Source organism: Serratia sp. TSA_7 (assembly GCF_052692135.1).
On the sequence record NZ_JBQZFU010000001.1, the window covers coordinates 910,533 to 1,022,732 of the forward strand.

A 112,200-nucleotide genomic window follows, 5' to 3' on the forward strand; every position below is an offset into this window, starting at 1 on the left:
CGGAAGAAATGGTCGGCAGCATGAAGAAGTAACCTCCCACCTTTGATCGTCACCAAGGGGCGCAGTTCATTCATGACTGCGCCCCTTTCGGTATCAGCGTAAAGCGTCGAGCACCGGCAGCAGCTCCAGCGGATCTGGCCGACGGGTGTAATCGGCATTCACTTCGGCATAAAGGATTCGGCCATCCTGGGCGATGACATAGCGTGCCGGCATCGGGAGCGTGCCGCTGTCGTCCTGATTTAACCGGGTTAAATCGAGATTGAGTCGGTTGAAATACAGGTCGCGCAGATTGTCCGGCAGCCTGTAACTTAGCCCGAAAAGTGCGGCCAGTCGATTGCCATGATCGCTAAGCAAAGGAAAGGTAAGCGCATTGTCGCGGATTGATTGGCGGTTGCCGCGCGTCGTCTGGGGGGAAATGGCCACTAGCTGCGCCTGGCGGGATCTCAATTCCGGCTGAGCGGCTTCCAGCGCCTGTAGTTCGATGTTGCAGTAAGGGCACCACGCGCCGCGAAAGAAGCTGATAATCAACGGCCCATTCGCCAGAAGATCGTGGGAAGACAAGCGCGTATTGTCCGCATCCGGTAACTCAAACGCGGGGGCTGTATCCCCGCATTTCAACGCTCGTGCAGCGGCGCCCGTGGCGTTAAGTTCATTTATTGCGCGGCGCATCAGCTCATGATCCTGTGCCTCCAGCGTGAAGGGCAATTTACCGGCTTCAAATTCAGCCTTGAAAGCGTCGAGTTTGTCCTGAAGTTTCATCATGGCTCCTGTTGGGGGGGACTTATTATCGCCATCTTGCCCATTCCTTAACGGCCAGTGTAGACTGCCAAAAACGCTAATGGTTATTCCCTTAAGGAATGATGTGGGCAAATTTTCTGATTTGGAAACCTTTATCTGCGTGTGCGAAACGGAGTCCTTCACCGCCGCCGCCCGCAGATTGAACGTAGGGCAACCGGCGGTTTCAAAAACCGTGGCCCGGCTCGAGCAACAGTTGAATACGCGATTGATGCTGCGTTCTACGCACGGGCTGCGGCCCACGGATGCCGGCCAACAACTTTATCAACGGGCGAAACGTATCCTGAATGAACTGGCGGAAACGGAATCCTTGGTTCGGGAAGGTGGGGCGGGCCTAAGCGGCAGGCTGCGGGTCTCCTCCGCGGCGGTATTTGCCCGAATAGTCGCTTTGCCCGATTTGACCGCTTTCCTGCAAGCCAATCCCCGTTTGGGGATCGATCTGTTGCTGGATGACGGCAACCTGTCACTGATAGAAGAAGGTGTGGATATCGCGCTTTGCACCGGTAGCCTGGACGACTCGTCCTTTACCGCTCGCAAGTTGGGTGAAATAGAGCAGTGCGTCATGGGGACCCCAGCTTACTTTTCCTCCGCAGGCGTTCCTCTGCGGCCCGAAGATTTGGCGCAGCATGAAATGGTGGTCTATCAACGCCGCAGCGGCGCTGAAAATTGGTCATTCAGCCGGCAGGGTGAAACCCGCGCGCTGCGTTTACAGGGGCGAATGCGGGTCAATGCCGCCGAATGCTTGCGCGAGTTGGTGCTGTCTGGATTTGGCGCCACCGTGGCCGGCGAAGGGCTGTTTCGCAGTGAATTGCAAAGTGGGGCCGTTATGAAGGTCATGACCGACTGGCAATTGCCGCCGTTAGAACTCTGGGCCGTTTTTCCTGGCGGCCATTTCGCCCCCGCCAAAGCCAGGGCATTCGCCGATGTAGTCCAGCAAGCCTTGTGCAGGGAGTCATGACATGTCACGTACCGAACGTTTACTGGATCTGATGCAGATCCTGCGACGTCATCGTTATCCGGTCGCCGGCCATGCGCTGGCGCAGGAAATGAACATCAGCATGCGCACGCTGTACCGCGATATCGCCACGTTGCAACAGCAGGGGGCGGAGATCGTCGGGGAGGCGGGGGTGGGTTATGTGTTGCGGCCCGGTTTTATGCTGCCGCCGCTGATGTTCTCGCCGCAGGAAATCGAAGCGCTGGTGCTGGGAATGCGCTGGGTAGGGCGGCGTGGCGACACCCAATTGGCCGGCGCGGCGAATAATGCGCTGGCGAAAATTGCCGACGTTCTGCCCGCCGCGCTGCGCGATGAACTGGAGGCGAACACCCTGTTGATTGGCCCGATAGACGTGGCTCAGGTGGCGGACGAAACGGTGATGCTGATCCGTGATGTTATCCGCCAGGAGCGCAAGCTCGCCGTAAATTATTGCGATCTTGCCGGCAAAATCAGCGAGCGTATTTTGTGGCCGTTCGCGCTTGGTTATTTTGAACAGGCACGCATGCTGGTCGCCTGGTGCGAGCTGCGCCAGGAGTTCCGCCATTTCCGCCTCGATCGTATCCGTCTGGCTACGCCGCTGGCACAGCGCTACCCACGCGGCCGCCGCGTGCTGTTGAAAGAGTGGTATGAAATTCAAGGCATTACTCCCCAGTAAACAATAATCACTACTGCCAAAAACTGTCAGCAGGGCGGGCTAATTTATCGCTATCGGGAACCGCCGGTTCCCTTCAGCCATGAGGACAGTCTGATGACAACCCCAAACATGACTCTGCTTTACGTCGATAGCCCGGAAAAAAGCGTCGTTTTCTATCGCCGGTTACTGGGGCGGGAGCCGGTGGAGCTTTCACCCACCTTCGCGCTGTTTGTACTGAGTAACGGCTTCAAACTGGCGATGTGGTCGAAGCATACCGTAGAACCTGCCGCAACGGCTGCCGGTGGTGGCGGTGAGATTGGTTTTCTGTGCGAGCACCCGCAGCAAGTAGACGCGCTTTGTCAGCAGTGGCGTGAGCTGGGGGTGGAGATTATCCAGCAACCGGTGTCGCTCGATTTCGGTTATACCTTCGTCGCCACCGATCCGGACGGCCACCGCCTGCGGGGCTACGCGCTCAGCCTGTAGCTGCGTCGGTATACAGATGTAGCCGTTTGACCAGTAGCCGCAGCGGTTTGGCATCCGGTTTGTACTTGTGCTTGACCGTTGCGGCGTCGTAATTAAGCAGTTCGCCAATCTTCGGCACTTGCGCGCCGCTTTCCTCCTGGCACAGGGCGATCAGCGGCAGCGGACAGGGGTGTTGCACCTGTTTTTGCTGCTCCTGATACCACACCCGGGCGATCGGCTGTACCTTCACCGGGCGTTTGATTTTCAGCACCGCCTGTTGCGGCAGGCGGCTGACGTCATCGATCTCTCGGCTAACCAATTCGGCCCACTGCTCGCGATTATGTGGCGGCACGGCGCGCCCGGCCTTCAGGCTCTTTTCCAACTGAGCCAAGATATCGTCGCGTTTCACGTTTTTGATAATGTGTTTATTGGCCCAGCCGAAGCGGACCGAATCAGGATTGCTCAGGGCGGTGATGGCGCGATAGGCGCTGAGGGTGATCAGGCCATGCAGGTGAGTGTGGACGAAATCAAACCGCTGCTCCGGCGCCAGGCCCGACTCGACGGTGATAATCTGCTCCAGTTCGGCCTTCAGCCGATTAATCAGGGCGATCTGCGCCTGCAATGCCTGGTATTGCGGCAATTCCACGGCCAGACAGATCACGCCGGGCAAGCGTACCGCCGCCTTGCTGCTGACATTGTGTTTATTGTGATGGATAAACAGCCGCTGGTAGTGTTCCAGTGCGAGGTCGCGCGCCGCCTGGCCGACATGCTGCTCGACGGCGATTTGCTCCACCGCCGCGTGCTCTTTGCCTTTCTCGATTTCCGGCAGGCTGAACACCCGTGCCGCCAGCAGTCGCAGCGGGAGGATCTGCTGGTGGAGCGCGGCCAGAGCCTGCTCCAGCTCGGTGAAACACGCATTCATTCTGCCGATTAGACCGTATTTATCCATCATTCACCTCGTATTTTAGTTACAACATACAATAAGAGAACGGCAAACGAAAGGGCAACCTCGGCCACAGCGATAACAGCAGGCCCCCAGTGGTCCAGCCTGGCAGGGGAATTAAGGTTGCCGCCTGCTTCTGCGTACAGGCAGGCGGCAAGGAGAGGGGTCAGACGCGCGCCGCTTCCGGCAGTTTCTTCAGATAGTGCACTACCAGCAGAGCCAGCAGCAGCATCACGCTGATAAACGCCACCACACCGCTCCAGCCGAAACTGTGCCAGAACACGCCGCCGAGCGTACCGGCGACGCTGGAACCGACGTAATAGCAGAACAGATAAAGAGAAGACGCCTGGCCTTTGGCGCGCCGCGCCCGACGGCCGATCCAACTGCTGGCAACCGAATGAGCGGCAAAGAAACCGGCGGTAAACAGCATCATGCCGATAAAAATAACCGCTACCGGTGCCAGTGCGGTAATCAGGATACCGATCAGCATAATCAGGATCGAAGCCAGCAGAACCGGGCCACGGCCGAAACGAGACGTCATTGCGCCAGCTTTCGGTGAGCTGTAAGAGCCGGTCAGATACACCACCGACAACAGGCCGACAATCGCCTGGCTGAGGTGATAAGGATCGGACAGCAGGCGGTAGCCAATGTAGTTGAACAGGGTGACAAAGCTGCCCATCAGCAGAAAACCTTCGGCAAACAGCAGCGGCAGGCCCTTGTCGTGCCAATGCAGCCTGAAGTTAATCAGCAGGGTACGCGGGCGCAGCGAACTGGCGCGAAAATGCGTAGAGGCGGGCAGAATACGCCAGAACATGCAGGCTGCGGCCAGCGCGAACAACCCGATCACCGCCAGCGACACGCGCCAGGAGAAGAAATCGGTCAGCACCCCGGTTACCAGGCGGCCGCTCATGCCGCCGATGGAGTTACCGCTGATGTAAAGCCCCATCGAAAAGGCGACAAAGCTGGGGTGGATTTCTTCGCTGAGGTAAGTCATGCCAACGGCGGCCACGCCGCTCAGCGACAGCCCAATCAGCGCGCGCATCAGCAAAATACCGTGCCAACTGGTCATAAAGGCGCAAATCAGGGTGCATATTGCCGCCAGCAACAGCGCCACCACCATCACCGATTTACGGCCGATGGCATCGGACAGCGGGCCGGTAAACATCAGGCCGAGTGCCAGCAGGCCGGTGGACGCCGACAGCGACAGGCTGCTTCCCGCCGGCGAGATGCCAAAGTCTTGCGACAGAACCGGCAGGATCGGCTGCACGCAGTACAGCAGGGCGAAAGTAGCCAACCCGGCGGAAAACAGCGCCAGGGTAACGCGCATAAACTGCGGCGTTCCGCGTTCGATATAAGGGAGTTTATTCAGGGTGGAGCGTTTGGCTTTTGGCGCAGCAGCCGCCTCGTCGTTGGCGGCCAGCGTCGACGGCATACTAGCCGCAGAACGCACAGGGGTTGTCACAGTCTTTCCTTACCGAACGTCGGGAGATTTAAATCAGCACATCATGGGTTAACAAAATGATAGGGAGAGCTCAGTTTTTTGTCTAATATATTAATAATTCAAATTAAGACGTTTAAAGTATGAATATCGAACTGAGACACCTGCGCTATTTTGTCGCCGTGGCGGAAGAGCTGCATTTCGGTCGTGCGGCGGAACGTCTGCGCATTTCGCAACCGCCGCTCAGCCAGCAAATCCAGGCGTTGGAGGAAATGGTCGGCGCGCGTTTGTTGGCGCGCAACAACCGCAATGTCAGCCTGACGCAGGCGGGAGAAATGTTCCTGAAAGAGGCTTATCAGGTGCTCGATCAGGTCAGCCGTGCGGCGGAGAAGGCCGCGCGACTGGAGCGTGGGGAACTGGGCGAGTTGACCATTGGTTTCACCTCTTCGGCGCCGTTTATCAGCGTGGTATCGCGCAGTTTGCGAGCTTACCGCCAACAGCACCCGCACGTGCATATAAAAATGCGTGAAGTGAACACCAAGCAACAGATCGAACCGCTGCTCAACGGCGAGTTGGATCTGGGCGTGATGCGCAATACGCGCTTGCCGGAAGTGCTGAAGCATCAACTGTTGCTGTGCGAGCCACTGGTCGCGGTGGTGCCGGAAGGGCATCCGCTGACCCATGTTGCGCCCGGCACCTTGCGTTTCCAGCATCTGGCGGAAGAACCCTTTGTGTTTTTCTCGCGAGAGGTAGGTACGGCGCTGCATGACGAAATCCTGTCGCTGTTGGCCAAAGCGGGGATCACGCCTTATATTACCCAGGAAGTCGGTGAAGCGATGACCATCATCGGCCTGGTGTCTTCCGGGCTGGGTATTTCTATTTTGCCGGCGTCTTTTGGCCGGGTGAAAGTCGATGGGGTGAAATACCTGCCGCTGGCGGAACCGGAGGCGATGACCGAAGTCTGGTTGGTGCATCACCGCCAAAGGGCGCTGACCGCCGCGGCCAAATCGCTGATGGCACTGCTGCTGCCGTGACGGAGTGCTGCGCAAATAAAACGCAATCCGCAGCGAAAGCGGGGCGAATTTGTGCGGCAAATCACATAACGAATCAAATAGTTGACGCTGTATTACAAAAGCCCCACCATAGCCTCTAGTCTTTATTTAGAAGCGCGAAAAATAGTAGGAGCAGGTTTGTGATTGCTGTTGGGCAGCCTGGGCATATCGATCAAATCAAACAAACAAATGCAGGGGCAGTTTATCGGTTAATCGATCAACTGGGCCCAATTTCGCGCATCGAACTGTCAAAACGCGCGCAGCTCGCCCCCGCCAGCATCACCAAAATCGTGCGTGAGCTGCTGGAAGCGCATCTGGTTAAAGAAAACGAATATCAGGAAGTCGGCAGCCGTGGGCGGCCGGCGGTCGGGCTGGTACTGGACACCGAAGCCTGGCATTACCTTTCCGCTCGTATCAGCCGCGGCACCATTACGCTCGCGCTGCGCGATCTCAGCAGCAAACTGGTGGTGGAAGAGCTGTTGCCGCTGGATGCCGAACACCCTGAACCGCTGCTAAAACGCATTCTCAGTGAAGTTGACCAATTTTTTATCCGCCATCAAAGCAAACTTGAGCGGCTGACGGCGATCGCCATTACGCTGCCGGGCATGATTGATGTGGCCTCCGGCGTGGTGCACCGTATGCCGTTTTACGATGTCGTGGACATGCCGCTGGGGCCCGCGCTGGAAACCCGCACCGGGCTGCCGGTCTACCTGCAGCACGATATCAGCGCCTGGACCATGGCCGAAGCGCTGTATGGCGCCTCGCGCGGCAGCCAGAACGTGATTCAGGTGGTGATCGACCACAACGTCGGGGCGGGTGTGATCACCGGCGGGCGGGTGCTGCACGGCGGCAGCCACAGCGTGGTAGAGATTGGTCATACGCAGGTCGATCCTTACGGAAAACGCTGTTACTGCGGCAACCACGGTTGTCTGGAAACCGTCGCCAGTATTGAAAACATCCTGGAGATCGCCCAGCAGCGTCTCGCGACCTCCATGAGCTCCAGCCTGCACGGCGCGCCGCTGACGGCTGAATCCCTGTGCGATGCTGCGCTGGCGGGCGATCAACTGGCCAAAGACATCATCCTCGGCGTGGGCCACAGCGTGGGGCGTATCCTGGCGATCATGGTCAACTTGTTCAACCCTGAAAAAATCCTGGTCGGCTCACCGCTGAATCGTGCGGCAGAAATCCTGCATCCGGCCATCGCCTCTTGCATTCGTCAGCAGTCGTTGCCGGCTTACAGCGACCATGTACAGGTAGAATCTACCCAGTTCTTCAACAAAGGCACCATGCCCGGGGCCGCACTGGTGAAGGAAGCCTTGTACAACGGTTCGCTGTTGGTGCAACTGTTGCAAGGGTAGTATCAGTAATACTTATCGTTTAACGACAAAAGATTGCGCTACCTCAAGCCCCGTACGCTCAGCATCCCCTAAAATTTTCCCGTTCGTCTCCTTCGCCTTATTGCGGCGATATTTGGATTTATGGAGCATTTCGGGGCAATTAAAACATGTTAAAGCGTTTATTTGTAACAGGCACGGATACCGACGTCGGTAAAACCGTGGTTTCCCGCGCCTTGCTGCAGGCGCTCGCCGCGCAGGGCCGTTCGGTAGCCGGCTATAAGCCGATCGCGGCGCGTTGTCAGGAAACCAGCGAAGGCATTCGCAATAAAGACGCTTTGGTTTTACAGGCGTCTTCGACCCTGCCGCTGTCGTACGAGGAAATTAATCCCATCACCTGTCTGGATGAGGTGTTTCACGCCCATGCCACCGAGGATATCAACTACGGCGTGATGAGCAGCGGGTTGCAGAGTTTGTCCGCCAGAGCCGACACCGTGGTCGTGGAGGGCAGTGGCGGTTGGCGTGTGCTGATGAACGATCTGCGTCCCTACGCCGAGTGGGTGATCCAGGAGCAATTGCCGGTGGTATTGGTGGTGGGGATCAAGCTGGGCTGCGTCAGCCACGCCTTGTTAACGGCGCAGTCGATCATTAATGACGGCTTACCTTTGCTGGGATGGGTTGCGAACCGGATTAACCCGGGGCTGGCGCATTACGCAGAAACCATTGAAGCCTTGCGTCAACGCATCCCTGCGCCGCTGTTGGGTGAAATCCCTTATCTGCCCCGCGCCGAGCAGCGCGAGCTGGCGCACTATCTCGATATCTCCGCGCTGTTGAACCGTTAGGCGTTGTGATAGACCGACACTGAGCGCAAGCCACGCGACACGGTGGTGGCGATCACGCAGGCCAGCAGGATACCGGGCAACAACGTGTATTCGCCGGTCATCTCAAACACCATCAGTGCGGCCATGATCGGCGCGTGAGTAGTGGCGGCCAACAGAGTCGCCATGCCGGTCAACGCCATCAGCAAGGGTACGGCCGCGCCCAGTTCGGGCCAGGTGGCGCACAGTTGCCCAACCAGCGAGCCCAGCGCCGCCCCGACAAACAGCGTTGGGGTGAACACGCCGCCAGGCGCGCCGGAACCGCTGCTGGCAAGCACCGCCAGCAGTTTGCAGATCAAAATGGCGCCAACCAGCAATACGCCGGGCGGCGTGCTGAGCAGAGACTGCACCACGCTGTAGCCATTGCCCCACACTTCAGGAAACAGCAGCGACAGTAAACCAACAATGAATCCGCCCAGCGCCAGCTGCAGCGGCGGCGTCAGGCGCAGCGAGCGGAACGCATGGCCGGAAGCCGACATCGTCCACAGAAACAGCGGGCCGCAGATACCGGCCAGTATCCCGAGCAGCGCCATCAACAGATATTGCACCGGCCAGGGCGCAGGCAGCGGTTCCACCAGATACAGCGGCGCCTGGCCACCGTTGAGCAAATTGGTCACCAGCAGCGCGCTGACGGCGGCAATCACCACCGGGCCGAGCGAAGCCAGCATCAGAGTGCCAAACAGAATTTCGGCGATAAACAGGCTGCCCGCCAGCGGCGCGTGATAGGCGCTGGCCATACCGGCGGCCGCACCGCAGGCCACCCACAGTTTCCACTCTTTCTCATGGGTGAAGCGTTGGGCAAATACCGATCCCACCAGCGCCGCCAGCAGGATCATCGCGCCTTCGCGGCCGATGGCGCTGCCGCTGGATACCACCAGCAATGAAGCCAGGCATTTCACCAGGCTGGCGCTGACATCGAGCCGTCCGTCGCCGGTTTCTATCGCTTCCATATAATCGGTGGGCGCTATTTGCCGCTGATGCTGATAACGCTGATAAACCCACAGCAACAAACCTGCCGCCAGGCCGCCCAGGGCCGGAGTCAAGGCTCTGCGCCAGCCCGGTAATGCGGCGGCGGCGGCCACCAGGCTGCCATCTTCGTGATCGAGCAACGCCCACTCCAACCCGAGCATGGCACGGTGAAACAGCCAAACGACCAACGCGGCGGCAATGCCCAGAAATATGGCGATAAACAGGCGGCGCAGCAGGGCGCGGTAGTGATGCAAGTGGACCCATCGTTTCATGAGGCGGTAAAATCGTGAGAAAAATGAAAGGTTCAGTTGGGCATTGTGCTTGCCGGTCCGGCCGAAGGCCAGAGAATCTTTTTAGATTCGCCGCTGGGATCGTGGTTTCAACGGCGAAACGATAAATCCCGTTGATTTACGGTTACGTTGTCACCAAATGTTCAAATGATGCGTTTTTCGCCATTGAAAACAGGGAAGTAGACACAGCTTACGGCAGCGTTTAACCCGGCGGGTATAATTTGATGACAATAAAAATCCAGAGCCAAACAACGCCATGACAAATAACGACTCATCTGCACCCCTCGCTCATCGCCCGCTGATTCTGATCGCCTGCATGCTGGCCATGTTTATGTCAGCCATCGAGGCGACCATTGTCGCCACGGCGATGCCGACCATCATCGGCGATCTCGGCGGTTTCTCGCTGCTGGGCTGGGTCTTTGCGGTCTATTTGCTGGCGCAGGCCATCACCATTCCGATCTATGGCCGGCTGGCGGATCTGCTGGGCCGCAAGCGGGTATTTTTCTTTGGCGCATCGCTGTTTTTACTGGGTTCGGTGTTGTGCGGTTTTTCGCCCAACATGTACTGGCTGATTGGTTTTCGGCTGTTGCAGGGGCTGGGGGCCGGGGCGATTATGCCGATTGCAACCACCATTATCGGCGATATCTACAGTGCGACCGAGCGGCCGAAGGTCATGGGCTATCTGTCCAGCGTGTGGGGCGTGTCGGCAATCATCGGTCCGCTGCTGGGGGCGTTTATCGTCCAGCATTTGCCTTGGGCGCTGGTGTTCTGGGTCAACTTGCCAATCGGCCTGCTGGCGATGTTTTTCCTTGGCCGCTATTTGCCTTCCAGTAAACAGGTGCGTAAACACGCGCTGGATCTGGCGGGCACGGCGTGGCTGACGCTGTTTGTCGCGGCGCTGCTGATGTCGCTGCTGCAGGCGGAAAGTCTGGGGTGGTGGGTATTGCCGCTGTTGTCGCTGGCGGCGGTTTCGCTGATGCTGCTGATCCGCCAGGAACGCCGTGCGCCAGAGCCGCTGTTCCCGCTGGCATTATGGCAAAGCCGGGTGATTGTGGCCGGCAATATTGGCGGGGTGGTGATCGGTGCGGCGATGATGGGGATCAGCGCTTTTCTGCCGACCTTTATTCAGGGCGTGATGGGCGGAACGCCGCTGGAAGCCGGAACCACGCTGGCGCTGATGTCGATCGGATGGCCGCTGGCCAGCACCCTGAGCGGGCGGCTGATGTTGATGACGTCTTACCGTACCACCGCGTTGCTGGGGGCGCTGTTGCTGGTCGCAGGCGGGTTGATCTTACTGCTGCTGCAGCCGAACGGCGGTCTGTTGTGGGGGCGGTTGGCGGCCTTTATGGTGGGTGCCGGCATGGGGCTGTGCAACACCACGTTTCTGGTTTCAGTGCAAAACGCCGCGCATCACAGCATTCGCGGCATAGCTACCGCCTGTACGGTATTCACCCGGATGATGGGATCGGCCATCGGCACCGCTATTCTGGGGGCTACGTTGAATCTGAATTTGCAGCATCGTCTGCCGCAGACGGCCGATCCGGTGCAGCAACTGATGGAGCCGGCGGTGCGGGGCGCAATGACGCCGGAAAAGCTGGCCGATATCATTCAGCAGGTGGCCGCTTCGTTGCATTGGGTGTTTTTGGTTTCCGCACTGATTTCGTTGCTGGCGCTGGCGGCGGCGATGTTGATTCCCGCACGGCATAGGCCGCAAGGCGAGGGTGAAGAGGCGGAACAGGCGTAAAAAAAGGAAAGGGCGCGGTTGCGCCCTGAGCTGCAGTTATTGTGCGGTTTTGGTGTCCTGGCTGGTGCCGGTCTGCGCCGCGTCACCGTTGTCGTCGCCGTTGCTCAGGCGGGTATAGACAATTTTCTGGGTGTCGTTTTCGCAGTGACCCACGACCAGTCCGCCAGCCTGTTGAGCCTGGTCATTGGGCACGATGTCCAGTTTGAAACCGGATTCCGGTACGCCGTTTTTGACAATTTTCTGTGAAATGTCCGCCTTCACGCTTTCGCATGAAGCCAAGGCTGCCAAGGGGGCTGCGGTTAGCAGCAGTGCACCCAGGATAAGCGCTTTTTTCATCAATTCGTCCTTATTTGAGCATGAGCTTCCTTTGTCACAATAGCAGCAATGGCGGCGGAGGTTAACGTTCGCCGCTTGCTGCGGCGTGATTAAGGATTAATCTGACGACCGGTCTGGCGATCCAGACACTTGCGGGTGTTCGGTTCCCAATAGGCGTTAACGTTCAGGCTGTCGTCGCAGCGGTCTTCGTTATCAATCGCCTTGTCTACCTTGTCGAACTCTTTCTCCACACGGGTGTTGACCTTATGGCGCAGGGATTTTGTGTCGTTAAACTGTTCTTTGCTCTGGCGTGCCGCTTCGGTGCTCATGGCACCGCTGTTGCTGCCATCGACAGTGACGCAGGTGCTGCCCTGAGTGCAGGTGGCAGCCAACGCCGGAGCCTGCCAGGCACCCATCAACATCAGCATGGCGACCGGCAGCATCCCGCGCAGCAGTCGTGGAGTAGAAAGTGTTTTCATCGTTTCATCCTTATGAGTTAGTGTTGCCGGGAGAAGGTAACACTGGCTTAATCTCGCCCGCAGGCGTGGCAATAAATATACCACCGAGCTTTGATGCTGCACCAGCCAAGCACCGCTTCGTTTACTTTATAGAGAGAAAATCGTTACCCATGTTAAAGACTACCCTGCTATTTTTCGCCACCGCGTTAGCCGAAATTATAGGCTGCTTCTTGCCTTACCTGTGGCTGAAAAAAAACGCCGGCGTTTGGTTATTGTTGCCGGCGGCGGCCAGTTTGATGTTGTTTGTCTGGCTGTTGACGCTGCACCCGGCCGCCAGCGGGCGAGTCTATGCGGCTTATGGCGGTGTTTATGTGGCAACGGCGCTGCTGTGGTTGCGGGTGGTGGACGGGGTTAAGCTGTCGGCGTTGGATTGGCTGGGCGCCGGGGTGGCGCTGGCGGGGATGTTGATTATCGTTTCAGGCTGGCGTGCCGCCGGATAACCCGGCGGCACGGGAAAAATCAGGACTCGCGGTGGATGTTCAACCCGGCGAAGGACTGGCTGACCGGCATGATTTCCAGCGTATTGATATTGACGTGGGCCGGCAGGGTCGCAACCCAGAACACCGACTCGGCGATATCTTCCGGCGTTAGCGCATTGGCGCCGTCGTAGATCTTGTCAACTTTGCCATCGTCGCCTTTGAAGCGCACGTTGGAGAACTCGGTACCGCCCACCAGGCCAGGCTCAATGTCGGTGACGCGGATGCGCGTGCCGTGCAGATCGGCCCGCAGACCCAGGCTGAACTGTTTGACGAAAGCCTTGGTCGCGCCGTAAACGTTGCCGCCGGCATAGGGCCAGTTGGCGGCGACGGAGCCGATGTTGATCACATGGCCGATATTGCGTTCAACCATCGCCGGCAGCAGGGCGCGGGTCATATTGACCAGGCCTTTGGTGTTGGTATCGATCATGGTATCCCAGTCGTCGGCGTCTGCTCTGTGCGCCGGCTCCAGCCCCAACGCCAGGCCGGCGTTATTCACCAGCACGTCGATTTGGCGCAGCGTTGCAGGCAATTCGTCGATCACCTGCTGAATAGCGGCGCGGTTGCGTACGTCCAGGCGGACGATATGCAGCGCGTCACCCAGTTCGTCTTTCAACTCTTCCAGACGTTCAACGCGACGCCCGGTGGCAATCACCTGGTGGCCTTCGCGGATAAAACGTCGTGTGATAGCCTCGCCAAAACCTGATGTGGCGCCCGTGACAAAAATGATCATGTGACTGTTCCTCAAGTGTTTATACCCTACATGCTATTAGGATTAGCATAATCCCACATCAAGTGGCAGCGGTTATCTGCGTGAGCAGTAAAAAACAGTCATCGATGCCGGAAAACGGGCGGTTTTCGGTCGGTTAATGACGAAAGGATAAGGGCCGGGCCGCTAAACGATGATCAAGGGGCCGGCCCGGCAAAACGCTTAAAGCTGTGGCGGGACGTGGTAGACCACGCAGTCGTATTTGGTGTTTTCGCGCCGGCCGGCTGCCACGCCGCCGAGGGATTCAGCGATACGTCGGCTGGGGACGTTTTGCTCGGCCACCGGGTAGACAAAGTGCTGCGGCCGGTAACGCTCACTGGCCCAGACCGCCATGGCGTGGACAATTTCGCGGCCATAGCCGTGGCCCTGCTGAGTCTCTTTCACCCAAATACCCAGTTCCGGCGTTTGGCTGTGCAGATCGTGTGCGCCACCCATGCCGACAAACTTTTTACCGTCGCGCAGACGGGCAACAAAAATCACTTCCTCGCCTTCACGGATCAGCGGTAACCAGGCTTCCCAGACGTTGGCGAAGGCCTCCGGCGACTCCTCCGGTTCAAAATTCATAAAGCGCGTCAGCGTAGGGGTAATCGCCTGGTAAACCTCGTCGGCGTCTGCTGCGGTAAATGGAGCAATCAACAACCGGTCGGTGTTAAGGCGGCACTGAGAAAGGTCACTGTGAATCATTCTTATTACCTCGCTTTTCAGGCCAAAACGGCAAAAAATCCGCGCCCGTCAAAACGGGGCGGATCATCGATATTACGTTGATTAGCGGCAGATGCGACTTATTTTTTCGGCAGGTGCGGTGCCAACAGCAGCAGGTCGGCCGCCGACAGACGGTCCGGCGCGGTGGCGGCCTGGTGCCAATAAGGATAAATCAGTGGCGGGCGGCTCACTTCCTCCAGCCGCTGAAGGTCCTCCTCATTCAGGTTCAGATTGGCCGCTTGCAGGTTGTCCTGCAGTTGGGTGTCGTTGCGCGCACCGATCACCACCGAGGTGATGGTAGGCCGCGCCAGCAGCCAGGCCAGGGAGACTTGAGCCGCGGACACGCCGTGCGACCGGGCGATATCCACCAGCACGTCGACGATATCGTACAGCCGTTCCTCGTCGCGAACCGGTGGCTCGCCCCAGTTGGCCAGGTGACGAGTGCCTTCCGGCGCGGGCTGATTGCGGCGGTATTTACCGGAAAGCAGACCGCCGGCCAGCGGGCTCCACACCAGGACGCCGACGCCCTGATCCGCTGCGATCGGCAGCAGTTCATACTCTGCCTCGCGGGCCTGCAGCGTGTAATGAATCTGCTGGCTGACCGGGCGCACCAGACCCAGGCGTTCGGCGGCACCCAGGTGTTTCATCAGGTGCCAGCCGGAAAAATTGGACACGCCGACGTAACGCACCTTGCCGCTGCTGACCAAATGCTCCAGCGCGTGCAGGGTCTCGTCAACCGGCGTCAGGCCGTCCCATTCATGCAGTTGATACAAGTCGAGATAGTCGGTGTTCAACCGCCGCAGACTGGCTTCGCAGGCGCGGATCAAATGATGGCGAGACAGCCCCGCGTCGTTCGGGCCGGCGCCCATGGGGAAGCGGGCCTTGCTGGCGACCAGGACCTGCTGGCGTTTTTTGCCCAGAGCCTGGCCCAGGATCTCTTCCGCCTTGCCGGCGGAATAGACATCGGCGGTATCGAACAGGTTGATGCCGGCGTCGATACAGCGGTCTATCTGGCTGCGGGCTTCGTCAACGCCGGTATCGCCGGTTTTGGCGAATTTGCCTGCGCCGCCAAAGGTCATGGTGCCGAGACTCAGCGCCGAAACTTTCAGGCCGGAATGGCCAAGCTGACGGTATTGCATCGTTTAACTCCTTGCCTTGGTTGCCACGGATTCATCAGCGCCAGCCGGTGCCGACGAAGGGGATTTTTTCCGGCGGACTTCGCTGCCGGCATCGGGATTCAACGTCAGACTGTCTGCCACCGCCAACAGGGCGATAACGCCGATAGCCCCAAACGCCAACTGGAAATCGACCAGCGGCAGTCGACCGGCCGACGGCGGTATCAGCATTTCCGCCACCCGCAGCGCCAGCGCACCGATGGCGATGCCCAGGCCGCTGCCCAGTTGCTGCGATACGGTGAACAGGGTATTGGCGCCGCCCATCTGCGGCTGCGGCACTTCGGAAAATGCCAGCGTATTCAGCGCGGTGAACTGCATGGAACGCGTCAACCCGCTGACGAACAGCAATGCCACAATCAGCCAGGTTGGGGTTTGCGGCGTCAGCAACGCGCAGGCAAAAATGGTGGCGGCGTTCAGCAGCCCATTGACTACCAGCGTGGTGCGAAAACGGAAACGATAGAGCACGGCAGAGGTAAAAGGCTTCATCGCCAGATTCCCGGCAAACACCGCCAACACCAATAACCCGGCGTCGAAGGCGTTGAGACCAAAGCCGATCTGGAACAGCAGCGGCAGCAAGAAGGGCACGGCGCCAATGGCGATGCGGAACAAGGCGCCACCCCAAATAGTGACGGCGTAACTTTTTATTCGCATTGCCCACAGATCGATCAACGGGTGCGCGGTGCGTTTGGCGTGGCGCACCGCCAGCGCGCCCAGCGCCAGGCTGCCGAGGATGCACAGTACCGGCACCAGCCAGGAGAGCTGCGGGTGGTTGATCAGGTCCAGGCCGAACATCAGGCCGAAGCAGGCGATGCCGGTCAGCATGAAGCCGATGGCGTCAAAGGGCACGCCTTTGTGCGGCGCTTCTTGCGGGATCAACCGCCAGGCCAACCACAGCGCGGCGACGCCCAGCGGCACGTTGAGCAGAAAAATCCAGTGCCATGACGCGTAGGTAGTAATAAAACCCCCGACCGGCGGGCCAAGAATGGGCGCCACCAGCCCCGGCCAGGTAATGGTGGCGATGGCTTTTATCAGATCCGGTTTGGCGGTATTGCGCAGCACCACCAACCGGCCGACCGGCACCATCAGCGCGCCGCCAAAGCCTTGCAGAATGCGGGCAGCGGTAAAGGTGGGCAGGTTAACGCTGGCGGCACACAGCACCGAGGCCAGGGTAAAAATCACTACCGCGGCGGCAAAGATATTGCGCGCGCCAAAGCGGTTGGCGATCCAGCCGCTGGCGGGAATAAACACCGTCAGCGTCAGAATATAGGCGGAAATGCCGATGTTCATATCCACCGCCCGCACGCCGAAAGCGGCCGCCATCTGCGGCATGGCGGTGACAATCACCGTACCGTCGAGGTTTTCCATAAAAAAGGCGCCGGCCACCAGCAACGGCAGCGCGCTGGCGCGTGAAAACCAGCTCATGGCACAGTGCGCCAGGTGACGCACAGATGGAATGCAGGCATAACAAGAAACCCCGTTTCAAAAAATGTAATCCGGACGAGTTTTCGAGCATAGCGCATCGTACACAGGTTAAACAGCGGTTAAGCAGGCGATGATTAGCGAGCGCAGCATTCTGCGCTCTCAGAGGGGGACAGCCGGTTTCAGCCCGGTTTTTTCGGGCCGAAGTCATGGGTAATCAACACTTAATTTTCGCTTAACCGCTGGCCGCTGGCGGCGTCGAACAGGTGGATCGCGTCGATGTTGGGCGCCAGCCACAGCGGCTGGCCGCTTTCTGCATTGATGCGGCCGCTGAACTGCACATGCAACCGGTAACCGCCCCAGGTCAGGTGCAACAGACTGACGTCACCGGTGATCTCCATCAGCCGAAGCTGGGCGGGCGGTTGTTCGCTGACCTCCACCTGCAGAAAATCGTGCGGACGCAGCCCGAGGATCACGTTACTGCCCGGAATTGCTTGCCGCCACTTATCGGGCAGCGGCAGCCAAAGTTCACCGCAGGTTACGCCGGGGCGATCGCCGCGCGGCGTGACGATGCCGTCCAACAGGTTCATGGGCGGCGAACCGATAAAGCGCGCCACAAAGGTGTTGGCGGGCGCGTCGTAGATCTCCAGCGGCCGGCCCTGTTGCACGATATTGCCGTCTTTCATCACCACGATTTGATCGGCCAGCGTCATGGCCTCGATCTGGTCGTGGGTGACGTACACCGTGGTGGTTTTGAATTGCTGATGCAGCGATTTTATCTCGGCGCGCAGCTCCATGCGCAACTGGGCGTCGAGGTTGGACAAGGGTTCATCGAACAAAAAGACCTTCGGATTGCGCACCATGGCTCGCCCCATCGCCACCCGCTGGCGCTGGCCGCCGGACAGCTCTTTCGGATAGCGCTGCAACAGGTGATCGATCGCCAGAATGCGCGCTGCCTGCTGCACTTTGGTCTGCTGCTCGCTTTTGCTGACCTTCATGACCTGCATGTGAAACGCCATGTTTTCCGCCACTGTCAGGTGCGGATAGAGCGCATAGCTCTGAAACACCATGGCGATATCGCGATCGGCGGGGTCCAGATCGTTAATTTTCTGTTTATCCAGCAGGATAGCGCCATCGGATAGCGTATCCAGCCCGGCCAGCAAGCGCAGCAATGTAGATTTACCGCAGCCGGAGGGACCGACCAGCACGGTAAAGCTGCCGTCGGGAATGATCAGATCCAGCGGATTCAATACCCGCTGTTTGCCATAATATTTGGCGACTTTCACCAGTTCTACGCTTGCCATCAGATCATCTCTCCGGCGCAGGTTTTCAGGGTGTTCCAGTCCAGGTATTGACGCGGCGAACTGCTGATGGCGTGGCTGGCGGCGCGAATGCCCCAGCGCAGCGCCACCGTGGCCGAATGGCCGTGCAGGCAGGCGGTCAGGAACCCGGCGTTGAAACTGTCGCCGGCGCCGATGGTATCGACCACCTTGATCGGGTGCGCCGCAGCTTGCAACAGCCGTTCGCCGCACCACATGCGCGCGCCGTCCGGCCCGCACTTGACCACACAGGCGGCGTCGGTCGGTTGCTGGCGGTTCAGGGTGCGAGCGGCGGTGTACAGATCTTCATGGCCTGCCATGCCGCAGGTTTCCACTTCATTCAGCAGCAGAATGTCGCAGAACGGCAACCAGTCGGCGATCTGCCCGCGCAGCGCGTCGCTCCAGCCCTGCGGCGGCCAGCCGGTGTCCACCGCAATGCGGTAGCCGCGTTGGCGCAGCGTTTGCAGCAGCGCCGGGTAATCCGCCAGCAAAGTGGTGCACAGGAAGGTGCCGCATAACAGCACGGTGTCGCCGTTGCCGGCGAACAGCGGGATCTGGTGCAGCACGTCATCCTGGCTCAGGCGGGTGATGTGCCCTTGATTGCTGAAAAAGGTGCGTTCGTTGTCGGGGTGCGTCACGCCGAAGGTCAGCGAGGTTTCACAGCTGTAGGTCGGCCAGTACAGCGAGCTTTCCGGGAACAGCTGCGCCAGCCAGGGGCTGAAATAGTCGTTGCCCTGATTGGCCACCAGCCGGTAAGGCGTCTCCAGCGCCGCCAACGCCAGCGCGCAGTTGCCGGCCGAGCCGCCGGGGCGCAGTTCGCTGTGATCCAGCATCGCCTCGGTGCCTTTCTGCGGCCACTGGTGCAGGGTGCTCATGATCACGTCGACGTTGATATTGCCGACCACGTACAGGGTGGGTTTGGTGTTGGTATTCATCATGTGAATTCTTTCCCTTTTAAGTCAGCCCTTGCTGCCGCCGCTGGTTAACCCGCTGACCAGCGTTTTTTGCAGCCAAATGGCAATAAAGAGTGGCGGTATGGCGGCCAACATGCCGACGGCGGCGATCAATCCGTCATCGGTGGCGCGTCCCGCGGTGAAACCGGCGATAGTCACCGGCAGCGTCTGGGCCTGAATGTTGCTGGTAAACAGCAGCGCGTAGAAAAATTCGTCCCAGGCCAGCAACCAGCCGAACAACGCCGAGGCCCCGAGCGCCGGTTTCGCCAGCGGCAACGTGATGCGCAGCAGCACCTGCCACTGACGCAGCCCATCCAGCCGCGCCGCCTGTTCGATATCGATCGGCAAGGCGTCGAACTGATTCTTCAGCATCCAGGTGAGGAACGGCAGGATCAGCGAGCAGTAGACCAGCACCAGGCCGATATGGGTGTTCAGCAGCGCCAGCTGTTGCAGAATAAAGTACAGCGGCAGCACGAAGGCGACCGGCGGCACCATATAAATCGCCAGACTGGCGAACAGCCAGCCGTCGCGGCCCGGATAGCGTGAGAAGCTGAACGCCGCCGGGATCGCCAGCAGCAGCGAAATCAGCGTGGCGCCGCAGGCCACCAGCAGGCTATTGAACAGCGCGTGCAGGAACAGTGCCCCAGGCTGGCCGGCCTGTAACGACAGCAAGCTGCCGTAGCGTGAAAAGTCCCAGCGGCGCGGCAGCCATTCCAGCGGCACGCGGGTCAGATCGGCGGAGGAACTGACGCTCATCAAAAACAGCCACAGCATCGGCGCGAGGATCGACAGCGCCAATAGCAGCGCGGCGCCATAGCGTAGTATCAGGCGGATTTTACGCTTCATCGGCGAGGCTCCTTCGGCGTTGGCGGAACAGCATCAGCATGTAGAGTGCGATCAGCAAACCGCACAGCAGGGTCATCAGCACTGCGTAGGCGGCGCCGCTGCCGGCACGCAGATAGCTGAACGATTCCTGATAAACGAAAAAGCTGAGGGTCTTGGTGCTGTCCATCGGCCCGCCGCGGGTCATCACGTAAATGATGTCGAACACCTTGAAGGCGTCGATGGTGCGTAACACCAGCGCCACCGCCAGCGGGGCCAGAATGGCGGGCAGGGTGATGGCACGGAATCGCCGCCAGGCGGAAGCGCCGTCCAGTCGGGCCGCCTCGTACAAATCCTCCGGGATGGATTGCAGTGCCGCCAGCGTCAATAGGGTGATCAGCGGGTAGTTTTTCCAGATATCCGCCAGCATCACCGCGTTCAACGCCGAGGCGGGATCGCCCAGCCAACTGCGGTAATGGTCGATGACCCCAAGCTGAGTCAGCAGCGCATTGATGCTGCCGTAATCCGGATTGAAGTTCAGCCGCCACATTGTCGCGTTGACGATGGTGGGCAGCGCCCAGGGCAAAATCACCAGTACCCGCAGCAGGTTGCGGCCGTGGAATTGCTGGTTGAGCAGCAGCGCCACCAACACGCCAATCACCCCTTCGAACGCCACCGAAACCACGGTGAAATAGAGCGTGCGCCACAGCGTGGCCTGGAAATCCGGGTCGGTCAGGGCATACAGAAAGTTATCGACGCCGACCCAGGCAGGCGTTACGCCGTCACCGACCAGCGCCGCGTCGGTAAAGCTCAGCCACAGGGTGCGGCCCAGCGGCCAGGCGGTTAACAGCAGCATCATCAGCAGCATGGGTGCCAGCAGCACCCATGCCTGACGCCGCTCACGTTGGGGCAAAGTGAGCATCGTCATCCCTTAACGCAGCCGTGCCGCGCTTTTGGTAGCCGCATCCAGGCCCGCTTGCGGCGTCACCTTGCCTTGCAGGATCTGCTGCAAATCTTGCTGCAATCCGTTGGAAAGCCGTGAGTAATCGGCAGTTTCAGGGCGCGACAGCATCACGTTCAACGATTGTTTGGCGGCGGCGATCAAGGGTTGCTGGTCTTTCTGCACCGCCGGATCGTCGTAGGAAGATTTCCAGATCGGCAGGCTCAGTTTGGCGTACTTATCCTGTACCGGCTGGGAGGTCATGTAGCTGATGTACTGCCAGGCCTGGTCCGGGTGGGCGCTGGCCTTGGCGATGCCGAGGCCCATCGAGCCGTTGACGGCGGAAACCTGGCCCTCAACCGATCCCGGAGCCGGCACGATGCCGACATCGCCGGCCACTTTGCTCTGCTTCGGATCGTTGGCCATGTTGTACATATAGGTCCAGTTGAGCGCGAAGGCGGCGTCGCCATTAGAGAAGGCTTTGCGCACGTCCTCTTCCAGATATTCGCGCGAGTTCGGGTTGGTCAGCCCCTTGTCCAGCGTGTCTTTCATGTAGCCGGCGGCCTGTAATGATGCTGGGGTGGAGAAGTTGATTTTCCCCTGTTGGAAGAATTGCCCCTTGAAGGCGGACACCAGCGTGGTGTAATCGCAAACCAGCGCCTCGGCCTGTGACCAGCTCCACACCAGAGGGTATTTGACCACGTTTTTCTGTTTCAGGATTTCCGCCTGCTGCGCCAGTTCCTGCCAGGTTTTCGGCGGGGCGCCGATGCCGGCCTTGGCCAGCATGGCTTTGTTGTAATACAGGTATTTGGTATCGAGGATCCACGGCATTCCCCAGCGCTTGTCTTTGTAAGTGACGGTGGTCATGGCGCCGTCGAAAATCTTGCCGCTGTCGTCGGCGCTGATGCGCGAGGTGACATCCTGCAGCAGGCCGAACTTGACGAATTCGGCCGGCCAGATGGCGTCGAACAGCACCACGTCGTAGCCGTTGCTGCCTGCGCCGCGCGCCGCGACGATTTTATCGTGCAGCGCTTCGTAAGGGACGAACTCGAGGTTAACGGTGATATCCGGGTGCTGTTGGGTGAAATCGGCGGTCATGGCGCGAATGTCGTTTTCGCTATAAGCCGCCTGGGTCATAAACAGCGCGTTGATTTGCGTAGGGGCGGCAAAGGCGCTTGAGATGCAAAACGCCAGGGCAGACAGGGTACAGGCGGCCTTAGCGGCGCGGATAGGGCTTTTCATGGTGCGTTCTCCGGTGTTAAAAAGATTCTTAAATCAATTTGATTGCTTTAATGGAGGGCACCATACTGCAAACACCGATTTCCCTTTCTGCATAGGCAGTTATGACGACATCCGGCACTAACCTTGAACATGCTCGTGCACACAACCGGCGCGTAGTGATAGAGGCAATCCGTCTGCACGGCGAACTGACTCGTGCCGAAATCGCCCGGCTGACCTCACTGACGCCGCAAACCGTTTCAAACATCGCGACAGAGCTGGAGCAGGCCGGCATTCTCTCCTCGCACCTGCCGCGCCGTGCCGGAGGGAGGGGCCAACCGGCGACGCCGTTGACCCTCAATCCAGACAGTGCATATTCCATCGGCATCCATCTGGACCACCAGTCGCTTCTGATCATCGTCGTTGATCTGTCAGGAAGCGTTCGTTTCCATCGGCTGATTATGGTGCAAAAGCCGCAACCTGCTGCGACCTTGAAACTGATTTGTGATGTACTGCAAGAAATGCGCCAACAGCCGGATATGGCCTGGGGAAAAATGCTGGGCATCGGCGTGGTGATGCCGGGGCCGTTTGGCGTGGAAGGGATCTCCTCCGTTGGGCCGACTACCCTCAACGGCTGGGAAAATATCGATGTAGTGGCTGAACTTAACGCGCAGAGCGGCCTGCCGGTGACGCTGGAGAACGACGCCACCGTCGCCGCCATCGGCGAACGTCTGCACGGTGTGGCCAGGCAGCTCAATTCGTTTATTTATCTGTATCTCGGCACCGGCCTCGGGGCGGGGATCTTCACTGACGGGCGTATTTATACCGGCCATGCGCACAATGCCGGTGAAATAGGCCACATGATTGTGCAACCGGGCGGGCGGGCTTGTTATTGCGGCAACCAGGGTTGCCTTGAACGCTACGTCTCGCTGCAGGCAGCCTATGAGAGCTGCGGGCTGGATCCGATGCGTGCCATGCCGCAGGATCTGCTGGCATTGCCGCAGGCGCAGATCGACCTCTGGTTGGAGTCTGCGGTGCCTGCGCTGCGCCAGGCGATCAACATCGTCGAGTGCATGTTCGATGCCGAGGCGGTGATTATTGGCGGGCTGATGCCGGAAAGCATCGTTGAACAGTTGATCAAACGCTTGGCGCCCTTGCACCGCTCGGTGCGCAGCAAATACCTCGATGGTCTGCGCGTGCGGTTGGGCACCACCGGCGCGGATACCGCAGCATTGGGGGCGGCGGCGCTGCCGTTGTTCGACGAGTTTAACCCACGTTATGAAGTGTTATTGAAATAGCCACTTAATTTTCTCGATTTATATTTTTGCTCGATGTTGGTGCATCGGTTTAATTAGCTCAGGCAAGCAAACGGTTGCTATTTTCCAGGCAACCGTTTGCTTGCTTTTTAATTATTTTTACTTTCTCGTGCAATTCCAATTGTTCATTTTATGGTATTGTTTTTAAAGGGTATTTTTTAATAAAAAACCAACTGGCACGCTGCTTGCTATCCTTAAATCAACATCTGCAAACGATAAAAAGACCGACATATTCCACCGGATTGAGTTCACTCAACGGGGGGCGGTACGTGGGTCGGTAGAAAAGGAACGGCAACATGAACATGCAATTCACCACGGCTATTCGTGGCAATTTTTTCGATATCGCGGCCTGCGTGGAGAGCCCGCAACAGTTGAATGAGCAACTGCGGCATATTCCCGACGGATTACTGCTGCTAAACGAAGGCACCATTGTCTGGCTCGGCAGTTGGCAGCAGGGCGAACCGTTGTTGCCGCCGGGTTTTGAGGTGACGCATTACCGCGACAAGCTGATCGTGCCGGGGTTTATCGATACCCATATTCACTATCCGCAAACCGAAATGATCGGCGCTTATGGCGATCAGCTGTTGGCGTGGTTGAAGCACTATACTTTCCCGACCGAAAGCCAGTTCTGCTGCGAACGGCATTCCGGCAAGATGTCGGCGTTCTTCCTGCAACAACTGTTAAGCAACGGCACCACCACGGCGTTGGTGTTCGGAACGGTACATCCGCAGTCGGTTGACGCGTTGTTCAGCCAGGCGGCGGCGCTGAACATGCGTCTTATCGCCGGCAAAGTGATGATGGACCGCCACGCACCGGATGAACTGCTGGAAACCCCGGAGCAAAGTTACCGGCAAACCCGTGAACTGATCGAGCGCTGGCACGGCAAACAACGGCTGGGCTATGCGATAACGCCGCGTTTCGCCCCCACCAGCACCCCAGCGCTATTGGCGCAGGTGCAGCGGTTGCGCGAAGAGTTTCCGGATGCCTGGCTGCACACCCACCTGAGCGAGAACCTGGATGAAGTGGCCTGGGTGAAAGCGCTGTTCCCGGAGAACAGCAGCTATCTGGATGTGTATCACCAGTACGGCCTGACCGGCGAGAAAAGCGTATTCGCTCACTGCCTGCACCTGGAAGAGCAAGAGTGGGATTGCCTGTGCCAGACCGGCTCGGCGATCGCGTTCTGCCCGACCTCCAACCTGTTCCTCGGCAGCGGGTTGTTCAACCTGCAAAAAGCCTGGCAGAAGCAGGTGAAGCTGGGCATCGGCACCGATGTCGGCGCAGGCACCACCTTCAATATGCTGCAAACGCTGGGCGAGGCTTACAAGATCGGCCAGTTGCAGCGCTATAAGCTCTCCGCCTGCGAAGCCTTCTATCACGCCACCTTGGGCGGTGCGCGCGCGTTGGCGCTGGACGATAAAATCGGCAACTTCGGCGTCGGTAAAGAGGCGGATTTTGTGGTGTTGGATCCGGCGGTGTCGCCGCTGCAGAAGCTGCGCCATGAAAACAGCCGCGAACTGGCGGACCAGCTGTTCTTGCTGATGACGCTGGGGGACGATCGCAACGTTTATCGTACCTACGTTGACGGCAAAGTGGTTTATCGCGCGGCCGCGCACCAGGAGGCAGCATGATCCAGTTTCTGCTTAATCAAACGCTAAAAAGTGAAAGCGCGCTCGATCCCAACACCACGGTGCTGAACTATCTGCGCCGCAACCTGGGCCGTTGCGGCACCAAAGAAGGCTGTGCTTCCGGTGACTGCGGCGCTTGCACCGTCGTATTGGCCGAGCCGGAAGGCGGACAGTTGCGCTACCGCAGCGTCAATGCCTGCCTGACGTTCGTCAGCGCGCTGCACGGCAAACAGCTGATTACGGTGGAGGATTTGAAACACCATGGCCAATTGCACAGCGTGCAGCAGGCGATGGTCGATTGCCACGGCTCGCAGTGCGGTTTTTGCACGCCGGGATTTGTGATGTCGATGTTCTGTCTGCAAAAGAACGGCGGGGAATACCAGCGTGAGCAGGCGCAACAGGCGCTGGCGGGCAACCTGTGCCGCTGCACCGGCTACCGGCCGATTCTGGCGGCGGCGCAGCAGGCCTGCGGCGTCAAGGGCGAGGACAGTTTCGATCGCGGGCAACGGCAAACCGTGGAACGCCTGCAAGCCATCCGTGCCGCGACACCGCTGGAAGCGGCGGGTAAACGCTGTCTGATGCCGCAAACGATCGACGAGCTGGCGGGGTTGTATCAGCAACACCCGCAGGCAAAATTGTTGGCCGGCGGCACCGATCTGGCACTGGAGGTCACCCAGCGCCACCAGGATTTACCGCTGATGATCGCCATTGGGCAGATTGAGGCGTTGAAGCAAGTCAGTTGGCAGGGCGAACGCTTGACGATCGGTGCCGGTGCGGCGCTGAGCGACCTGTATCCGCTGCTGGAAAAATATCACCCGGCCTTCGGCGAGTTGCTGGCGCGTTTCGCTTCGCAGCAGATCCGCAACCAGGGCACCTTGGGGGGTAATATCGCCAATGCTTCGCCGATTGGCGACGGCGCACCCATGCTGCTGGCGCTGGATGCCATGCTGAACCTGCGCTGCGGCGATGTGCGGCGTGAGTTGCCGCTGCACGATTTCTTCCTGGGCTATCGCCAGACCGCGCTGCAACCGGGGGAATTTATCGAAAGCATCGTGTTGCCGGCCACCGCTCCGGCGGATTTCCGCGCCTGGAAAGTCTCCAAACGGCTGGAGGACGATATTTCGGCGGTATGTGGCGCCTTTAACCTGGGGATAGAACGCGGCATTATTCGCAGCGCCCGGTTGGCATTTGGCGGCATGGCGGCGACGCCAAAACGCGCCTTGCTATGCGAACAGCAACTGGTGGGGCAGCCCTGGCGGCGCGCCACCGTTGAACGTGCGGTGCAGGCATTGGCGCAGGACTTTACGCCGCTGAGCGATTTTCGCGCCAGCAGCGGTTATCGCCTGCTGGTGGCGCAAAACCTGCTGCGCCGCTATTTCATTGCGCTGACCGCGCCGCATTTGGCGATTGAGGTGACGGCTCATGAGTAATAACAAACGCATTGAAGCGACGCAGGAACAACTGGCCGAACGTTTCCGCCAGCCATTGACCACCGGGGTGGGCCGTAGCCGCAAACATGAAAGCGCCGACAAACACGTCAGCGGCGAGGCGCAATACATTGACGATCGGCTGGAGTTCCCAAACCAGTTGCATCTGGCGGCCAGGCTGAGCGAGCGGGCGCATGCGCGCATCATCAAGCTGGATTTGTCGGCCTGTTACGCTTTCCCCGGCGTGGTGCGGGTGATCACCTGGCAGGATGTGCCGGGGGAACTGGATATTGCACCGCTGACCCACGGCGATCCGCTGCTGGCGAAGGAGACGGTGGAGTACGTCGGGCAGGTGATCGCGGTGGTGGCGGCAGAAGATCCCGAGATCGCCTGGCGGGCGGCGCAGGCGGTGAAGGTGGAGTATCAGGATCTGCCGGTGCGGCTGGACGTGACGCAATCGCTGCGCGAAGGCTTTGTGGTGCAGGAGGCGCACCATCATCGGCGCGGCGATGCCGACGGCGCGCTGGCGCGGGCTTTGCACCGCATTCAGGGCGAGTTGCACGTCGGCGGCCAGGAGCATTTTTATCTGGAGACCCAGATTGCGTCAGTGATGCCCGCCGAGGACGGAGGCATGCTGGTGTATTCCTCCACCCAGAACCCGACCGAAATCCAGAAGCTGGTGGCCTCGGTGCTCAATCTGCCGATGCACAAGATCACCCTCGACATGCGTCGCATGGGCGGCGGCTTCGGCGGCAAGGAAACCCAGGCTGCCGGCCCGGCGTGCCTGTGTGCGGTGGTGGCGCACCTGACCGGCCGGCCGGCCAAAATGCGCCTCAACCGCCGCGACGACATGCTGATCACCGGCAAGCGCCACCCGTTTTATATTCACTATGACGTTGGCTTTGACGATGCCGGGTTACTGAACGGCATCAAGATCGACCTGGCCGGCAACTGCGGCTATTCGCTCGATCTCTCCGGTTCTATTGTCGATCGCGCCATGTTCCACGCCGATAACGCCTATTTCCTGCAAGATGTATTGATTACCGGCCACCGATGCAAAACCCATATCGCGTCCAATACCGCCTATCGCGGCTTTGGCGGGCCGCAGGGCATGATGGCGATTGAGCAGATCATGGACCATATTGCGCGCTATCTGGCGCTCGATCCGTTGGCGGTGCGCAAGACCAATTATTACGGCAAGGACCACCGCAACATCACCCATTACCACCAGCCGGTGGAGCAGAACCTGCTGCAGGAAATGACCGCCGAACTGGAACGCAGCGCGGATTATCAGGCACGGCGCGAGGCTGTCCGCCGTTTCAACGCCGAGAACCCGATCCTGAAAAAAGGGCTGGCGCTGACGCCGGTAAAGTTCGGCATCTCTTTTACCGCCAGCTTCCTCAACCAGGCCGGTGCGCTGGTGCTGGTTTACACCGACGGCAGCATTCAGCTCAACCACGGCGGCACCGAGATGGGCCAGGGGCTGAACACCAAGGTGGCGCAGATCGTCGCCGAAGTGTTCCAGGTGGATATTGAACGCATACAGATCACCGCCACCGACACCGGCAAGGTGCCGAACACGTCGCCGACGGCAGCGTCATCCGGCACCGATTTGAACGGCAAGGCGGCGGAGAATGCGGCGCTAATCATTAAACAGCGGCTGATCGACATGCTTGCCAAACAGCACCAGGTCAGCGCCGAACAAATTGCCTTCAGCAACGGCCAGGTCAGGGTGGGCGAGCGCTATTTCAGCTTCGAGCAGGTGGTCGAGCAGGCGTATTTCAATCAGGTTTCGCTCGCCAGTACCGGTTATTACCGCACGCCGAAGATTTTCTACGATCGCGACAAGGCCAGCGGTCACCCGTTCTATTACTTTGCCTACGGCGCGGCCTGCGCGGAGGTGTTGATCGACACCCTGACCGGCGAATACAAACTGCTGCGCGCCGATATTCTGCATGACGTGGGCGACTCGCTGAACCCGGCTATCGACATCGGCCAGGTTGAGGGCGGCTTTGTGCAGGGCATGGGCTGGCTGACCAGTGAAGAACTGGTGTGGGATGAACAAGGCAGGCTGCTGACCAACGGCCCGGCGAGCTATAAAATTCCGGCGATTGGCGATGTGCCCGCCGATCTGCGCGTTACGCTGCTGGAGAACCGCAAAAACCCGGAAGATACGGTGTTCCATTCCAAAGCGGTGGGCGAGCCGCCGTTTATGCTGGGGATCTCGGTTTGGTGCGCGATCAAGGACGCGGTCGCCAGCCTGGCGGACTACCGCCTGCAGCCCAATATTGACGCGCCGGCCACGCCGGAACGGGTGCTGTGGGGCGTGCAACAGATGCTGTCAAGTGACATTGTCACTGAACTGACGCGGGGGAACGGCGATGGACGAATGGATTGAGGCGCTGGCGGAAGCGCGCAGGCGTGGCGAGCCCTGCGTGCTGGTGACGTTGGTGGACGAACGAGGTTCCACGCCGCGTAACCGCGGGACCAAAATGCTGGTGACCGCCGAACGGGCGGTCAATACCATCGGCGGCGGTCACCTGGAGTTCCAGGCGCTGGCGATTGCGCGTGAGATGTTGCAACAGGGTGACGCCACGCTGCGGCTGGAGCGTTTCCCGCTGGCGGCGAGGCTCGGCCAGTGCTGCGGCGGAACCACCAGAGTGCTGTTCGAACCCTTGATCCCACCGCGCCCGCAAATCGCGCTGTTTGGTGCCGGGCATGTGGGCCGTGCGCTGGTGAACATTCTCGCCACCTTGCCGTGCCGGGTGCGTTGGGTTGATGGGCGTGCGGAGGAGTTCCCTGCGGCGATGCCGCCGGGAGTGCGGCAAGAAATTTGCGATGAGCCGCTGGAGATCGTCGATGCCATGCCGCCGGGCAGTTATTTCATCGTGATGACCCACGATCACGCGCTGGATCTGGCGCTGGCGGAGCGCATTTTGCGCCGTGGCGATGCCGGTTACTTTGGCCTGATTGGTTCGCTGACCAAGCGTAAACGTTTCGAATACAAGCTTGGCCAGCGTGGCATCAGCGAACAGGCTATAGCCGCCATGCGTTGCCCGCTGGGCTTGCCCGACGTCAAAGGCAAACTGCCTGCAGAGATCGCGGTAGCGGTGGCCGGGGAGATTATTGCTTGTTACGGGAGGGGGGAACGGGGTTAAAACCGCGGCGGGTTGTTTTCGAACATTGTGTGGGCGCCCCCCGAAGGTTGCGCCGCCACAGATAATAATCGTCAAATCACTTCAGTTCTGGCCAGTAGTCTTTATTGGCTTCGAGCAGATCGTCCAGAATGGCTTTAGCGACAGAAGCGCTCGGCACGGTTTTCGAGAGCGTTATCGCCTGCCACAGTTTCAGATAGGATTTCTCAATCCAGGCTTCGACCACCAGTTTTTCAACCGCCACCTGCTGGCTCATCAACCCCTGCTGGAACAACGGGATCTTACCGACAGTCAGCGGTTCCGGCCCGTTGCTACCGACGAGACACGGAATTTCAACCATCGCTTCCGGATCAAAATTGTTGATGGCGCCCTGATTCGGCACAATCAGCAACATTCTTTCCTGAGTGTTGAAGGCGATGGCGGTTGCCAGGTCAACGATGTAAGACGCGTGTTCATCAATCTCCAGTTCGCCGGCGGAAGATTTCCCCGCCTTGGTAATCGCAGCGCAGGAACTGAAAACGTGTTTTTCTCGGTGCTCCATCACCTCATTGGCGCGGGTATGTTCCGGATTGGAATGCGCAACCACGTAGTCCGGGAACAGGTAATATTTCAGGTAGGTGTTAGGGAACGTAGACGGATCTAACGCCCAGACATCTTTCGCTTTGGCGAATGTATCATTCCAACTGGCTTCGACACCCGGCTCATTGGTTGACGGTACATAGCCGTGTTTAGCCACATGTTCGCGGATCTTGGGCATCAGATCGTTACCCTTCAAATCTTCAATCGACGTCCACCAGCCAAAGTGATTCAGTCCGTAATAACGCACCTGCATTTCTTTACGCGATTTCAGCCCGACAATCTGCGCCATGCGTCCTTCAATGCCGATCGGCATATCGCAAATGTTGAGGATCCTGGAGTGCGGGCGCAAACGGCGCGTCGCTTCCGCCACAATTGCGGCCGGATTCGAGTAATTCAGCATCCAGGCGTTCGGGGAATATTTCTCCATGTAATCGACGATTTCCAGTACGCCGCCGATGGAGCGCATACCGTAAGCGATACCGCCAGGCCCACAGGTCTCCTGTCCTACGACGCCATGACGCAGGGGGATTTTTTCGTCTTTTTCGCGCATCGGGTATTTACCGACACGGATATGCGCCATGACAAAATCGACATCGCTAAAGGCCGTTTTCGGATCCGTGGTATAGCCGAATTCAATGTCCGGCGCCTGCTCTTTGAGGATCACCTTGCATGCTTCGGCCACAATTTCCTGACGTGCGCCATCGTTGTCATAAAACTTGATGGAACGCAGCGGGAACCTTTCCAGATTCGCCAGTAACATCAATACGATACCCGGTGTAAATGTGCTGCCGCCGCCGGCCACGACTACTGAGAATTTCTTCTTCATACTGCCTCCGTAATGGATGTTTTTGTCGGGGAACTCGCCCCGGATATGGATGATGGTGTGAAAGCATCTTGCTTCATCAGCGTTTCTATCTGGTCCCTGACCTGAGGAACGTGCAGGCCCACGATGATCTGAATGCCGTTGCCGCGCCGTACCACGCCATGTGCGCCCAAGGCTTTGAAGATGTCGTCACTTTGCGTCAGCGCCATGTCGCCGAGCGTGATACGCAGCCGCGTCGCGCAGTTGTTGAGATTGACAATATTGCCGTTGCCGCCGAGTGCATGCAGATAGCCAACAGCCTGAGCTTGTGCTGAAGAAGGTGCCGGGATGTCGCTGGTGCGGCCCGACGGATTTTTCTGCGCCTGATAGTCAGCCTTACTGTAGAGTTTGATTTCGCTGTCCTCACGCCCCGGTGTTTTCAGGTTAAGACGCAGGATTAGCGTGCGAAATACCAGGAACCAGATGCCGGTGAATACCAGCCCGATGCCAATCTGGGTGAACATCATCGAGGCGTGATTGTGATACATCGGGATCCAGTTTTGCGGCAGGAACTGGTCCAGTAGCCCACCACCCATGTTGCCGACCACGCCTGCCATGTACATCAGCGTTGCCACCGTGGCGGCAAGCAACGCATGTATGGCAAACAGCAGTGGCGAGATGAAGAGAAAGGTGAACTCAAGGGGTTCGGTAATACCGACAAGTAAGGCGGTCAGCGTCGCCGGGATCAACAGTCCTGCCACCTTGACGCGATTTTCCGGTGCGGCAGTGGCGTAGAGCGCCATCGCAATACCGACCGATCCGAAAACTTTCGAGTTGCCTTGCAACGCGAATCCGCCTTGCGGGAATAAGACTTTCAGCGGCTCTGTGCTCTCGCTGAACGCCTGCAAGTGCTCTGCCCAGTAAACCTGAATTCCGCCTTCGACAGCTGCCGGGCCGAAGATAAACGGGCCATAGATGAAGTGGTGCAATCCGGTAGGGATCAGAATGCGTTCCAGGAAGGTATATACCCATACGCCGAGAGAACCAGAGATCAACATAAAGTGTTGCATCGAGAGGATGCCGGCCTGCACTTTCGGCCACACCAGCAGCGTCAGCCATGCGCAAGGGATCATCAACAGGAATCCGACGATGACCACGAAGGAGCTGCCCTGAAAAATACCGAGGAATACAGGAAGTTGTTTATCAAATAAATGATTGTGTATTGAGGTGACTATGCCGGAAATTATAATTGCACCAATAATACTGGTATCGATAGTTTTAATTCCGGCGATCATTGTCAGTCCGCTGTGTCCTCCGGGATCCGCGTTAAAGTTAACGCCAAAATAATCGCCCCATGTTAATCCCATTGCGTTAATGAAATAATTCCAGGTCATAAAGCTGACCAGTGCCGCCAGGCAGGCGCGACCTTGTGCATGTTTCGCCAGCCCGATGGGCAGGCCGACCGCGAAAATCAGCGGCATGTTGCGGAAAACGGTCCAACCGCCTTCTTCTATAATATGAACAATTTGTGCGAAAAGACTACCGGGTGCGGTGAGTGAATCCCCGAGAAACATAGGGTTCTGAAGCATGATTGCAATGCCCACCACCATTCCCGCAAACGGAAACAGCAAAACGGGTGTAAACATCGCACCACCAAAACGTTGAATTTGACTGAGCATAAATACTCCTCATATTTTTCCGGGTCAGATTTTTATTATTTCGTTTTAACCGATTTTGTTTCCATTCAAAGAGTAGGGACTTTGAAAAAAAAGGTCGCAAAACGATTAATCATTTTGTGATCGCATTCATGTTTTCTCCCTGGGTGAAGTGGTCTACTTTTATGGCGATTTGTATACATTTAAGTGTTTGAGGAAAAAATAGCCAGGGGAATATAAAAATAAATTTCAGGTTTTACAGTGCGATAACCTCTTTTTGTTGCGCGGTTATCAGGATTCATTTAGGGATAAAGAGGTCTTCAAGTGATCTACAAAACGCTTGCCGAACGTCTGAGAATACGTATCAATTCTGCTGATTTTGCTATCGGCGATGCCTTACCCAGCGAGAAACGTCTGGCTGCCGAATTTTCCGTATCGAGGATGACGCTACGCAAAGCGGTAAATTTACTGATTGAATGGGGGCTGGTGCGTCGCTGTCACGGCAGCGGAACCTTCGTCGCGCAGAAAGATCTCCAACATGAAACTCGCGGGCTAATGGGTTTCTCGGAACTGATGAAAGAACTGGGTCGCCCCACGGTGAGCCAGGTGCTGGAGTTTCGAATGATGGGAGCCCCCCCAGCCATCGCCAGCCAGTTGCGAATCAAGGCCGATGAGCGTATTTACTATTCGCGTCGCGTCAGGTTTGTAGAAGGGAAGCCTGTGGTGCTGGAAGACAGTTATATGCCTGGCAGGTTATTTGGCAACCTTTCGGTCGCACACCTGGAGGGTTCAAAGTTTGCGTATATAGAAGACGAATGCCATATCAATATCGCAGGGAATTACGAAAGCTTCAGCCCGATCTTGGCAGACAGCACGATCGGCGCTTTACTGCACGTTGCCGAAGGCACGCCGTTGCTGCGCCTGACATCGCTTTCCTACAGTGATACCGGCGACTATATCAACTATTCGGTGATATTCAGAAATGCCAATGAATACCACGTGGACTACCATTTGAAGAGGAATAAATAGCGGTCGAAGGGGGCTACATATTCACTATATGACAATTGCAATAATTTCCAATCTAATCATAACGTTGATTAACGTAATTTCACGCAAAATAATATAAAAATGTTTTTTGCCATCGCAAATTAATAGTGTTTTAGAGCGTTCGTAGCGCCTGAGCTAACACGGTTTAGCAAAGTGTGCTAAAAAACGACCGATTTAAAACGAATGCCACTTAAAAAGTGCCAATGCCTTATATTTACTTTACCCGTTCATTGTTCAGGAACATAATTGAAAAGCTTCTATTAGATACTGAAAATTAGTCGGTATTAAACTGATAAATTAACGATTAAATATTTAAATGTCAGGGGAAACATTGATTTTTTTTATTTTTTGAATGAGAAACAGGAGAGTATTGTAATGCCCCGTCAAGGATTGAAAACTGCACTAGCGATTTTTCTAACCACATCATTAAGCGTCTCATGCCAGCAAGCCTTAGGTACGCAACAACCCTTGCTTAACGAAAAGAGTATCGAACAGTCGAAAACCATACCTAAATGGTGGAAGGAGGCTGTTTTTTATCAGGTGTATCCGCGTTCCTTTAAAGACACTAACGGGGATGGTATCGGGGATATTAAAGGCATCATAGAAAAATTAGACTATTTAAAAGCTTTGGGGATTGATGCCATTTGGATCAACCCACATTATGATTCCCCGAACACGGATAATGGTTACGATATACGTGATTATCGAAAAATCATGAAAGAATATGGCACGATGGAGGATTTTGACCGCCTGATTTCTGAAATGAAAAAACGTAACATGCGGTTGATGATTGATGTGGTCATCAACCACACAAGCGATCAAAACGAATGGTTTGTTAAAAGTAAAAGCAGTAAGGATAATCCTTATCGCGGCTATTACTTCTGGAAAGATGCTAAAGAAGGGCAGGCGCCTAATAATTACCCTTCATTCTTTGGTGGCTCGGCGTGGCAAAAAGATGAAAAGACCAATCAATACTACCTGCACTATTTTGCTAAACAACAGCCTGACCTAAACTGGGATAACCCCAAAGTCCGTCAAGATCTTTATGCAATGTTACGTTTCTGGTTAGATAAAGGCGTGTCTGGTTTACGCTTTGATACGGTAGCGACCTACTCAAAAATTCCGGACTTCCCAAATCTCACCCAACAACAGCTGAAGAATTTTGCAGCGGAGTATACCAAGGGTCCTAATATTCATCGTTACGTCAATGAAATGAATAGAGAGGTTTTGTCTCATTACGACATTGCCACTGCCGGTGAAATCTTTGGCGTACCCTTGGATCAATCGATAAAGTTCTTCGATCGCCGTCGCGATGAGCTGAACATCGCATTTACCTTTGACTTGATCAGACTCGATCGAGACTCTGATCAAAGATGGCGTCGAAAAGAGTGGAAATTGTCGCAATTCCGGCAGGTCATCGATAACGTCGACCGTACGGCAGGCGAATATGGTTGGAATGCCTTCTTCTTGGATAACCACGACAATCCGCGCGCTGTCTCCCACTTTGGCGATGATCGCCCACAATGGCGCGAGCCATCGGCTAAAGCGCTTGCAACCTTGACGCTGACTCAACGAGCAACGCCTTTTATTTATCAAGGTTCAGAATTGGGCATGACCAATTATCCCTTCAAAGCTATTGATGAATTCGATGATATTGAGGTGAAAGGTTTTTGGCATGACTACGTTGAGACAGGAAAGGTGAAAGCCGACGAGTTCTTGCAAAATGTATGCCTGACGAGCAGAGATAACAGCCGGACACCGTTCCAATGGGATACGAGCAAAAATGCAGGATTCACGAGCGGAAAACCTTGGTTCAAGGTCAATCCAAACTACCAGGAAATCAATGCGGTAAGTCAAGTCGCACAGCCCGACTCGGTATTTAATTATTATCGTCAGTTGATCAAGATAAGGCATGACATCCCGGCACTGACCTATGGCACATACACCGATTTGGATCCTGCAAATGATTCGGTCTACGCCTATACACGCAGCCTTGGGGCGGAAAAATATCTTGTTGTCGTTAACTTCCAGGAACAAGTGATGAGATATAAATTACCGGATAATCTATCCATCGAGAAAGTGATTATAGAAAGCAACAGCAAAAACGTTGTGAAAAAGAATGATTCCTTACTCGAACTAAAACCATGGCAGTCAGGGGTTTATAAACTAAATCAATAAATCCCATAATCACGCCAAATAATGCAGATATATTGAAACCATTAAAACCGGCACCTTATGCCGGTTTTTTTGCGCGAAATAGGGCTGGCAAAGAGAAAGCAGGGGGCTACCACCCTGAGCTATAGGCTTTTTTAAAGGCAAGATTACCCGTTGAGGCTCTGCCGTCACCCGGCTGCGATAAACCGCGTTGATCCTCAGACGCCTGGCCGTTGCACGAAAACGAAGACCGGGGTTTGAGGGCTTGTGGGGCAACGCCGGCGAGCCAGTTAGCTTCTCGTGGGCGCGAGCACGTCGCTACTGAACAATCTCGCTTCAAATGTTATCGTGATAATTGAGTGTTGCAGTGGCGCCGCCGGGTTTTACGCTCGGTTCAGGTCTGATTCACATAACAAGGTCACATGGAAATGAAAGTGTTGTTCATCGCTTCGCTAGGCGCTTTATCGTTAATGCATGCCTCATTTTCCTTCGCGGATAATGCCAATGGGAAAAACATCTACTTACAGCGATGTAGCATGTGCCACGGAAGCGATCTCAAAGGCACGGGGCCATTGGCTGACAAAACCAACCCGCCTCCACCTGACCTGACAACCCCCGCGTTCAAAGAACGGCTCAATGATTATCCGGGCGTTATTGTCTCATCGATAATACTTCGTCCAAATGGGGACTTGATTCCCAAAACTTTGCGAGAAAATGGGGTAAAACTACCGCCGTTCACTTGGCGGATTCAGGATCTGCGCGATTTGAATCAATACATGAACGGCGTGATTTCAAAAAATCGATAATGTTGAGAAGAGAGGCAGGCACAGAAATCGAATAACCCTTTCAGAGTGGCTACCTGTTTGACGGCATCCTTCATGTAAAGCCAATACACGCCAGAAGGCAGTCGGCAAGGCGGTGTCCTGCAACGGGACACGCCATTCTAATCACTTGTTTTTGCTCAAACTGCCAACTGCGCCTAAGCTAGGATGTGTCCTGGGGACTGGGGTCCCTTTGCACTTTATTCTGTGAACATGGAGGAGTTTCGATTTGATGCGTTTATCTACATTGGTGCTGGCGATCGGCATGGCGCTGAGCTCGCAGGCACAGGCAGCAGAAACCAATCCGCACGCGAGTCATAGCGCGTTGCCAAGCGGCCAGGCTAAGGAGGCTAACGTGACCGGTGAAGCTAACCAGCACGAGAACAAAAAGAACGAGAACCCGTTCTTCTATCAGAGCCGTCTGCCGTTCCAGGCACCGCCGTTCAATCTGATCAAAGAAAGCGACTACGCCCCGGCTATCGACGCCGGCATCAAGCAAAAGCGGGAAGAGGTGGAGAAGATCGCCAATAACCCGGCCAAGCCCGATTTTAAAAATACCTTTGTGGCGCTGGAGCAGGCCGGTGCGCTGTTGACGCGGGTGATGAACGTGTTTGGCGCCATGACCTCGGCCAACACCAGCGACGCGTTGCAAAAGTTGGATGAGGAAAGCTCGCCGAAACTGGCGGCGCTGGAAGACGCCATCATGCTGAACAGCAAGCTGTTTGAGCGCATCAGGGCGATTTATCAGCAGCGCGACGCGCTGAAGCTGGACGCGGAATCGCGTCGCCTGGTGGAGGTGACTTACAAAAACTTCGAGCTGGCGGGGGCCAACCTGTCCGACGCCGATAAAACCAGGCTGAAAGCGCTGAATCAGGAAGCGGCGACGCTGAGCACCCAGTTCTCCAACAAGCTGCTGGCGGCGACCAAAGACGGCGCGCTGGCGATCGCCGACAAAGGCAAGCTGGACGGCCTGTCGGAAAGCGAACTGGCTGCGGCGGCTCAGGCTGCCGGCGAGCGCAAGCTGGACAAGCAGTGGTTGCTGGTGTTGCAAAACACTACTCAGCAGCCGGAGTTGCAGAGCCTGAAAGACAGAGACACCCGCAAGGCACTGTTTGACGCTTCGTGGAACCGAGCGGAAAAGGGCGACGGCAACGACACCCGCCAGACCATCGCGCGCCTGGCCAAGGTGCGCGCCGAGCAGGCAAAACTGCTGGGCTTCCCGAACTATGCCGCCTGGAAACTGCAAAATCAGATGGCCAAAACCCCGGATGCGGCGCTGAGCTTTATGCGCAATATCGTTCCGGCGGCCACCGCGCGCGCCGAACGCGAAGCCAAAGACATTCAGGCGGTAATCGATCAGCAGAAAGGCGATTTCAAGGTTGCAGCCTGGGACTGGCAGTTCTACGCCGAGCAGGTCCGCAAGGCGAAATACGATCTGGATGAATCGCAGATCAAACCTTACTTCGAATTGGATAACGTGCTGAACAACGGCGTGTTCTATGCCGCCAACCTGTTGTATGGCATCAGCTTTAAAGAGCGCAAGGACATCCCGGTCTACCAGCCGGACGTGCGCGTGTATGAAGTCTTCGATAAAGACGGCAAATCGCTGGCGCTGTTCTACACCGACTTCTTTAAGCGCGACAACAAGGGCGGCGGCGCCTGGATGAGCAACTTTGTCGAACAGTCGAAGCTGAAAGGCACCAAACCGGTGATCTACAACGTCGCCAACTTCACCAAACCGGCACCGGGCCAGCCTGCGCTGCTGTCGTACGATGACGTGATCACCCTGTTCCACGAGTTTGGCCATGCGCTGCACGGCATGTTTGCCGATCAGGAGTATCCGAGCCTGTCCGGCACCAATACGGCGCGCGATTTTGTCGAGTTCCCCTCTCAGTTCAACGAACACTGGGCCAGCGATCCCAAAGTCTTTGCGCACTTCGCCAAACACTACAAAACCGGCGAAGCCATGCCGCAGGAACTGGTCGACAAAATCAAAAAAGCCGACAAATTCAACAAAGGGTATGACATGACCGAGCTGCTGTCCGCTGCGCTGCTGGACATGCACTGGCACATGCTGAGCGCGGATCAGCCGCAGCAGGACGTGGACAAGTTCGAAGCCGAATCGTTGCTGAAGGATAAAATCGATCTCAGCTACGTGCCGCCGCGTTATCGCTCCAGCTATTTCAAGCATATCTGGGGCAACGGGTATGCCGCCGGTTACTACGCTTATCTGTGGACCGAAATGCTGGCGGATGACGCCTTCCAGTGGTTCACCGAGCACGGCGGCCTGACGGCGGAGAACGGTCAACGTTTCCGCGACATGGTGCTGTCGCGCGGCAATAGCCAGGATCTGGAAAAACTGTATGTCGACTGGCGCGGTAAAGAGCCCAGCATCGAGCCGATGCTGATTAACCGCGGGCTGAAAGACGAATAAAATATTCTGATGTCTGTACGGAGAACAGAGGGCGCGGAAACCCGCGCCCAGCTTCTTCAGCGGTTAACCACCTTGGCCGGCAGCGCGATCACCAGCAGCGAACTGAGCAGCAGACAACCGGCGAAGGCCCACAGCGCGCCGCCGCTTTTGCCGGTCAGATCCAACGCCAACCCCATCAGCGAGTTACTCACCAACCCGGCGATATTCGCCAGCGAACAGGCCAGCGCAAAGCCGGTTGCCGCTGCCGTGCCGCGCAAAAAAGTGGCCGGCAGGCTGAAGAACACCGGCACCGCGCCGATGATCGCCGCCTGGGCGATGGAGAACAACAGCACAGTAGCGATCACGTTATGGGTGAAGAAGGTGCTGCCGGCCATTGCCATCGCACCGACGATAAACGGCACTATGATGTGCCAGCGGCGCTCGCGCATGCGGTCGGAACTGGTGCCAATCAGCAACATGCCCAGCAGGGCGGCGATACTCGGCAGTGCGGTCAACATGCCGATGGTGGTAATGTCGGTGACCCCGGCAGTTTTGATAAAGGTCGGCATCCAGAACCCCATCGCATAGGCGCTCAGCAGGATCGAGAAATCAATGCCGCCCAACATCCACACCTTGAGGTTAAAGAAACCGTCGCGGAAACTGTGCTTGCTGTGGCTGGCTTCGGCTTCGTCATGCGCCAGATCCTGCTCAATGCGTTTTTTCTCGTCCTCGGTTAACCATTTCGCCTGGCGATAATTATTGGGCAGCACCCAGAAGGTGAGCACGCCCAGCAGCACGCTGGGAATGCCCTCCAGCAGGAACAGCCATTGCCAGCCATGCAGCCCGTGGCGCATATCGAAATGCCCCATGATCCAGCCGGAGAGCGGGCCGCCGACCACGCTCGACAGCGGCAGACCGATCATGAACAGCGCAATGATGCGGCCGCGGCGATAGGTGGGGAACCATAACGTCAGGTAATAGAGCACGCCGGGCAAGAAGCCGGCTTCCGCCACGCCAAGCAAAAAACGGATGGCGTAAAACTGATTCGGGGTAGTGACGAACAGGGTACCGGCGGAAAGCAGGCCCCAGGTGATCATGATGCGGGCAATCCATACCTTGGCGCCGACGCGTTGCAGGATCAGGTTGCTCGGCACCTCAAACAGAATATAACCGACAAAAAACAGCCCTGCGCCCAGCCCAAAGGCGGCTTCGCTCAGTTGCAGTTGATCGGCCATCTGCAGCTTGGCCAGCCCGACGTTAATGCGGTCAAGGTAAGCGGCCAGATAACACAGGCAGAGAAACGGGATCAGCTTCCAGGTGATTTTGCGGTACAGCAGCGATTCTGTTCCCGCTTTCCCCGCTAACGGGGTTTCAACAATGGCCATGATGATGTCTCCAGGTGGTGCATGGTGGCCTCCGGAGGAGGTGTGTTGTGTGCTTGCTTTTGAGGCGCTTTCCGCGCCTTCTTTATTGTTCTGCTCTCCGTGCAGGTGAAGCCTTTTGGATCTACAACAGGGTTAAATAGCCGATCGCCTCCTGTTTGCTCACCACGTCGCCGTATTTGCTGTCGATGTCGAACAGGTTGGCTTCGTGCGGGCCGGCGTGGCGGTCGCCCACGCATTCACGCACCACGATAGTGCGAAATCCGTGTTGCACGGCGTCCACCGCGCTGGCGCGGATACAGCCGCTGGTGGAACAACCGGCCAGCAGCAGGGTATCGACGCCGAGCGCCACCAACATAGGTGCAAGCGAAGTGCCGAAAAAGGCGCTGGCGTATTGTTTGGTCAACACCACCTCAGCGGCTTGCGGCGCAACCTGGGGGCAGAACGCCGCCAGCGGATTGCCCTCGACCATGTCTTTCATCACCGGCGCTTTTTTCACCCAGATGCCGCCATCGGCGAAATGCCCCGCATGATAGCGGATATTGGTGTGGATCACCGGTATTCCTACCTGTCGCGCCGTTGCCAGCAGCGCCACACTTGAGTCGACTGCGCTGACCACGCCGGGGGCGAACAGCGGTGCGCCCTCGGTGGTATAAGCCTGCATAAAGTCGATCACCAGCAGCGCCGGGCGCCGGCCGAAGCCGATACGGTTGCCCCAGACGCCGCTGTAGTTATCGATGAGAGAGTTATCGGCTGCGGATGCCATTTTTCCTCCTTAATAGGCGCCGGACAGCAGGGCGCCGGCGCCGGGCACGATCGGCTCCAGCTCCAGCGCGGTCAGCATGGCGTAGGTGGTGGCGATGGCGGCGGTCAGCACCGGCTTGCCGGTTTGCGCTTCAACGGTGGATACCGCAGGTAAAGACGGCATTTGCACGCAGGCGGACAGCACTATGGCATCCACGCCGCTCAGGTCCATCTCGGCGACAATTCCCGGCAGTTTGGCCGGATCGTGGCGGCCCACCGCCAGGTTGTCCGGGATCTCCAGCGCGCGCCACACCTTGACCTCAATGCCCTCGTGTTCGATGTAATCCACCACCATTTGGGTCAGGGGTTTCATGTAAGGTGCCACCAGCGCGATGCGTTTGGCGCCGAGCACTTTCAGGCCACTGACCAGCGCGCCGGCGCTGCTGATCACCGGTGCGGCGGCGTCGTTGTCCTGCGTAACCTTTGCCAGCCGGGCCTGGGACTCGCGATGATAGCCCAACCCCATCGACATGATCGCCACCAGACAGGCATAGCCGAGCACGTCGACCTGCGCGTCGGAAAGCTCGAGCGCGCAGCGGTCTGACTCGGCGTCCATCGCCGCCAGCTCTGCCTTGCTCACATGCTTCATGCGCATGCGGCTGGAGTGAAAGGTAAAACGCTCCGGGCGGATCAACTGGCGCGCGGTCAACATCGCCGGAATTTCGGTTTCCATCGTGGTGTTGGAACTGGGTACGATCTGGCCGATACGGTAATTTTTGGTCATGGAAAATGCTCCTCAGTTAATCCAGAAAATCGCCCAGGGCGCGGAAGAAACCTTCAAAGTCGTCCCACGGGATCATATGCCCGGCGTTTGCTACGTGCGCGAGGGTGATTTCCGGCTGTAACTCGCGGATCTCCGCCTCGTCTTCCGGCAATATCACGCCGCCCAGGCCCGCGACCATCAACAGCGTCGGCATGCTCAGGTCGGGATAGTCGCGATGGCTGTCTACCTGATGGAAATCTTCATAGGCACGTTGAATGGCCGGTTCATAGCAGGTGTGCAGCCATTCGGCGCGCAACTGTCGCTGCTCCTCGCTCCAGGTCGGGCAGTAGGCGCGCATCTGCTCGGCATCCATCCCCGATAGCGCCTGGCGGATGGAATCGACGTACCACGGCCATTTACCGGGATAGTCGCGGCGGCCGGGGCCGGAAACCGGCGGATCGACCAGCACTAACCGGCGCACGCCGGCCGGTTGCAGCACCGCAGCGCGCAGGGCAAAACGCGCGCCCATGGAGTGGCCGATCAGCGAATAGCTGCCCAGCTTCAGTGCGGCGGCGAAAGCGTTGACGTCCTGCGCGCAGGTTTCGGCGTCATAGGCCAACTCCGGGCCGCTGGAAGACAGACCGCGCCCGCGCACGTCCAGCACGTAGGTGTCGTATCTTTCTCCCAGCCGTTCGGCGACGAACCCCCAGGTGATCGCCGGGCTGGTGATGCCGGGGATCAGGATCAGCGCAGGGCCCTGGCCGCCGTAGCGCAGGTAGTGCTGGCGAATGCCGTTGGCCTGCACGTTGGCGCCATACAGGAAGCGACTCATGCGGCGTTCTCCGATTTCAGCGCCTGCGCGTACAGGTCATAGCCGTACACCCAGGCCGGATCTTCCTGGGTGCGCAGGAAAGTATTGGCGTTGGATACCGCCTGCACGCGGGAGGCGCGCTCTTTGCGGTTGGCTTCATACAGCTGGAAGGCGGTGCGGTAGTCGGTCAGGCCGGTTTCCTGCAGGCAGCGCGCCAACATGGCGGCATCTTCGATCGCCATCGCCGCACCCTGGGCCATATGGGGTTTCATGGGGTGGCAGGCGTCGCCGAGCAACACCATGCGGCCTTCGCTCCACAGCGGCAGCGGTTTGCGGTTCAGCAGCGGCCATTTGGTGACCTGCTCGCTGGACTCGATCAGCGCTTGCACGATCGGGTGATAACCGGCGAAGGTTTCGTACATTTCTTCGCGGCTGCTGTCGATGAAGCTGCCCTGGAAATCCCACGCCGGGTGGGGCACGCCGCTGACGTAATAGTATTCGTCGCGTTTTTGCGTGGTGTAATAGACCATCAGGTGGCGATCCGCCGACCACCACTTCACGCAGTCTTCGAAGCTCAAATTGTATTTGGCCAGTTTCTCGCCGCGGATCAGCGCGCGGTGGGCCACCCAGCCGCTGTAGGTTGGCGCTTCGACGCCCAACAGGTGTTCGCGAATGCGTGAGTTGATGCCGTCGGCGCCAATCACGATATCGGCGGTGGCGCTGGTGCCGTCGGCGAAGTTCAGCACGACCTCGTCGCCGCGATCTTCAATCTTGCTCAGGCATTTGCCAAAGTGCACGCTGCCCGGTTGCAGAGCGGCCATCTGCAACGCCTGTAAATCGCCACGATGCACGGTAACGTATGCCGCGCCGTATTCTTTGCGGGCAAATGCCCCCAATTCAATGCGCGACAGATAGTCGCCGCTTTCGGCATCGCGGCTGAACCAGAAATCCGGGTGCGAAGCCATTTGCTCCAGCGGCTGTTCGATGCCGAGGCGACGGAAAATCTTCAGTACGTTCGGCCCCATATGGATACCGGCACCGAGGCGTGAAAACACCGGGCTTTGCTCATACAAATCGACGGTAAAGCCGGCTTTTTGCAGCAGACCGGCGGCGGCGGCGCCACCCAGGCCTGCGCCGACCACGGCAATGCGCTGTTGTTTGCTCATCATTTTTCCCCTGACTGTTGGTCTTTTTAGGCGTTGTCCGCAGCAATGCCGGACGATTGATTTATAGTGTATACGCTAAATATAGCAAGGTTGCACAAGTGTTAATTTAGATCCCGCTCACGCTAATTGGCCGCAACTTGCTGGTAAACTCATGTTAATCACAGCCTGTTACGGGCATAAAATAGGATTTACTTATGGATGACGTTAGCGACTTGCTTCCCATTGAATTTTCGGCTTAGATGATTAAAAGAGTGTGTTCGCTTTAATTTGTGCAAAATAACCTCACCGGCGCCGAGTGCATCGGTCATTCATTAGCGAAACAGGAGATACGCCATGGCGGTCAATGAGAGTCAGCTGGTTCAACTGTTCGAGCAGGTGCTTAGGTTGTCGAAGGTGGATGCTTCGCAGAGCGTAGCCATCCTGAAAAGCCACTATTCCGATGCGCGTACGGTGCGCGCCGCCACCGATGCCGCGCTGCGGTTGGGGGCCAAGGTGTATGCGGTGGAGCTCCCCTCGTTCAACCATCCGCGGGCGATGGGCAATGACATGACCGCTTACTGCGGCGACACGGCGCTGACCGGCAATCCTGCCGCGCAGCGTGCGCTGGAAGCCGCCGATTTGATCGTCGACACCATGATGCTGCTGCACTCGCCGGAGCAGGAGCAAATATTGAAAACCGGCACGCGCATACTTTTGGCAGTCGAGCCGCCGGAGGTGTTGGCACGAATGTTGCCTAACCCAGAAGACAAGGCGCGGGTGTTGGCGGCGGCGGCGGTGCTGGAGCAGGCGAAGCTGATGCGGGTGACATCCGCCGCCGGCAGCGATTTTCGCGCCCCCTTGGGGCAATACCCGACGGTGACCGAATACGGTTATGCCGACGAGCCGGGGCGTTGGGATCACTGGCCGAGCGGTTTCCTGTTTACCTGGCCGAATGAAGAGCAGGCGGAAGGGGTGTTGGTGCTGGACGTCGGCGACATCCTGCTGCCGTTTAAAAGCTATGCCCGTGAACGCATTACGCTGGAGATTGAAAAAGGCTTCGTGACGCGCATTCACGGCGGTTTCGAGGCGGAATACCTGCGCGAATACATGAAGTATTTCAAGGATCCGGAAGTGTACGGCATCTCGCATATCGGTTGGGGCCTGCAACCGCGTGCCCAGTGGACGGCAATGGGCCTGCACGATAAAAACGACGGCATGTGTATGGATGCACGCGCATTTTACGGCAACTTCCTGTTCTCCACCGGCCCGAATACCGAAGTCGGCGGCACGCGAAAAACGCCGTGCCACATGGATATTGCGCTGCGTCGCTGCGACATCAGCCTGGATGGTCAGACGGTGGTGGCTGAAGGGGAAGTGGTAGCGCCCGAGGCATCGCGGGTGCGCCAGGGTTAACCGTTGCTGTTAACCGCGGGGGTTTGTACTATTCTCGATAGTTTCCATAGATGGTGAGAGTAACGCAATGACGCCCCCCGAAGACTTGACCGCCGATGACGGCAAAGCCGAAAACTATCATTTTACCGAACAAGTCGGGCACCTGCTGCGCAAGGTTTATCAACGTCACGTGGCGATATTCCAGCAGAACGTCGGCGATTCGCAACTGACCGCCGTGCAGTTTATTACCCTGTGCGCGGTGCGCGATATGGGGCCTAGCTCATTGACCGAGCTGGTGCAGGTGACGGCGGTCGATCAGGCCACCATTCGCGGCATCGTCGAGCGCCTCAAGGCGCGTGAGTTGATCACCGTCATGCCGGATCCGATAGACAGACGCAAAGTGGTGGTCGGGTTGACCGACACCGGCGCTGCGCTGTTGGCGGCAACGGTGCCGCATGCGGCGAAGATCACGGAATTAACCTTCGGCACGCTCAATCCGGCCGAACGTGTAGCCTTGATGTTCCTGCTCAATAAAATGCTGGAAGACCAGCCGCCAGGCTAATTCGCTCCCCGTAACTGCGGTTGTCCGGTGAGTGGCCTGCGGCGAGGTCACGGCCCACAATACATACCCTATAGCTTTCAAGTTGCCGTTGGGCACCCAGCTGCGGCTTGAAAGATGACGGGTATAACCGGAACGCAGGCGGAGACGCGAGAATGGCGATATCTGAAGTGCCGACGTCCAGGGAGGGGGCGGTAAAAAAGCTGATGGAGCACCCGCTGCTGCTGTCGGTGAACGGAAAAAGTATTCACACCCAGGTCATGACGGATACGCCGCTGCTGTTGGTGCTGCGTAACGATCTGGCGCTAAACGGCCCGAAGTACGGCTGCGGCCTCGGCGAATGCGGCGCTTGCACCGTGCTGATTGACGGCATTGCCGCCCGCTCCTGCGTGATCCCGGCGCTGGGTGTGGCCGATAGGGCGATCACCACGCTGGAAGGGCTGGGGGCGCGCGATCACCTGCACCCGGTGCAGCGCGCCTTTATTGAAGAGCAGGCCGCGCAGTGCGGTTATTGCCTCAACGGCATGATCATGACCACCAAAGCCCTGCTGGATCGCAACCCTTCGCCGAGCGACGGCGAAATCCGCCAGGCGCTGTCCGGCAATCTGTGCCGTTGCGGCACCCACATCGAAATCCTGCGTGCGGTTCAGCGCGCCATTATTCTCTGCCGCAATGAGGAAACCCCGCATGACTGACGCCCGTTTCTCATTGCCGAGCCAAGCCGAATTACTGCAACGTCACGGCACGCTACTGGTTATCGATCAGATCCAGCCGCCGTCGGGCCTGGTGCCGAAAGGCCAAACGCCTACCCTGAAACCCAAGGAGCAGGGGCTGTTTATCGCCATTTGCGACAGCGGCGAGGTCTACGCCTTTAACGGCCATGTCGATCTCGGCACCGGTGTGCGCACCGCGCTGGGGCAGATCGTCGCCGAAGAACTGTATCTGCGGATGGAACAGGTCTGCATGGTGCTGGGCGATACCGAAAGTACGCCAAACCAGGGGGCGACCATCGCCAGCGCCACGCTGCAAATTTCCGCCGTGCCGCTGCGCAATGCGGCCGCCGAGGCACGGCGCTGGCTGCTGCAACAGGCGGCGCAGCGTTTTAACTGTGCGGTAGATCAACTGACGTTGCGCGACGGCGCTATTGTCGATCCGCAAGGGCAGGCGTTGACCTACGGCGAGCTGGTGGCGGGCGTGCATGTCGAGTTACCGATTTCCGGCGACGCGCCGCTCAAACCGCAGGCCGAATACCGGTTGGTGGGCACCAGCACTGCGCGGGTCGATATTCCGGCCAAGGCGACCGGCGAAACCACCTATGTGCACGACATGCGCTTGCCGAACATGCTGCATGGCCGGGTGGTCCGACCGCCGTACGCCGGCTATGACAGCGGTGAGTTCGTCGGCACCAGCCTGCTGGCGGTGGATGAGCGGTCGATCGCCGCTATTCCCGGTATCGTCAAACTGGTGGTGATCGGGGACTTTATCGGCATCGTCGCCGAGCGCGAGGAGCAGGCGATCAAGGCGGCGCAGACGCTGCAGGTGAGCTGGAAGGATTGGCGACGCAACCTGCCGCAGATGACCGACGTGGCGCAGGCGCTGCGCGACAATCCGCATTCGACGCGGGTGGTGCATGACACCGGCGACGTCGATGCGGCGCTGGCGTCCGCCGATCGGCGTTTCACCCGCAGCTACCTGTGGCCTTACCAACTGCATGCTTCTATCGGCCCCTCTTGCGCACTGGCGGACTACCAGCCGCAGCAACTGCGGGTCTGGTCCGGCACTCAAAACCCGCACCTGCTGCGCGCCGACCTCGCCTGGCTGCTGGAATACCCGGAAGCGCAGATTGACATTATCCGCATGGAGGCCGCCGGTTGCTATGGCCGCAACTGCGCCGACGACGTGTGCGCCGATGCGGCGTTGCTGTCGCGGGCGGTGGGCCGCCCGGTGCGGGTACAACTGACGCGCGAGCAGGAACACCTGTGGGAACCGAAGGGCACCGCACAGCTGATGGAGGTCGATGGCGGGCTGGACGCCGCAGGCCATCCCGTCGCCTACGATTTTCGCACCTATTACCCCTCAAATGGCGCGCCGACGCTGGCGCTGCTGCTGACCGGCAGGGTTGAACCCGTGCCTGTGGCTTATGAAATGGGCGACCGCACCTCGGTGCCGCCTTATGACTACCCGGCGCTGCGCGTCAGCATTGAGGATATGGCGCCAATCGTGCGCGCCTCCTGGATGCGCGGCGTGTCGGCGTTGCCGAATACCTTCGCGCACGAGTCTTATATCGACGAGCTGGCTAACGCCGCCGGCGTCGATCCGCTGGAGTACCGGCTGCGTTACATCAACGATGAGCGTGCCACCGAACTGATGCGCAGCACCGCCGAACGCGCCGGCTGGACGCCGCATACCGAACCGATGCAGACACCGGCGGAAGACGGCGTGCTGCGCGGGCGCGGTTTCGCTTATGCGCGCTATATACACAGCAAGTTTCCCGGTTTTGGCGCCGCCTGGGCGGCCTGGGTCGCCGACGTGGCGATCGACAAGGCCAGCGGCGAAGTGGCGGTCACGCGCATTGTGGTGGGGCACGACGCCGGCATGATGGTCAATCCGGACGGGGTGCGTCACCAGATCCACGGCAACGTCATCCAGTCGACCAGCCGGGTATTGAAAGAGCGCGTCACCTTCGAAGAATCGACGATTTCCAGCAAGGAATGGGGCGCTTACCCGATATTGACCTTCCCGGAGGTGCCGGAGGTCGACGTGGTGATGATGCCGAGGCCGTACGATCCGCCGCTGGGCGCCGGTGAGTCCGCTTCGGTGCCCAGCGCGGCGGCTATCGCCAATGCGGTGTTCGACGCCACCGGCATTCGCTTTCGCGAATTGCCGATCACCTCCGATCGGCTGCGCGAGGCGTTGAACGGCCCGGACACTGCCCGGCAGGAACCTGCGCCGGCGACCAAACCCCGGCGCAGCAAATGGTGGTTCGGCGGCGCGGCCGGTATTGTCGGCGCCCTGTTGGGCGTCGCGGCTACGGCACTGCCGTGGCGTACGGCGATTGCACCGGTCGCCACGCCGGGCGCAGGCACCTGGTCGGCCGCGACCCTGGAACGTGGGCGTCAGTTGGCCGCCGTCGGGGATTGCGCGGTCTGTCATACCGCCTCTGAAGGAGCGACCAACGCCGGTGGCCTGGCGATGGAAACCCCGTTCGGCACCCTGTACAGCACCAATATCACCCCGGACGTGGCAACCGGCATCGGCAACTGGTCGTTTACCGCATTCGATCGTGCGATGCGTCAGGGCATCAGCCGCGACGGCCGCCATCTGTATCCGGCGTTTCCTTATACGTCGTTCAGCAAAATGACCGACGGCGACATGCAAGCGCTGTACGCCTACATGATGTCGCAACCGGCGGTTGCGCAAAGTAATCCGGCTAACCAGATGCGTTTCCCGTTTAATCTGCGTCCGCTGATGGCCGGCTGGAATGCGCTGTTTCTGCGCCAGGGCGAGTACCAGCCAGACCCCACGCAAACTGCGCAGTGGAATCGCGGATCTTATCTGGTCAACGGGTTGGGCCACTGCGCAGCCTGCCATTCGCCGCGTAACCTGATGGGGGCGGAAAAGGGCGGCGCCGGTTTCCTGGCTGGGGCGATGGTGGACGGCTGGGAAGCGCCGGCGTTGAACCAACTGGCCAACGCGGACAAACCCTGGAGCGAAGAACAGCTGTTCCAGTATTTGCGCAGCGGTCATTCCGCCGAACACGGCGTGGCGGCCGGGCCGATGGGGCCGGTGGTCAGCGAACTGGCTACGCTGCCGGAATCGGACGTGCGGGCGATGGCCGGCTATCTGATTTCCCTGAGCACCCCGACAACGTTAAACCTGGAGCCGCAGGTACAGCTAGCCGGAAGTTTGCAATCCGCGCAGGCGCAACAGGCCGGCGAGCGTCTGTTCCAGGGCGCTTGTCAGGCCTGCCACAGCGCCGCCAGCGGTGGGCCGCAGCTGTTTGGCGTCAGCCCGGATCTGGCCAATAACACCAATATTTTCAGCGATCGGCCGGACAACCTGATCAAAGTGATCCTGCAAGGCATTGCCAAACCGGCCACCGCCGATCTGGGCTTTATGCCGGGCTTCAAGGACAGCTTCTCCGATCGGCAGGTAGCGGATCTGGTCAATTACCTGCGCCAACGCTATGCCGGCCAAAAACCGGCATGGCGAGAAGTGGAAGCTCAGGTAGCCAGGCTGCGCGCCAATCCGGGTAGCCATTAGCGGCGTTATGGCCGCTGCAGGAACGCCACCCGCCGTTGCAACGGCAACGGCGCCAGCTTGCGCGCCGCTATTGCCGCCCGCCGCTGTTTCGCCGTCTTTTCTTTATCGGGCTATTAATCCTGAATATTGAGATTGTTTGGCATTCAGTTACATAAGTCGAATCGCTTTCCGTGATGACTTCAGTTTTTATCTTGGTTGTTCATTTAATTAATTGGGGTGGTTTTTTAGTTGTTGATGTTAAGTGAAAGTATAAATAATATTTTGATGATTTAATTAAGTTGCACCTTTAATTGATGTGGCGTTATTTTATTTATGCCTTTGTTTATTGTTGACTTGGTTGTTTTTTGTGTTTATATAATTAGCCGGCGGATTAGATATGTGGCTCGTAAAAAATATCATAAATGGCGTTGGAGGGAGTTATGGGAATATTAACAAAATCAGAAATAGATATGATTGGCGGCGGTAGCGAAAGCAGCGTGGATACCCGCAGTAAAAAGGGCTGCTACGGCAACGGAACATCGACTAACTATGGTGGACAGGCTAACGGTTTCGTGCTCAATTTATCCCCCGGAATAAGCTCTGAATGCGCATGGCTCTAGACCTTGCCGCATTTGGCGGCGGTGTTGGCGGGGCTATTGCCGGCAGTGCCCGTGCGATTGCGGGCGGGCTAGTCTCAGGCTCAATCGGCGGCTTGTCTTCCTGTATCGGCAATGGCGGCGGAAAAGGGACGCAGAACGCATCGGAAAAAAGGTCTGATAGTTATAATGGTGGAACCTGCCGTTGGTAATTTTATCCTAACCGGTAATTTTAATGCAATATAGCCTGCGTGATTGAGTTATATTGTTTTTGGTGGGGTTAATCGTTGAAAAGCAAAGGCGTGGTGATTTTTGTTGGCATATTTCTCGTCTTTTCATTGTCTCATGATTTATTCAGGGCTGTGGGACTGAGCCAGTCTGGCGGTTGGTTTAATATCGATATCTCTGATGGGTTGGCGAAATATATTATTGTTTTCTGCGTGCCGGTGGGCATGATTGCTACAATAAAATGCCTTTATATTGCACTACATTGGTGTATCCGCATGGGGAAAAGTGCGGGGAAAGGAAAATAACCACCGGTTTATAAACGGGCCTTAAGGTGTAATCCCCATGACAGGACGTCCGCCCCAGCTGTATCGAGAGGGCTATTTCGCCGCGCAGGCGACAAAGGCCGAGGGCGAGGTCATTATTCCGCCCAGCCTCAGTTTAACCGCCTATGCCTGGGCCAGCGGGGCGCTGGTGCTGGCTATCCTGCTATTTCTGATGCTGGGCGAATATACCCGCAAAGCGCGGCTGGAAGGCGTGGTAATGCCCTCCAGCGGGCTGATCAAAGTGGTCGCCCGCAACGCCGGGCAGATCACTGAACGACTGGTGGCCGAAGGGGCGGCGGTTAAAGCCGGCCAACCGCTTTATCGGCTCAGCGGCGAGCATTTCAACGGAAAGGGCGTTGGCGCGCTGGCGTCGGTGGCCGCGTCACTGGATCAGCAATACCGCATGCTGGAGCACCAGCGCGAACAAGAACAGGTGACCAGCGCCCTGCGGCAAACCGGCGTGCGGCAACGCATCGCGCAGTTGGATGACGAACTGACCAGTGCAGGCTCCGCCTTGGTGTTGGCTCAACAGCAGGAAACGTTGTCACATTCGGTGATGGCGCGTTACCGCAAGCTGATAGCCAAAGGCTATGTGTCCGAAATCGAATTCCAGCAAAAGCAAATGGAACTGTCGACGGCGCGGGAAAAGGTCGAAAGCCAACGGCAAGCGCAGTTGAGGTTAAAGCGTGAATGGGCGGCTGCGGGCTCGGAGCTGCAAACCTTGCAGCAACAGCAGCAAGGGCGGGATGCCGAGCTTGAACGCCAGTTGCAGAGCATCGATCAGCAAAAAATAGAGCTCAACGCTCAGCGCGAGACCACGCTGACGGCACCGGTCGATGGCCACATCGCCGTGGTGCTGGCCCGCGCCGGGCAGACGGTGAAACCCAACGATCCGTTGTTGATGATGGTGGCGGACGGGGCGCAGTTGCAGGTAGAGCTTTTTGCCCCGAGCAAGGCGGTGGGCTTTATCAAACCCAACCAACGCGTCGGCCTGCGTTTTGCCTCGTTCCCCTATGAAAAGTTTGGCGTGCAATACGGTTCTACCCGCGCCATCACGCATGCCAGCCTCAGCGCCGGCGACGCGATGTTGCAAAATCCGCTGGTCTGGAAGGAAAACGAAGGGCATTACCGTGTGGTCGTGGCGCTGGATAAAACCACCATTACGGCTTATGGCCGGCAGGAACCGCTGCGCGTCGGCATGGCGGTGTCCGCGGACATCGAGCTGGACAGCCGCCGCCTGTACGAATGGCTGCTGGAGCCGTTATGGAGCCTGCAAGGGAGGATGTAAGCATGGACGTGACAGAGATGATTAACTGGGGGTGGCGAAAGCGCCTGCCGCTGATCCGCCAAACCGAATCGGCGGAGTGCGGGGTGGCCTGTCTGGCGATGATCGCCGGTTGGCATGGGCACCGGGTCGATATGCGAACGCTGCGCGCGGAATGTCATGTCTCGCAGCTTGGCATGACGTTTTCGCAGTTGATGGCGTGCGCCGAAGGCTTGAATTTAAGCGGCCGCGTCATTCGGCTGGAGCTGGATGAACTGCACCTGTTGGCCGTGCCCTGCATTTTGTATTGGGACATGAACCATTTTACCGTTCTGCGGCGGGTGCGGGGGCAAACGCTGGAACTGCACGATCCGGCGCGCGGCCTGCTGAAGATGACGCTGCAAGAGGCGAACCGCCATTTTACCGGCATCGCGATGGAGCTGACGCCCACCCACAGGTTTGAAACCCGGGATCGCCGGGAAAAGATCCGTCTCACGACGTTGATTGGCAAAACGCACGGCCTGAAGCCCGCGCTGGCCAGGATCTTTTGCTTCGCCGTGGCGCTGGAGGTGTTGGCGCTGCTCGGCCCGCTGATAAACCAACTGGTGATTGATGAGGTGCTGGTGGCGCTGGACGCCAGCCTGCTGACGCTGATCGTCATCGCCATGCTGCTGATGACCGGCACTCAGATGCTGCTGGAGCTGGCGCGGCAATGGGCGACGCTGACCATGGCGGTCAACTTCAACATGCAGTGGACGGCCAACGTGTTTCACCATCTGCTGCGCCTGCCGATAGGCTGGTTCGAGGCACGCAACATGGGGGATATCAGCGCCAAGTTCGATGCCGTCGACACCATACAGGACACCCTGACCACTACGCTGCTCGAAGCCTTTTTGGATGTGCTGTTGGTGGTGGGGACGTTGAGCATGATGTTTTTCTACAGCGCAAAGTTAACCCTGGTGGCCTTGGCCGCCGCCGCCGTTTACGGCCTGTTGCGCCTGTGTTGGTTCAGCACGCTGCGGAAAGCGGCGCAGGACAGTTGGAATGCCGGCACCGAGGAGTCCAGCCATTTTCTGGAAAGCCTGCGTGGCGTCTTGAGCCTGCGGGTGAACGGCGCGTTGATGCCGCGGGAATCTGCCTGGCGCAACCTGAACGTCGCCCGGCGCAATGCCCAACTGCGCGAAAGCAAACTGATGATGGTGTACGGCATCATGCAGACCCTGATCGGCAGCCTGGTAGCTGCGGCGGTATTGTGGCTGGGCGCCGGTTCGGTGCTGGCCGGTGAGTTCTCGGTGGGCATGCTGGTGGCCTATATGTCTTTTCAGGGGCGGTTTTCGGCCAGCATTAACGGGTTGATAGACAAAGCGGTCGCCTACCGAATGCTGGACGTTTACAACGAACGGCTGGCCGATATCGTGCTGACCCCGCGTGAAGGCGCGACGGCGTTCCAGGCCGGCAACAAGGGCCCGGCGTACCCGGCAGGCGATTGGCCTCCCGATTTGCCGGTTCTGAGCCTGGAGCAGGTCAGCTTTAAATACGCCGGGACCGAACGGGAGATCCTGTCGCAAGTCTCGCTGGATATTATGCCCGGCGAGGTGGTGGCGTTGGTGGGGGCGTCCGGCAGCGGCAAAACCACTTTGGCCAAGCTGGTGCTGGGATTATATCCGCCGTCTGGCGGGGTGATACGCACGTTGGGGCTTGAACACCGGCGTACCGATTATCAACAGATTCGTCAGCATATCGGTGCGGTGCTGCAGGAGGACCAGCTGTTTCGCGGTTCCATTGCCGACAACATCACGTTTTTCTCGCCGAAAATGGACAGCGAAAAGCTTGGCGAGTGCGCCAGGCTGGCGCAGTTGGATAGGGACATTGAACAACTGCCGATGGGCTACCAGACGTTAATCAGTGAAATGGGCGGGACCTTGTCTTCCGGGCAGAAACAGCGATTGCTGCTGGCGCGGGCGCTGTATAAAGAGCCGAAGCTGCTGATCCTGGATGAGGCGACCAGCCATTTGGACGTCGCCAACGAAATGTTGGTCAGCCGCACCTTGCGCCAACTGGGTCTGCCGATTTTACTGATCGCGCATCGGCCGGAAACTATCGCCTCGGCGGACAGGGTCATAGAACTGACGGCGGGGCGCCTCCGCACGCTGGGGCTTTGAGGATTGCCCCTTCTCCTAGCCGGAGAAGGGGGAGCGGATCAGGCCAGCGGCCCGCCCAGTATGGTTTCCTTCATGCCGGAGAGAATGCGCTCGCCGGTTTCAGTTTTCAGCTCTTCGTACCAGCTGCGGGTGATCTCCATCTCTTTGCCGTGCGTCACGTCACAACGCTTGCGCGCCTTCAACACCAAATCCTTCACCCGGTAGCTGCGCTTTTCCTGATAGCGCAGCAGCGCGTCTTCAATCCCCAGCGAGTTGGTTTGCAGCGCAATCGCCAGCACCACCGCGTCTTCCATCGCCGCGCAGCCGCCCTGGCCGATATCCGGCGTGGTGCTGTGACCGGCGTCGCCCAGCAAGGCTACGCGGCCGCGCACCAACTGTTCGAAAGGTTCGATATCGTGAATTTCAATGCGGTTGACGGTGTCAGGATCGAGCGCGGCGATCAATTTCTGCACCGGCTCGGCCCAGCCTGCGAAGTAGCGCTGCAGATCGGCGCGCGCCGTGCTGCGGTCTTCCGCCAGCCCGGTCGGCAGCGGAACGTCGAAGAAAAAGTAGAAACGGTTGCCGGAAACCGGCATCAGCGACACCCGCTTGCCTTCGCCGACGAAGGTGGTCCACTGATTGGCCGGCGCGATGGATTCATCGATCGCCACCAGCCCGTTCCAGTTGACGTAACCGGCATAGCGGCGATCCACCCCATGCCCGAGCACGTAAGGGCGGATAGCCGAATGGGTACCGTCGGCGGCGATCAGGAAATCGCCGCTGGCCTGGCTGCCGTCCTCGAACCAGGCGGTGACGCCGTCTTGGGTCTCTTCAAGGCCGTTGACGCGCTTGCCAAAGCTAACATTGTCACGGCCGTAGGTCTCCAGCAGCATGGCCTGAAGTTCGGCGCGGGCCACCGGATAAGGGCGTTCGCCGACGCTGGCGATCAACGGATCCAGGCTGAAGCGCGTCAGGGTCTGGCCGTGCAGATATTCCTGATAGGCCATGTAGTGCATCGGGCCGCCGAGCCGGCGCAGGGGTTCTTTCATCCCCAAATAGTTGAGGCACTTAACGCCGTTCGGCCAGATGGAAATCGCCGCGCCAACCGGTTTGATCTCTTTAACCGCTTCAAAAACCTCGGCCTCGATCCCGCAGCGCTTCAATGCGATGGCGGCGCACAGCCCACCGATACCGCCGCCTATGATAATTGCTTTCATGTTCTTCTCCTTTGTCGCCATAACAAAGGAGAAGCAATTTCCGTACCAGCCTGCGAGCGTCCGAGAGCGGCATTGAGGGGGAACATTGGCGCGATTTGGTGCAAAACCTGAGCCGGGGTGGGGCAAAATGTGCTCAGTTGCACAACAGCAAAATAATTCGACTAGTATAAGTTTGTTGCGCCCAGGTTAAAAAAGAGGCCGTGATAACAATATGAAAGCGCCGCGATGGTGATGTCATGCGGCATTTTGGAGCGATGATCAATGAAAATACCCGAAGTCCCGCTTACGCGGCGGCGGTTTATCGTCGGCGCCGGCGCGCTGGTGATTGGCGCCTATCTACCTTCTACCGGCGCACTGGCTCGCACTACTCCCGCCGCGGCGCCAGAAAGCAACGCTTTTGAAGCCAACGCCTTCGTACAGATCGGCGAAGACGGCATCGTCACCGTCATCAGCAAACACACCGAAGTGGGCCAGGGCGTCTATACCGGCATGGCGACGCTGGTCGCAGAGGAACTGGACGCAGACTGGGCGCAGGTGCGCGTAGTCGCCGCCCCGGTGGACACCAGCGTCTACAAAAACCTGTCATTCGGTTTCCAGGGCACCGGCGGTTCCAGTTCGGTGGCCAACGCCTATGACCAAATGCGGCGCATGGGCGCCATGGCGCGGGCGCTGCTGGTTCAGGCCGCCGCTCAGAGCTGGAAAACCTCAGCGCAGGAGATCACCGTACAGGCAGGCAAAATCAGTCACGCCGCCAGCGGCCGCGAAGCGGGCTTCGGCGAGTTCGCCGCATTGGCCGCTAAACTGCCGCCGCCGGATCCCGCAGGGTTGACGCTGAAGGACCCGGCCAATTTTACCTTGATCGGCAAAGTGAGCGGCCTGCACCGCGTGGATTCGCTGGCGAAGATCAACGGCAGCGCGCAGTTCACGCAGGACATTCATGAGCCGGACATGTTGACCGTCACCGTGAAAAAATCGCCGCGCTTTGGCGGCAAAGTGGCGTCGTTTGACGCCAGCCGGGCGCTGCAGGTGCCCGGGGTGGTGGATGTGAAGCAAACCGACACCGGCGTAGCGGTCTACGCCAAAAATACCTGGGCGGCAATCCAGGGCCGCGAAAAATTGCAGGTAGAGTGGGACGATTCCCAGGCCGAAAGGCGCAATAGCGAGCAAATTTTTGCCGAATTCCGCCAGGTGGCGCAAAAAACCGGCGTGGTGGCGACCAGCCGCGGCAAGTCGGACGAGGTTTTCGACAAGGCCGACAAGGTGATCGAAGCGGAATATACCTTCCCCTACGTGGCCCATGCGCCGATGGAGCCGCTCGACGGTTATCTGTTCTGGGACGGCGAAAGCGTCAAGGCGCGTTACGGCTGCCAGATCCAAACTCTCGACCATAAGCAGCTGTGCGATCTGTTCCAACTGCCGCCGGAAAAAGTGCAAATCGAAACCATTCTGGCGGGGGGCAGTTTCGGCCGACGCATCGATCTGGGCAACCCGACGCTGGGGCCGGATCTGGCGGCGGATATGGCCGCTGCCGCCAAGGCTATCGGGCCCGGCCACGGGGTGAAGGTGGTGTGGACGCGCGAGGACGACATCCGCAACGGTTGGTATCGTCCGATGATCTTGCACCGGCTGCGCGGGGCGATCCGGGGCGGCAAGGTGGTGGGCTGGACCGACACCGTCGTCGGCCACTCCTGGACGCTCAACAGCGCCATGACGGCGCTGGTGGTCAACGGCGTCGATCAGATGATGATCGAAGGCGCCAGCGAGCTGCCTTATACCTTCGAAAGTTTCCGTTGCGATGCCCATATCGTGCCGGGCAAGGTGCCGACTTCCTCGCTGAGATCGGTCGCCAGCACCCATACCGGCCATGCGGTGGAAAGCTTTATCGATCAGTTGCTGCAGGCAACCGGGCAGGATCCGGTGGAAGGGCGGCTGGCGCTGATGGGAGACGCACCGCGCGAAGCCGGGGTGTTGCGAGCGGTGGCGAAAGCCGCCAACTGGCAGGGCGCGAAGGTGGTGGATGGCCGGGCGCGCGGCGTCGGTGTCGCCAAGGCGTTTGACACCCGGGTGGCGCAGATTGCCGAGGTGTCTATCGGCGAAGGCGGAATTCCGCGCGTGCACAAGGTGTGGTGCGCGGTGGATTGCGGCGTGGCGGTGAATCCTGACGTGATCCGCGCGCAGATTGAGGGCGGTATCGGTTACGGCCTGAGCATCGCGCTGTACGGCAACATCACTTTAAAAGACGGCCTGGTCGAACAATCCAACTTCAACAATTTCCGCCCGTTGCGCATTGACGAAATGCCGGAAATTGAGGTGATTATCGTGCCTTCAACCGAGAAGCCTACCGGCGTGGGCGAACTGGGCGTGCCGACCATCGGCCCGGCGGTCGGCAATGCGTTGGCGCTGCTCGGGCGGCCCCGCACCTCGCTTAGCCTGCCCTTACACCGTCCCAACAGCGACGCCAGCGTCTAATCAAGGAGAACATCATGATTACTTTAACCGTTAACGACCAACCGCTGACGTTTGAGGGCGATACCCATATGCCGCTGCTGTGGTTTCTGCGCGATGAAGCTGGGCTGACCGGCACCAAGTTTGGCTGCGGCATCGCCATGTGCGGCGCCTGTACCGTTCATCTGGACGGCGTGCCGGTACGCTCCTGCATGACGCCGGTTTCGGCGGCGGTCGGCAAGAAAATCACCACCATCGAGGCCATCGGCGAAACGCCGGCCGGGAAAGCGGTGCAGGAGGCTTGGGTCAATCTGGACGTGGTGCAGTGCGGCTACTGCCAGTCCGGCCAGATCATGAGTGCCAGCGCGCTGCTGGCCCAGAGCAAAAACCCGAGCGATGCGGATATTGACGCGGCGATGGGCGGCAACGTTTGCCGCTGCGCTACTTACGTGCGCATTCGCGCCGCCATCCACCAGGCCGCCAAGGCGCTGGATTAAGGGAGAAACTCATGAGCAACGCCCTGAGATGGCTGTTATGGCTGATTGTCGCGGTAGTGGTGATAGTCGGCGGCTATGCGCTGTATACCCTGCTGCGGCCGGTTGGGCCGGAGCCTGCCGCGCCTATCGCCGGTGCGCCGGCCGGCATTACCGACAAACTGGCGCGCGGTGAATATCTGGCGCGCGCCGCCGACTGCGTGGCTTGCCACACCGCGCCGGGTGGCAAACCTTTCGCCGGTGGTTTCGCGTTTAAACTGCCGTTCGGTACGATTTACGGCACCAATATTACCGCGGATAAAGAAACCGGTATCGGCGACTGGAGCGACGACCAGTTTGTGCGTGCGGTGCGTGAGGGCGTCGGTCCGCAGGGTAACCTGTATCCGGCGATGCCTTACACCTCTTACACCGCGTTGAGCCGTGACGACGTGCTGGCGATCAAGGCTTATCTGTTCAGTCTGCCGCCGGTGAAACAGGCCAACCCGCAAAACGATCTGCCATTCCCGTTCAACCAGCGCTGGGGCATGAAGTTCTGGAATCTGGCGTTCTTCCATGAAAAACGCTTCGAACCGAATCTCAACCAGGATGAACAGTGGAACCGCGGTGCCTACCTGGCGACCGCGCTGGGGCACTGCAGTGAATGCCACACGCCGCGCAATCTGGCCTTTGGCATTAATCAGAGCAAGAACCTCAGCGGAGAGGTGGTCCAGGGCTGGTTTGCCGCCAACATCACCCCGGATGCGCAGACCGGCATCGGCGGCTGGAGCGAGCAGCAACTGTCGCAATATCTGGCGACCGGCCACGCGGAGGGACGCAGCAGTGCCGCCGGCCCGATGGCGGAGGCGGTGGAAAACAGCCTGCAGTATCTGACGCCGGAGGATAATCAGGCGTTGGTGAAATACCTGCGCAACATAGAACCTATCGCCGGCGACAGTGCCAGTGCGGTGAACCTGCAGCCGAAGGGCGCGTTGTCCTCCAGCGCGGTGCTGCCGGGCGGGCAAGAGGATTCGTTGGGCCGCAGGCTGTTTGCCGGTGATTGCAGCGGTTGCCACCAGTGGAACGGCGTGGGCCGCCAGAGTAAATACGCTTCGTTGGTCGGCAGCACGGCGGTGAACGATCCGCAGGGCCGCAGCGTGGTGCAGGCGATCCTCAAAGGCACCCGCATCAGCATCGGGGAACAGCATGAGGTGATGCCGGACTTCGGTGCCCAATATTCGGATGAAGAAGTGGCGGCGGTGGCCAACTATGTGGTCGGCCAGTTTGGCGAAAAACAAGGCAAGGTCACAGCGAAACAGGTCGCGGAACAACGCAAACAGTAACGATCGGCGAGGGGGAGTTATTCCCCTTCGCCGTTCATCCGTGACGGCCTGCGCTAAAAAAGCGCATGGCAGGGGGCAACGGGCGACATTGCAGTGCATTTTCGGCGAAGAGTGATGTCGCTCGCAAAGTTTGACGAAGGCAGTTGCCGAAAAATCGCAACTATGGCGATACTTCCGTCGCGATCTTCGTGGTCGCCAGACATTTTTATTAAGGCGTGTTACTGCTCAGGCAGGCAAGACCAAAATAGGAATGCACCTCTCATCATGATGAGGCGCATTTTCATTTTGGTCTTTTTTTTTGCTTTTTTACCGGGGAAAATCGATGGATTACAAACAGTTGGGCCTGGAAATATTGGCGCGGGTAGGCGGTAAAGCTAACGTCAGCAAACTGACGCACTGCGCCACGCGTCTGCGCATGGAGTTTAACGATGACAGCAAGGTGCAGGCGAAAGCCATTGAGGCCTTGCCGGGGGTGATAAGCGTGGTGGAGCGCGGCGGCCAGTTTCAGATCGTGGTCGGCAATAACGTGCAGCAAACCTTCCGCACGTTGCAAAAAGAGATTGGCGATCTCAGTGGCCGACAGGGCGAAAAGAAACCGCAGGCCAGGGGCGGGGTGTTTTCGCAGATCATCAGCGTCATCTCCACCACGTTCACGCCGGTGATCCCGGCGATCACCGGGGCGGGGATGATCAAGGCGCTGCTGGCGATCCTCAAACTGACCGGTGTGATAGACGCCGCCAGCCCGACGTATCGTCTGCTGGACACCATCGCCGATGCGGCGTTTTTCTTCCTGCCGGTATTACTGGCCTACGGCGCTTCGATCAAGTTTGAATGCAACCCGATACTGGCGATGACCATCGCCGGCGCCTTGCTGCACCCCAATTTGGCGCAGATGCTGGCGGCGGGCACCGCGATTGATTTTATCGGCATTCCGGTACGGCTGGCGGATTACGCCGGTTCGGTGCTGCCGATTATATTCACCGTGTGGCTGATGTCCTATATCGAGCGATTTGCGGAGAAAGTGTCGCCGACGATGATCAAGTTTTTCACCAAACCTATGATTATCCTGTTGGTTACGGCGCCGCTGGCGTTGGTGGTGGTCGGGCCGTTCGGTATTTTCCTTAACGACCTGGTCGCCGCAGGCGCGGCCATCGTCGACGGCAAGGCCAGTTGGCTGATCCCGATGCTGATGGGCGGGCTGCAACCCTTCCTGGTGATCACCGGCACCGCCTGGGCGATGACACCTATCGCTACCGGCCAGTTGAGCAAAAACGGTTTCGAAATGATTAACGGGCCGGGCATGCTGGCGTCCAATATCGCGCAGGGCGCGGCGACGCTGTGCGTGGCTTTCCGCACCAAAAACAAAAATCTGCGCCAGCTGGCGTCTTCCGCCGGGTTCACTGCGCTGCTGGGGATCACCGAACCTTCGCTGTATGGCGTGACCCTGAAGCTGCGCAAACCGCTGATTGCGGCGATGATCGGCGGCGGCTGCGCCGGTATCTATGCCGGGCTGAGCGGGCTGGTGCGCTATGCCTTTGTCTCGCCGGGATTGGCGGCATTGCCGGCATTTATCGGCGAAAACCCGATGAATATCGTCCATGCGCTGATCACCTGCGCCATTGCCATCGTGGTGACCTTCGCGCTGACCTGGATCCTCGGCTTTGACGATCCTGTTGAGGAGCAAGAGCAGGAGACCGCACCGGCGGTGGCTCCCATCAGCGGCGATGAGCAGCAGATTTTCAGCCCGCTGGCCGGCCAACTGGTGGCGCTGGAGCAGGTTAACGACGACGTGTTCTCGCAGGGGTTATTGGGACAGGGCGTAGCGATAAAGCCGCAGGAAGGGGTACTGCGTGCGCCGCTGGACGGTGAGGTGATGACCTTTTTGCCGTCGATGCACGCGGTGGGCATCAAGGGCGACAACGGCGTCGAACTGCTGGTGCACATCGGCATAGATACCGTCAATCTGGCCGGCCGGCATTTTGCTTCCGAATTGCAGATTGGCGATCGGGTCAAGGTGGGAGATGAACTGGTGCGTTTTGATATTGCGGCGATAACCGCATTGGGTTACGACCTTACTACGCCGGTATTGGTGATCAACAGCGAAGCCTTCCCGCAGTTGAGCTGCCGTCAGCCGGGCAGCGTGGGCTTTGGCGAGACGATCATCACCCTCAATACCCCCAAGGAGCCGGCATGATTTATCAACGTCTGGACGATTTCCCCGCAGATTTTCTGTGGGGGGCTTCTACCTCCGCCTATCAGGTGGAGGGAGCCTGGGATGAAGACGGTAAAAGCCCGTCGATTGTAGATATGCTCGATCATCCTGAAGAAACCGCCGATTTTAAGGTGGCCAGCGATCACTATCACCGTTTCCGCGAAGACGTGAAACTGTTCGCCGAGCTGGGGCTGAAGGCCTACCGCTTCTCCGTCGCCTGGACGCGGGTGCTGCCCAACGGCACCGGTGAGGTTAACGCCGCCGGGCTGGCGTTCTATCGGCAACTGATCGATGAACTGCAGCGTCACGGCATTGAACCTGTGGTGACGCTTTATCACTTCGATTTGCCTTACGTGCTCGAACAGCAGGGCGGCTGGTCGAATCGCGCCACTATCGATGCGTTTGTCGAATATGCGGCGGTGCTGTTTGACGCCTTTGGCGATCGGGTAAAATATTGGCTGACCATCAATGAACAGAACACGATGATCCTGCATCCGGGCGCGATTGGCATGCCGAAGGGCGGAGAGTTGCCGTCCAAACAGGTACTGTATCAGCAAAGCCACCACATGCTGGTGGCGCAGGCCAGGGTGATGGCGTTGTGCCACCAACGCTGCCCCTCCGGCAAAATCGGCCCGGCGATTAACACCACCTCGATGTATCAGGAAACCTGCCATCCGCTGGACGCCATCGCCGCGCACAACTGGGAAACGCTGCGCTGCTGGAGTTTCTTGGACGTGGCGGTGCATGGGCGCTATAACGCGCTGGCCTGGCGATATTTGCAGGATCGCGGGCTGGCGCCGCAAATGGAACCGGGCGATGCGGCGCTGTTGCTGCAGGGCAAACCGGATTACGTGGCGATAAACTACTATTCCACCGCCACCATCGCCGCCAGCCGGGGCGATGCTTCGGACATCAGTGCCCGCGCCGGCGATCAGCAAATCATGCTGGGGGAACCGGGCGTGTACCGCGCGGCGGAAAACCCGTTCGTTGGCAAAACCCGTTACGGTTGGGTGATCGACCCGGTCGGGCTGCGCCTGACGCTGCGCAAAACCTACGAACGCTACCACTTGCCGATATTAATTACCGAAAACGGCATAGGCGCCCCGGATGAGTTACAGGCCGATGGTACAATTAACGATGACTACCGCATTGAGTTTATGCGCCAGCACGTCGAACAGATGCAATTGGCGATCAACGACGGCGTTGAACTAATGGGGTATTGCCCGTGGGCGGCGATAGACGTGGTCAGCACCCATCAGGGCTACGCCAAGCGTTACGGGTTTATCTATGTAAACCGGGGTGAGCAGGATCTGAAAGATCTGCGCCGCATCAAAAAGCGCAGTTTTGACTGGTATCAACGGCTGATTGCCACTCATGGCCGGCAACGCTAATAAAAATAAAGGGTGATGGCCGCGACGATGAAAGTCATTAAGGTACTCAATAATAGCCTGGTGCTATCAACAGACAGCGATAACAACGAAGCTATCGTCATGGGCAAGGGTATTGGCTTTAACAGCAAAGTGGGTGACGTTCTCGACCCGGCCACTATTGAGAAAGTGTATGTGGTGCAGAATAGCCAAAAGGGCCGTGATTACCTGCGGCTGATGGAAAACACGCCGGAGGAGCACCTGGAGATTGTGCAGATGATCCTCGCTGAGGCCAACAGGCAGCTCAATGGCCGCATTAACGAGCAGATTTTCTTCACCCTGGCGGACCACATCAGCTTTGCCATTGAGCGCTATCACAAAGGCATTGCGATCCAAAACCGGCTGTTGTTCGAGGTGAAGCGCTTTTATCCGCAGGAGTTCGCAGTGGCGATGCAGGCGCTGGGGCAAATCAATCAGCGGCTTAACATCGCTCTGCCGGAAGAAGAGGCGGGGAATATCGCGTTCCATCTGGTCAACGGCCAGACCGACGTGCAGAACATGGAACATACCCTGCTGTCGGTGAAGATGCTGAAAGACATTTTCAATATCATCAAGTACCACTTTCGCATCAATATCGATACGGATTCGCTCAATTACGCGCGTTTTCTGGTGCATATGCAGTTTTTTATTCAGCGGATGGTCGAAGGGCAACAGATGGCGTCGAAAGACGACTTCATCTTTGCCCAAGTGACCAGGGAGTACCCGAATGCTTATCGCGGTGCGCTGCTGATCCGCGACTATGTGAAGAATCTGCTGGAGATGGAGATGTCGAACGATGAACTGCTGTATCTGGTGATCCACCTGACGCGTATCACCGACCAGCAGGATTAACCGGAATGCTGTGCGCTGACCGCCTCCGTCACCAGCGCGCGAAAGCGCTGGATGAGGGCGGACGAACGGTTGCTGCGCAGCGCCAGGTACAGCGGTGCACTGAGCTGGGCTTCGTCGCTGATTGCCCGGTAGACGATGCCGTCGCCGCCCAACCGCCGCATCGAGGCCGGTACGATCGACAACCCCAGACCGGCCCCCACCAGGCTAAGCGTCGCGGGCAGGCGCGGGGCCTCTTGGATGACGCGGGGGCTGAACCCGGCGCGGTGGCAGGCGGCTAAAATGGCATCGTACAAGCCCTGGCCCGCAGGGCGGCGGTAGAGAATAAAAGCTTCGTTCGCCAACGACGCCAACGGCAACGGCTGAGCGCCGTCGACTGCCCGCGGGTGGCCGACCGGCAGGGCGACCAGCATGGGTTCGCGCAGCACCGGCTCAATGGTCAGGCCTGGAATGCCGCTGGCCGGCGAGCGCACAAAAGCCACGTCGAGCCGTTCATCCACCAGCGCATCCAGCAGTTCGCCGCTGCCGGCTTCTTCCAATTGGGTGGTGATGCCCGGCAGGATATCGCGATAGCGGCGCAACAGGTTAGGCACGAACGGGTGCAGCGCGGCGGAACTGGTGAAGCCGATGGCGATATGCCCCTGTTCACCGCGTGCTGCGCGATGCACCGCTTCGGTCAACAGCTCGGCGCGGGCCAACAGCGCACGCGCCTCATTAAACAGCACGTTGCCCGCTTCGGTGGCGCGCACGCCACGCGGCAGACGCTGCAACAGTGTTACCCCCAGCTCATCTTCCAGCCCTTGCAGCAGGCGGGTCAACGGCGGCTGTTGAATAAACAGCCGTTCTGCGGCGCGGGTAATATTGCCTTCTTCAACTACCGCAACGAACGCCCGCAAGCGGCGAAGTTCGATCATAGCCATACCTAAAAGGTATCCTTGTTGATTCTGAAATGCATTAGACATCATGACATGGCGGCGCGCATCATACCAGGCATCAAAAATAAGCGATGTGGAACGAACAATGTCTGAATCGGATGCGGTAAAAAACACCCGGCTTGCGGCGTCGCCGGGCAATGGGGAGCTGTTTTGGGGCTTTCTGATGCTGGGGTTGATGGGGTTTGGCGGCGTGCTGCCGCTGGCGCGCAATATGCTGGTGGAGGATCGGCGCTGGCTGAGCGACGAACAGTTTACCGAGCTGCTCGGGCTGTGCCAGTTTCTGCCGGGTGGCAACGTGATCAACCTTTCGGTCGCGGTGGGGATGGAGTTTCGCGGCCTGAGCGGTGCTTGCTGCGCGCTGTTGGGGTTGATCAGCGCGCCGACCGCGATTGTGGTCGGGCTGGGGATGGTTTATGCCCGCTTCCAGAATGATGCGCATGTGCAGCACGTGTTTGCCGGGTTGGCGGCTGCGGCGGCCGGTTTGCTGCTGTCCACCGGGATAAAAATGCTGTTGCCGCTGCGCGGTAAATGGCTGGCGCTGGGGATTGTCGCGCTGTGCCTGATCGCCATCGCCTGGCTGCGCCTGCCGCTGTTGCCGACCATGCTGGTGCTGGCGCCGCTGAGCATTTTGTTGCTGTGGTGGAGGAAGCCCTCATGATGGGCGTATTGATCTCGCTGGCGATTATTTTCACCGAGCTTTCGCTGTTGGCGTTCGGCGGCGGCATGACCATCCTGCCGGAAATGCAGCGCCAGGTGGTGGAGATTCATCAATGGATGAGCGCACAGGAGTTCAGCGCGCTGTTCGCCATGGCGCAAGCCGCGCCGGGGCCGAATATGATGATCGTGCCGCTGATTGGCTGGCACGTGGCCGGCTGGGCGGGGCTGCTGGTTTCCTCCATCGCCAAGTTCGGCCCGTCATCGATCGTCACTTTACTGGTGATGGGCGCCTGGCGGCGCTTCAAGGACAAACCCTGGCGGCGTATCGTGCAGACCGGTCTGGTGCCGGTTACCGTCGGATTGGTGGCGGCCAGCGGGGTTTTGATTGCCGAAGCCTCTGCGCCGAGTTGGCCGTTGGCGGCGATTATCGCGCTGGCCACGTTACTGAGCATGAACAAACGCATTCACCCGCTGTGGATACTGGCGGGCGGTGCGCTGCTCGGGCTGCTGGTCGCTTAGTCAGCGCGGCGTCAGTACAAAACGGGGTTTACCGCCGTGGTTCATGACTTCGTAGCGTTTGGGGGCGGTGAGCGCCAGAAACGCCACCCTGCTGCCGTCGGCGTTGGTCAACGTCATGCCGTCCGGGGTCGGACGCCAGGCTACCGGCAGCTCGGTGAGCGCCAGCGGTTGCAGGCACTGCGATGAGGCGGTGAAACGGTAGGCGTTGGTGCTTTCGATCCGTTCATCGCTCAGTTCAACGTCACAGGCGGCGATCTTGCCTTCGGTGTCGGTCAACTGCCAGTGCCCTTTCAGCGCGGAGGGGGCGAGCAACGGCAACGAACTGGCGAAGGTATTGCTGCACAACAATAGGCTCATAACGGCTCCTGTCAGGGCAATGCGCCGTAATGCGCGCAACGGGGTAGAGGGGAAAAGGGTGATCATCAGTTTCCTTAGTTTCCTTACTGTCGCTTTTGTGGCCGGGTGGAAACATCTTTTGTGTCTATGATGATAGCAAAGTTGCCGGCGTTGACGTTTGGCTTTGCGGGGTGATAATTTGTGTTAATAATTCACACAGGAGGAGTTATGCCTAGAACAACCAGCGTAACCATTGGCGAACAACTGGATGCATTTGTCAGTCGACTCGTTGAGAGCGGCCGTTATGGCTCAACCAGTGAAGTGATGCGATCTGCATTACGTTTGCTTGAGCAAAAAGAATATCACATTGAAACGTTACGTCTTGCTCTTGAAAATGGTGAGCGTAGTGGGGAAAGCGCGTTAAGTTTGCGCGAGATCGCGGCTAAAAAGAAACGTGAGCACAATGTATAAGCTTTCGAACCTGGCTGCCGATGATTTCGCCGGGATCTACGAATATACCTTGGTGAACTTCGGTGCAAAGCAGGCTGATCGTTACACTGATGATATGGAAAACTGCCTGCAAACTCTGATTATGGCTCCTGGCATGGGGCGTGAATATGCGGAGATAAAACCCGGCATACGTCGATTTGATCATCAGCAGCATGCCATTTTTTACCGTATTCGTGACCACGATATATTTATCATCAGGATCCTGCATCAACAGATGGAACCGATGATTCATCTGTTGGATATTTAAATATGTGAGGCAGACCCTGCACCTTAGCGTGGTGGACATCAGCGGCGGAATGCACGCAGCGCCTTCCAGACAATCCTGCAATACCACGGTTTCTTCCCGGCAGTATCGTCACTCAGCGCTTCTCAAGGGCCTGCGTGATGACACCGTTTAATCTCGCCATGGCCAACGAGCCTTTCGTCAAGGGTTAGTGGGGAAGGAACAGCAGCGGCTGCTATGTGGACCCTTCAAATAGTGGCAGATTGATAAATTGATGTAAGCCATTTAACAGAGCTATCATCAAGCCTTGTATATAGCGGATTATGGTCAATGCTCCGAAGAGATGATGTGATACCACGCGCTTACAAGCAGGTGGATGTATTTACCACCTCGCCATTGCAGGGAAATCCCTTGGCGGTGATCCTGGAGGCTGAGGGGTTGAATGAAATGCAGATGCTTTCATTGGCTCGCTGGACCAACCTTTCAGAAACGACGTTTGTTTTCAAACCGACCAAACCGGTTGCAGATTATCAGGTGCGTATTTTTACCCCCGAAAAAGAGTTGCCCTTTGCCGGACATCCGACCTTGGGTACGGCCCATGCATTATTGGAGGCGGGGCTGGTGACTAAACAGCCGGGAGTAGTTATGCAAGAATGCGGGGTTGGTCTGGTTGCGGTCAATATCTTACCTGACGGAACCCTGGCGTTTGCCGCGCCAGCGGTAACGTTTCGAACGCCGGCGGTTGGAGAAAGGGACCTGCTAAAGGCCGCTTTTCAGCAGGCGGTTATTGAAACAGATACGATGCCGGTGATTGCCGACATGGGTATTCGCTGGCTTATGGTACGTATGCCAAACGCTCAATCCTGCCTGAGGGTGACGCCGGATCATGCCATGATTAAAAAGCTGCAAATTGCCTGTCACGTTGATGGCGTGGTGATTTATGGTGCCTATTCATCTGGTGATCCAGCTGATTACGAAATGAGAGCGTTTCTGGTTGAAGGGGGGCAGTTGGTTGAGGATCCCGTGACTGGCAGCGCTAATGCGTGCCTGGCCCATCTGTTGAAGGCCAATAACTTCCCCGACGGTGGCTCGACGGCACAGGGGTATCAGGTTCGACAAGGAACCCAACTCCAGCGAGAAGGCCGGGTTAGCGTTCGTTTCATTCACGATGAGCCATGGATTGGTGGACAGAGTTGCACGCTGATTAATGGCTGGCTGCACATTTAGGCGTGGTAATCACTCACTGATTACCAGACATTGTGACCGGGAATGGGTACCGCGCCCGTTCCCGGCCTAGAGTGTACAAGTTGATAGAATACCCCCAGATGGTAAGGAGGCATGCCAATCGACCGCTGTTATTGCAGTTTCTCCTTACGCCGCCCGCCGCCATAGCGTCGCGAACATACCGGTTTTGGCGAACATCACCAGATTCATCAACAGGATCAGGCACAGGCCGATCACTGCGTTGAGGTGCCACTGGTAGCCTTCATAAATTGTCGAGATACTCAGCGCCACGAAATCTTTTTCGTTATGGAGCCGTAGATGGGTTATTTTTCGCAACTTCCATTCGATATTCGTCTTGAGTGGGGAGCAAACGCCATCGAGCATATGGCGGGCGACGTTGATTGCGTCATCATTGTCGATGTGATGTCGTTTTCAACCTGTGTCAGCGTGGCAACCAAACGGGGAGCCAGCGTCTATCCCTATGCATGGAAAGATGACTCGGCCAAGGATTACGCAAGCAAGTTAGGCGCGGTAACGGCTAGCAACACCCGGCGTTTTGATGGCGCAGGGTATTCTCTTTCGCCACTCTCGCTGGTCAATATCCCTGCGCATACCAAGCTGGTACTCCCGTCCCCCAATGGCTCCTCGTTGGCTTTTAAGGCTCGAGACTCAGGGGCTGCTGTATTCTGCGCTTGCCTGCGCAACCTTAAAGCGACAACCATTGCCTGTGCGGCGTATCGAAGCATATTGGTGGTCCCCAGCGGTGAAAAATGGCCGGACGGCAGCCTGCGACCGGCACTTGAGGACTGGCTGGTTGCTGGTGGGGTCATCGCCCAACTGCCGGAAAGAAACCCGTCGCCGGAAGCACTGGCGGCGGCAGCAAGCTTCCATGCGTTGCCTGCGACCGCATTGCGCCAGTGCAGCTCAGCGCGGGAGTTGATTGAACGCGGGTTCGCCGCAGACGTTGATCTCTGTTTGGCGACTGATGCAGACGACAGGGCCTGTCGGTTGCAGCACGACCATTTTGTCGGTAACCAATGAACCCCCCCAGCCTATTAAGGCCTCATTAAACCGGGTTGATTCTCTACGCTGCGGTACATGCCACAGCCCGGTAAATTCGATGAGGAGCGCTTGTAAGATTCGTCGCTGTATTGCAGTTTTTCCTTACGCCGCCCGCCGCCATAACGCGGCGTACATGCCGGGTTTGGCGAACATCACCAGGTTCCCCAACAGGATCAGGCACAGGCCGATCACCGCGTTGAGGTGCCACTGGTAACCTTCATAGAGTGTCGAGATGCTCAGCGCCACCAACGGGAACAGCAGGGTGCTGTAGGCCGCAGCGCTTGCGCCGATGCGGCCAAGCAGGCTGAAGTAAGCGGCAAAGGCAATCACCGAGCCAAAAATCGCCAGATACAGCAATGAGCCGATATAACGGGTACTGAACTCAATCTGGAAGGATGCACCCTGGGCCAGGGCGATCAGTGCCATCAGGATGGCGCCATAACTCATTGCATAAGTATTGGTGGAAAGAATGTCCAGCCCACGCCGCTGGTGGCGTGAACTGATCATATTACCGAGTGAAAAACCGTAGGTGCCGAGCGCACTCAATCCGATGCCTTGCAACAGTTCCGGTGCCATTTGCGTGGCGACCAGATCCTGCCAGAACAGGGCGACGATCCCGGTCAGGCCCAGTACCGCCGCAGGCAGCAAGTTTGGGCTGGGGCGTTGACGGAAGAAGATCATGCCGTTGACGGCATTGAACAGCACCGCCATCGAGAAAATCACCGATTCCAACCCGCTGCTGATATAAGCCGCCGCATGGTAGAAACAGAAGAAGTTAAAGCCGAACACGCAGCAGCCTTGCAGGATGCAAAACAGGTGATCACGCAGCGCAATGCGGCGCAGGCGGCGCGCCAGCAGCAGAACCAGCAACATCACCGCGGCGGAAAGCACGAAGCGGTAACTGATCGACACCGGAATGGCTACCGGTCCTGCCTGTTGCAGGGTAATCGCAATCCAGGTGGTGCCCCAAATCAGCACCACGGCAAGGTACAACAGCACGTTCATAATCGACTCCGGCAAAATAGATTGCCGCAGTATCCGCCGTTGCTCGCTGTCGCGCTTTCAGCGCTTTGCGCACAATTGCATATTCTTGCGCTTTTTTTAGCAAAAGCGCGGGTCGTGGACTGGTGCGGTGTGGCGTCACTCTTTACACTGAAAACACTTCAGCGAAGCGGGGCCGGCGATGTCCAGATACAAGGCGTTTGAAACACTGCGGGAACATAAAGCGCGGTTGCACGGCAGCGTGCTGCTGGGTTCCGGCGTGGAGCTGGCCGCCTGGTCCAACCGTGACGATCGCATTACCCAGGAAAGCGCCGATCACCATACCCTGAGCCTCTATGTCGCCGATGGTTACGAGTGCTATCAAAAAGTGCCCGGCGGCTGGAAGAACGGCGGCGGGCCGGACCGTTTCTGCATTATGCCTCGCCAGTATGAATCCACCTGGGACGTGCGCAGCGATTTATCGTTCGTGCACCTTTACTGCACCGACCGGCATCTGCGGCAAGTGGTGGAGCAAACCTGGGATCGCAGCCCGGCGGCGATCGCTCTCGAACCGTGCGCTTTTGCCGAGGATCCGCAAATTACGCTGTTGTACCGCCAGTTTTTGCTTAACTGCAACTGGCAGGAGCGCGCCAATCACTTGGCGCTCAGCAGTGCTACAACCCTGCTGATGTCGCATCTGGTTCAGCGCTACAGTCAACTGCAATGGGCCTTGCCGACGGTGCGCGGCGGCCTGGCGCCGGCGGTGGCCAGGCGGGTAAAAGAGTATATCGAGCAGCACCTCGACAAGCCGCTGTTGCTGGCGGACCTGGCGGCGCAGGCCGGGCTGAGTGAGTTCCACTTTGCCCGCATGTTCAAACATGACACCGGCCTGGCGCCCCACCAGTTTGTGATGCGCGCGCGGCTGCAACAGGCGGAAAAATTGCTGTGCCACAGCTTGCTGCCGCTGACGCAGATTGCGCTGGAATGCGGCTTCAGTTCCGCCAGCCATTTCAGCAACCGCTTCAAAGCGGCTTATGGATTTGCCCCGATGCAGATGCGCCAGGGGCGTTAATCCCCACAGGAGAGAACATGGAACAACAGTTCGCAGGACTTGGCGTATTGTTTATCGCCGGATTTGGGCCGATTACGCAGCAAACGGAGCACAGCAAGGCGTTTTATGTCGACGCGCTGGGGCTGCCGCTCAAGCCGATGCCCGGCAATGCCGATTATCTGCTGGCCGAGCATGGCTCGCTGGAAGGGGTGAAGCACTTTGCCTTGTGGCCGTTGGCGCAGGCGGCGCAATCTTGCTTCGGCAGCGAACAATGGCCGGCCGATCTGCCGGTGCCGCAGGCATGGATGGAGTTTGACGTCGCCGATATGGCGTTGGCCACCCAAGGGTTGATCGACAAGGGTTACCGCCTGCTGGTCGCCAACCGCGAAGAACCCTGGGGCCAGAGCGTCACCCGCTTGCTCAGCCCGGAAGGGTTGCTGATCGGCATCACTTTCACGCCCTGGTTGCGCGACTGAATTACAATCATGGCCCGTTAGGGAATTTTGCTGTTGGCTTATGAGGGATCATGGATGGAAAACAAAACCCTAGAGATACTCACCTACATCCTCAAGAAGGGGGCTGGCCGCGATTTTCACAAGATCATGACGGAAACCAGCGTCCCTCTGCATCGTAAGGCGGGGATCGACGTTGTCCGCTTTGGGAACTCTTTGCACGATGCAGATTCGTACTTTCTGATCCGGGCTTTTGACAGTGTCGAACATCTTGAAAGCGCCCAGGATGAATTCTACAAAAGCGATGCCTGGCGCGCGGGCCCGAGGGAGGCGATTATCGAAAGGATTGAGCAAAGCATCAAGTCTGTACTGACAATCAGCAACGCTGCACTGGATGCGATGCGGGTTTAGCCTGTCCAAATAGCGTTAAGGCAATAACCGGAACGTTAATCAGGAAGTGCCGTTACGGCACTTCCCTGTTCTGAACCATACTGCGGCTCACTTGCGTACGCTTTCCACCTTTCTAAACTGGCTGCGCAGCAACAGGCAATTGATCAGCACCAGCACCGCCGTTACCGCAAACACCCAGCGGAAGCCCATCAATGCGGAAATACTGGAGCCAATCAGCGGGCCGACCACGTTGCCGAGGTACATAAACGATTGGTTATAGCCGAAGATGCGGCCGGTAACCTGATCGGAGGAATACTTCAGCAGCAGCGTTTGCACTGCGGGCATCAAGGCGCCGTCGGCAAAGCCCAGCAGGAAGCGCAAGATCCCCAATTGCAGCGGCGTTTGCACCCAGGCCATGATGGCGAACAGTAGGGTGGTCAACCCCAGCGCCGCCATCAGAATGCGAGCGGTGCCGATACGGTCGCCAAGCCGGCCGAGACGCGGCGCGGAAACCAACGCGGCAATACCGGGAACGGCAGCGATCATGCCGCTGATAAAGGCGATATTGCCGCTGTCGCCGGACAAATCCTTGATGAACAGCGTCAGGATCGGGCTGATGGAGGAATTAGCCAACTGGATCATCAACGTACTGATGAACAGCGTGACAATCAGCGTCGGATAAGGCAGCGACTGGAATACCGCCTTGCCGCTCAGTCGGTTGGCCTTTTTCACTTCGATATGGCGTTCTTTTATCAGGAACAGGGTAATGAGGAAGCTGACGAACATCAGCCCGGCGGTAACGAAAAACACCACGCGCAGGCCCAGATGGTCAGCCATCAGGCCCCCCAGCAGCGGGCCGACGATCACCCCGGAAACCGGGCCGGTAGATAAAGTGCCCAGCGCCCAACCGCTTTTATCACGCGGCACCTGCGAGGCCACCAGCGCCATAGCGTTGGGAATATAACCGGAGGTCAGGCCCATCAGCGCGCGCAGTGCAAACAGCTGGTAAACGTGGGTCACCATGCCCTGCAGCACAATGACGATCGCCATCCCCAGCGAAGCGCGCAGCAGCATCAGCTTACGGCCTTTGCGGTCCGCCAGGCTGCCCCACAGCGGCGACACCAGCGCAGAGACCAAAAAGGTGCCGCTAAACACCAACCCTGACCAGATGCTGAGCGACTGGTGGCCGCTGACGCCGAGCTGTTCAATATACAGCGGCAGAAAAGGGAGGATCTGGCTCATCGCCAGCCCGGTGAAAAAACAGCCGAGCCAGACCGAAATCAGATTGAGTTTCCACGCTTCCATCAACTTGTCGTACCACTTTGAATTAAGAGGACATTATTGAGCAGAATAATAATAACACCGGTTATCAGGCGTGGGTGGCGAAATAAGTGAGCAAAAGTAAAACCCGCGTTGCGCGGGCTCAGGGATTTAGCGTTGGTTGTCCTGTTCTACGGCGTCATACAGCCGCTGGAGAATATCCGGGAAGGCGGATTGTACGCGGTTCCAGCTTGGCACAAAGGGTTTATCGCCGGGGTTTTCGCTGAAGGCTTGCCCGGCCTGCGAAATCACCCGAGAGAACAGTTCGACCGCTGATTCTTCGCTGTGGCGATCGAAATCCAGACCGTTCATTTTGGCATCGTGCTCAAAGGCATCGATCATATCCAACGCCGTGCGGTAGTAGGTGGCGCGCAGTACGCGAAAAGAATCGCTGGTGATCGGCACCCCCTGGATCGCCAGTTTGCGGTACAGCGCTTTGGTGATATCGCCCGCCATACGCTGCAGGCCGCTGTGCGGATCCTCTTCCGACATTGCCTGGTGCTTATGATCGTAATTATCGGCGATATCCACCTGGCAGATTCTATTAGTGGCGGTGTTGCGGTGGACTTCCGACAATACGCCGATCTCCAGCCCCCAGTCGCTGGGAATACGCAGGTTGTTGAGAATGTGGGTCCGCATGGCGAACTCGCCCGAGAGCGGGTAGCGATAGCTGCGCAGATAGTCGAGAAAATCCGAATTGCCGTACACTTTCTGCAGCGATTTCAGCAGCGGAAACACCAGTAACCGGCCGACCCGGCCATTCAGCTTGCCGTTAGCTACCCGGGCATAGTAGCCCTTGCAGAAATCGTAATGAAAATGCGGGTTGGCCACCGGATACAGCAGGCGTGCCAGCATGCGGCGATCGTAAGTGACAATGTCACAGTCGTGCAGCGCCACACAGCTGGAACGGCGTGAAGCCAGAGTGTAGCCGACGCAAAACCACACGTTGCGGCCTTTGCCCGGTTCGTTGGGCGCCAGCCCTTCGGCGCTGAGCTGGTCGGCAATCGCCGTCAGGCGCGGCCCGTCGTTCCACAAAATGCGGTGGCGCTGCGGCAGGCGGGAGAAAAAGCTTTTTGCATGCAGGAATTGCTCATGGTCGGCGCGATCCAGGCCAATGACGATCTCCTCCAGATAGGGCACCTGCGCCAAAACATCGACGATCTTGTCCAGCGCCGGGCCTTCCAGTTCGGAATAGAGCGAAGGCAGTATCAGCCCCATGGTGTTGCGACCGGAAAATACCTGCAACTCGTATTCCAGTTCGGACAATTCGCGCTGTGCGAGATTGTGAAAGTTGGTGATGATGCCATCTTGATAAAAATCACTCATGGTGAGATCTCCCGTTAATCAGAAAATGATCCAATCCTTCGCACCAGCCCTGGGGGCCTTGCAGGCGCGTACGGTACAGCCGGCCGGCGAAATCGCCCGGTAAATCGAGAGGTTTGTCCTGCTGCCCCCGGATCAACACCGCCAGATCGCTGGCTTGCAGCAGGGAAATATCGTTGGGGCCGTCGCCCAGACTGAGGGTGGTAAGGGGCGAACCGTGCGGTAACTGATAATCCGCGGTTATCCAACGGGCGGCGTTGCCTTTGCTGACGGCCGCGCTCATCACGTGATAAAAGCGTCCGCCCTGGGTCAACTCGAGATCGTGCTGCGCCAGGAGCGTGCGAAACTGGGCAAGTTGTTCATCGTTACCGGCCCAGCGCAAGGGTTCAGAACCGGCACGCCGGCGCGCCAGATGCGCCTGATCGCGCGTTAAACCTGTCCATTGCGCGACGGTTGCGTCATCCACATCGGCAAAGCCCTGAAAGGCAAAACCCGTCTGGCTGCGCAGTTCCCGCAGCGTGGCGCAAAGGCTGGGGTAATCTGCACCCAGGTGCTTGGTTGGATAGTCGGGACGATCGCGCCATTGCGCGGGGAAGACAATCTGCGCGCCGTTTTCCGCAATAAACGGCCAGTGGCTCAGCCCGAGTTGCCGCTGCAGCGGGGCGACTTCTGCGGCGGTTTTACTGGTGGCGATAATCAGCGGCGTCTTCGTGCGCGCCAGTCGTTCCAGCCAGGGCTGCGCCGCGTGCCAGCGGTAGCTGTGGTGATCCAGCAGCGAACCGTCCAGATCGGTGAAAATTAACAGATTGGGGCTCGGTTTCAGCATTTCATCTCCATGATATCGTGCGCAATTCACTGATAAACAGGTTGATTACTTTGTTGTCATGTAGACCGACGGAGAAACGGCGCGTGGCGTTGTAGAGGGTGCTTGCCGTAGACACCGTGACTCCCCCAGGCGAAAATTGTGATGCGAATCACAATTTACCCTAACGGCTTATCGCAGGGGGTGCAAGTTTTGGCCGTCACCCGCAAAACGGGTTATTGCGTTTAATCGTTGCAAAATGGGGGGGGCGTGTCCGCTTGGCTGGCGGGATTACGACGCAATCAGCCGGTTAAACAGTGTTTGTTGAATATCCTGCTTTTGGGCAAGAAAGGCATGGACGGTGATAAGTGAATCTTCGAGCGAATAAATAACGCGATAGCCGTTGACCGTATTACATTCACGGTATTTATCGCAGCCAATTTTCAAGAGTTCAGGGCAAATCTGACAGCCGGTTAGAAAGAGGTTTACCCTGGTTTCGAACCCGGTAATGATGCTTTCAACGACCGGTAACGGCAGCACATTATTGGCTTTCAAATGGTGGACAATCTCGAGCAAAGTACTCTTTGCCGTTGCGGTATACTCAATATCAATCCGTTCCCTCATGCGACATCTCCTTTTGAGCGCATTACTTATCTATATCAGCCAGCAATTGGTCGCGGGAATAAACTTTGCCTTCTTTTTTGTCTTTTTCAGACAGCGTTAGCAATTTAAGCAAGGAAATGGCGTCATCCCTTTGCTGGCGTTGTTCATAAGATTCGATCACATAAGCAGGGGTACCATTTTGCGTCACCAAAATAGGCTCAGACAAATCGAGCGCGGCGGCGTGCTTCTTAACATAGCTGATGGTTTCAACTTTCATACTGGCGTCCTCGTGTCTTGTGTGAGTCAAATTTAGTTCATATTCAGACCATAAGCAATGCACCACGCAGAACCGAATCTGCTACTCTGCGGGGAGGCGGTTTTCGCCATCCAGTAAAATTATCCCTATCGAATCAGGAGGCAAACGTGCCCGAGGAAAAGCAAAGCATTCACCTGCGCCCGATGATTGAAAGGGATCTGCCGGCGGCGTTCGGGCTGTCGCAACAGGCGCGCTGGCCTCACCGCCTGGAGGATTGGCAGCAGGCGTGGGGATTGGGGATGGGAGTGGTCGCGGTGGCCAACGGAGAGACGGTCGGCACCGCGCTGCGCTGGTTGTGGGGGGCGAATCGCGCCACGTTGGGGTTGGTGATTGTCGACGAACGGCATCGCGGGCAAGGCATCGCCAGGGAAATGGTGCAGACGCTGATGGCGCCATTGACTGACCATCAACTGCACCTGGTGGCTACCGAACAGGGCAAGCCGTTGTATCAACAGTTGGGGTTTATCGAACAGGGGTGGCTGGCACAGCATCAATGTCGGGAGTTGCCTGCCCGCGAAGCCGAGCCTTTGCCGGAGGACGTCACCCTGCGCCCGGCATCGCCGCAGGATCTGCCAACTCTGGCCGAGCTGGATTTCGCCGCTTGCGGCATGCGGCGCCAGCCGCTGCTGGAGACATTGCCGAGTAGCGCAGGGCAGGCGCTGGTGTTGGAACGGCAGGGGATTACCGTCGGTTTCGCGGTGCGTCGCCGCTTTGGTCATGGCAACATGATCGGCCCGGTAATCGCGCCCGATATGGCCTCCGCCGTCGGGTTAATCGACGCGCTGTGCCGGCCCTGCACCGGCCAGTTTGTGCGTATCGACACGCCGCAGGCCAACAGCCTCGGCCCCTGGCTGGTCGAGCGCGGTTTGCCCAGCGTGGACACGCCCGCCATCATGGTGCGCGGCGCGCCTCATAGACCGGATCCTGCGAGCGTGCAGACTTTTGCATTGTTTTCGCAAGCGCTGTCATAAAATTGAAAATCAGGTGCCACGGCGGTGCATCGCCAGATGCATTGCCCAATTGTTGTGCAATAGTTATCAACTGATGACTTTGCTGTAAACGCAGGTTTTGCCGTTCCTGCGCCGCCGTACGCCGCCGCGCGTGAAATATCCCCAGAAAGTCCGCAATTGGCACAGGCCATGCATTGTCATCATCAGTCTTTGTTACCTGAGTAACAGACAGCGGTTTGATGACAACTCACCAACAGCGGGCGAACTATGGCAGACCATCCTGATGTGATCGCACAGATAGAAGCGTCATTTGCGGTACAAACCCCGACCGGCAAGCGTATTGCCGGTTATCTGCTGGCCAATCTGGCGCAGGTGCCGTTTGAAACCGCCGACGGCATCGCCCGCAGCACGGCGACCAGCGGCATTTCGGTCGGCCGCTATCTGCGCAGCCTGGGTTACCGCAATCTCGACGATCTGAAACGCACGCTGCGTGAACAAGGGGCGGCGCTGTACCAACCCTGGGGCGTCACCGATCGTCTGGGGGCTTACCGCCGGCGGCGCGATCAGCCGCAGCCGCAAAAGCTGCGCCAGGCGTTAACCCTGGAGCTGGAGGCGATAGAACACGTTTACCAGTTGGCCGGCGGGGAGGCGTTCAACCGCGTCAGCCGCCAACTGGCGCAGGCGGAAGCGGTGTTTGTGGTCGGCATCCAGTCTACGCGCGGCATCGCCAACGCCTTTTACAGCCATCTGGAGTATCTGCGGCCCAGAGTCTATTACGCCGACGGGCTGTCCGGTACCTACGTGGAATCGCTCAATTCGGAATTTGGCGCGCCCTATCTGGTGCTGACCGACACTCGCGCCTACTCGACCATCGCCCGGCAGTATTGTCAGGCGGCCTGCGCGCGCGGGCTGCGGCTGGCGTTGATCACCGACATTTACTGCCCGTGGGCGCGGGATTACCCGATTGACCTGCTGCAGGTAAAAACCGACACCGGCCAGTTTTGGGATTCGCTGGCGCCGCTCAGTTGCCTGTTCAACCTGTTGCTGTCCTCGGTACTGGAACAGGGCGGCGCGGCGGTGGAGCAACGGCTGGCCAACAATCGCCTTCTGCAAAAAGAACTGGGCCAATTTGAATCTTAACCGCATGGGAACAGGTAATGAGTGACAATGTAACGTTAATGGATCTGGCTGAGGCGTTTCCCGATCTGCCGATCGAGTTGAAATACGCCGGCGCCGATAACCTCACCGGCCGGCCGATCTACCGCGAAAGCCGCTGCCTGTTGCACCCCGACGCGGTACGCGGGCTGACACGCTGTCTGATGGCGGCACGGCTTGCCGGTTTATCGCTAAAGGTGTTTGACGCCTATCGGCCGCAGCAGGCGCAGGCGCTGCTGTGGCTGGCATGCCCGGATCCGCAATATGTCACCAGCACGCAAACCGGCTCGCACCACAGCCGCGGCGTGGCTATCGACGTGACGCTGCTGGATGCGGCGGGCGCGGCGCTCGATATGGGCACCGGCTTTGATGAGATGAGCGAGCGTTCCCATCCGTTTTACCCCGATTTTCCTCCCGAGGTGCAGCGCAACCGGCTATTGCTGAATGCGGTGATGGCCGCCGGGGGGTTTTGCGGCATCGCCAGCGAGTGGTGGCATTTTGAGCTGCCCAACGCCGGTGACTATCCGCTGTTGGCCGATCGCTTCGGCTGTTTTTCTTACGATTAAAACGACGCACCTTCAACACACCAGGAGTCAGTTTATGAGCAAAGTTAAATACGCCGCGCTGGCGGTGGCAGTCGCTGTGGGTCTGGCCGGTTTGGCTCCGGCGCAGGCGGCGGTACCCAAGGATATGCTGGTGATCGGCAAAGCGGCCGACCCGCAGACGCTGGATCCGGCCGTGACCATCGATAACAACGATTGGACGGTAACTTACCCTGCCTACCAGCGGTTGGTGCAATACAAAACCGAAGGCGGCAAAGGCTCCACCCAGGTTGAAGGCGAATTGGCGGAAAGCTGGGCCGCTTCGGACGATCAATTGGTCTGGACCTTTAAGCTCAAGCCGGGCAACAAGTTCGACGACGGCAGCGAGGTTAACGCCGAGGCGGTGAAATGGTCGTTTGAACGGCTGATGAAGATTGGCCAGGGGCCCTCAGAAGCCTTCCCGAAAGATCTGCAGGTGACGGTGGTGGATCCGCTGACGGTGCGTTTCACGCTGAAAACGCCGTTTGCCCCGTTCCTCTACACGCTGGCCAATGACGGCGCCGGTATCGTCAACCCGGCGATCGCCAAGGCCAATCCGGCCGACGAAGGCAAAACCTGGCTGGCGAATCACAGCGCAGGTTCCGGCCCTTACAAGCTGGATCGCTGGCAGAAGGGCCAGCAGTTGGTGCTGGTGCCCAATCCGCATTACGGCGGCGCCAAACCGGCGTTCAAACGCGTAACGGTGAAAATCATCGCCGAAAGCGCCACCCGCCGCCTGCAATTGACGCGCGGCGATCTGGACATCGCCGAATCTCTGCCCATCGACCAGCTCACGGCGCTGAAAAGCGAAAACAAGGTGGCGGTCAATGAGTTTCCTTCGTTGCGCGTCACTTATCTGTACCTGAACAACGGCAAAGCGCCGCTGAATCAGGTGGATTTGCGCCGCGCCATCTCTTATGCGGTGGATTATCAGGGCATGGTGAAGGGCATTCTCGGCGGCAACGGCAAACAGATGCGCGGACCGATCCCGGAAGGCATGTGGGGCTACGACGCCGCCGCACAGCAGTACAGTCTGGATGCGGACAAGGCCAAGGCCGCGCTGGCGGCGTTGAAAGACAAGCCGGCGTCGCTGAACTTCCTGTATTCGGTCAGCGATCCGAACTGGGAGGCGATAGCGCTCTCGGTGCAGGCCAGCCTGGCGACGGTAGGCATTAACGTCAAACTGGAGAAGCTGGCTAACGCCACCATGCGCGATCGTATCGGCCAGGGCAATTACGACATCGCCATCGGTAACTGGAGCCCGGACTTCGCCGACCCCTACATGTTCATGAACTACTGGTTCGAATCCGACAAGAAAGGGCTGCCGGGCAACCGCTCGTTCTACAGCGATCCGCAGGTGGATGCGCTGTTGAAAAAAGCGGTTTCGGTGTCCGATCAGCAAGTGCGCACCACCTATTATCAGGCCGCGCAGAAAATCGTCATCGACCAGGCGGCCTACGTCTATCTGTTCCAGAAAAACTATCAGGTGGCGATGAACAAAGAGGTGAAGGGCTTTGTGTATAACCCGATGCTGGAACAGGTGTTCAACGTTGGGCAGATGAGCAAGTAATTCTCTTTCGGGCAGCCGTTTGGCTGCCCCCTTGCACCACGGGAAACGACTATGAACGTTTGGAGCCTTATCCGCCAGCGCTGCTGGGGGCTAGTGCTGGTGATGTTCGGGGTGTGCGTCATCACCTTTACCATCTCGCATCTGATCCCCGGCGATCCGGCGCGGCTGCTGGCCGGCGATCGCGCCAGCGAGGAAATCGTCCGGCATATTCGCCAGCAACTGGGGCTGGACCAGCCGTTATACGTGCAGTTTGGCCGCTATGTGCTGGATCTGCTGCACGGCGATCTGGGCACGTCTATCCGCACCGGGCGGCCGGTGCTGGACGACCTGCGCGCCTTCTTCCCGGCTACGCTGGAGCTGGCGTTTTGCGCTTTGCTGCTGGCGATCGCGCTGGGGGTGCCGCTCGGCGTGCTGTCGGCGGTTTACCGCAATAAATGGCCCGATCATCTGGTGCGCCTGCTGTCGGTGACCGGCATCTCCACGCCGGCGTTCTGGCTGGGGCTGGGGGTGATCATTTTGTTTTACGGCCAACTGAACGTCTTGCCCGGCGGCGGCAGGCTGGACGACTGGCTGGATCCGCCCACCCATATTACCGGGTTCTACCTGCTGGATTCGTTGCTGACCGGCAACGGCGAAGCGTTTTGGAACAGCCTGCAGCACCTGATCCTGCCGGCGTTGACCCTGGCGTTCGTACACCTCGGGGTGGTGGCGCGGCAAATCCGCTCGGCGATGCTTGAGCAACTGGGCGAAGACTATATCCGCACCGCACGCGCCAATGGCCTTTCGCACTGGCGGGTGGTACTCGGCCACGCGCTGCCGAACGCGTTGATCCCTTCGGTGACGGTACTGGGGTTGGCGTTGGGGGATTTGTTGTACGGCGCGGTGCTGACCGAAACGGTATTCGCCTGGCCAGGCATGGGCGCTTACGTGGTGGATTCCATTCAGGCGCTGGATTTCCCTGCGGTGATGGGTTTTGCCGTGGTGGTGTCTTTTGCCTATGTGATGGTTAATTTGATCGTCGATCTGCTTTATCTGTGGATCGACCCGCGAATGGGGCGCGAGGGCTAATGACTATGTCTCAACTTGAACAACCGTCGTCTCAACTTGAACAACCGCCGTCTCAAATCGAGCCACCGCCGGCGGCGGAACCTGCGCTGCGTTTTGTCGGCGCGCGGCGCGCCTGGTATCGGGTGCGGCGCAGCCCGCTGACGCTGTTGGGTGGCGCCATCATGTTCTGCGTGCTGTTTTTGATGCTGTTTTCCCCCTGGCTGGCGCCGCACAATCCGGACGCCATCGACCTGACCGCGCGGCTGCTGCCGCCTTCGGCCGAACACTGGTTCGGCACCGACGAAGTAGGCCGCGACCTGTTCAGCCGGGTGCTGGTCGGCAGCCGGCAGTCGGTTGCCGCCGGGCTGGCGGTGGTGGTGCTGGCGGGCGGAATTGGCTCGCTGCTCGGCTGTTTCTCCGGCGTGATGGGCGGCACGGTGGATGCGTTGATCATGCGCTGCATGGACATCATGCTGTCGGTGCCTTCGCTGGTGCTGACCATGGCGCTGGCGGCCGCGCTCGGGCCAAGCTTGTTCAACGCCATGCTGGCGATTGCGGTGGTGCGCATTCCGTTTTACGTGCGGTTGGCGCGCGGGCAGACGCTGACGCTGCGGCATCAGGCTTATATGCAGGCGGCTCGCACCTTTGGCGCTTCGCGCTGGCATTTGATTGGCTGGCATGTCCTGCGCAACGTCATGCCGCCGTTGGTGGTACAGGCGTCGCTGGATATCGGTACCGCCATCTTGATGGCCGCCACGCTGGGCTTTATCGGCCTTGGCGCCCAACAACCGACCGCCGAATGGGGCGCCATGGTGGCCAACGGCCGTAACTATGTGCTCGACCAGTGGTGGTATTCGGCCTTTCCCGGTACGGCGATCCTGATCACCGCCACCGGTTTCAACCTGTTCGGCGACGGTCTGCGCGACTTGCTGGATCCTAAAACCCGGGGGCGTTGATGAGTGACACTACGGTTTTATCGATTGATGAGCTGCAACTGGAATTCCCGGTTTACGGCGGCAGCGTCAAGGCGCTTAACCGCGTTTCGTTGCAGGTCAAGGCCGGCGAAATCGTCGGCGTGGTGGGGGAATCCGGTTCCGGCAAATCGGTGACTGCAATGATGACCCTGCGCCTGCTGGCCGAAGACGGTTACAACGTGACCGGCGGCAAGCTGGAGGTATTGGGCACCGACGTGCTCAGCGCCAGCGAGCGGCAAATGCGCCAACTGCGCGGTGCCCGGGTATCGATGATTTTTCAGGAGCCGATGAGTGCGTTGAACCCGACGCGGAAAATCGGCCGCCAGATGTGCGAGGTGATCCGCCTGCACCAGCGGCTGTCGGCGCGGCAGGCGCATGACAAGGCGATCCAGTTGCTGCGTGAAATGCAAATTGCCGATGCGGAACGGGTGATGGAGCGTTATCCGTTCGAGCTGTCGGGCGGCATGCGCCAACGGGTGCTGATCGCCATGGCGTTTTCCTGCGAACCGGAGCTGATTATCGCCGACGAGCCGACCACGGCGCTGGATGTTACGGTGCAGCGGCAGGTGTTGCGCCTGTTGCAACAGAAGGCTCGCGCCAGCGGCACGGCGGTGCTGTTTATTACTCACGATATGGCGGTGGTGTCGCAGCTTTGTGACCGGGTGTACGTGATGTACGCCGGGCACGTGATCGAAAGCGGGGCCACGGCGCGGGTGATTGACCACCCGCGCCACCCGTATTCCATCGGGTTGTTGCTGGCGGCACCGGAACGCGCAGAGCCGCGCAGCCTGCTGCGGGCCATTCCCGGTACGGTGCCTAATTTGAGCGCGTTGCCGCCGGGTTGCGCATTCAGCAACCGCTGCAGCTACGCCAGCGGCCAATGCCGGCAAACGCCGCGGTTGACGCCATTAGCCGCTGACCCGACGCGACGGGTGGCCTGTTGGCATCCGCAGTCTATCGATCTGGAGGTGCAAAATGAACGTTGAAGCGCTACTGGAACTGCGCGATGTGCGGCTGCGCTTTCCCGCCAACTATAACTGGCGCGGTAAGCCGAGAGAATATGTCCATGCGCTCAACGGGCTGGATCTCAACATCATGCGCGGCGAGACCCTGGGGATCGTCGGCGAATCCGGCTGTGGCAAAAGCACCTTGGCGCAACTGCTGATGGGATTGTTGAAGCCCAGCAGCGGCGAGTTGCTGCGCGCCCGTTCCGGCGGCTCCTGGTTTGGCAGCGGCATGCAGATGGTGTTTCAGGATCCGCAGTCGTCGCTCGACCCGCGCCTGCCGGTATGGCGCATTATCACCGAACCGGTCTACGTGCAGCAGCATAACGGCGTGGCAGAGCGGCGGGCGTTGGCGGCCGAACTGGTGCAACAGGTTGGGTTGCGGCCGGAGTCTATCGACCGGCTGCCGCATGAGTTTTCCGGTGGTCAGCGCCAACGCATCTCGATTGCCCGTGCGCTGTCCTCGCAACCGGATATCATCGTGCTGGACGAGCCAACGTCGGCGCTGGATATCTCGGTGCAGGCGCAGATCCTCAACCTGTTGGTGGAGCTGCAACGCCAGCGCAATCTGACCTATGTGCTGATCTCGCATAACGTTTCGGTGGTTCAGCACATGAGCGATCGGGTGGCGGTGATGTATTTGGGGCAAATCGTTGAGCTGGGGCCAACCGCGCAGGTCTTGCGCCAGCCGCAGCATCCTTATACCCGGCTACTGCTGGATTCGGTGCCGCGTGCCGGGCGTGCGCTGAGCGACAGCACTATTGAAGACCGCAAAGGGGAGTTGCCGGGCAATCGCCAGTTGCCGCTGGGGTGTTTTTTCCGCGAGCGTTGTCCCTACGCCGGGGAAGGCTGCCAGATGCCGCAAACGCTGCGGGTGAATCTGGGGGGGACGGCGGTGCGCTGTCATAAAGTGGCGTGACGGCCACATTTTCAGCGAATGATGCCCCGCGTAGAGCGGGTAAAAAAATCAGTGAACAGCCGCAGTAACGGGTATTCCACGCTGAGGCGGGCGGCTTCTTGCCGCACGTCTTCCAGCGCCATCGCCTGGTGATACAACATGTCGTAAAGAGAATGAATAACCCGCTGCTGTTGCTCGTCGGCGGCCAGAAAGGCCGGCGCCAGCAGATGCAGGCCGTCCGGTTTGGCGCGGTTGCCGCCGGCCTGGACGAACGGCGGCAAATCCTGCACCGCGAGCGTGCCGTCGGCCAATCGCGCGTGGGCACCGATAATACAAAACTGATGCACCGCACAACGCGCGCCGACCCAACCGCCGTCGCCCAATTCCACATGCCCGGCCAGCCCGCTGTTAATGCCGATATGCGTGGCGTTGCCAATGATGCAGTCGTGGGCAATATGCACATTATCCTGCAGATGGTTGTCATCGCCGATCGCGGTGTGGCGGCAGCCTTGAACGGTGCCGCGATGCAGGGTGGCGTATTTGCCGATGCGGTTGCGATCGCCGAGGGTGAGCGTGGTCGGTTCACCGGCGTATTTCAGGTCCTGGCCGGCTTCGCCGATCGAAGAAAACTGGTCGATGACGTTGTCGCGGCCGATGCGCGTCATGCCGTTAATGACTACGTGGGAGGCGATAGAGGTACCTTCGCCAATCTCAACGCCGGCGGTGATGAAGCAAAAAGGACCGATGCGTACGTGCGCACCGATAATCACGCCAGGCTCAATCACGCTGCTGGCGGCAATACGGGCAGAAGGAGAAATCATGCTGCTTCCTGATGGCGGCGCGTGGCGTATCCTTCAGCCAGGCCAGACATCGGTTAACCATTAAGCCGGATTCTGGATTAATCAGGGGAAAAACAAGAAAGTGCGGGCATGAGGGCTTGCCTCTGGGCCAGGTGCAACCAAGTTGTCTGAGGCCAGCATAAGCCTCTGCCGGTCTCAGACCACCCGATTATATTTTATTTATTTTATGAACCATTCAGTAATAACGAGATGTTATTACCGGGGGAGTGCGGCTGCCGTTTTCCAGGGGGCGAAAATCATCAGGCTGGCCGCAGCCAACGCCCAGGCACCGAGGCCGCCGTACAGCATCACCAGGCCAAAACTTTGCGTCAATGCGGCATGAACCAAGGGGGCCAAGGCATCCCATTCGGGGAGCGTTTTCAAGGCGGTGAGATTACCCGCCACTATCTGCTCCGCCACCGAATGCAGCGGCAAGGTGCCGAATGATTCGGGCAGCGTTTGTTGCAGATAAGCGTCAACGCCCGCCAGCAAGATAAACCCCATGGCCGCAATATTGACAGCCAACGCGATCATTCTGGCGCTCATGTCTATCCCGGAGGCCATGCCGGCGCGGGCATTCGACACCGAACCTGTGGTGGTGTTGGTCACCGGGGTATTGGTGATGCCCAGACCGATGCCGGCGATAAGTAACCCCGGCAGCATAGCCAATCCGCCGGCCTGTTCGCCGCCTGATTTCATCAGCAGGAAACCCAGCCCAAGCGCGAATAGCCCTGCGGGGATCACGGTTCCGGCGCGGTAACGCAAAGCCAATCGCTCGCCCACCGGGGGGAAGACCAGCGTGGGCAGCGTATAGGCGAGCAGCGACAAACCTGTGGTCAGGCTGTCATAGCCCAGCCCAATTTGAAAATAGAGCGGCAGGTAGATCATAAAGGGCCAGAAGCTGAAATTCATGCCGATAGAGCCCATCAGCGCCCCGGAAAATTGCCGATTCCTGAACACGGAAAACTCCATCATCGGATAGGGGCTGCGTCTCTCAACCCAAATAAACAGCAGCAGGCTGAGGGCTGCAGCCAGAAGAATCCCCCCGGCACGAACGCTGGCGAAACCGAACCCCGCCCCCTGAGTGATAAAATACACCAGCCCAAAAACCGACAGCGACAATGTGACGATCCCCAGAGTATCCAGTTTTGCCGCCTGCGGATCGCGGGATTCTTGCACGCTGAAAATCACCAGTAACAGTGTCAGAACGGCGATGACCGCATGAATCAAAAATACCCACTGCCAGTTGGCGAGCGCCACGATAACGCCGCCGATCGCCGGCCCAAACCCTAAGCCAATGCCAAAAACGACGCCCCAAATGCCGAAGGCCTGAGCACGCTGTTTGCCGCTCTGAAACTGATGCGACAATGCAGCCACCTGGCAAATCAACATGGCGCCGCCCGCCATGCCTTGCATAAAGCGGCCCAGGATCAGCAGCGTCGAGCCGTTGGCCAGGCCGCAGAGTAAGGAGGTTAGGCCAAAAGCGGCAATGGCGAGGATGAAAACTCGCCTGCGGCCAAAACGGTCAGACAGCGTTCCGGTGGCCATCATCACGGCGGTGCAGGCCAGGGTGTAGGCATTCATAATCCACTGCATATCGCTGAAATCACTGTGTAATACCCGTTCCAGCGTCGGCAGTATGACCGGTACGCTGGAGATTTCCAGGCCGAACATCAGCGCGGCGAGGCAAATTGCCGTTAATGCCAGTCGGTTTTTACTGGCGTGAGAGAGCGTCATGAATTTTTTCCACAAAAGAAAGGTTAGGGAAACGAACAGCCATTCTGGATAAATGGCTTGCATGATAGAAATGATTTAATTTATCGTTATTAATTAATTCCTGTCATGTAATCGCCCTATGAACATTGACCCGACACTGCTGCGCACCTTCGTTACGGTTACCGAAACCGGCGGCTTTACGCGCGCGGCGCAGCAACTGAATCTGACCCAATCCGCGATCAGTCACCAGATCCGTCGGCTCGAGGAGCAGATTGGCCGGCAGTTGTTGCACCGCACTACGCGGCGCCTGACGCTAACCGAAGACGGTGAAGATTTGCTGCGCCACGCCGTGCACGTTTTGCAGGCGCTCGACGCCATGCAGCGGCGCTTTGAATCCTCACCCGTGTCGGGATCAGTACGTTTTGGCCTGACGGAGAGTTTTCTGGGGGAACGATTGCCGCCGCTGTTATCCCAGTTCGCCCGGGCTTTTCCTGCGGTCAGGTTGGAGGTGAATGTCAGTATCGGGCTGGATCTTTGCGGGATGGTGAAGGGCAACGAACTGGATTTGGCCGTCGTGATGTCGCTGGCTAACCGTATTGAGGGCCGGTTATTGCGGCGGACGCAGCTGGTGTGGGTAGCGGCTGAGACATTCAGCCTGGCGGGCTCGTCGTTGCCGCTGGCGTTGTTGCCCGCGCCGTCGGTCAGTCGCGAAGCCGGGATCGCCGCTTTGGAAAGCAAGGCAATCCAATGGCACACCGCCTTCACTTCACAAAGCCAACAAGGGCTACGGGCGGCCGTGCTGGCGGGGTTGGGCATTGCCGTCATGGCAAGCGGGGATCTGGCGCCGGGAATGAAAACGGTTAATGGTCAGTATGGGCTACCTGAATTGCCCGACGTCGATTTCACCCTGATCGTCAACGGCGCGGAACCTGGCGCGGCTGCGCAGGCATTCGGCAAAATACTGCTGGAGATGTCGGCACCGTTGCCTGCTGCAGGGGGAGATTAAGTGCGGCTCAGGGCATTGGCCAGTCGGTCGGGGTTTTGCTCATCACGTCGAAGAATACGTCTTTGGTCACTGACCAAAAATGCAGGAATCCTTCCTGGCTGAAACTGATGCCCATCAGGCCCATCACAAACCAACAGGTGGTGAACAGCCCGAGGCTGCTGAACATGAATGCCATGCCGTTACGGCTGGTCTTACGGCAAACGACGTTTAACTGGCTGGCCATAAACATCATTACGGCGCTCAGCAATTCCCAGCGCATCATAATCAAACCCGTGGCTATGGTACTCATCGAACGTGATCCTTTGTGACAAAGCCGCAGCCGGCAGGGCGCCGGAGAACAGTGCGGGCAAAAATGGAGTAGTGTGATCTGCGTCACATTGTAGCACTGGGATAAAGGGGTGCTCAATCCCTGTACGGCATAAAAGCCGGTACCCGGAAACATTCCAATATGCTGAAACATTTATGCCATTTCATTAGCAACCTTTTAATGGGGGCCGTTAACCAATAACGCTATGCTTGCCGACTTTTCACTGCCCTGATTTATCTGGGGAAAATGTGACGTCAGACAGGTACTGCACTGCGTATGGCCCTCTTAAAAGAAAAAATCCGTGACCATTCCGCTGAGGAAATGTTGTTTATTCGCCGTGCCTGCGCGGCGATGGCGTTGGTGATCGCCTGCTTCGGCGCACTGATCGTCAACCTGTATCACCTGCAGATTAAGCAACATGCGTTCTACCAGACGCGCTCCAATCAGAACGACATCAAAATGCTGCCGATTGCCCCTAGCCGCGGGCTGATATTCGACCGTAACGGCATCCCACTGGTGCGTAACATCACGCTGTACCAGATCCAGGTTATACCCAGCAAAATCGCCAATATGGCCGCGCTGCTACAGGCGCTGACGCCGATTGTCGATCTGACGCCAGAGGACATCGCCACCTTTCGCGACGATATGCACCACAACGGCCGCTATAAACCGGTGACGCTGAAAAGCGGGCTGAACGACACTGAGGTCGCCCGTTTTGCGGTCAATCAATATCGTTTTGACGGGGTGACCATCGACACCTATCAGCAGCGGGAATATCCGTATGGCGCCGAACTGGCGCACGTGGTGGGTTATGTATCGAAAATCAACGATGGCGATGTGAAACGCCTCGATAAAGCCGGCATCGGCGAAAATTACTCCGCCGATCATAACATCGGCAAGCAGGGCATTGAGGCTTACTATGAGTCGGAACTTCACGGCACCACCGGCTATCAGGAAGTGGAGGTGGATAACCACGGCCGCGTGATACGCCTGCTGAAAGAACAGCCGCCGCAGGCCGGCAAAAATATCTATCTGACGCTCGATTTGCCGTTACAGCAGTATATCGAGTCGGTGCTGAAGGGGCAGCGAGCGGCGGTGGTGGTTGAGGACCCGCGCGATGGCGGCATTTTGGCGATGGTGTCCAGCCCCAGTTACGATCCCAACCCGTTCGTTAAGGGGATCAGTTACAAAGCCTATAAAAGCTTATTGACCAACCCGGATCTACCGCTGATTAACCGCGTCACTCAGGGGCTGTACCCGCCGGCGTCTACCGTGAAGCCTTATATGGCTACCTCTGCGCTGTTCGCCGGGGTGATAACCCCCAACACCAGCTTCTTTGGCGCGCCGACCTGGACGTTGCCGGGTACCCAACGCCGTTACCGCGACTGGCTGAAGAGTGGCCACGGTATGCTGAACGTCACCAAAGCGATAGAGGAGTCCGCCGATACCTTCTTTTATCAGGTGGCGTTTGAAATGGGCATCGATCGCATTCACAGCTGGCTGAGCCAATTCGGTTACGGCCAGGCGACCGGGATCGATCTCAACGAAGAGTATCGCGGCGTACTGCCCAGCCGCGACTGGAAGCAGCGGGTGCATAAAAAACCCTGGTATCAGGGCGATACCGTATCGGTCGGCATCGGCCAGGGGTATTGGGTCGCCACGCCAATTCAGATGGTGAAGGCGCTGACCACGCTTATCAATAACGGCAAGGTGAAAACGCCCCATCTGTTGTATTCCATGCGCCAGGGCAATCGGGTGAGCTGCTATCAACCGCCGCTGCAGACGGCACAGATCGGCGATGCCAAATCACCGTACTGGGGCATTGTGCGCAATGGCATGTACGGTATGGCCAACTTGCCGAACGGCACCGGTTACAAGCTGTTCCATACCGCGCCGTATCAGATCGCCGCCAAATCCGGCACTTCGCAGGTATTCAGTCTGAAAGAAAATCAGACCTATAACGCCAAGATGATCCCGGTACGGTTGCGTGACCATATTTTCTACACGCTGTTCGCTCCCTATAAAAATCCGCGGGTGGCGATGGCACTGATTCTGGAAAACGGCGGCGGTGACGGTGTGGTGGCGGGGCCAACCGCACGGGCAATCCTTGACCACATTTTTGACCCGGCCAACGCGCCGAAACCTGATGATGGGCAGAAAGTTAAACCGGAGTTAAACGACAGTGAGGATGTGCAACAGTAAACGCGTTTGTTTTTACTTTCTTACAAACTGCAATCTTCTAAAGATTTCCGTCAGGGTAGACTGAAATAATTACATAATCCGAATAAAAACGCAGGGTTAACAGTGGCGCCACTAATAAAAAAAAGCGGTAAAAATTATTCCTCACTGAGGTTTGGCTGGATTTGCGCCGGTATTCTGGTGTGTTTTTTCCTGCTGGCGTTCCGGGTGGGCTATTTGCAATTGATGGAGCATCAGCAGTTGGCGGACCAGGCGGATCAGCGCTCAATTCGCACGCAGGTGCTACCGACCAACCGGGGTATGATCACCGACCGCAATGATGAAGCGCTGGCGGTGAGCGTGTCTTCGAAAGATATCGTGCTGGATCCCAAGCATATTCTCGACACCCATACCGATACCGGCAACGAACGCTGGCAGAGCCTGGCCAACGTGCTGAAAATGCCGCTGACCGACGTGCAAAAGTTGATTCAGGCCAACGCCCATAAGCGTTTCGTCTATCTGGCCCGCAAGGTGGAAGACGATAACGCGAACTACATCAATAAACTGCATCTGACCGGTGTCAGCACCGAGCAGGATTTCAGCCGCTTTTACCCGATGGGCCAGGACGCCGCCGGGCTGATAGGTATTGTCGGGCAGGACAATCAGGGGCTTGAAGGCATTGAGCTGGGCTTCAACCACCTGTTGCAGGGCAAGAACGGGATGCGGGTGTACCAGAAGGACGGCAGCGGGGCGGTGATTGGTGTGATCAAGAGCGTCGATCCCGTACCGCCGCCGAACGTTACGCTGAGCATCGATAAATTTATCCAGTACGTACTGTTTGCGCAAATCCGCGATGGCGTGCTGGCCAACCAGGCTGATTCCGGCTGTGCGGTGCTGGTGAAAGTCAGTACCGGCGAGGTGCTTGGTATGGCCAGTTACCCGTCGTTCAACCCGAACAACTATGCCAATACGCCGGCAAAAGATATTCGCAACGTTTGCAGCAGCGACAGCTTCGAGCCGGGTTCGACGGTGAAACCGGTGGTCGTGATGGTCGGGCTGGAACATAGGCTGATTAAGCCGGATACGGTGCTGGATACCACGCCGTACCGGGTCAACGGCCACTTGATCAAGGACGTTGGCCACTGGTCCAAACTGACCATTACCGGCGTGCTGCAAAAATCCAGTGATATCGCGGTGTCGCATATCGCATTGGCGCTGCCTGCCACCGTGCTGCCGGCGGTCTACAAGAGTTTTGGTCTGGGGTTGCCGACCGAGTTGGGCATCGGTAACGAGAGCAGCGGTTATCTGCCGCAGCATCGTGAACGCTGGGCCGATATCGAACGGGCGACTTTCTCCTTCGGCTACGGGTTGCGCGTTACGCCGCTGCAAATGGCGCGTGAATATGCCGCCATCGGCGCTTACGGCGTCTATCGGCCGCTGTCGATCACGCGGGTGACGCCGCCGGTCATGGGGCAGCGGATCTTGCCGGAAGAGACGGTGAAAACCGTGGTGCATATGATGGAAAGCGACGCCTTGCCGGGCGGCAGTGGGGTCAGCGCCGCGGTGCCGGGTTACCGGCTGGCGATTAAAACCGGTACTGCCGAGAAGATGGGTGCCAACGGCAAATATGACGGCGGCTATATCAACTACACCGCAGGCGTGGCGCCGGCCAGCGATCCGCAGGTGGCGCTGGTGGTGATGGTCAACAATCCGAAAGCCGGCAAGCACTTCGGCGGTTCGGTGGCCGGCCCGGTATTCGGCAAGATTATGGCGCAGGTGCTGGAGCATATGAACATTCTGCCGGACGCTCAACCGCTGAATGTGGTTTCTCAGGTGAAGGGGTAATGTTTTTGCGTTGCCGATAGAAAGCCGAAAGGGGGCCGGTTTCCGGCCCCCTTTCGTTTACCCGGCAGGCTGCGTAATAAACTGCCGGCAAGCCAAATTATTACTTACCCTGAACCGCCCACCATTTTGCCACGCAGGCATTAGGCGCCTGGATTTTTTTGCCGTCTTTGGTGACGTAGGGAACCGGCGAATAAATAAAGGTGCAAACGCCGGCGGGACGTTGCGCGGCGGAGGCGACGGCAGACATGCCCACTGCGGAAGCCAGAATTGCCGAGAGAAGCATTACGTTTGATAATTTCATAACTCATCCTTAATAATGAAAATAGAATTGTATTCTTAAGCCTCATCAAGATGCCCCTGAGGCGGTTCGAGTTCGAGAGTGTCATCATGACCTTCAGCAATGTCATTTCTTTGTTTTGAAGGGGAGACCTGGCGAGGTTATTAGCTTGCTGTGTCATCGTCTACAGCGAATTTTATTATGGATTTGCTATGAATTATTCATTAATAAATGACGTGAATGATTTTAAGGCAAAGCCCCATTGATTAGTTATAGACCTGGTGGGCGGTCAATATTTTCTTTTTAAGTAAGGTTTTTTCTGCGGCTAACGCGCATTATTTTTCGATGCGGCTTTGACAGGTTGTTAAAACGGGGGAGGCGATGCAGATAAGTCCAACAGCGTTTTCAGCAATAATCGGTTGTCGTTTATCCGACGTTTGACGAGATTTTTAAAAAAGAAGAAAAAATAGACGTAAAAATAAAAATCACTCAGGCAGGAAGAGTCTTTTATTACAGACGTTCCGGCCTGAGATTTTTATTATTCAGCTATCGTTAACGGCTGGTTTGGTGACCGATAATACCGCCCAGTGCTGCCCCGCCCAGCGTGCCCAGGGTGCTGCCGTCGGTCAATACTGCGCCACCCAGCGCGCCTACGCCGGCGCCGATTGCGGTGTTGCGATTGCGGTTAGACATATGCCCGCATGCAGTGACAGAGAGCGTAGCCATTACGAGAACCAACACGCCAGCAACACGTTTAATGTTCATAAGAATTATCCTGGTAAAATGATCGATTACTTGGCTAAAAATACGGCAATTAATCGTTCGGTAGAAGTTGAGATGAATGTATTCCTCCGGCAGAAAATAGAATAGGTAAATATTCTTAAATTTGAGTCGCCGTATATTATTTAAGGGCCGCCAGATGGCGAATATCCGGCCAGACGTAAATCACATTGCTGGAACGCCACAACGGACCGGGATCGGTATAGTTACCGGCCGGAGCACCGCCCAATGCCTGATAAAACCGGATGGCGTTGTCATTCCCGTCGACCACTCCCAGCGCAATGCTGCGATAACCGAGCTTTTGCATTTCTCTTGCCGCTGCACCGAGCAGCCTGCGGCCGATACCCTGGCGTTGATGTTCATCGCTGACGAACAGTGATTTTATCTCGGCATGCTCGCCAAACTGCGGATGGGAAGGGGCGTCGGCCAGACAGAATCCGGCCAATTGACCAGCCGATTCGGCCAGCAGCACTTGCGCTGCGCCAGGTTGTTGCAGTTTTTCTTGCCACTGGACCAACCGCCTCGGTTCATCCAGCGCGGCATAGGCCGCTTGCGTTGCCAGCCCTTGGTAGGCGCTGCGCCAGACCTGCACGTGCAGACGCGCGATCGCCGGTGCATCCGCAGGCCGCGCCATTCTCAGTGTTATCATCATTGCTCCCGTGATTTGGCCGCTATCGCCATTATTTGCGTCTTGGACACCTGTTTTCGAGCAGGCGTCCCACCGATGTTTCGTTGCGTTATCCCGCCTTTCCCAGAGCATTTTTTGTCATTGTTTTAATGCAACTGTGTAAGTTACATTAGCCGAACTTAAAGTGTGATGTCTATCACACATCGAAAATACCAACAATAAAATGTGCGGTATCTCGGAGAAATTCCATTCCATTTGTGAATGGCTTTCTCCGCTTAAAAAACCGGGAGACAACGATGTTAGAAATGATTGAGAGTTTGGCAACCGTGGTGATCCTGGTGCCGGTAATGATAGCTGTGTTGCTGGGCTCGATTTATGGTCTGGGTGAAGTGTTTAACGTTTTCTCCGCTATCGGCAGAAAAAAAGACTGAATTCCATGATCAGGGGAGCGCAATGCTCCCCTGATGCAATTTAGAGTACCGTCGCCAGGAAATTACGCGTTCTTTCATGCTGAGGTGCATCCAGCACCTGCTGCGCAGTCCCCGTTTCGACCACTTTCCCCTGATCCATAAAGATGATTTGATCGGCCACTTCGCGGGCAAAACCGATCTCATGGGTGACCACGACCATCGTCATGCCGGAGTGCGTCAGGCCTTTCATCACCTGCAACACTTCGCCAACCAGTTCCGGATCGAGCGCGGAAGTCGGCTCATCAAACAACAGCACCTCGGGATTCATCGCCAGCGCGCGGGCGATCGCCACACGCTGTTGTTGGCCACCGGAAAGCTCGCGTGGCCAGGCGTTAATGCGATGCTCCAGCCCCACGCGGGTCAGCAGGGCCTTCGCCCGTTCGACCACCACGGCTTTCTTTTCCTTTTTCACCAGCAATGGCGCTTCCGTAACGTTTTCCAGCACCGTGCGGTGCGGGAACAGGTTGAACTGCTGGAACACCATGCCGATGCTTTTACGCTGCTCGGCGACCTCAGACTCCTTCAGTTCATACAGATGCTTGCCTTTCTGGCGATAACCGATCAGTTGTTCGCCCACGCGGATGGTGCCGCCGTCGAGTTTTTCCAGGTGGTTGATGCAGCGCAGCAAGGTCGATTTCCCCGAGCCGGAAGGGCCGAGGATCACCGTGACCGAACCGGCCGGGATCTGCAGGCTGATGTTTTTCAGCACTTCGGTACCGGAGAAGGACTTACGTACCCGGTTGATATGAATGGCTGCGCTCATTGTTCTGCTCCCTGGTTCAGTTCGGGCGTGGCCTTACGGTTGCGTAACAGCCAACCGCCGCGCGTGGCCTGAGTGCCACGACCGAAATAGCGCTCAACATAGTGCTGGCCAATCGACAGAATCGAGGTCATCACCAGGTACCACAGCGTGGCGACCAGCAACAGCGGGATCACCTCGTAGGTGCGTTGGTAGATAATCTGCGCCGAATACAGCACGTCTTGCAGGGCGATAACCGACACCACGGCGGTGGTTTTAAGCTGCCCGATCACCTCATTGCCGGCCGGCGGCAAAATGGTGCGCATGGCCTGCGGCAAAACCACTCGCCACAGGATCTGCCCACGGCGATAGCCCAATGCCTTGGCGGCTTCCAGTTGGCCGCTGCCCACGCTTTGAATGCCTGCACGCACAATCTCTGCCGCATAGGCCGACTGATGCATGACCAGAGCAATCACCGCAGCGCTGAAGGTGCTGATAATGGTGTTGGTCGGCGCGCTGGCGACCTCGCCCAGAAACGGGAGCCACAGGCTGATGCGCGGGTAAAGCGCGGCGATGTTGTACCACAGGAAAAGTTGCACCAGCATAGGTACCGCGCGGAAGAACCAGGTATAGAACCAGCTTACCGCGACCAGCACCGGGTTGGCGGAGAGGCGCATCAACGCCAGCAGCACGCCGCCGGCGAAACCGAAGATCACCGAGATGACCGTCAGCTTCAGCGTCATGATCACGCCGTTGATGATTGACGCCTCGGTAAAGTTTTCCGCCACCACCGCCCATTCGAAGCGCGGGTTATGCAGCATCGAATGGGCGATAACGCCGACGATCAGCAGTACGATCAGGGCGCTGAACCAGCGCCCGTAATGCCGATGACCGACGATGCTCAGTTCGGCATCATCGGCAGGTTGTTGCGCACTCATTTTGCAATCTCTTCGTTGATGCCGGCGGTTTTCACCGCACCGAAACCGATATCCCAACCGTCGAGGATTTTCTGGTAGCTGCCATCGGCAATCAGCGAGTTAAGCGCGGCCTGCACCGGTTTCACCAGTTCGGAACCTTTTGGCAACGCGATGGCTACCGTGGTGCCTTCGATATTGATGTCGCCGGCCAGCGCCAGCGCTTTAACATGGCTCGCCTGGTAGCGCAGGCCTTCATAAGGGCCGAAGAACATCGGTACGCGGCCGCTGATCGTCGCCTGCACGCCGGCCGGGCGGTCCGGGAAGATCGGAATGGTGATCGCCGGTTTGCCGGCGCTGACGCACTGGTCGCTGGCCTGCTGCAAACGGGTGACCTGCGAAGTGCCGGCACCGGCGCCGACGGTCTGGCCGCACAGTTGCGCCAGCTCGGTGTACGGGCCGAGCGCCGCATCTTTACGGGCGATCAGCGCCAGTTTGGAGGCATTGTAATAGCCGACGAAGTCCACCTGTTGGAAACGCTTCTTGTTGGCGTCGATGTTGGCCAGCGCCACGTCGTAGCGACCGGATTTCAACCCGGGAATGATATTGTCGAAACCGCCGGTGTCCTTCCAGTGGATCGCGACACCGAGACGATCGGCAATGGCGCTCATCACGTCGATTTCACGCCCGGCCAGCGTTTTGTTGTCCGCCTCGTAGAAGGTGGTCGGCGGCGTGTTCGGGTTAGTGCCCGCCACGATAAAGCCGGCTTTTTTGACGGCGTCGGGCAGGCTGTCGTGCAGTTTCGGATCGGCGCTGGCTTTCAGCGCGGCCTTGAAGGGAACATCGCCTTCGGCGGCATAGCCAGTGGCCAACGGGGCTAAGGTGGAAGAAGCCAACAGCAGGGACAGCACGGTGCGTTTAACGGTAGCTTTCATGGTATTCCCCTGCAGATTAAGCCGATTTTACGTTGGCGAAGTTGATTGCCGGTTCCGGCAGGCCCAGGTTTTCACGCAGGGTTGAATAGTGATATTCCTCGCGGAACAGGCCACGGCGGCGCAGCTCCGGTATGACCAGCTCGACGAACAGCTCCAGCTGATTTGGCAGTACGGCGGGCATGATGTTAAAGCCGTCGGCGCCTTGCTGTTCCAGCCACAGCTGGAAGTCATCGGCGATCTCTTCGGCGGTGCCGACCACCACGCGGTGTCCGCGCGAGCCTGCCGCTACCGCAGCCAGTTCCCGCAGCGTCAGGTTTTCCCGCGCGGCCAGATCGGTCAGCAGTTTCACCCGGCTTTGGCCGCCTTCGGTTGCGCCAACATCCGGCACCGGGCCATCGAGCGGGTAGTCGCTCAGATCGAAGCCGAAGCGGGCGGAAAGCTGCTCGATGCCGTTATCGATATCCACTAACTGATTCAACTGATACCAGGTCTCCTGCGCTTCAGCCTTGGTGCGGCCGATAATCGGCATCACGCCCGGCAGGATCAGCAGGTGATCCGGGTTGCGGCCGGCATCGGCCACGTACTTTTTCTGACTGCGGTAAAACGCCTGGCCTTCCTCCAGCGTGGCAGCGGCGGTAAAGACTACCTCGGCGGTTTCCGCCGCCAGCTGCTGCCCGGCCGGTGAAGAGCCGGCTTCGATAATCACCGGGCGGCCCTGTGGGGAGCGCGAAATATTCAGTGGCCCCTGAACCGAAAAGTGTTTGCCCTTGTGGTTGGCCGCATGAATTTTGTCGTCGATGGCGTAGATGCCCTGTTGTTTGTCACGCACGATGGCGTCTTCTTCCCAGCCGTCCCACAGCTTGTAGCTGGCTTCGAGGAACTCGCGCGCCACTTCGTAACGTTCGGCGTGCGAAGGCAGATCGTCACGGCTGAAGTTGCGTGCGGCATCGCTGGAAAAGGACGTCACCACGTTCCAGGCTGCACGGCCGTGGCTGATATGGTCGATGGACGCCATGGCGCGCGCCAGATGGAAGGGTTGGTCGAAGGTGGTGGAGGCGGTGGCCGCCAGCCCGATATGGCGAGTATTGACCGCCAGCGCCGCCAGCAAGGTCAGCGGCTCCAGACGCGACATCGTCGAAGGCAAACGGTGTACGCTGGTGGCCAGCGCGTCGCCGACGAAGAACATGTCAAAGGTGCCTTCTTCGGCTTTTTGGGCGATCCAGGTGAACCAGTCGATATCGGTCGGTGATCCGCTGGCGCCTTCTGCGCGCCAGCCGCCGACATGGTGCCCCAGGGCTTGAACAAACAGGCCGAGACGTAATTGACGCGATGGTGTTGAAGGTGAAGCACTCATAATTAGTCCTCTATTTATTATTGATTTAATAATGCAATTAACCGTGCCGTCGCGCCGGGCTGCGCCAGTGCGCAGTCGCGAACCACGCGGTCGCCGTCCAATTGCGGCAGCAGTTGCAGGATGCTGCGCAGCTTGGCTTCGACGTCCGTTGGGCGGGCGGCGGTTTGTTTTCTGGTGACAATGTCACTAAATTGGCGGCCGTCGTGCAGCGTCAGCGTCACGCGATGGAAACGCAGTTCCGGATCCAACTCATCAGGCGGAGCAGAAAGGTCGGCATGCCGTTCCACCCGCGCCGCCAGTGCGGCAATTATCGGGTCGACGGGGTTTTCACCGTAATGCATCAGCGGCACGGCACCGCTGTACAGTGCATCGGCGATCACGTATTCCAGGCTGAAACGCGCTTCGACGCCGTTTACCGGGCGGCGAATATGGGGAGCGGTATCCGCGCCGGGCGGGAAACTGACCTGAATGCGGCTGATGGCGGCAGGCATCTCGTCGGCGGTAATACCTTGTTCGAGCAGGTTTTCACGCAGGGCGAAGGCGGCTTCGGCCGCGCTGTGGGTGCCGCCGCAGGTTGGGTAACGTTTAAACTCCAGGCCCGGTTGCAGGATGCGCCACGGCGCGCCCCAATCTGCAGTCAGCAGAGCCGGCCGCTGCCGGCCGTCACCGTGGGAACTGAACAGGCTGTCAATCACGCCTTCCGGCTGGCCGGCAAAGCCCGCCTGCGCCAGCAGCACGGCATTGACCGCCGCGCGCGCCGCCAATCCGGCGTGCAGCGGTTTGGCGGCAGAACCGAACTGGCTGCGCAGCCCGGCGGCCTGGGTAGCCGCCAGGCCGAGTGCAATCTGCGTCTGGTGCGGGGTCAATCCCAAATAGCGTGCGGCGGCTGCACTGGCGGCTACCGTGCCCAGAGTCGCGGTGCTGTGGAAACCCAACTGATAATGCTGGGTTCCGGCCGCCAACCCCAATCGCCCGGCGGCTTCTACCCCTATCGCATAGGCGCTCAACAGAGCGGTGGCATCGTCGCGATCGTCGGTCAGCGCCAACAAGGCAGAGAGCACCACCGTGGTCGGGTGGCCGCGTAGCGCAGGGTGGTAATCGTCGAAATCCAGCGAGTGGCTGACGTAGCCAAAATACAAGGCACGGTTCTCAGCGCCGATCGGCGGGAACACCGATTTCACCGCCGCCAGCCCGGTATCGCTCAGCGCGCCGTGGACGATCGGCAACGCGCAGGCAAAGTAGTCCATCAGGCCGCGACGAGCGGCTGACAGGGCGAGAGCATCAGGCTGGGTATCCAGCACCAGACGGGTAAATTGTGCGGTTATTTGCGATGACAAGAGTATAAACCCTGATTTTTTATGCGGTTATGGGCCGGCCTGCGATTCAGGTTTTATTGTGTGGTGATTTTCCTTGCCCCGAAAGAACGAACGAGACTTTCATATTTCAAAATGGAATATCATAGACAGAAGCTAATGCGGTGAGGCCCGCCGGCAGGCACTGTGGTTGCTGGCTTAGCTGATTTTGTGCAAAGCAAAGCCGGAATTGCTCTTAAGCCGCGTTGCGCCGTTAAGCCGGAAACAACCGTTCGCTCAGCAGATCGATAAACACCCGCAGTCGGGGAGCCAGGTGCTTGCTGGAGGGCCAGAGAATTTTAAAGCTGCCGGTATGGTGGCTGTGCTCGCCGAGAACCTGCTGCAACCGTTGCCCGGCCAGCGCCTGTTTCACGGCGAAGTCGGGCAGGCAGGCGATGCCCTGGCCCTGTTCCGCCAGATAAATCAGCGTATCGACGGTATTGCACACCACGCTGGTCCGCAGACCTTCGCCGAGGATTTTGTCCCAGTCCGCCACCGGCCAGCTTTCGACTTTTCCGGTGGTGGGGAATTTATACAGCAGGCAGGCGTGTTGGCGCAGATCGGCCGGCTGTTGCGGAATACCCGCCTGGCGTAAATAGCCGGGTGCCGCCACCAGTTGCAGGTGGAAGGTGCCCAATTGGCGGCTCATCAGCCGGGAATCTTCGGTTTCTCCGACGCGGATCACCGCGTCAAAGCCTTCCTCAATCACTTCAACCCGGCGATCGGAGAAATCCACCTCCAGTTCAATCTGCGGATATTGACGGATAAACTCCGCCAGCACCGGATTAAGCAGGCTGCCCACCAGGGGCAAACTGACGCGTAATTTACCGCGTGGCGCACTGCGGGTATCGCTCAGTTCCTGTTCCGCCGCCGCCATTTCGCCGAGGATCCGCTGGCAGCGCTGCAAGAAAAGCGTGCCTTCCGCCGTCAGCGTCATGCTGCGGGTGCTGCGGTGAAACAGCCGCACGGCCAGGCGTGTCTCCAGCCGGGCGATGCTTTTGCCGATAGCCGAAGCGGAGACACCCAGCACGCGGCCTGCCTCGACAAAACTGAGTGTTTCGGCTGCCTGAACAAAGGCCGAGACGCCTGCCAGATTATCCATGTTCTTCCCCTATTGCGGACGCCAGCGTCCAGTATGAAGGGAAATCTAGCCTGTTTTTCCGTTAATCACCACACTCTATTCTCGGTAGCTACAGAATTACTGTCTACTGGAGTGTGACCTATGAGTGAATACAAGCTGGCTGCCCAGGCTATTGATAAGGCCATTGATCGGGCGCTGGAGGAAAAACGGCTGGTTGGGGCGGTGGTGTTGGTGGCGCAGGGCGGTGAGGGGGTTTATCGCCGTGCGGCGGGCATGGCGGACCGAGAGGCCGGCAAGCCAATGGCTGCCAACGCGCTGTTCCGGCTGGCTTCGGTCTCCAAACCTATCGTTTCCACTGCCGCGCTGGTGTTAATGGCGCAAGGGCGTTTGGGGTTGGAGGACCCGGTGACGCGCTGGTTGCCGGCTTTCCGGCCGCGCACCGCCGACGGGCACGAACCGCCAATGACGGTGCGTCATCTGATGACCCACACCGCCGGGTTGAGTTACCGGTTTTTCCAGCCGGAACAGGGGTTCTATGCCCAGGCGGGCGTCTCCGACGGGATGGATGATGACCGGCTCAGCCTGCAAGAGAACCTGCGGCGCATTGCTTCGGCCCCGCTGTTGGCGGCACCGGGAACCGAGTGGCGCTATTCGATTGCTACCGACGTGCTGGGCGCCGTGATCGAGCAGGCCAGCGGCTTGCCGTTAGCGGAGGCGGTGGCGCAGTTGGTGACCGGGCCGCTGGCGATGCACGACACCGGTTTTACCGCCACGGATGCGCAGCGGTTGACGGTGGCTTATGCCAACCACCACCCCGAACCCCGGCCGTTGCAACAACCCGATCGTTTACCTTTTATCGAGGATACGGCCGGTTTTAACCTGTCCCCGGCGCGGGCGTTAGAGGCTGGCGCCTATGCCTCCGGCGGCGCAGGCATGGTGGGCTCCGCCGAAGATTTCTTGCGGCTGTTGGAAACCTTGCGCCAGGGCGGCGCGCCGCTGCTGCCAACGGAGTGGGTAACGGCGATGACCAGCAACCAGATAGGCGATCTGCCGATGCCGTTCTGGCCAGGGCGCGGCTTTGGTCTGGGGATCACCCTGCTGAAAGATCCGCAGGCGGCGCAGACGCCGGAATCGATCGGCACCTGGCGTATGGGCGGCACCTACGGCCATTCCTGGTTTGTCGATCCCGCGCGCCAACTCAGCGTGGTGGCCTTCACCAATACGGCGCTCGAGGGGATGGCGGGGGCATTTGTCGGCGAACTGTGCCAGGCGGTGTATGACGGGTTGGGAGAGCCGCGATGAAGATCCTGCCGCCGATTTTTTTCATCGCGCTGGGGCTGTTCGGCGTTTACTGCATCGAGTTTGGCGTGGTGGGCATTTTGCCGTTGATCATTGCGCGCTACGGGGTTTCAACCGCGCAGGCCGGGTGGCTGGTCGGTCTGTTTGCCGTGACCATCGCTTTGCTGGGGCCGTTGCTGGTGCTGCTGGCTTCGCGCTTCAACCGCAAGCGGATGCTGTTGATTTCGCTGGCCGTGTTCTCGTCGGTCAGCGTACTGTCGGCTTATGCCGCCAGTTTCAGCACCCTGATGATCCTGCGTATCCTGCCGGCGCTGTTCCACCCGATTTATTTTTCGCTGGCGATGGTGGCCGCGGCGTCGTTGTACCCCAAACAGCAGGTGACCCGGGCGACCGCCAATGCGTTTATCGGCACCAGTATGGGCATGGTGCTGGGGATCCCGCTGACCCACTGGATCGCCGGTCAGTTCAGCTATGAAGCCTCTTTTCTGTTCTGCGCGTTGGTTAACCTGCTGGCGGGCGTCGGCTTATTTTTCCGCCTGCCCGACGCCGCCACACAAAAACTTAGCTACGGCAAACAGTTGGCGATATTGCGCAGCGGCGCGCTGTGGCTGAATATTGCCGCCTGCGTGCTGATTTTTGCTGCCATGTTCTCCGTTTATGCCTACGCTACCGAATACCTGAGCCGACAAACCGCCATTCGCGAGCCGATGGTAGGTATCCTGCTGGTGATTTTTGGCGCAGGCGGGGTAGCCGGTAACCTGTTGGCCGGTAAGTTGCTGAACCGGAACCGGGTAGCGACTACGTTACTGCACCCGATAGTGTTGGCGGTCGCCTATCTGCTGCTGTACCGCTACGGCAGCGCGCAGACGGGGCCGATGATCGCGCTCTGCCTGTTCTGGGGTGCAGCGCACACCAGCGGCCTGATCGTGACCCAGATCTGGCTGACATCCGAAGCGCCACAGGCACCCGAGTTTGCTACCGGGCTGTATATCGCCTTTATCAATTTGGGCGTGGCGGTCGGTTCGGTGGTCAGCGGGTGGTTTATCGATGCGTTGGGCCTGCAGGGCAGTATTCTTTGCGGTGGGCTGTTCGCTGCGCTGGCGGCAGTGACGATTGCGGTTAAGGTTGGGCTTTATCCACGGGGAACTGCCGTGGCGAGCGAGGGTATGGCGTGATCATGGTTACTGCGCAGTGAGTACGGAAGCCGGATAAATCATTAATCGCCGCTGTGAATACCCACGGTGGCGATTAATTCCCTGCATGTTACCGGCGGGGGGAAGTTATTATAAACCGTTATAACCATCCCAATAAGCGCCCGTGGCTTCTTTCGTAAAGACAGTATAAATCTTTTGATTGGGATCAATTTTGTAGGTTTTATTCAATACGATGTTATTAAGTTCAAGTTGGCTTTTAAATTTTTCGCTGGATAAATAATCGGCTTTTGCTTTGGCCTCCGCCAGGGATAAATGGGCGTTGCGGTCGCATTTGCCTTGCTGGTAGAACTGATCAAACGTCGGCGTGCTGGCCTTGATGCTGTCTTGAACCAACGTCCTGATTTGAGAATCGTTTTCGTTTGAGATTTGGTAAATATAGTGCGAAGCGTGTTTTTCGGCGGGGCTTTTTGCTGCACATGCGGCCAACATGAGGCAACCCAATGCCAACGCGCTGGCATTCACTCTTTTATTGCATTCCATTACCTTTCCTTTTGATAATTTCAAATAGAGCGAGGATACGAAAATAATGCTAACAGAACCCTTTTGTTTTCGTCAATAAATAAAGGCCGGCAGTTAATTGCAACGTCGCTCTATTTATTTGAGTTATTATTCTGTTGCTAGTCTGTTTTATAGTGCGCTAATTATATCCGGGAAAGAATTGCTTTCGGGAAATATGATGCCTATATCCAGTCCAGGTTATCGCAACCCAGATATGGCGTCGGATGCACTGGTAAACTGCATTTGCTGCGCCTTCCGCCTTATCAGGCGATGACATAGGCTGCTGACAGGTTCTTTCAGGAGGCAGCAACATGAAGTTTACAGTTAAATCCGGCGGCGCAGATCCAAGGTGGATCCTCGTCAGTCTTTCTCTTTCGATGCTGCTCTCGTCGCTGGGCACCAGCATCGCCAACGTCGGTTTGCCTACGCTGGCACAGGCGCTCAACACCTCTTTCCAGGCGGTACAGTGGGTGGTGATCGCCTATCTGCTGGCCATCACCACCTCAATTATCGCTTTGGGGCGTCTGGGCGACAGGATTGGCAGGCGGCGGTTGCTGCTGGCGGGCATCGCGCTGTTTACCTTTGCGTCTGTGCTGTGCGCTGTTGCACCGAACATCGGGCTGCTGTTCGCAGCGAGGGTTACTCAGGGGCTGGGGGCGGCAGTCATGATGGCAATGACCATGGCATTGGTAGGCGAGACCCTGGGTAAAGACAGCACCGGCCGGGCGATGGGGCTGCTCGGCACTATGTCCGCCATCGGGACTGCGCTTGGACCTTCGCTGGGGGGCGCGCTGATTTTTGGTTTTGGTTGGCGGGCGATGTTTCTGATCAATCTGCCGGTGGGCCTGCTGGCGTTTATTCTTGCTTACCGTTACCTGCCGACTCCGGCTCAGGCACCGCAAAAGGAGCGGGCCAGGTTTGATTACCCCGGTACCTTGTTGCTTGGGCTGACGCTGGCCAGCTATGCGCTCTCCATGACGCTGGGGCGCGGCGATTTCGGTTGGCTTAATCTGCTGCTGCTACTGTGTGCCGCATTGGGGATCGGGTTGTTTGTTTGGGTGGAGAACCGCACTGTATCGCCGTTGATTCACCTGGCTATGTTCCGTCAGCCGGGGCTGAGCGCCGGGCTAACGATGAGTCTGCTGGTGATGGCGGTGATGATGACTACGCTGGTAGTGGGGCCGTTTTACCTGACGCACGGCCTGGGGTTGGCGGTTGAACAGGCGGGGTTGGCGATGTCGGCAGGGCCGATTACCGCTGCGGTGGTCGGCGTGCCGGCCGGCCGGTTAGTGGACAAGCTGGGGGCGCAAAAGATGACGGCCGTGGGTTTGGTTATCCTGGCCACCGGCGCCGGTGCCATGTCGATGATGTCGATAAGGCAAGGGGTTCTGGGGTACGTGGCGCCGCTTTGCGTGATCACCCTTGGCTATGCGTTGTTTCAGGTCGCCAATAATACCGCGCTGCTTAAAGACGCTACCCCCGAGCGGCGCGGGCTGATTTCCGGCATGATAAACCTGTCGCGCAACCTTGGGTTGATCACCGGTGCCTCCGCCATGGGCGCACTGTTTATGTTTGCCTCGAACACGGCAGATATCAACGTCGCCGAGGCTGCCGCCGTGACCGCGGGTATGCATTTCACCTACGGAGCGGCGGCGTTGCTGGCGCTGGCCGCATTGGGCATTGCCCTCGGCGGCCGGGCGCTTAGGGTCCGCTATTCGGCGCAATGACGGCGTAACGTTCCTGCACGAATCCGTTGTCGGAATGCATCGCGGCGATCAGGCGCAGCTGTTGCTCTGTACCCACGGCGCCAAACAGCGGTATGCCGGAGCCCAATAACAGCGGAACGCGCGTAATGGTCAGTTCGTTAATCAAGCCGGCCTGCAGGAAACGCTGCACGCAATTGCCGCCATCGATATACAAATGTCGGTATCCTTCATTCGCTAACCGGGCGACGATTGACTCAGGAGCGCCAGCCTCCCGCCTTACGCTGTTTTGCAGGTGAGGCGGGATGTCGAGCGCGGATGACGACAAAACGATCACCGGCAAGGCGCCATAAGGCCATTCGGGGAAAGCGCTCACCTTTTCATAGGTATTGCGCCCCATCACCAAGGCATCGACGTCGGCAATAAATTCCTCGAAACTCAGCCCGTTGAGCAAGGATACGGCGTATTCAGGCCGCAGCAGCCAATCGATATCGCCGTCGGCTCTGGCGATAAAACCATCCACGCTGGTGGCGATGTATACCGAGCATTTCATCACAGCAAGTCCCCGCGATAGGCGATATGGATCTTGTTGCCGTCCGGGTCGCGCAGGTAAGCGCCAAAATAGCCTTTACCGTAATTCGCGCGCTCGCCGGGTTCCCCCTCGGCGCTGCCGCCTGCCGCCAGGCCTGCGGCATAGGCTGCCAGCACTTGATTCTCATTGTCGGCGGTGAATGCCACCATGCTGCCATTGCCTGCGCTGGCGGGGTGACCGTTATACGGCTCGTAGGCGTAAAATCGCGGCAAAGTCAGCCCCGGTTTGATCCAACAACGCGCGGCAGGGCCGCCATCGGGCGTTACCGGCCGTTGTATTAATCCCAGCGGCAGCAAAATGGCATCGTAAAATTCTGCGGCCTTGTCCAGATTGCTGACGCCTACGGTGATATGGCTAAACATCTCTTCTCCTTGTTCCGGGGTCTATTGCCTGTTCATTCATACTATCCCAAACAGACAAAAAGCCGGCATTGCGCCGGCCAATTTTCACCCCAGATACTCGATAATGGACAGACCGCCGTTGTAATCCGTGCTGTAGATAATGCCCTGGGCGTCGACAAACACGTCGCAGGACTGGATCACCTGCGGGCGGCCCGGGCGTTTATCCATCATGGTCCGCGGTGCGGCGGGCACCAGCGCGCCGGTTTCTTTCGGCTGATAAGGGTTGCTGATGTCGTAGGCGCGGATGCCGGCATTTTGGTAGGTGGCAAAAATCAGCGTCGAGCTGACAAAGCTGCCGGGGCGGTTCTCATGCAGATTATGCGGCCCGAAGTGCGCGCCCTTGCTGACGTAATCCCGTTCATTCGGCTGCGGGAAGGTGGAGATGCTTACCGGGTTGGCCGGCTCGCGGATATCAAACAGCCAGATCAGCTTTTCGCCGTCCTCCTGGTTGTCGAGCACCGCCTCATCCAGCACCACCAGCAGATCCCGCTCCGGCAACGGCAGCGCGGTGTGGGTGCCGCCGCCAAAGGGCGGGCTCCAGTTGCGGTGGGCGATAAGCTGCGGTTGGTTGCGATCGCGGATATCCAACAACGTCAGCCCGCCGTCGCGCCAACTGGCGTAAGCGGTGTCGCCGCTGATAATGGCATGGTGCAGGGCGTAGCGTTTGCCCTCCGACCAGGTTGGCGTCTCGCCTCCGGCGCTGTGCATGCCCGGCAACCACCAGCGCCCGGCGATTTGCGGGTTGCGCGGGTCCGCCAGATCGACAGTCAGAAAAATATAATCGCTGTAGCCGTCAATCAGGGCGGAAACGTACGCCCATCGCCCACCGACATACCAGATGCGGTGCACGCCGATGCCCTCCAGCGCCAGAAAACCGATTTCCTGTGGCCGCTCCGGCGTGGAGATATCGAAAATACGTACCCCGGCGCTCCAGCCGCGGGCGTCGTTGCCTGACACCGTCTGGCTGATGGCGCGGGTGTAATAGACCTTTTCGTCGGCAAAACGGGCGTCGGCAAACAGGTCACGTGCGTTGATCACCAACAGCAAATCGTCATGCGCCTGCAAATGCACGTTCCAGGTGCCGGGCGGCGCAGGGACGAAGCCGACGGCGCGCGGGTTTTTCGCATCGCGCACGTCGACGATGGAAAACCCCTGCGACACCATATGGCCGATGTAGGCGTAGCCCCGGTGAACCATCACCTGTACGCCATCGGGCCGTCCGCCCTGGTCGCTGTGGCCAATCAGCCGCATGTTGCGGCTGTACTCGGGTTGGGGAAGCGGTTGCGATGCCATGAACCTTCCTTATTTTTTAGCCTGTTGCGCTTCAAGCGTGGCGAACCACGGCGCAACGAAATCGTCCGATTTGCCCCAACCAGGGATCACCTTGGCCAGCGAGGCGACGTTGGTGGCTTCCGGGTGGCTCAGCAGCAGCGCTTGCGGAATGGCGGCGGCTTTAAACTCATAGGTTGCCGGGGTTTTCTCGCCGGCGATTTTGTTGGCCACAAGGCGCAGGTTAACGGCGCCGATCAGCTTGGGATCGACCGCCACGCTGAGTTTCCAGGCGCTGCCCTTGGCACGCATCAGCGCCAGATCCTGGTTCGAGATATCAATGCTGTAGAGTTTGATTTCGGTGCGGCCATTTTCCTGCAACGCTTTGTACGCGCCCTGGCTAAAGGCGTCCCAGGTTCCCCAGATGGCGTCGATTTTGCCTTTGGGGTACTTGGCCAGGATCGCGCCGATCTTGTTGGCCGTATCGCCCTGAACGTCGGAAGACACCGCGCCGATAGACTCAAGCTCTTTGATGCCGGGCTGGTCGCGCAGCAGTTTCTGGTACTGCGCCTGGCGCCGCTCCATCGGCGGGAAACCGGCAACCCAGAGTTTGACGATATTGGCTTTGCCGTCGAAGTCTTTCACCAGTTGGCCGAAGGAGAGATCGGTTAATGATGCGTCGTCCTGCTGGCTGACGGTAACGCCCGGGATCTCGCCCTGAACCGCGGTATCAAAGGCCGCCACCGCAATACCGCTGTCGGCAATGCGCTTGAGCAGAGCGGTTGAGTAAGGATCGCGCCCCTGCGACAGAATAATGCCGTCGTATTTCTGGCTGATCGCCTGATTGACGAAGTCCTGGAATTTGGCATCGTCGCCGTTGGTCAGAAAGGTGTTGACCTGAAACCCCAGTTTGCGGCCTTCCTGCACCGCCCCGGTGACGAACTGCGTGGTATTGTCGTCCGAGCCCAGATTGCGGATCACCGCAATGCGGATCGGGCCCTGATGGTTGGCGATCGCCGCAGGAACCGGTGCGGCAGTGGGGGCGGAGAAAGCGGGAAACACGGCGAACAGGCTTAACGCCAGTAATGAGGTGTTGAACAGTTTCATTAAGTTTTACCCTGCGTGGTTAAGCATCATTAAAAAACGGGAGGACAATTCATCGTCACCATTGGAATGGTTTTTTTTACCGGCATGAATTGAGGCAGCCAGTTTCCACGGCGGCCGGGCGGATGACAATGAACGAAAAATCATAAGCTAATGCAAAACAGTATTAGTCATCGGCTTTCCCGTCTCTATGATGGCAACAGCAAACAAAATAAGGACTTGAGCATGAGTGATACCCACATTCGCGTGGTCGCCGGCCCCGCCAACTATTTTGCTTTCCCCGGTGCGATTGGCCGATTGGCGCAGTTTTATTCCCCGCAGCAGTTGGGTAACGCGCTGTGGATTTATGGCGAGCGTGCGCTGGCGGCCGCCAAACCCTGGTTACCAGAGGTGTTTGACGCGCCTGAAGCCCGCAGGGTGTTGTTCAACAGCCATTGCAGCGAAAGCACGGTGCAAAGCATCGTGCAACAGGCGGGGGCGGAGCGGCAGGTGGTGATTGGCCTTGGCGGCGGCGCGGTGCTCGATACCGCCAAAGTGGTGGCCCGCCGGTTGGGTCTGCCGGTGGTGGCGATCCCGACCATTGCCGCAACCTGCGCCGCCTGGACGCCGCTTTCGGTCTGGTATAACGATCAGGGGCAGGCGCTGCGCTACGAAATTTTCAACGATGCAAATCATCTGGTCCTGGTGGAGCCGGAAATTATCCTGCGTGCGCCGAAGGCGTATTTACTGGCGGGCATTGGCGATACGCTGGCGAAATGGTACGAAGCGGCGGTGCTCAGCCCGCAACCGGAACGTTTGCCGCTAACCGTGCAACTGGGTCTGAATACTGCGCTGACCCTGCGCGACGTGCTGCTCAGCGAAAGCGAAGCGGCGTTGCAGGCGCTGGCGCACGGGCAATTGAACCCACCTTTCCTCAACGTGCTGGAGGCGATTATCGCCGGCGGCGGCCTGGTTGGCGGGTTGGGGGATCGTTACACCCGCATTGCGGCGGCGCATGCGGTGCATAACGGCCTGACCGCCTTGCCGCAGACCGATGCCTTCTTGCATGGCACCAAGGTGGCTTATGGCATTCTGGTGCAAAGTGCCTTGCTGGAGCAGTGGGAAACCGTGACGCAGTTAATCGCGCTTTACCGCCGCCTGGATCTGCCGGTAAACCTGGCCGCATTGGCGGTGGATATTCACGATGACGAGCAGGTTCAGCGCCTGATTGCACGTACATTGCAACAGGGTGAGTCGATTCATTTGCTGCCGGTTGCGCTCAGCGAGGCAAAATTGCGTTCTGCACTGAGTTATGTGGAAGCGCAAGCCGCCTAAATAGCCGCGCCTAAGAGTGCTACAGGGGAGGAGCATGCAGAGCACCGACACGCCGTGAATCCGTCCATGGCGGCTCGTATCGCGCGTCCATGCGCTCAACGGATGCCCCCACCTGTCTCAGGTTCGGGGTGTGGCGGTACTAAACTAAACCGGGGGAAAGGGCTTTCCCCCGGTTCGATTAGCTTTCAGCGGCGTGATTACGCAACCACGTCACCGTATCGCCGATGGTTTGTTCTACCGGCCGGAATGTCAGGCCCAGTTCCCGTTCGCTTTTGGCATGATTGAAATGGGAGCGGTTGGCCTCTTTGACCATCAAACGCACCGTCGCCAGGCTGAGCAATATCGGCTTGCCGCTGAGGCGGGCGTAAGCTTCCTGCAGCGCGGCGATGATATAGAGCAGCGGTAACGGCAAGGTACGCTTTGGCGTTTGAACTCCGGCTATCTTGCCCAGCAGCGGCACCAGTTGCTGCATGGTCATATGCCGTCCGGCGGCCAGGTAACGTTCTGCGCGTCGGCCGCGCTCGGCTGCCAGGATCATCGCCAATGCCACATCTCGCGCGTCAACCACTGAAAAACTGCCCGGCACCAGACCCGGCAATTTGCCGTTCATCACGTCATTGGCCAACTGGCCGGAAGAGGTGGGGCCAAGATCGGCCGGGCCCCACATCCAACCCGGCAGGACCAGGCTGCCGTTCATATCGGGGTGGCTTTGCAGAAACGCCAGTACCACCTCGTCAGCCAGAATTTTACTGCGGTAATAATCATCGGCATCCTCCGAACGACGCAGACAGGTTTCGTCTATCGGCATGCCCGGTTC

General features: G+C 58.3%; 105 protein-coding genes and 1 pseudogene (2 of these 106 running past the window's edge). 56 read left to right on the top strand and 50 right to left on the bottom strand.

Translation table 11 applies throughout. The features are described from left to right. Nucleotides 1-32, top strand: the 3' portion of a protein-coding gene (gene fumC / locus ACUTQW_RS04470) for a class II fumarate hydratase (protein WP_198640353.1). 1,366 nt of this gene lie to the left of the window's left edge; the window shows 32 of its 1,398 coding nt (coding positions 1,367-1,398); the start codon falls outside the window, past its left edge; its stop codon occupies nucleotides 30-32. A 61-nt stretch (nucleotides 33-93) separates the two neighbouring features. On the opposite strand, the gene ACUTQW_RS04475 is transcribed toward fumC, so the two are convergent. Then, nucleotides 94-762, bottom strand: a complete 669-nt coding sequence (locus ACUTQW_RS04475) for a peroxiredoxin-like family protein (RefSeq protein ID WP_232808037.1) — start codon at nucleotides 760-762, stop codon at nucleotides 94-96. Nucleotides 763-862: 100 nt separating this feature from the next. Here ACUTQW_RS04475 and ACUTQW_RS04480 point away from each other — a divergent pair, with 100 nt between their 5' ends. From ACUTQW_RS04480 to ACUTQW_RS04490, 3 genes are all read left to right on the top strand, one after another. Continuing rightward, on the top strand, nucleotides 863-1,753 hold the full coding sequence (locus tag ACUTQW_RS04480) for a LysR family transcriptional regulator (RefSeq protein ID WP_006325006.1): 891 nt from the start codon (nucleotides 863-865) through the stop codon (nucleotides 1,751-1,753). A gap of 1 nt (nucleotide 1,754) precedes the next feature. Continuing rightward, nucleotides 1,755-2,444 (top strand): helix-turn-helix transcriptional regulator, encoded by a 690-nt coding sequence (locus ACUTQW_RS04485; protein WP_020438964.1) that lies wholly within the window; start codon nucleotides 1,755-1,757, stop codon nucleotides 2,442-2,444. Nucleotides 2,445-2,537: 93 nt separating this feature from the next. Continuing rightward, the gene (locus ACUTQW_RS04490) at nucleotides 2,538-2,906 is read left to right on the top strand and encodes a VOC family protein (RefSeq protein ID WP_037432828.1); all 369 of its coding nucleotides are present in this window, start codon (nucleotides 2,538-2,540) and stop codon (nucleotides 2,904-2,906) included. On the opposite strand, the gene tus is transcribed toward ACUTQW_RS04490, so the two are convergent. Continuing rightward, nucleotides 2,896-3,834 carry a DNA replication terminus site-binding protein gene (gene tus, locus ACUTQW_RS04495; RefSeq protein WP_020438966.1) on the bottom strand — a complete coding sequence of 313 codons (939 nt, stop codon included), beginning with the start codon at nucleotides 3,832-3,834 and terminating at the stop codon, nucleotides 2,896-2,898. The genes ACUTQW_RS04490 and tus overlap by 11 nt on opposite strands. A gap of 160 nt (nucleotides 3,835-3,994) precedes the next feature. Then, nucleotides 3,995-5,260, bottom strand: coding sequence for an MFS transporter (locus tag ACUTQW_RS04500; RefSeq protein WP_235196208.1), 1,266 nt, complete (start codon nucleotides 5,258-5,260; stop codon nucleotides 3,995-3,997). A gap of 149 nt (nucleotides 5,261-5,409) precedes the next feature. Between ACUTQW_RS04500 and ACUTQW_RS04505 the strand changes: the two genes are divergently transcribed. From ACUTQW_RS04505 to bioD, 3 genes are all read left to right on the top strand, one after another. Then, complete coding sequence (locus ACUTQW_RS04505) at nucleotides 5,410-6,300, top strand: LysR family transcriptional regulator (RefSeq protein ID WP_006325015.1); 891 nt, start codon at nucleotides 5,410-5,412, stop codon at nucleotides 6,298-6,300. Nucleotides 6,301-6,458: 158 nt separating this feature from the next. Next, nucleotides 6,459-7,676: a sugar metabolism global transcriptional regulator Mlc gene (gene mlc, locus ACUTQW_RS04510; RefSeq protein WP_004944010.1), complete on the top strand. Its 1,218-nt coding sequence runs from the start codon at nucleotides 6,459-6,461 to the stop codon at nucleotides 7,674-7,676. Between the two features lie 146 nt (nucleotides 7,677-7,822). Then, nucleotides 7,823-8,494, top strand: coding sequence for a dethiobiotin synthase (gene bioD / locus ACUTQW_RS04515; protein WP_004944013.1), 672 nt, complete (start codon nucleotides 7,823-7,825; stop codon nucleotides 8,492-8,494). On the opposite strand, the gene clcB is transcribed toward bioD, so the two are convergent. Beyond that, a complete protein-coding gene (clcB, locus tag ACUTQW_RS04520) occupies nucleotides 8,491-9,771 on the bottom strand; it encodes a voltage-gated ClC-type chloride channel ClcB (RefSeq protein WP_037430857.1) in 1,281 nt (426 codons plus the stop codon). The genes bioD and clcB overlap by 4 nt on opposite strands. A 274-nt stretch (nucleotides 9,772-10,045) precedes the next feature. Here clcB and ACUTQW_RS04525 point away from each other — a divergent pair, with 274 nt between their 5' ends. After that, nucleotides 10,046-11,533 carry an MDR family MFS transporter gene (locus ACUTQW_RS04525; RefSeq protein WP_004944017.1) on the top strand — a complete coding sequence of 496 codons (1,488 nt, stop codon included), beginning with the start codon at nucleotides 10,046-10,048 and terminating at the stop codon, nucleotides 11,531-11,533. Nucleotides 11,534-11,569: 36 nt separating this feature from the next. Here ACUTQW_RS04525 and ACUTQW_RS04530 read toward each other — a convergent pair whose 3' ends face one another. Beyond that, the gene (locus ACUTQW_RS04530) at nucleotides 11,570-11,869 is read right to left on the bottom strand and encodes a DUF1161 domain-containing protein (RefSeq protein ID WP_013812766.1); all 300 of its coding nucleotides are present in this window, start codon (nucleotides 11,867-11,869) and stop codon (nucleotides 11,570-11,572) included. Nucleotides 11,870-11,958: 89 nt separating this feature from the next. Beyond that, nucleotides 11,959-12,327, bottom strand: coding sequence for a DUF1283 family protein (locus tag ACUTQW_RS04535; RefSeq protein WP_020438969.1), 369 nt, complete (start codon nucleotides 12,325-12,327; stop codon nucleotides 11,959-11,961). A 149-nt stretch (nucleotides 12,328-12,476) separates the two neighbouring features. On the opposite strand from ACUTQW_RS04535, the gene ACUTQW_RS04540 reads away from it, so the two are divergent. Continuing rightward, a complete protein-coding gene (locus ACUTQW_RS04540) occupies nucleotides 12,477-12,806 on the top strand; it encodes a YnfA family protein (RefSeq protein ID WP_004944027.1) in 330 nt (109 codons plus the stop codon). Between the two features lie 19 nt (nucleotides 12,807-12,825). Here ACUTQW_RS04540 and ydfG read toward each other — a convergent pair whose 3' ends face one another. The 9 genes from ydfG to ACUTQW_RS04585 all read right to left on the bottom strand — a co-directional run bounded on the left by ydfG (nucleotide 12,826) and on the right by ACUTQW_RS04585 (nucleotide 22,183). Further along, nucleotides 12,826-13,575 carry a bifunctional NADP-dependent 3-hydroxy acid dehydrogenase/3-hydroxypropionate dehydrogenase YdfG gene (ydfG, locus tag ACUTQW_RS04545; RefSeq protein WP_006325026.1) on the bottom strand — a complete coding sequence of 250 codons (750 nt, stop codon included), beginning with the start codon at nucleotides 13,573-13,575 and terminating at the stop codon, nucleotides 12,826-12,828. A gap of 198 nt (nucleotides 13,576-13,773) precedes the next feature. Beyond that, nucleotides 13,774-14,295, bottom strand: a complete 522-nt coding sequence (locus ACUTQW_RS04550; RefSeq protein WP_006325029.1) for a GNAT family N-acetyltransferase — start codon at nucleotides 14,293-14,295, stop codon at nucleotides 13,774-13,776. 98 nt (nucleotides 14,296-14,393) lie between these two features. Continuing rightward, the gene (locus ACUTQW_RS04555; RefSeq protein ID WP_020438970.1) at nucleotides 14,394-15,452 is read right to left on the bottom strand and encodes an aldo/keto reductase; all 1,059 of its coding nucleotides are present in this window, start codon (nucleotides 15,450-15,452) and stop codon (nucleotides 14,394-14,396) included. A 3-nt stretch (nucleotides 15,453-15,455) separates the two neighbouring features. Next, a complete protein-coding gene (locus ACUTQW_RS04560; RefSeq protein ID WP_020438971.1) occupies nucleotides 15,456-16,910 on the bottom strand; it encodes an MFS transporter in 1,455 nt (484 codons plus the stop codon). A gap of 221 nt (nucleotides 16,911-17,131) precedes the next feature. Continuing rightward, a complete protein-coding gene (locus tag ACUTQW_RS04565) occupies nucleotides 17,132-18,211 on the bottom strand; it encodes an ABC transporter ATP-binding protein (protein ID WP_020438972.1) in 1,080 nt (359 codons plus the stop codon). Next, the gene (locus ACUTQW_RS04570; protein WP_004944038.1) at nucleotides 18,211-19,164 is read right to left on the bottom strand and encodes a carbohydrate kinase family protein; all 954 of its coding nucleotides are present in this window, start codon (nucleotides 19,162-19,164) and stop codon (nucleotides 18,211-18,213) included. The genes ACUTQW_RS04565 and ACUTQW_RS04570 overlap by 1 nt, the downstream gene beginning before the upstream one ends. 21 nt (nucleotides 19,165-19,185) lie before the next feature. Then, complete coding sequence (locus ACUTQW_RS04575) at nucleotides 19,186-20,025, bottom strand: carbohydrate ABC transporter permease (protein ID WP_006325048.1); 840 nt, start codon at nucleotides 20,023-20,025, stop codon at nucleotides 19,186-19,188. After that, on the bottom strand, nucleotides 20,015-20,923 hold the full coding sequence (locus ACUTQW_RS04580) for a carbohydrate ABC transporter permease (protein ID WP_006325049.1): 909 nt from the start codon (nucleotides 20,921-20,923) through the stop codon (nucleotides 20,015-20,017). The genes ACUTQW_RS04575 and ACUTQW_RS04580 overlap by 11 nt, the downstream gene beginning before the upstream one ends. Nucleotides 20,924-20,932: 9 nt before the next feature. Further along, nucleotides 20,933-22,183: an extracellular solute-binding protein gene (locus ACUTQW_RS04585; RefSeq protein ID WP_004944048.1), complete on the bottom strand. Its 1,251-nt coding sequence runs from the start codon at nucleotides 22,181-22,183 to the stop codon at nucleotides 20,933-20,935. A 101-nt stretch (nucleotides 22,184-22,284) separates the two neighbouring features. On the opposite strand from ACUTQW_RS04585, the gene ACUTQW_RS04590 reads away from it, so the two are divergent. From ACUTQW_RS04590 to xdhC, 5 genes are all read left to right on the top strand, one after another. Next, on the top strand, nucleotides 22,285-23,457 hold the full coding sequence (locus tag ACUTQW_RS04590; protein WP_004944049.1) for an ROK family transcriptional regulator: 1,173 nt from the start codon (nucleotides 22,285-22,287) through the stop codon (nucleotides 23,455-23,457). Between the two features lie 314 nt (nucleotides 23,458-23,771). Then, complete coding sequence (gene guaD / locus ACUTQW_RS04595; RefSeq protein WP_006325054.1) at nucleotides 23,772-25,103, top strand: guanine deaminase; 1,332 nt, start codon at nucleotides 23,772-23,774, stop codon at nucleotides 25,101-25,103. Beyond that, on the top strand, nucleotides 25,100-26,530 hold the full coding sequence (gene xdhA / locus ACUTQW_RS04600; RefSeq protein ID WP_006325056.1) for a xanthine dehydrogenase small subunit: 1,431 nt from the start codon (nucleotides 25,100-25,102) through the stop codon (nucleotides 26,528-26,530). The genes guaD and xdhA overlap by 4 nt, the downstream gene beginning before the upstream one ends. Next, nucleotides 26,523-28,925: a xanthine dehydrogenase molybdopterin binding subunit gene (gene xdhB, locus ACUTQW_RS04605; protein WP_006325059.1), complete on the top strand. Its 2,403-nt coding sequence runs from the start codon at nucleotides 26,523-26,525 to the stop codon at nucleotides 28,923-28,925. The genes xdhA and xdhB overlap by 8 nt, the downstream gene beginning before the upstream one ends. Continuing rightward, on the top strand, nucleotides 28,909-29,685 hold the full coding sequence (gene xdhC, locus ACUTQW_RS04610; RefSeq protein ID WP_445654810.1) for a xanthine dehydrogenase accessory protein XdhC: 777 nt from the start codon (nucleotides 28,909-28,911) through the stop codon (nucleotides 29,683-29,685). Before xdhB ends, xdhC begins: the two co-directional genes overlap by 17 nt. Before the next feature lie 76 nt (nucleotides 29,686-29,761). On the opposite strand, the gene ACUTQW_RS04615 is transcribed toward xdhC, so the two are convergent. Together ACUTQW_RS04615 and ACUTQW_RS04620 are read right to left on the bottom strand one after the other, a co-directional pair. Then, entirely contained in the window at nucleotides 29,762-31,087 is a 1,326-nt protein-coding gene (locus ACUTQW_RS04615; RefSeq protein WP_006325062.1) for a 6-phospho-alpha-glucosidase, read from the bottom strand. Beyond that, a complete protein-coding gene (locus ACUTQW_RS04620) occupies nucleotides 31,084-32,742 on the bottom strand; it encodes an alpha-glucoside-specific PTS transporter subunit IIBC (RefSeq protein ID WP_445654811.1) in 1,659 nt (552 codons plus the stop codon). Before ACUTQW_RS04620 ends, ACUTQW_RS04615 begins: the two co-directional genes overlap by 4 nt. A gap of 300 nt (nucleotides 32,743-33,042) precedes the next feature. Between ACUTQW_RS04620 and ACUTQW_RS04625 the strand changes: the two genes are divergently transcribed. The 4 genes from ACUTQW_RS04625 to dcp all read left to right on the top strand — a co-directional run bounded on the left by ACUTQW_RS04625 (nucleotide 33,043) and on the right by dcp (nucleotide 39,174). Continuing rightward, nucleotides 33,043-33,747: a GntR family transcriptional regulator gene (locus tag ACUTQW_RS04625; RefSeq protein WP_006325064.1), complete on the top strand. Its 705-nt coding sequence runs from the start codon at nucleotides 33,043-33,045 to the stop codon at nucleotides 33,745-33,747. A gap of 393 nt (nucleotides 33,748-34,140) precedes the next feature. Beyond that, a complete protein-coding gene (locus ACUTQW_RS04630; protein WP_037430911.1) occupies nucleotides 34,141-35,943 on the top strand; it encodes a glycoside hydrolase family 13 protein in 1,803 nt (600 codons plus the stop codon). Between the two features lie 398 nt (nucleotides 35,944-36,341). Next, nucleotides 36,342-36,725 carry a c-type cytochrome gene (locus ACUTQW_RS04635; RefSeq protein ID WP_037430913.1) on the top strand — a complete coding sequence of 128 codons (384 nt, stop codon included), beginning with the start codon at nucleotides 36,342-36,344 and terminating at the stop codon, nucleotides 36,723-36,725. A 247-nt stretch (nucleotides 36,726-36,972) separates the two neighbouring features. Further along, the gene (gene dcp / locus ACUTQW_RS04640; protein ID WP_006325067.1) at nucleotides 36,973-39,174 is read left to right on the top strand and encodes a peptidyl-dipeptidase Dcp; all 2,202 of its coding nucleotides are present in this window, start codon (nucleotides 36,973-36,975) and stop codon (nucleotides 39,172-39,174) included. Between the two features lie 56 nt (nucleotides 39,175-39,230). Here dcp and ACUTQW_RS04645 read toward each other — a convergent pair whose 3' ends face one another. The 5 genes from ACUTQW_RS04645 to ACUTQW_RS04665 form a co-directional block, all read right to left on the bottom strand. After that, nucleotides 39,231-40,538, bottom strand: a complete 1,308-nt coding sequence (locus ACUTQW_RS04645; protein WP_006325069.1) for an MFS transporter — start codon at nucleotides 40,536-40,538, stop codon at nucleotides 39,231-39,233. Between the two features lie 121 nt (nucleotides 40,539-40,659). Beyond that, the gene (locus ACUTQW_RS04650) at nucleotides 40,660-41,301 is read right to left on the bottom strand and encodes an N-carbamoylsarcosine amidohydrolase (RefSeq protein ID WP_235196174.1); all 642 of its coding nucleotides are present in this window, start codon (nucleotides 41,299-41,301) and stop codon (nucleotides 40,660-40,662) included. Nucleotides 41,302-41,310: 9 nt separating this feature from the next. Then, the gene (locus ACUTQW_RS04655) at nucleotides 41,311-42,063 is read right to left on the bottom strand and encodes a maleate cis-trans isomerase family protein (protein ID WP_062792431.1); all 753 of its coding nucleotides are present in this window, start codon (nucleotides 42,061-42,063) and stop codon (nucleotides 41,311-41,313) included. Between the two features lie 16 nt (nucleotides 42,064-42,079). Continuing rightward, entirely contained in the window at nucleotides 42,080-42,874 is a 795-nt protein-coding gene (locus ACUTQW_RS04660; protein ID WP_197912681.1) for an alpha/beta fold hydrolase, read from the bottom strand. Then, nucleotides 42,871-44,022: an FAD-dependent monooxygenase gene (locus ACUTQW_RS04665; RefSeq protein WP_004944098.1), complete on the bottom strand. Its 1,152-nt coding sequence runs from the start codon at nucleotides 44,020-44,022 to the stop codon at nucleotides 42,871-42,873. Before ACUTQW_RS04665 ends, ACUTQW_RS04660 begins: the two co-directional genes overlap by 4 nt. Before the next feature lie 330 nt (nucleotides 44,023-44,352). Here ACUTQW_RS04665 and ACUTQW_RS04670 point away from each other — a divergent pair, with 330 nt between their 5' ends. From ACUTQW_RS04670 to ACUTQW_RS04700, 7 genes are all read left to right on the top strand, one after another. After that, nucleotides 44,353-45,411, top strand: a complete 1,059-nt coding sequence (locus ACUTQW_RS04670; RefSeq protein WP_006325073.1) for a 2,5-dihydroxypyridine 5,6-dioxygenase — start codon at nucleotides 44,353-44,355, stop codon at nucleotides 45,409-45,411. Between the two features lie 67 nt (nucleotides 45,412-45,478). Then, a complete protein-coding gene (locus tag ACUTQW_RS04675) occupies nucleotides 45,479-45,952 on the top strand; it encodes a MarR family winged helix-turn-helix transcriptional regulator (protein WP_020438979.1) in 474 nt (157 codons plus the stop codon). Nucleotides 45,953-46,104: 152 nt separating this feature from the next. After that, on the top strand, nucleotides 46,105-46,644 hold the full coding sequence (locus ACUTQW_RS04680) for a (2Fe-2S)-binding protein (protein ID WP_020438980.1): 540 nt from the start codon (nucleotides 46,105-46,107) through the stop codon (nucleotides 46,642-46,644). After that, complete coding sequence (locus tag ACUTQW_RS04685; protein ID WP_006325079.1) at nucleotides 46,637-50,212, top strand: molybdopterin cofactor-binding domain-containing protein; 3,576 nt, start codon at nucleotides 46,637-46,639, stop codon at nucleotides 50,210-50,212. Before ACUTQW_RS04680 ends, ACUTQW_RS04685 begins: the two co-directional genes overlap by 8 nt. 862 nt (nucleotides 50,213-51,074) lie before the next feature. Then, nucleotides 51,075-51,320: a hypothetical protein gene (locus ACUTQW_RS04690; RefSeq protein WP_006325083.1), complete on the top strand. Its 246-nt coding sequence runs from the start codon at nucleotides 51,075-51,077 to the stop codon at nucleotides 51,318-51,320. Between the two features lie 37 nt (nucleotides 51,321-51,357). Further along, nucleotides 51,358-52,626, top strand: a complete 1,269-nt coding sequence (locus ACUTQW_RS04695; protein ID WP_006325084.1) for an HlyD family secretion protein — start codon at nucleotides 51,358-51,360, stop codon at nucleotides 52,624-52,626. Nucleotides 52,627-52,628: 2 nt separating this feature from the next. Further along, on the top strand, nucleotides 52,629-54,764 hold the full coding sequence (locus ACUTQW_RS04700) for a peptidase domain-containing ABC transporter (RefSeq protein ID WP_166728806.1): 2,136 nt from the start codon (nucleotides 52,629-52,631) through the stop codon (nucleotides 54,762-54,764). A 38-nt stretch (nucleotides 54,765-54,802) separates the two neighbouring features. Here the strand turns inward: ACUTQW_RS04700 and hpxO are convergent, their stop codons facing one another. Beyond that, nucleotides 54,803-55,960, bottom strand: coding sequence for an FAD-dependent urate hydroxylase HpxO (gene hpxO, locus ACUTQW_RS04705; protein ID WP_062792437.1), 1,158 nt, complete (start codon nucleotides 55,958-55,960; stop codon nucleotides 54,803-54,805). 261 nt (nucleotides 55,961-56,221) lie between these two features. On the opposite strand from hpxO, the gene ACUTQW_RS04710 reads away from it, so the two are divergent. The 6 genes from ACUTQW_RS04710 to licT all read left to right on the top strand — a co-directional run bounded on the left by ACUTQW_RS04710 (nucleotide 56,222) and on the right by licT (nucleotide 64,688). Beyond that, nucleotides 56,222-58,429 (top strand): molybdopterin cofactor-binding domain-containing protein, encoded by a 2,208-nt coding sequence (locus tag ACUTQW_RS04710; protein WP_445654812.1) that lies wholly within the window; start codon nucleotides 56,222-56,224, stop codon nucleotides 58,427-58,429. Between the two features lie 14 nt (nucleotides 58,430-58,443). Then, nucleotides 58,444-58,902: a (2Fe-2S)-binding protein gene (locus ACUTQW_RS04715; protein WP_004944127.1), complete on the top strand. Its 459-nt coding sequence runs from the start codon at nucleotides 58,444-58,446 to the stop codon at nucleotides 58,900-58,902. Nucleotides 58,903-58,913: 11 nt separating this feature from the next. After that, nucleotides 58,914-60,218 (top strand): c-type cytochrome, encoded by a 1,305-nt coding sequence (locus tag ACUTQW_RS04720; protein WP_006325087.1) that lies wholly within the window; start codon nucleotides 58,914-58,916, stop codon nucleotides 60,216-60,218. A gap of 322 nt (nucleotides 60,219-60,540) precedes the next feature. Beyond that, nucleotides 60,541-62,412, top strand: a complete 1,872-nt coding sequence (locus ACUTQW_RS04725) for a beta-glucoside-specific PTS transporter subunit IIABC (RefSeq protein ID WP_006325088.1) — start codon at nucleotides 60,541-60,543, stop codon at nucleotides 62,410-62,412. Continuing rightward, nucleotides 62,409-63,821 (top strand): glycoside hydrolase family 1 protein, encoded by a 1,413-nt coding sequence (locus ACUTQW_RS04730; RefSeq protein ID WP_006325089.1) that lies wholly within the window; start codon nucleotides 62,409-62,411, stop codon nucleotides 63,819-63,821. Before ACUTQW_RS04725 ends, ACUTQW_RS04730 begins: the two co-directional genes overlap by 4 nt. A 27-nt stretch (nucleotides 63,822-63,848) precedes the next feature. Further along, nucleotides 63,849-64,688 carry a BglG family transcription antiterminator LicT gene (gene licT / locus ACUTQW_RS04735; protein ID WP_004944140.1) on the top strand — a complete coding sequence of 280 codons (840 nt, stop codon included), beginning with the start codon at nucleotides 63,849-63,851 and terminating at the stop codon, nucleotides 64,686-64,688. Here licT and ACUTQW_RS04740 read toward each other — a convergent pair. Further along, the gene (locus ACUTQW_RS04740) at nucleotides 64,685-65,605 is read right to left on the bottom strand and encodes a LysR family transcriptional regulator (RefSeq protein ID WP_004944142.1); all 921 of its coding nucleotides are present in this window, start codon (nucleotides 65,603-65,605) and stop codon (nucleotides 64,685-64,687) included. The genes licT and ACUTQW_RS04740 overlap by 4 nt on opposite strands. Before the next feature lie 100 nt (nucleotides 65,606-65,705). Here ACUTQW_RS04740 and ACUTQW_RS04745 point away from each other — a divergent pair, with 100 nt between their 5' ends. Beyond that, a complete protein-coding gene (locus ACUTQW_RS04745; protein WP_006325092.1) occupies nucleotides 65,706-66,278 on the top strand; it encodes a chromate transporter in 573 nt (190 codons plus the stop codon). Further along, nucleotides 66,275-66,796, top strand: coding sequence for a chromate transporter (locus ACUTQW_RS04750; protein WP_006325093.1), 522 nt, complete (start codon nucleotides 66,275-66,277; stop codon nucleotides 66,794-66,796). Before ACUTQW_RS04745 ends, ACUTQW_RS04750 begins: the two co-directional genes overlap by 4 nt. On the opposite strand, the gene ACUTQW_RS04755 is transcribed toward ACUTQW_RS04750, so the two are convergent. Further along, nucleotides 66,797-67,153 (bottom strand): protease inhibitor Inh/omp19 family protein, encoded by a 357-nt coding sequence (locus ACUTQW_RS04755; protein WP_004944151.1) that lies wholly within the window; start codon nucleotides 67,151-67,153, stop codon nucleotides 66,797-66,799. A gap of 207 nt (nucleotides 67,154-67,360) precedes the next feature. Here ACUTQW_RS04755 and ACUTQW_RS04760 point away from each other — a divergent pair, with 207 nt between their 5' ends. The 3 genes from ACUTQW_RS04760 (at nucleotide 67,361) to ACUTQW_RS04770 (ending at nucleotide 69,092) form a co-directional block, all read left to right on the top strand. Beyond that, nucleotides 67,361-67,603: a type II toxin-antitoxin system ParD family antitoxin gene (locus ACUTQW_RS04760; protein WP_020438989.1), complete on the top strand. Its 243-nt coding sequence runs from the start codon at nucleotides 67,361-67,363 to the stop codon at nucleotides 67,601-67,603. Further along, the gene (locus ACUTQW_RS04765; protein ID WP_006325094.1) at nucleotides 67,596-67,889 is read left to right on the top strand and encodes a type II toxin-antitoxin system RelE/ParE family toxin; all 294 of its coding nucleotides are present in this window, start codon (nucleotides 67,596-67,598) and stop codon (nucleotides 67,887-67,889) included. Before ACUTQW_RS04760 ends, ACUTQW_RS04765 begins: the two co-directional genes overlap by 8 nt. 306 nt (nucleotides 67,890-68,195) lie before the next feature. Further along, on the top strand, nucleotides 68,196-69,092 hold the full coding sequence (locus ACUTQW_RS04770) for a PhzF family phenazine biosynthesis protein (protein ID WP_020438990.1): 897 nt from the start codon (nucleotides 68,196-68,198) through the stop codon (nucleotides 69,090-69,092). A 144-nt stretch (nucleotides 69,093-69,236) separates the two neighbouring features. On the opposite strand, the pseudogene ACUTQW_RS04775 reads toward ACUTQW_RS04770, so the two are convergent. Next, a pseudogene (locus tag ACUTQW_RS04775) lies at nucleotides 69,237-69,380 on the bottom strand (DMT family transporter); the annotation flags it as partial. 27 nt (nucleotides 69,381-69,407) lie between these two features. On the opposite strand from ACUTQW_RS04775, the gene ACUTQW_RS04780 reads away from it, so the two are divergent. Further along, on the top strand, nucleotides 69,408-70,130 hold the full coding sequence (locus ACUTQW_RS04780; protein WP_006325097.1) for a 2-phosphosulfolactate phosphatase: 723 nt from the start codon (nucleotides 69,408-69,410) through the stop codon (nucleotides 70,128-70,130). Between the two features lie 123 nt (nucleotides 70,131-70,253). Here the strand turns inward: ACUTQW_RS04780 and ACUTQW_RS04785 are convergent, their stop codons facing one another. Then, nucleotides 70,254-71,156: a DMT family transporter gene (locus ACUTQW_RS04785; RefSeq protein ID WP_006325098.1), complete on the bottom strand. Its 903-nt coding sequence runs from the start codon at nucleotides 71,154-71,156 to the stop codon at nucleotides 70,254-70,256. 178 nt (nucleotides 71,157-71,334) lie between these two features. Here ACUTQW_RS04785 and ACUTQW_RS04790 point away from each other — a divergent pair, with 178 nt between their 5' ends. From ACUTQW_RS04790 to ACUTQW_RS04800, 3 genes are read left to right on the top strand one after another with little or no spacing between them, the layout of a single operon-like run. After that, the gene (locus tag ACUTQW_RS04790; protein WP_020438991.1) at nucleotides 71,335-72,204 is read left to right on the top strand and encodes a helix-turn-helix domain-containing protein; all 870 of its coding nucleotides are present in this window, start codon (nucleotides 71,335-71,337) and stop codon (nucleotides 72,202-72,204) included. Nucleotides 72,205-72,221: 17 nt separating this feature from the next. Continuing rightward, on the top strand, nucleotides 72,222-72,659 hold the full coding sequence (locus ACUTQW_RS04795; RefSeq protein ID WP_006325100.1) for a hypothetical protein: 438 nt from the start codon (nucleotides 72,222-72,224) through the stop codon (nucleotides 72,657-72,659). A gap of 54 nt (nucleotides 72,660-72,713) precedes the next feature. Next, the gene (locus tag ACUTQW_RS04800; protein ID WP_006325101.1) at nucleotides 72,714-73,046 is read left to right on the top strand and encodes a hypothetical protein; all 333 of its coding nucleotides are present in this window, start codon (nucleotides 72,714-72,716) and stop codon (nucleotides 73,044-73,046) included. 87 nt (nucleotides 73,047-73,133) lie between these two features. On the opposite strand, the gene ACUTQW_RS04805 is transcribed toward ACUTQW_RS04800, so the two are convergent. The 5 genes from ACUTQW_RS04805 to ACUTQW_RS04825 all read right to left on the bottom strand — a co-directional run bounded on the left by ACUTQW_RS04805 (nucleotide 73,134) and on the right by ACUTQW_RS04825 (nucleotide 77,350). Further along, nucleotides 73,134-74,330 carry a multidrug efflux MFS transporter gene (locus ACUTQW_RS04805; protein WP_006325102.1) on the bottom strand — a complete coding sequence of 399 codons (1,197 nt, stop codon included), beginning with the start codon at nucleotides 74,328-74,330 and terminating at the stop codon, nucleotides 73,134-73,136. A gap of 126 nt (nucleotides 74,331-74,456) precedes the next feature. Continuing rightward, a complete protein-coding gene (locus tag ACUTQW_RS04810; RefSeq protein WP_006325103.1) occupies nucleotides 74,457-75,671 on the bottom strand; it encodes a glycosyl transferase in 1,215 nt (404 codons plus the stop codon). Then, a complete protein-coding gene (locus ACUTQW_RS04815) occupies nucleotides 75,664-76,494 on the bottom strand; it encodes a mannosyl-3-phosphoglycerate phosphatase-related protein (protein WP_020438994.1) in 831 nt (276 codons plus the stop codon). Before ACUTQW_RS04815 ends, ACUTQW_RS04810 begins: the two co-directional genes overlap by 8 nt. Nucleotides 76,495-76,761: 267 nt before the next feature. After that, nucleotides 76,762-77,094 carry a type II toxin-antitoxin system RelE/ParE family toxin gene (locus ACUTQW_RS04820; RefSeq protein ID WP_445654813.1) on the bottom strand — a complete coding sequence of 111 codons (333 nt, stop codon included), beginning with the start codon at nucleotides 77,092-77,094 and terminating at the stop codon, nucleotides 76,762-76,764. A gap of 22 nt (nucleotides 77,095-77,116) precedes the next feature. After that, nucleotides 77,117-77,350 (bottom strand): type II toxin-antitoxin system Phd/YefM family antitoxin, encoded by a 234-nt coding sequence (locus ACUTQW_RS04825; protein WP_006325108.1) that lies wholly within the window; start codon nucleotides 77,348-77,350, stop codon nucleotides 77,117-77,119. Nucleotides 77,351-77,496: 146 nt separating this feature from the next. Here ACUTQW_RS04825 and ACUTQW_RS04830 point away from each other — a divergent pair, with 146 nt between their 5' ends. The 8 genes from ACUTQW_RS04830 to ACUTQW_RS04865 all read left to right on the top strand — a co-directional run bounded on the left by ACUTQW_RS04830 (nucleotide 77,497) and on the right by ACUTQW_RS04865 (nucleotide 85,589). Beyond that, nucleotides 77,497-78,360, top strand: coding sequence for a GNAT family N-acetyltransferase (locus ACUTQW_RS04830; protein ID WP_006325110.1), 864 nt, complete (start codon nucleotides 77,497-77,499; stop codon nucleotides 78,358-78,360). Nucleotides 78,361-78,606: 246 nt separating this feature from the next. After that, complete coding sequence (locus ACUTQW_RS04835; protein ID WP_004944177.1) at nucleotides 78,607-79,479, top strand: MurR/RpiR family transcriptional regulator; 873 nt, start codon at nucleotides 78,607-78,609, stop codon at nucleotides 79,477-79,479. Between the two features lie 17 nt (nucleotides 79,480-79,496). Beyond that, the gene (gene ddpX / locus ACUTQW_RS04840; protein WP_020438997.1) at nucleotides 79,497-80,060 is read left to right on the top strand and encodes a D-alanyl-D-alanine dipeptidase; all 564 of its coding nucleotides are present in this window, start codon (nucleotides 79,497-79,499) and stop codon (nucleotides 80,058-80,060) included. A gap of 34 nt (nucleotides 80,061-80,094) precedes the next feature. Next, entirely contained in the window at nucleotides 80,095-81,645 is a 1,551-nt protein-coding gene (locus tag ACUTQW_RS04845) for an ABC transporter substrate-binding protein (RefSeq protein ID WP_020438998.1), read from the top strand. Nucleotides 81,646-81,696: 51 nt separating this feature from the next. Next, nucleotides 81,697-82,713 carry an ABC transporter permease gene (locus tag ACUTQW_RS04850; protein ID WP_004944186.1) on the top strand — a complete coding sequence of 339 codons (1,017 nt, stop codon included), beginning with the start codon at nucleotides 81,697-81,699 and terminating at the stop codon, nucleotides 82,711-82,713. After that, nucleotides 82,713-83,648 (top strand): D,D-dipeptide ABC transporter permease, encoded by a 936-nt coding sequence (gene ddpC, locus ACUTQW_RS04855; RefSeq protein ID WP_006325118.1) that lies wholly within the window; start codon nucleotides 82,713-82,715, stop codon nucleotides 83,646-83,648. Before ACUTQW_RS04850 ends, ddpC begins: the two co-directional genes overlap by 1 nt. After that, nucleotides 83,648-84,652, top strand: a complete 1,005-nt coding sequence (locus ACUTQW_RS04860; RefSeq protein ID WP_006325123.1) for an ABC transporter ATP-binding protein — start codon at nucleotides 83,648-83,650, stop codon at nucleotides 84,650-84,652. The genes ddpC and ACUTQW_RS04860 overlap by 1 nt, the downstream gene beginning before the upstream one ends. Further along, on the top strand, nucleotides 84,642-85,589 hold the full coding sequence (locus ACUTQW_RS04865) for an oligopeptide/dipeptide ABC transporter ATP-binding protein (RefSeq protein ID WP_006325126.1): 948 nt from the start codon (nucleotides 84,642-84,644) through the stop codon (nucleotides 85,587-85,589). The genes ACUTQW_RS04860 and ACUTQW_RS04865 overlap by 11 nt, the downstream gene beginning before the upstream one ends. An 11-nt stretch (nucleotides 85,590-85,600) precedes the next feature. Here the strand turns inward: ACUTQW_RS04865 and lpxA are convergent, their stop codons facing one another. Next, nucleotides 85,601-86,389 carry an acyl-ACP--UDP-N-acetylglucosamine O-acyltransferase gene (gene lpxA / locus ACUTQW_RS04870; protein ID WP_006325127.1) on the bottom strand — a complete coding sequence of 263 codons (789 nt, stop codon included), beginning with the start codon at nucleotides 86,387-86,389 and terminating at the stop codon, nucleotides 85,601-85,603. A 234-nt stretch (nucleotides 86,390-86,623) separates the two neighbouring features. Beyond that, the gene (locus tag ACUTQW_RS04875; protein ID WP_006325128.1) at nucleotides 86,624-88,144 is read right to left on the bottom strand and encodes an MFS transporter; all 1,521 of its coding nucleotides are present in this window, start codon (nucleotides 88,142-88,144) and stop codon (nucleotides 86,624-86,626) included. A gap of 118 nt (nucleotides 88,145-88,262) precedes the next feature. Here ACUTQW_RS04875 and ACUTQW_RS04880 point away from each other — a divergent pair, with 118 nt between their 5' ends. Then, nucleotides 88,263-89,129 (top strand): LysR family transcriptional regulator, encoded by an 867-nt coding sequence (locus tag ACUTQW_RS04880; RefSeq protein WP_006325129.1) that lies wholly within the window; start codon nucleotides 88,263-88,265, stop codon nucleotides 89,127-89,129. 7 nt (nucleotides 89,130-89,136) lie between these two features. On the opposite strand, the gene ACUTQW_RS04885 is transcribed toward ACUTQW_RS04880, so the two are convergent. Then, nucleotides 89,137-89,418, bottom strand: a complete 282-nt coding sequence (locus ACUTQW_RS04885; RefSeq protein ID WP_004944199.1) for a YjcB family protein — start codon at nucleotides 89,416-89,418, stop codon at nucleotides 89,137-89,139. A 294-nt stretch (nucleotides 89,419-89,712) separates the two neighbouring features. On the opposite strand from ACUTQW_RS04885, the gene mrdA reads away from it, so the two are divergent. Both mrdA and ACUTQW_RS04895 read left to right on the top strand, forming a co-directional pair. Beyond that, nucleotides 89,713-91,638, top strand: coding sequence for a penicillin-binding protein 2 (gene mrdA / locus ACUTQW_RS04890; RefSeq protein ID WP_006325130.1), 1,926 nt, complete (start codon nucleotides 89,713-89,715; stop codon nucleotides 91,636-91,638). Nucleotides 91,639-91,740: 102 nt separating this feature from the next. After that, the gene (locus tag ACUTQW_RS04895; protein WP_006325132.1) at nucleotides 91,741-93,459 is read left to right on the top strand and encodes a penicillin-binding transpeptidase domain-containing protein; all 1,719 of its coding nucleotides are present in this window, start codon (nucleotides 91,741-91,743) and stop codon (nucleotides 93,457-93,459) included. Nucleotides 93,460-93,559: 100 nt separating this feature from the next. On the opposite strand, the gene ACUTQW_RS04900 is transcribed toward ACUTQW_RS04895, so the two are convergent. From ACUTQW_RS04900 to ACUTQW_RS04910, 3 genes are all read right to left on the bottom strand, one after another. Beyond that, nucleotides 93,560-93,760: a hypothetical protein gene (locus ACUTQW_RS04900; protein WP_006325133.1), complete on the bottom strand. Its 201-nt coding sequence runs from the start codon at nucleotides 93,758-93,760 to the stop codon at nucleotides 93,560-93,562. 528 nt (nucleotides 93,761-94,288) lie between these two features. Then, nucleotides 94,289-94,501, bottom strand: a complete 213-nt coding sequence (locus ACUTQW_RS04905) for a glycine zipper 2TM domain-containing protein (RefSeq protein ID WP_004944210.1) — start codon at nucleotides 94,499-94,501, stop codon at nucleotides 94,289-94,291. Nucleotides 94,502-94,637: 136 nt separating this feature from the next. Continuing rightward, the gene (locus ACUTQW_RS04910) at nucleotides 94,638-95,165 is read right to left on the bottom strand and encodes a GNAT family N-acetyltransferase (RefSeq protein WP_006325134.1); all 528 of its coding nucleotides are present in this window, start codon (nucleotides 95,163-95,165) and stop codon (nucleotides 94,638-94,640) included. Between the two features lie 275 nt (nucleotides 95,166-95,440). Between ACUTQW_RS04910 and ACUTQW_RS04915 the strand changes: the two genes are divergently transcribed. Next, nucleotides 95,441-95,575, top strand: coding sequence for an AcrZ family multidrug efflux pump-associated protein (locus ACUTQW_RS04915; protein WP_006325135.1), 135 nt, complete (start codon nucleotides 95,441-95,443; stop codon nucleotides 95,573-95,575). Between the two features lie 40 nt (nucleotides 95,576-95,615). Here the strand turns inward: ACUTQW_RS04915 and ACUTQW_RS04920 are convergent, their stop codons facing one another. The 6 genes from ACUTQW_RS04920 to ACUTQW_RS04945 all read right to left on the bottom strand — a co-directional run bounded on the left by ACUTQW_RS04920 (nucleotide 95,616) and on the right by ACUTQW_RS04945 (nucleotide 102,010). After that, the gene (locus ACUTQW_RS04920) at nucleotides 95,616-96,377 is read right to left on the bottom strand and encodes an amino acid ABC transporter ATP-binding protein (RefSeq protein ID WP_006325141.1); all 762 of its coding nucleotides are present in this window, start codon (nucleotides 96,375-96,377) and stop codon (nucleotides 95,616-95,618) included. Next, nucleotides 96,374-97,291 (bottom strand): amino acid ABC transporter permease, encoded by a 918-nt coding sequence (locus ACUTQW_RS04925; protein ID WP_037432874.1) that lies wholly within the window; start codon nucleotides 97,289-97,291, stop codon nucleotides 96,374-96,376. The genes ACUTQW_RS04920 and ACUTQW_RS04925 overlap by 4 nt, the downstream gene beginning before the upstream one ends. Next, a complete protein-coding gene (locus ACUTQW_RS04930) occupies nucleotides 97,288-98,202 on the bottom strand; it encodes an ABC transporter substrate-binding protein (RefSeq protein ID WP_020439003.1) in 915 nt (304 codons plus the stop codon). The genes ACUTQW_RS04925 and ACUTQW_RS04930 overlap by 4 nt, the downstream gene beginning before the upstream one ends. A 16-nt stretch (nucleotides 98,203-98,218) precedes the next feature. Continuing rightward, nucleotides 98,219-99,556 (bottom strand): LLM class flavin-dependent oxidoreductase, encoded by a 1,338-nt coding sequence (locus ACUTQW_RS04935; protein WP_006325144.1) that lies wholly within the window; start codon nucleotides 99,554-99,556, stop codon nucleotides 98,219-98,221. A gap of 17 nt (nucleotides 99,557-99,573) precedes the next feature. Next, on the bottom strand, nucleotides 99,574-100,893 hold the full coding sequence (locus tag ACUTQW_RS04940) for an MmgE/PrpD family protein (protein ID WP_445654814.1): 1,320 nt from the start codon (nucleotides 100,891-100,893) through the stop codon (nucleotides 99,574-99,576). 229 nt (nucleotides 100,894-101,122) lie between these two features. Continuing rightward, on the bottom strand, nucleotides 101,123-102,010 hold the full coding sequence (locus ACUTQW_RS04945) for a LysR family transcriptional regulator (protein WP_006325146.1): 888 nt from the start codon (nucleotides 102,008-102,010) through the stop codon (nucleotides 101,123-101,125). A gap of 120 nt (nucleotides 102,011-102,130) precedes the next feature. On the opposite strand from ACUTQW_RS04945, the gene ACUTQW_RS04950 reads away from it, so the two are divergent. After that, nucleotides 102,131-103,291: a serine hydrolase domain-containing protein gene (locus ACUTQW_RS04950; RefSeq protein ID WP_064798809.1), complete on the top strand. Its 1,161-nt coding sequence runs from the start codon at nucleotides 102,131-102,133 to the stop codon at nucleotides 103,289-103,291. Beyond that, nucleotides 103,288-104,463, top strand: a complete 1,176-nt coding sequence (locus ACUTQW_RS04955; protein WP_006325148.1) for an MFS transporter — start codon at nucleotides 103,288-103,290, stop codon at nucleotides 104,461-104,463. Before ACUTQW_RS04950 ends, ACUTQW_RS04955 begins: the two co-directional genes overlap by 4 nt. Nucleotides 104,464-104,571: 108 nt before the next feature. Here ACUTQW_RS04955 and ACUTQW_RS04960 read toward each other — a convergent pair whose 3' ends face one another. Next, nucleotides 104,572-104,982 carry an Exc2 family lipoprotein gene (locus ACUTQW_RS04960; RefSeq protein WP_006325149.1) on the bottom strand — a complete coding sequence of 137 codons (411 nt, stop codon included), beginning with the start codon at nucleotides 104,980-104,982 and terminating at the stop codon, nucleotides 104,572-104,574. A 329-nt stretch (nucleotides 104,983-105,311) separates the two neighbouring features. On the opposite strand from ACUTQW_RS04960, the gene ACUTQW_RS04965 reads away from it, so the two are divergent. Continuing rightward, nucleotides 105,312-106,727 (top strand): MFS transporter, encoded by a 1,416-nt coding sequence (locus ACUTQW_RS04965; protein WP_006325150.1) that lies wholly within the window; start codon nucleotides 105,312-105,314, stop codon nucleotides 106,725-106,727. Here ACUTQW_RS04965 and ACUTQW_RS04970 read toward each other — a convergent pair. The 4 genes from ACUTQW_RS04970 to ACUTQW_RS04985 form a co-directional block, all read right to left on the bottom strand. Further along, nucleotides 106,702-107,259 (bottom strand): dihydrofolate reductase family protein, encoded by a 558-nt coding sequence (locus ACUTQW_RS04970; protein WP_020439005.1) that lies wholly within the window; start codon nucleotides 107,257-107,259, stop codon nucleotides 106,702-106,704. The two genes, ACUTQW_RS04965 and ACUTQW_RS04970, sit on opposite strands and share 26 nt — an antisense overlap. After that, the gene (locus ACUTQW_RS04975) at nucleotides 107,256-107,657 is read right to left on the bottom strand and encodes a VOC family protein (protein ID WP_006325164.1); all 402 of its coding nucleotides are present in this window, start codon (nucleotides 107,655-107,657) and stop codon (nucleotides 107,256-107,258) included. The genes ACUTQW_RS04970 and ACUTQW_RS04975 overlap by 4 nt, the downstream gene beginning before the upstream one ends. Nucleotides 107,658-107,741: 84 nt before the next feature. After that, a complete protein-coding gene (locus tag ACUTQW_RS04980) occupies nucleotides 107,742-108,989 on the bottom strand; it encodes an LVIVD repeat-containing protein (protein ID WP_235196178.1) in 1,248 nt (415 codons plus the stop codon). Nucleotides 108,990-108,998: 9 nt separating this feature from the next. Continuing rightward, nucleotides 108,999-110,072 (bottom strand): sugar ABC transporter substrate-binding protein, encoded by a 1,074-nt coding sequence (locus ACUTQW_RS04985; RefSeq protein ID WP_004944331.1) that lies wholly within the window; start codon nucleotides 110,070-110,072, stop codon nucleotides 108,999-109,001. Between the two features lie 222 nt (nucleotides 110,073-110,294). Here ACUTQW_RS04985 and ACUTQW_RS04990 point away from each other — a divergent pair, with 222 nt between their 5' ends. Further along, complete coding sequence (locus tag ACUTQW_RS04990) at nucleotides 110,295-111,383, top strand: oxidoreductase (RefSeq protein WP_235196179.1); 1,089 nt, start codon at nucleotides 110,295-110,297, stop codon at nucleotides 111,381-111,383. 178 nt (nucleotides 111,384-111,561) lie between these two features. On the opposite strand, the gene ACUTQW_RS04995 is transcribed toward ACUTQW_RS04990, so the two are convergent. Next, a protein-coding gene (locus tag ACUTQW_RS04995) for an SDR family oxidoreductase (protein ID WP_321159801.1) crosses the window boundary here: on the bottom strand, nucleotides 111,562-112,200 show its 3' portion. Its footprint extends 387 nt past the window's final position; 639 of the gene's 1,026 nt are visible here — the last part of the coding sequence; the start codon falls outside the window, past its right edge; the stop codon is at nucleotides 111,562-111,564.

Excerpts from the sequence above, each read along its gene's own strand:
- ACUTQW_RS04675 (WP_020438979.1), top strand. The coding sequence starts at position 45,479 with ATGACGCCCCCCGAAGACTTGACCGCCGATGACGGCAAAGCCGAAAAC.
- xdhC (WP_445654810.1), top strand. The coding sequence starts at position 28,909 with ATGGACGAATGGATTGAGGCGCTGGCGGAAGCGCGCAGGCGTGGCGAG.
- ydfG (WP_006325026.1), bottom strand. The coding sequence starts at position 13,575 with ATGATCATTTTTGTCACGGGCGCCACATCAGGTTTTGGCGAGGCTATC.
- ACUTQW_RS04955 (WP_006325148.1), top strand. The coding sequence starts at position 103,288 with ATGAAGATCCTGCCGCCGATTTTTTTCATCGCGCTGGGGCTGTTCGGC.
- ACUTQW_RS04655 (WP_062792431.1), bottom strand. The coding sequence starts at position 42,063 with ATGACCAAAAATTACCGTATCGGCCAGATCGTACCCAGTTCCAACACC.
- lpxA (WP_006325127.1), bottom strand. The coding sequence starts at position 86,389 with ATGATTTCTCCTTCTGCCCGTATTGCCGCCAGCAGCGTGATTGAGCCT.
- guaD (WP_006325054.1), top strand. The coding sequence starts at position 23,772 with ATGAACATGCAATTCACCACGGCTATTCGTGGCAATTTTTTCGATATC.
- ACUTQW_RS04490 (WP_037432828.1), top strand. The coding sequence starts at position 2,538 with ATGACAACCCCAAACATGACTCTGCTTTACGTCGATAGCCCGGAAAAA.
- ACUTQW_RS04930 (WP_020439003.1), bottom strand. The coding sequence starts at position 98,202 with ATGAAAGCTACCGTTAAACGCACCGTGCTGTCCCTGCTGTTGGCTTCT.
- hpxO (WP_062792437.1), bottom strand. The coding sequence starts at position 55,960 with ATGAAAGCAATTATCATAGGCGGCGGTATCGGTGGGCTGTGCGCCGCC.
- ACUTQW_RS04570 (WP_004944038.1), bottom strand. The coding sequence starts at position 19,164 with ATGATGAATACCAACACCAAACCCACCCTGTACGTGGTCGGCAATATC.
- ACUTQW_RS04850 (WP_004944186.1), top strand. The coding sequence starts at position 81,697 with ATGAACGTTTGGAGCCTTATCCGCCAGCGCTGCTGGGGGCTAGTGCTG.
- ACUTQW_RS04905 (WP_004944210.1), bottom strand. The coding sequence starts at position 94,501 with ATGAACATTAAACGTGTTGCTGGCGTGTTGGTTCTCGTAATGGCTACG.
- xdhA (WP_006325056.1), top strand. The coding sequence starts at position 25,100 with ATGATCCAGTTTCTGCTTAATCAAACGCTAAAAAGTGAAAGCGCGCTC.
- ACUTQW_RS04760 (WP_020438989.1), top strand. The coding sequence starts at position 67,361 with ATGCCTAGAACAACCAGCGTAACCATTGGCGAACAACTGGATGCATTT.
- ACUTQW_RS04925 (WP_037432874.1), bottom strand. The coding sequence starts at position 97,291 with ATGAGTGCGCAACAACCTGCCGATGATGCCGAACTGAGCATCGTCGGT.
- ACUTQW_RS04685 (WP_006325079.1), top strand. The coding sequence starts at position 46,637 with ATGACTGACGCCCGTTTCTCATTGCCGAGCCAAGCCGAATTACTGCAA.
- ACUTQW_RS04500 (WP_235196208.1), bottom strand. The coding sequence starts at position 5,260 with ATGCCGTCGACGCTGGCCGCCAACGACGAGGCGGCTGCTGCGCCAAAA.
- ACUTQW_RS04765 (WP_006325094.1), top strand. The coding sequence starts at position 67,596 with ATGTATAAGCTTTCGAACCTGGCTGCCGATGATTTCGCCGGGATCTAC.
- ACUTQW_RS04950 (WP_064798809.1), top strand. The coding sequence starts at position 102,131 with ATGAGTGAATACAAGCTGGCTGCCCAGGCTATTGATAAGGCCATTGAT.
- ACUTQW_RS04945 (WP_006325146.1), bottom strand. The coding sequence starts at position 102,010 with ATGGATAATCTGGCAGGCGTCTCGGCCTTTGTTCAGGCAGCCGAAACA.
- ACUTQW_RS04980 (WP_235196178.1), bottom strand. The coding sequence starts at position 108,989 with ATGGCATCGCAACCGCTTCCCCAACCCGAGTACAGCCGCAACATGCGG.
- ACUTQW_RS04650 (WP_235196174.1), bottom strand. The coding sequence starts at position 41,301 with ATGGCATCCGCAGCCGATAACTCTCTCATCGATAACTACAGCGGCGTC.
- ACUTQW_RS04810 (WP_006325103.1), bottom strand. The coding sequence starts at position 75,671 with ATGAGTGATTTTTATCAAGATGGCATCATCACCAACTTTCACAATCTC.
- ACUTQW_RS04780 (WP_006325097.1), top strand. The coding sequence starts at position 69,408 with ATGGGTTATTTTTCGCAACTTCCATTCGATATTCGTCTTGAGTGGGGA.
- ACUTQW_RS04555 (WP_020438970.1), bottom strand. The coding sequence starts at position 15,452 with ATGCAATACCGTCAGCTTGGCCATTCCGGCCTGAAAGTTTCGGCGCTG.
- ACUTQW_RS04985 (WP_004944331.1), bottom strand. The coding sequence starts at position 110,072 with ATGAAACTGTTCAACACCTCATTACTGGCGTTAAGCCTGTTCGCCGTG.
- ACUTQW_RS04910 (WP_006325134.1), bottom strand. The coding sequence starts at position 95,165 with ATGATAACACTGAGAATGGCGCGGCCTGCGGATGCACCGGCGATCGCG.
- ACUTQW_RS04750 (WP_006325093.1), top strand. The coding sequence starts at position 66,275 with ATGATGGGCGTATTGATCTCGCTGGCGATTATTTTCACCGAGCTTTCG.
- ACUTQW_RS04645 (WP_006325069.1), bottom strand. The coding sequence starts at position 40,538 with ATGGCCATTGTTGAAACCCCGTTAGCGGGGAAAGCGGGAACAGAATCG.
- ACUTQW_RS04505 (WP_006325015.1), top strand. The coding sequence starts at position 5,410 with ATGAATATCGAACTGAGACACCTGCGCTATTTTGTCGCCGTGGCGGAA.
- ACUTQW_RS04540 (WP_004944027.1), top strand. The coding sequence starts at position 12,477 with ATGTTAAAGACTACCCTGCTATTTTTCGCCACCGCGTTAGCCGAAATT.
- licT (WP_004944140.1), top strand. The coding sequence starts at position 63,849 with ATGAAAGTCATTAAGGTACTCAATAATAGCCTGGTGCTATCAACAGAC.
- ACUTQW_RS04800 (WP_006325101.1), top strand. The coding sequence starts at position 72,714 with ATGGAAAACAAAACCCTAGAGATACTCACCTACATCCTCAAGAAGGGG.
- ACUTQW_RS04835 (WP_004944177.1), top strand. The coding sequence starts at position 78,607 with ATGGCAGACCATCCTGATGTGATCGCACAGATAGAAGCGTCATTTGCG.
- tus (WP_020438966.1), bottom strand. The coding sequence starts at position 3,834 with ATGGATAAATACGGTCTAATCGGCAGAATGAATGCGTGTTTCACCGAG.
- ACUTQW_RS04560 (WP_020438971.1), bottom strand. The coding sequence starts at position 16,910 with ATGAGCTGGTTTTCACGCGCCAGCGCGCTGCCGTTGCTGGTGGCCGGC.
- ACUTQW_RS04665 (WP_004944098.1), bottom strand. The coding sequence starts at position 44,022 with ATGATGAGCAAACAACAGCGCATTGCCGTGGTCGGCGCAGGCCTGGGT.
- dcp (WP_006325067.1), top strand. The coding sequence starts at position 36,973 with ATGCGTTTATCTACATTGGTGCTGGCGATCGGCATGGCGCTGAGCTCG.
- ACUTQW_RS04865 (WP_006325126.1), top strand. The coding sequence starts at position 84,642 with ATGAACGTTGAAGCGCTACTGGAACTGCGCGATGTGCGGCTGCGCTTT.
- ACUTQW_RS04935 (WP_006325144.1), bottom strand. The coding sequence starts at position 99,556 with ATGAGTGCTTCACCTTCAACACCATCGCGTCAATTACGTCTCGGCCTG.
- ACUTQW_RS04680 (WP_020438980.1), top strand. The coding sequence starts at position 46,105 with ATGGCGATATCTGAAGTGCCGACGTCCAGGGAGGGGGCGGTAAAAAAG.
- ACUTQW_RS04805 (WP_006325102.1), bottom strand. The coding sequence starts at position 74,330 with ATGGAAGCGTGGAAACTCAATCTGATTTCGGTCTGGCTCGGCTGTTTT.
- ACUTQW_RS04960 (WP_006325149.1), bottom strand. The coding sequence starts at position 104,982 with ATGGAATGCAATAAAAGAGTGAATGCCAGCGCGTTGGCATTGGGTTGC.
- ACUTQW_RS04715 (WP_004944127.1), top strand. The coding sequence starts at position 58,444 with ATGATTACTTTAACCGTTAACGACCAACCGCTGACGTTTGAGGGCGAT.
- ACUTQW_RS04635 (WP_037430913.1), top strand. The coding sequence starts at position 36,342 with ATGGAAATGAAAGTGTTGTTCATCGCTTCGCTAGGCGCTTTATCGTTA.
- ACUTQW_RS04695 (WP_006325084.1), top strand. The coding sequence starts at position 51,358 with ATGACAGGACGTCCGCCCCAGCTGTATCGAGAGGGCTATTTCGCCGCG.
- ACUTQW_RS04535 (WP_020438969.1), bottom strand. The coding sequence starts at position 12,327 with ATGAAAACACTTTCTACTCCACGACTGCTGCGCGGGATGCTGCCGGTC.
- ACUTQW_RS04875 (WP_006325128.1), bottom strand. The coding sequence starts at position 88,144 with ATGACGCTCTCTCACGCCAGTAAAAACCGACTGGCATTAACGGCAATT.
- ACUTQW_RS04700 (WP_166728806.1), top strand. The coding sequence starts at position 52,629 with ATGGACGTGACAGAGATGATTAACTGGGGGTGGCGAAAGCGCCTGCCG.
- ACUTQW_RS04815 (WP_020438994.1), bottom strand. The coding sequence starts at position 76,494 with ATGCTGAAACCGAGCCCCAATCTGTTAATTTTCACCGATCTGGACGGT.
- ACUTQW_RS04900 (WP_006325133.1), bottom strand. The coding sequence starts at position 93,760 with ATGAAATTATCAAACGTAATGCTTCTCTCGGCAATTCTGGCTTCCGCA.
- ACUTQW_RS04475 (WP_232808037.1), bottom strand. The coding sequence starts at position 762 with ATGATGAAACTTCAGGACAAACTCGACGCTTTCAAGGCTGAATTTGAA.
- ACUTQW_RS04880 (WP_006325129.1), top strand. The coding sequence starts at position 88,263 with ATGAACATTGACCCGACACTGCTGCGCACCTTCGTTACGGTTACCGAA.
- ACUTQW_RS04820 (WP_445654813.1), bottom strand. The coding sequence starts at position 77,094 with ATGAGGGAACGGATTGATATTGAGTATACCGCAACGGCAAAGAGTACT.
- ACUTQW_RS04615 (WP_006325062.1), bottom strand. The coding sequence starts at position 31,087 with ATGAAGAAGAAATTCTCAGTAGTCGTGGCCGGCGGCGGCAGCACATTT.
- ACUTQW_RS04530 (WP_013812766.1), bottom strand. The coding sequence starts at position 11,869 with ATGAAAAAAGCGCTTATCCTGGGTGCACTGCTGCTAACCGCAGCCCCC.
- mrdA (WP_006325130.1), top strand. The coding sequence starts at position 89,713 with ATGGCCCTCTTAAAAGAAAAAATCCGTGACCATTCCGCTGAGGAAATG.
- xdhB (WP_006325059.1), top strand. The coding sequence starts at position 26,523 with ATGAGTAATAACAAACGCATTGAAGCGACGCAGGAACAACTGGCCGAA.
- ACUTQW_RS04710 (WP_445654812.1), top strand. The coding sequence starts at position 56,222 with ATGAAAATACCCGAAGTCCCGCTTACGCGGCGGCGGTTTATCGTCGGC.
- ddpC (WP_006325118.1), top strand. The coding sequence starts at position 82,713 with ATGACTATGTCTCAACTTGAACAACCGTCGTCTCAACTTGAACAACCG.
- ACUTQW_RS04630 (WP_037430911.1), top strand. The coding sequence starts at position 34,141 with ATGCCCCGTCAAGGATTGAAAACTGCACTAGCGATTTTTCTAACCACA.
- ACUTQW_RS04785 (WP_006325098.1), bottom strand. The coding sequence starts at position 71,156 with ATGAACGTGCTGTTGTACCTTGCCGTGGTGCTGATTTGGGGCACCACC.
- ACUTQW_RS04795 (WP_006325100.1), top strand. The coding sequence starts at position 72,222 with ATGGAACAACAGTTCGCAGGACTTGGCGTATTGTTTATCGCCGGATTT.
- ACUTQW_RS04745 (WP_006325092.1), top strand. The coding sequence starts at position 65,706 with ATGTCTGAATCGGATGCGGTAAAAAACACCCGGCTTGCGGCGTCGCCG.
- ACUTQW_RS04575 (WP_006325048.1), bottom strand. The coding sequence starts at position 20,025 with ATGAAGCGTAAAATCCGCCTGATACTACGCTATGGCGCCGCGCTGCTA.
- ACUTQW_RS04485 (WP_020438964.1), top strand. The coding sequence starts at position 1,755 with ATGTCACGTACCGAACGTTTACTGGATCTGATGCAGATCCTGCGACGT.
- ACUTQW_RS04920 (WP_006325141.1), bottom strand. The coding sequence starts at position 96,377 with ATGAGCGCAGCCATTCATATCAACCGGGTACGTAAGTCCTTCTCCGGT.
- ACUTQW_RS04670 (WP_006325073.1), top strand. The coding sequence starts at position 44,353 with ATGGCGGTCAATGAGAGTCAGCTGGTTCAACTGTTCGAGCAGGTGCTT.
- ACUTQW_RS04825 (WP_006325108.1), bottom strand. The coding sequence starts at position 77,350 with ATGAAAGTTGAAACCATCAGCTATGTTAAGAAGCACGCCGCCGCGCTC.
- ACUTQW_RS04525 (WP_004944017.1), top strand. The coding sequence starts at position 10,046 with ATGACAAATAACGACTCATCTGCACCCCTCGCTCATCGCCCGCTGATT.
- ACUTQW_RS04885 (WP_004944199.1), bottom strand. The coding sequence starts at position 89,418 with ATGAGTACCATAGCCACGGGTTTGATTATGATGCGCTGGGAATTGCTG.
- ACUTQW_RS04770 (WP_020438990.1), top strand. The coding sequence starts at position 68,196 with ATGCTCCGAAGAGATGATGTGATACCACGCGCTTACAAGCAGGTGGAT.
- ACUTQW_RS04580 (WP_006325049.1), bottom strand. The coding sequence starts at position 20,923 with ATGCTCACTTTGCCCCAACGTGAGCGGCGTCAGGCATGGGTGCTGCTG.
- ACUTQW_RS04860 (WP_006325123.1), top strand. The coding sequence starts at position 83,648 with ATGAGTGACACTACGGTTTTATCGATTGATGAGCTGCAACTGGAATTC.
- ACUTQW_RS04720 (WP_006325087.1), top strand. The coding sequence starts at position 58,914 with ATGAGCAACGCCCTGAGATGGCTGTTATGGCTGATTGTCGCGGTAGTG.
- ACUTQW_RS04590 (WP_004944049.1), top strand. The coding sequence starts at position 22,285 with ATGACGACATCCGGCACTAACCTTGAACATGCTCGTGCACACAACCGG.
- ACUTQW_RS04990 (WP_235196179.1), top strand. The coding sequence starts at position 110,295 with ATGAGTGATACCCACATTCGCGTGGTCGCCGGCCCCGCCAACTATTTT.
- ACUTQW_RS04565 (WP_020438972.1), bottom strand. The coding sequence starts at position 18,211 with ATGGCAAGCGTAGAACTGGTGAAAGTCGCCAAATATTATGGCAAACAG.
- bioD (WP_004944013.1), top strand. The coding sequence starts at position 7,823 with ATGTTAAAGCGTTTATTTGTAACAGGCACGGATACCGACGTCGGTAAA.
- ACUTQW_RS04725 (WP_006325088.1), top strand. The coding sequence starts at position 60,541 with ATGGATTACAAACAGTTGGGCCTGGAAATATTGGCGCGGGTAGGCGGT.
- ACUTQW_RS04790 (WP_020438991.1), top strand. The coding sequence starts at position 71,335 with ATGTCCAGATACAAGGCGTTTGAAACACTGCGGGAACATAAAGCGCGG.
- ddpX (WP_020438997.1), top strand. The coding sequence starts at position 79,497 with ATGAGTGACAATGTAACGTTAATGGATCTGGCTGAGGCGTTTCCCGAT.
- ACUTQW_RS04730 (WP_006325089.1), top strand. The coding sequence starts at position 62,409 with ATGATTTATCAACGTCTGGACGATTTCCCCGCAGATTTTCTGTGGGGG.
- ACUTQW_RS04585 (WP_004944048.1), bottom strand. The coding sequence starts at position 22,183 with ATGAAAAGCCCTATCCGCGCCGCTAAGGCCGCCTGTACCCTGTCTGCC.
- ACUTQW_RS04755 (WP_004944151.1), bottom strand. The coding sequence starts at position 67,153 with ATGAGCCTATTGTTGTGCAGCAATACCTTCGCCAGTTCGTTGCCGTTG.
- ACUTQW_RS04620 (WP_445654811.1), bottom strand. The coding sequence starts at position 32,742 with ATGCTCAGTCAAATTCAACGTTTTGGTGGTGCGATGTTTACACCCGTT.
- ACUTQW_RS04740 (WP_004944142.1), bottom strand. The coding sequence starts at position 65,605 with ATGGCTATGATCGAACTTCGCCGCTTGCGGGCGTTCGTTGCGGTAGTT.
- ACUTQW_RS04660 (WP_197912681.1), bottom strand. The coding sequence starts at position 42,874 with ATGAGTCGCTTCCTGTATGGCGCCAACGTGCAGGCCAACGGCATTCGC.
- clcB (WP_037430857.1), bottom strand. The coding sequence starts at position 9,771 with ATGAAACGATGGGTCCACTTGCATCACTACCGCGCCCTGCTGCGCCGC.
- ACUTQW_RS04550 (WP_006325029.1), bottom strand. The coding sequence starts at position 14,295 with ATGATTCACAGTGACCTTTCTCAGTGCCGCCTTAACACCGACCGGTTG.
- ACUTQW_RS04845 (WP_020438998.1), top strand. The coding sequence starts at position 80,095 with ATGAGCAAAGTTAAATACGCCGCGCTGGCGGTGGCAGTCGCTGTGGGT.
- ACUTQW_RS04915 (WP_006325135.1), top strand. The coding sequence starts at position 95,441 with ATGTTAGAAATGATTGAGAGTTTGGCAACCGTGGTGATCCTGGTGCCG.
- ACUTQW_RS04975 (WP_006325164.1), bottom strand. The coding sequence starts at position 107,657 with ATGTTTAGCCATATCACCGTAGGCGTCAGCAATCTGGACAAGGCCGCA.
- ACUTQW_RS04965 (WP_006325150.1), top strand. The coding sequence starts at position 105,312 with ATGAAGTTTACAGTTAAATCCGGCGGCGCAGATCCAAGGTGGATCCTC.